Origin of the sequence: Litorimonas sp. WD9-15, assembly GCF_050271975.1 — a bacterium.
Taxonomy (GTDB): Bacteria; Pseudomonadota; Alphaproteobacteria; order Caulobacterales; family Maricaulaceae; genus Litorimonas.
In genome coordinates this window covers 858,431-973,773 of sequence record NZ_CP189850.1, presented here as the reverse complement: position 1 = coordinate 973,773, position 115,343 = coordinate 858,431, and the positions used below count along the sequence as shown (strand labels likewise).

The 115,343-nt window shown below is 52.8% G+C and carries 97 protein-coding genes, 3 tRNA genes, 3 rRNA genes and 1 pseudogene (2 of these 104 running past the window's edge); 49 read left to right on the top strand and 55 right to left on the bottom strand.

The window, feature by feature from the left end:
* Positions 1-614: the 5' portion of a 2-dehydropantoate 2-reductase gene (locus tag ACP9M6_RS04605; RefSeq protein WP_427453895.1), read on the bottom strand. Its footprint begins 382 nt before the window's first position; only the first 614 of its 996 coding nucleotides appear in the window; its start codon is at positions 612-614; its stop codon lies beyond the left edge, outside the window.
* Between the two features lie 21 nt (positions 615-635).
* Positions 636-3,530, bottom strand: a complete 2,895-nt coding sequence (locus tag ACP9M6_RS04600; RefSeq protein ID WP_427453893.1) for an ImpA family metalloprotease — start codon at positions 3,528-3,530, stop codon at positions 636-638.
* A gap of 71 nt (positions 3,531-3,601) precedes the next feature.
* On the opposite strand from ACP9M6_RS04600, the gene ACP9M6_RS04595 reads away from it, so the two are divergent.
* The gene (locus tag ACP9M6_RS04595) at positions 3,602-4,396 is read left to right on the top strand and encodes a thioesterase family protein (RefSeq protein WP_427453892.1); all 795 of its coding nucleotides are present in this window, start codon (positions 3,602-3,604) and stop codon (positions 4,394-4,396) included.
* Here the strand turns inward: ACP9M6_RS04595 and ACP9M6_RS04590 are convergent.
* Positions 4,393-5,541 (bottom strand): hypothetical protein, encoded by a 1,149-nt coding sequence (locus tag ACP9M6_RS04590; protein ID WP_427453890.1) that lies wholly within the window; start codon positions 5,539-5,541, stop codon positions 4,393-4,395. The two genes, ACP9M6_RS04595 and ACP9M6_RS04590, sit on opposite strands and share 4 nt — an antisense overlap.
* A gap of 75 nt (positions 5,542-5,616) precedes the next feature.
* On the opposite strand from ACP9M6_RS04590, the gene ACP9M6_RS04585 reads away from it, so the two are divergent.
* On the top strand, positions 5,617-5,901 hold the full coding sequence (locus ACP9M6_RS04585) for a helix-turn-helix domain-containing protein (RefSeq protein ID WP_427453888.1): 285 nt from the start codon (positions 5,617-5,619) through the stop codon (positions 5,899-5,901).
* On the opposite strand, the gene ACP9M6_RS04580 is transcribed toward ACP9M6_RS04585, so the two are convergent.
* Positions 5,898-8,414 (bottom strand): esterase-like activity of phytase family protein, encoded by a 2,517-nt coding sequence (locus tag ACP9M6_RS04580; RefSeq protein WP_427453886.1) that lies wholly within the window; start codon positions 8,412-8,414, stop codon positions 5,898-5,900. The two genes, ACP9M6_RS04585 and ACP9M6_RS04580, sit on opposite strands and share 4 nt — an antisense overlap.
* Before the next feature lie 73 nt (positions 8,415-8,487).
* Positions 8,488-8,937, bottom strand: a complete 450-nt coding sequence (locus ACP9M6_RS04575) for a hypothetical protein (RefSeq protein ID WP_427453884.1) — start codon at positions 8,935-8,937, stop codon at positions 8,488-8,490.
* Between the two features lie 220 nt (positions 8,938-9,157).
* On the opposite strand from ACP9M6_RS04575, the gene ACP9M6_RS04570 reads away from it, so the two are divergent.
* On the top strand, positions 9,158-9,511 hold the full coding sequence (locus tag ACP9M6_RS04570) for a hypothetical protein (protein WP_427453883.1): 354 nt from the start codon (positions 9,158-9,160) through the stop codon (positions 9,509-9,511).
* Here ACP9M6_RS04570 and gyrB read toward each other — a convergent pair.
* Both gyrB and ACP9M6_RS04560 read right to left on the bottom strand, forming a co-directional pair.
* The gene (gene gyrB, locus ACP9M6_RS04565) at positions 9,508-11,940 is read right to left on the bottom strand and encodes a DNA topoisomerase (ATP-hydrolyzing) subunit B (RefSeq protein ID WP_427453881.1); all 2,433 of its coding nucleotides are present in this window, start codon (positions 11,938-11,940) and stop codon (positions 9,508-9,510) included. The genes ACP9M6_RS04570 and gyrB overlap by 4 nt on opposite strands.
* A gap of 72 nt (positions 11,941-12,012) precedes the next feature.
* Positions 12,013-12,783, bottom strand: a complete 771-nt coding sequence (locus tag ACP9M6_RS04560; protein ID WP_427453880.1) for a DUF481 domain-containing protein — start codon at positions 12,781-12,783, stop codon at positions 12,013-12,015.
* 157 nt (positions 12,784-12,940) lie between these two features.
* Here ACP9M6_RS04560 and ACP9M6_RS04555 point away from each other — a divergent pair, with 157 nt between their 5' ends.
* Positions 12,941-13,765 carry a mechanosensitive ion channel family protein gene (locus ACP9M6_RS04555; RefSeq protein ID WP_427454753.1) on the top strand — a complete coding sequence of 275 codons (825 nt, stop codon included), beginning with the start codon at positions 12,941-12,943 and terminating at the stop codon, positions 13,763-13,765.
* Positions 13,766-14,472: 707 nt separating this feature from the next.
* Here ACP9M6_RS04555 and ACP9M6_RS04550 read toward each other — a convergent pair.
* From ACP9M6_RS04550 to ACP9M6_RS04535, 4 genes and pseudogenes are all read right to left on the bottom strand, one after another.
* Positions 14,473-16,185 carry an ATP-binding protein gene (locus ACP9M6_RS04550; protein WP_427453878.1) on the bottom strand — a complete coding sequence of 571 codons (1,713 nt, stop codon included), beginning with the start codon at positions 16,183-16,185 and terminating at the stop codon, positions 14,473-14,475.
* 27 nt (positions 16,186-16,212) lie between these two features.
* Positions 16,213-16,350: pseudogene (locus ACP9M6_RS04545) on the bottom strand (hypothetical protein); the annotation flags it as partial.
* Positions 16,351-16,474: 124 nt separating this feature from the next.
* A complete protein-coding gene (gene ispG / locus ACP9M6_RS04540; RefSeq protein ID WP_427453876.1) occupies positions 16,475-17,596 on the bottom strand; it encodes a flavodoxin-dependent (E)-4-hydroxy-3-methylbut-2-enyl-diphosphate synthase in 1,122 nt (373 codons plus the stop codon).
* 48 nt (positions 17,597-17,644) lie between these two features.
* A complete protein-coding gene (locus ACP9M6_RS04535) occupies positions 17,645-18,343 on the bottom strand; it encodes a helix-turn-helix domain-containing protein (RefSeq protein ID WP_427453872.1) in 699 nt (232 codons plus the stop codon).
* A 184-nt stretch (positions 18,344-18,527) separates the two neighbouring features.
* Between ACP9M6_RS04535 and ACP9M6_RS04530 the strand changes: the two genes are divergently transcribed.
* From ACP9M6_RS04530 to ACP9M6_RS04515, 4 genes are all read left to right on the top strand, one after another.
* Positions 18,528-21,821 (top strand): S41 family peptidase, encoded by a 3,294-nt coding sequence (locus tag ACP9M6_RS04530; protein ID WP_427453870.1) that lies wholly within the window; start codon positions 18,528-18,530, stop codon positions 21,819-21,821.
* 56 nt (positions 21,822-21,877) lie between these two features.
* Entirely contained in the window at positions 21,878-22,387 is a 510-nt protein-coding gene (locus ACP9M6_RS04525; protein ID WP_427453868.1) for a disulfide bond formation protein B, read from the top strand.
* Positions 22,384-22,920, top strand: coding sequence for a demethoxyubiquinone hydroxylase family protein (locus ACP9M6_RS04520; RefSeq protein ID WP_427453866.1), 537 nt, complete (start codon positions 22,384-22,386; stop codon positions 22,918-22,920). Before ACP9M6_RS04525 ends, ACP9M6_RS04520 begins: the two co-directional genes overlap by 4 nt.
* Before the next feature lie 177 nt (positions 22,921-23,097).
* Positions 23,098-25,092 carry an alpha/beta hydrolase family protein gene (locus ACP9M6_RS04515; protein WP_427453864.1) on the top strand — a complete coding sequence of 665 codons (1,995 nt, stop codon included), beginning with the start codon at positions 23,098-23,100 and terminating at the stop codon, positions 25,090-25,092.
* Positions 25,093-25,171: 79 nt separating this feature from the next.
* On the opposite strand, the gene ACP9M6_RS04510 is transcribed toward ACP9M6_RS04515, so the two are convergent.
* Positions 25,172-26,080 (bottom strand): LysR substrate-binding domain-containing protein, encoded by a 909-nt coding sequence (locus ACP9M6_RS04510; protein ID WP_427453862.1) that lies wholly within the window; start codon positions 26,078-26,080, stop codon positions 25,172-25,174.
* Positions 26,081-26,195: 115 nt separating this feature from the next.
* On the opposite strand from ACP9M6_RS04510, the gene ACP9M6_RS04505 reads away from it, so the two are divergent.
* The 5 genes from ACP9M6_RS04505 (at position 26,196) to ACP9M6_RS04485 (ending at position 31,337) form a co-directional block, all read left to right on the top strand.
* Complete coding sequence (locus ACP9M6_RS04505) at positions 26,196-26,345, top strand: hypothetical protein (protein ID WP_427453860.1); 150 nt, start codon at positions 26,196-26,198, stop codon at positions 26,343-26,345.
* 333 nt (positions 26,346-26,678) lie between these two features.
* The gene (gene nhaA, locus ACP9M6_RS04500) at positions 26,679-27,878 is read left to right on the top strand and encodes a Na+/H+ antiporter NhaA (RefSeq protein WP_427453859.1); all 1,200 of its coding nucleotides are present in this window, start codon (positions 26,679-26,681) and stop codon (positions 27,876-27,878) included.
* Positions 27,879-27,941: 63 nt separating this feature from the next.
* Positions 27,942-30,038: an amino acid permease gene (locus ACP9M6_RS04495; RefSeq protein ID WP_427453857.1), complete on the top strand. Its 2,097-nt coding sequence runs from the start codon at positions 27,942-27,944 to the stop codon at positions 30,036-30,038.
* A 4-nt stretch (positions 30,039-30,042) separates the two neighbouring features.
* Entirely contained in the window at positions 30,043-31,026 is a 984-nt protein-coding gene (locus tag ACP9M6_RS04490; RefSeq protein WP_427453856.1) for a sodium-dependent bicarbonate transport family permease, read from the top strand.
* A 5-nt stretch (positions 31,027-31,031) separates the two neighbouring features.
* Positions 31,032-31,337: a DUF190 domain-containing protein gene (locus ACP9M6_RS04485; RefSeq protein ID WP_427453854.1), complete on the top strand. Its 306-nt coding sequence runs from the start codon at positions 31,032-31,034 to the stop codon at positions 31,335-31,337.
* Between the two features lie 69 nt (positions 31,338-31,406).
* Here the strand turns inward: ACP9M6_RS04485 and ACP9M6_RS04480 are convergent, their stop codons facing one another.
* The gene (locus tag ACP9M6_RS04480; protein ID WP_427453852.1) at positions 31,407-34,052 is read right to left on the bottom strand and encodes a hypothetical protein; all 2,646 of its coding nucleotides are present in this window, start codon (positions 34,050-34,052) and stop codon (positions 31,407-31,409) included.
* A 165-nt stretch (positions 34,053-34,217) separates the two neighbouring features.
* Between ACP9M6_RS04480 and hrcA the strand changes: the two genes are divergently transcribed.
* The 8 genes from hrcA (at position 34,218) to ACP9M6_RS04440 (ending at position 41,706) form a co-directional block, all read left to right on the top strand.
* On the top strand, positions 34,218-35,294 hold the full coding sequence (hrcA, locus tag ACP9M6_RS04475) for a heat-inducible transcriptional repressor HrcA (RefSeq protein ID WP_427453850.1): 1,077 nt from the start codon (positions 34,218-34,220) through the stop codon (positions 35,292-35,294).
* 11 nt (positions 35,295-35,305) lie between these two features.
* Positions 35,306-35,971: a nucleotide exchange factor GrpE gene (locus ACP9M6_RS04470; protein WP_427453848.1), complete on the top strand. Its 666-nt coding sequence runs from the start codon at positions 35,306-35,308 to the stop codon at positions 35,969-35,971.
* A 1-nt stretch (position 35,972) separates the two neighbouring features.
* Complete coding sequence (mutM, locus tag ACP9M6_RS04465; protein WP_427454752.1) at positions 35,973-36,812, top strand: bifunctional DNA-formamidopyrimidine glycosylase/DNA-(apurinic or apyrimidinic site) lyase; 840 nt, start codon at positions 35,973-35,975, stop codon at positions 36,810-36,812.
* A 71-nt stretch (positions 36,813-36,883) separates the two neighbouring features.
* Positions 36,884-37,048, top strand: coding sequence for a hypothetical protein (locus ACP9M6_RS04460; RefSeq protein ID WP_427453846.1), 165 nt, complete (start codon positions 36,884-36,886; stop codon positions 37,046-37,048).
* 241 nt (positions 37,049-37,289) lie between these two features.
* Positions 37,290-38,066 (top strand): enoyl-CoA hydratase, encoded by a 777-nt coding sequence (locus tag ACP9M6_RS04455; protein ID WP_427453844.1) that lies wholly within the window; start codon positions 37,290-37,292, stop codon positions 38,064-38,066.
* A 128-nt stretch (positions 38,067-38,194) separates the two neighbouring features.
* Entirely contained in the window at positions 38,195-38,458 is a 264-nt protein-coding gene (gene rpsT / locus ACP9M6_RS04450; RefSeq protein ID WP_427453842.1) for a 30S ribosomal protein S20, read from the top strand.
* A gap of 520 nt (positions 38,459-38,978) precedes the next feature.
* Positions 38,979-40,490: a chromosomal replication initiator protein DnaA gene (gene dnaA / locus ACP9M6_RS04445; RefSeq protein WP_427453840.1), complete on the top strand. Its 1,512-nt coding sequence runs from the start codon at positions 38,979-38,981 to the stop codon at positions 40,488-40,490.
* 64 nt (positions 40,491-40,554) lie between these two features.
* A complete protein-coding gene (locus tag ACP9M6_RS04440) occupies positions 40,555-41,706 on the top strand; it encodes a tetratricopeptide repeat protein (RefSeq protein ID WP_427453838.1) in 1,152 nt (383 codons plus the stop codon).
* Between the two features lie 15 nt (positions 41,707-41,721).
* On the opposite strand, the gene ACP9M6_RS04435 is transcribed toward ACP9M6_RS04440, so the two are convergent.
* From ACP9M6_RS04435 to ACP9M6_RS04415, 5 genes are all read right to left on the bottom strand, one after another.
* A complete protein-coding gene (locus ACP9M6_RS04435) occupies positions 41,722-43,245 on the bottom strand; it encodes a leucyl aminopeptidase family protein (protein ID WP_427453836.1) in 1,524 nt (507 codons plus the stop codon).
* A gap of 102 nt (positions 43,246-43,347) precedes the next feature.
* Complete coding sequence (locus ACP9M6_RS04430; RefSeq protein ID WP_427453834.1) at positions 43,348-43,524, bottom strand: hypothetical protein; 177 nt, start codon at positions 43,522-43,524, stop codon at positions 43,348-43,350.
* Positions 43,525-43,707: a hypothetical protein gene (locus ACP9M6_RS04425; protein ID WP_427453832.1), complete on the bottom strand. Its 183-nt coding sequence runs from the start codon at positions 43,705-43,707 to the stop codon at positions 43,525-43,527. It abuts the gene before it with no gap.
* A 166-nt stretch (positions 43,708-43,873) separates the two neighbouring features.
* Positions 43,874-44,731, bottom strand: coding sequence for an SPFH domain-containing protein (locus ACP9M6_RS04420; protein ID WP_427454751.1), 858 nt, complete (start codon positions 44,729-44,731; stop codon positions 43,874-43,876).
* 185 nt (positions 44,732-44,916) lie between these two features.
* Complete coding sequence (locus ACP9M6_RS04415) at positions 44,917-46,848, bottom strand: S9 family peptidase (RefSeq protein ID WP_427453830.1); 1,932 nt, start codon at positions 46,846-46,848, stop codon at positions 44,917-44,919.
* A 78-nt stretch (positions 46,849-46,926) separates the two neighbouring features.
* Here ACP9M6_RS04415 and ACP9M6_RS04410 point away from each other — a divergent pair, with 78 nt between their 5' ends.
* The gene (locus ACP9M6_RS04410) at positions 46,927-47,556 is read left to right on the top strand and encodes a MarC family protein (RefSeq protein WP_427453828.1); all 630 of its coding nucleotides are present in this window, start codon (positions 46,927-46,929) and stop codon (positions 47,554-47,556) included.
* 31 nt (positions 47,557-47,587) lie between these two features.
* Positions 47,588-48,298, top strand: a complete 711-nt coding sequence (locus ACP9M6_RS04405) for a lipoate--protein ligase family protein (RefSeq protein ID WP_427453826.1) — start codon at positions 47,588-47,590, stop codon at positions 48,296-48,298.
* Between the two features lie 66 nt (positions 48,299-48,364).
* On the opposite strand, the gene ACP9M6_RS04400 is transcribed toward ACP9M6_RS04405, so the two are convergent.
* Together ACP9M6_RS04400 and ACP9M6_RS04395 are read right to left on the bottom strand one after the other, a co-directional pair.
* The gene (locus ACP9M6_RS04400) at positions 48,365-48,502 is read right to left on the bottom strand and encodes an entericidin A/B family lipoprotein (protein WP_427453824.1); all 138 of its coding nucleotides are present in this window, start codon (positions 48,500-48,502) and stop codon (positions 48,365-48,367) included.
* Between the two features lie 69 nt (positions 48,503-48,571).
* The gene (locus ACP9M6_RS04395; protein WP_427453822.1) at positions 48,572-49,288 is read right to left on the bottom strand and encodes a DUF2853 family protein; all 717 of its coding nucleotides are present in this window, start codon (positions 49,286-49,288) and stop codon (positions 48,572-48,574) included.
* Positions 49,289-50,277: 989 nt separating this feature from the next.
* Between ACP9M6_RS04395 and ACP9M6_RS04390 the strand changes: the two genes are divergently transcribed.
* Positions 50,278-51,240 (top strand): hypothetical protein, encoded by a 963-nt coding sequence (locus tag ACP9M6_RS04390; RefSeq protein ID WP_427453820.1) that lies wholly within the window; start codon positions 50,278-50,280, stop codon positions 51,238-51,240.
* A 3-nt stretch (positions 51,241-51,243) separates the two neighbouring features.
* Here the strand turns inward: ACP9M6_RS04390 and ACP9M6_RS04385 are convergent, their stop codons facing one another.
* The 4 genes from ACP9M6_RS04385 to ACP9M6_RS04370 all read right to left on the bottom strand — a co-directional run bounded on the left by ACP9M6_RS04385 (position 51,244) and on the right by ACP9M6_RS04370 (position 54,333).
* On the bottom strand, positions 51,244-52,023 hold the full coding sequence (locus ACP9M6_RS04385) for a YebC/PmpR family DNA-binding transcriptional regulator (protein ID WP_427453818.1): 780 nt from the start codon (positions 52,021-52,023) through the stop codon (positions 51,244-51,246).
* A gap of 93 nt (positions 52,024-52,116) precedes the next feature.
* A complete protein-coding gene (locus ACP9M6_RS04380) occupies positions 52,117-52,899 on the bottom strand; it encodes a hypothetical protein (protein WP_427453816.1) in 783 nt (260 codons plus the stop codon).
* A gap of 52 nt (positions 52,900-52,951) precedes the next feature.
* The gene (locus tag ACP9M6_RS04375) at positions 52,952-53,776 is read right to left on the bottom strand and encodes a TIGR00282 family metallophosphoesterase (RefSeq protein WP_427453814.1); all 825 of its coding nucleotides are present in this window, start codon (positions 53,774-53,776) and stop codon (positions 52,952-52,954) included.
* The gene (locus ACP9M6_RS04370; RefSeq protein WP_427453812.1) at positions 53,773-54,333 is read right to left on the bottom strand and encodes a 5-formyltetrahydrofolate cyclo-ligase; all 561 of its coding nucleotides are present in this window, start codon (positions 54,331-54,333) and stop codon (positions 53,773-53,775) included. The genes ACP9M6_RS04375 and ACP9M6_RS04370 overlap by 4 nt, the downstream gene beginning before the upstream one ends.
* A 41-nt stretch (positions 54,334-54,374) precedes the next feature.
* Between ACP9M6_RS04370 and ACP9M6_RS04365 the strand changes: the two genes are divergently transcribed.
* Positions 54,375-54,839 carry a hypothetical protein gene (locus ACP9M6_RS04365; protein ID WP_427453810.1) on the top strand — a complete coding sequence of 155 codons (465 nt, stop codon included), beginning with the start codon at positions 54,375-54,377 and terminating at the stop codon, positions 54,837-54,839.
* 203 nt (positions 54,840-55,042) lie between these two features.
* Here the strand turns inward: ACP9M6_RS04365 and ACP9M6_RS04360 are convergent, their stop codons facing one another.
* Both ACP9M6_RS04360 and ACP9M6_RS04355 read right to left on the bottom strand, forming a co-directional pair.
* Positions 55,043-55,402, bottom strand: a complete 360-nt coding sequence (locus ACP9M6_RS04360; protein ID WP_427453808.1) for a cell division protein ZapA — start codon at positions 55,400-55,402, stop codon at positions 55,043-55,045.
* A gap of 3 nt (positions 55,403-55,405) precedes the next feature.
* Positions 55,406-55,735: a DUF4164 family protein gene (locus ACP9M6_RS04355; RefSeq protein ID WP_427453806.1), complete on the bottom strand. Its 330-nt coding sequence runs from the start codon at positions 55,733-55,735 to the stop codon at positions 55,406-55,408.
* A gap of 155 nt (positions 55,736-55,890) precedes the next feature.
* On the opposite strand from ACP9M6_RS04355, the gene gap reads away from it, so the two are divergent.
* The 3 genes from gap to ACP9M6_RS04340 are packed head-to-tail and all read left to right on the top strand — an operon-like array spanning position 55,891 to position 59,159.
* Positions 55,891-56,907: a type I glyceraldehyde-3-phosphate dehydrogenase gene (gap, locus tag ACP9M6_RS04350; RefSeq protein ID WP_427453804.1), complete on the top strand. Its 1,017-nt coding sequence runs from the start codon at positions 55,891-55,893 to the stop codon at positions 56,905-56,907.
* The gene (locus ACP9M6_RS04345; RefSeq protein WP_427453802.1) at positions 56,907-58,088 is read left to right on the top strand and encodes a phosphoglycerate kinase; all 1,182 of its coding nucleotides are present in this window, start codon (positions 56,907-56,909) and stop codon (positions 58,086-58,088) included. The genes gap and ACP9M6_RS04345 overlap by 1 nt, the downstream gene beginning before the upstream one ends.
* Positions 58,089-58,112: 24 nt before the next feature.
* Positions 58,113-59,159 carry a class I fructose-bisphosphate aldolase gene (locus ACP9M6_RS04340; RefSeq protein ID WP_427453800.1) on the top strand — a complete coding sequence of 349 codons (1,047 nt, stop codon included), beginning with the start codon at positions 58,113-58,115 and terminating at the stop codon, positions 59,157-59,159.
* A 51-nt stretch (positions 59,160-59,210) separates the two neighbouring features.
* Here ACP9M6_RS04340 and ACP9M6_RS04335 read toward each other — a convergent pair whose 3' ends face one another.
* The gene (locus tag ACP9M6_RS04335; RefSeq protein WP_427453798.1) at positions 59,211-59,648 is read right to left on the bottom strand and encodes a GtrA family protein; all 438 of its coding nucleotides are present in this window, start codon (positions 59,646-59,648) and stop codon (positions 59,211-59,213) included.
* A gap of 85 nt (positions 59,649-59,733) precedes the next feature.
* Between ACP9M6_RS04335 and phbB the strand changes: the two genes are divergently transcribed.
* Together phbB and ACP9M6_RS04325 are read left to right on the top strand one after the other, a co-directional pair.
* Positions 59,734-60,462 (top strand): acetoacetyl-CoA reductase, encoded by a 729-nt coding sequence (phbB, locus tag ACP9M6_RS04330; RefSeq protein WP_427453796.1) that lies wholly within the window; start codon positions 59,734-59,736, stop codon positions 60,460-60,462.
* Between the two features lie 17 nt (positions 60,463-60,479).
* Positions 60,480-61,037 (top strand): acyltransferase, encoded by a 558-nt coding sequence (locus ACP9M6_RS04325; RefSeq protein WP_427453794.1) that lies wholly within the window; start codon positions 60,480-60,482, stop codon positions 61,035-61,037.
* 14 nt (positions 61,038-61,051) lie between these two features.
* Here the strand turns inward: ACP9M6_RS04325 and ACP9M6_RS04320 are convergent, their stop codons facing one another.
* From ACP9M6_RS04320 to rffA, 3 genes are all read right to left on the bottom strand, one after another.
* Complete coding sequence (locus ACP9M6_RS04320; RefSeq protein WP_427453792.1) at positions 61,052-62,020, bottom strand: glycosyltransferase family 2 protein; 969 nt, start codon at positions 62,018-62,020, stop codon at positions 61,052-61,054.
* A gap of 27 nt (positions 62,021-62,047) precedes the next feature.
* A complete protein-coding gene (locus tag ACP9M6_RS04315) occupies positions 62,048-63,592 on the bottom strand; it encodes a hypothetical protein (RefSeq protein ID WP_427453790.1) in 1,545 nt (514 codons plus the stop codon).
* Between the two features lie 72 nt (positions 63,593-63,664).
* Complete coding sequence (rffA, locus tag ACP9M6_RS04310; protein WP_427454750.1) at positions 63,665-64,801, bottom strand: dTDP-4-amino-4,6-dideoxygalactose transaminase; 1,137 nt, start codon at positions 64,799-64,801, stop codon at positions 63,665-63,667.
* A 291-nt stretch (positions 64,802-65,092) separates the two neighbouring features.
* Here rffA and glmS point away from each other — a divergent pair, with 291 nt between their 5' ends.
* The gene (gene glmS, locus ACP9M6_RS04305; protein ID WP_427453788.1) at positions 65,093-66,910 is read left to right on the top strand and encodes a glutamine--fructose-6-phosphate transaminase (isomerizing); all 1,818 of its coding nucleotides are present in this window, start codon (positions 65,093-65,095) and stop codon (positions 66,908-66,910) included.
* Here glmS and ACP9M6_RS04300 read toward each other — a convergent pair whose 3' ends face one another.
* The 6 genes from ACP9M6_RS04300 to ACP9M6_RS04275 are packed head-to-tail and all read right to left on the bottom strand — an operon-like array spanning position 66,911 to position 73,757.
* Entirely contained in the window at positions 66,911-67,687 is a 777-nt protein-coding gene (locus ACP9M6_RS04300; protein ID WP_427453786.1) for a sterol desaturase family protein, read from the bottom strand.
* Positions 67,684-69,480 carry a DUF5060 domain-containing protein gene (locus ACP9M6_RS04295; RefSeq protein ID WP_427453784.1) on the bottom strand — a complete coding sequence of 599 codons (1,797 nt, stop codon included), beginning with the start codon at positions 69,478-69,480 and terminating at the stop codon, positions 67,684-67,686. The genes ACP9M6_RS04300 and ACP9M6_RS04295 overlap by 4 nt, the downstream gene beginning before the upstream one ends.
* A 17-nt stretch (positions 69,481-69,497) precedes the next feature.
* A complete protein-coding gene (locus tag ACP9M6_RS04290) occupies positions 69,498-70,682 on the bottom strand; it encodes a hydroxymethylglutaryl-CoA reductase (RefSeq protein ID WP_427453782.1) in 1,185 nt (394 codons plus the stop codon).
* A gap of 35 nt (positions 70,683-70,717) precedes the next feature.
* Entirely contained in the window at positions 70,718-71,839 is a 1,122-nt protein-coding gene (locus ACP9M6_RS04285) for an acyl-CoA dehydrogenase family protein (RefSeq protein ID WP_427453780.1), read from the bottom strand.
* A 2-nt stretch (positions 71,840-71,841) separates the two neighbouring features.
* A complete protein-coding gene (locus ACP9M6_RS04280; protein ID WP_427453778.1) occupies positions 71,842-73,023 on the bottom strand; it encodes an acyl-CoA dehydrogenase family protein in 1,182 nt (393 codons plus the stop codon).
* Entirely contained in the window at positions 73,020-73,757 is a 738-nt protein-coding gene (locus ACP9M6_RS04275; protein WP_427453776.1) for a TetR/AcrR family transcriptional regulator, read from the bottom strand. Before ACP9M6_RS04275 ends, ACP9M6_RS04280 begins: the two co-directional genes overlap by 4 nt.
* A 139-nt stretch (positions 73,758-73,896) precedes the next feature.
* Here ACP9M6_RS04275 and ACP9M6_RS04270 point away from each other — a divergent pair, with 139 nt between their 5' ends.
* Genes ACP9M6_RS04270 through ACP9M6_RS04255 form a run of 4 tightly spaced genes read left to right on the top strand, consistent with a single transcriptional unit; the run spans position 73,897 to position 78,474 of the window.
* Positions 73,897-75,696: an acyclic terpene utilization AtuA family protein gene (locus ACP9M6_RS04270; RefSeq protein ID WP_427453774.1), complete on the top strand. Its 1,800-nt coding sequence runs from the start codon at positions 73,897-73,899 to the stop codon at positions 75,694-75,696.
* The gene (locus ACP9M6_RS04265; protein WP_427453772.1) at positions 75,693-76,496 is read left to right on the top strand and encodes a TIGR03084 family metal-binding protein; all 804 of its coding nucleotides are present in this window, start codon (positions 75,693-75,695) and stop codon (positions 76,494-76,496) included. Before ACP9M6_RS04270 ends, ACP9M6_RS04265 begins: the two co-directional genes overlap by 4 nt.
* Positions 76,493-77,323, top strand: a complete 831-nt coding sequence (locus tag ACP9M6_RS04260; RefSeq protein WP_427453770.1) for an SDR family oxidoreductase — start codon at positions 76,493-76,495, stop codon at positions 77,321-77,323. The genes ACP9M6_RS04265 and ACP9M6_RS04260 overlap by 4 nt, the downstream gene beginning before the upstream one ends.
* Positions 77,320-78,474: a serine hydrolase domain-containing protein gene (locus tag ACP9M6_RS04255; protein ID WP_427453768.1), complete on the top strand. Its 1,155-nt coding sequence runs from the start codon at positions 77,320-77,322 to the stop codon at positions 78,472-78,474. The genes ACP9M6_RS04260 and ACP9M6_RS04255 overlap by 4 nt, the downstream gene beginning before the upstream one ends.
* Positions 78,475-78,545: 71 nt before the next feature.
* On the opposite strand, the gene ACP9M6_RS04250 is transcribed toward ACP9M6_RS04255, so the two are convergent.
* Together ACP9M6_RS04250 and ACP9M6_RS04245 are read right to left on the bottom strand one after the other, a co-directional pair.
* The gene (locus ACP9M6_RS04250; RefSeq protein WP_427454749.1) at positions 78,546-79,688 is read right to left on the bottom strand and encodes an acyl-CoA dehydrogenase family protein; all 1,143 of its coding nucleotides are present in this window, start codon (positions 79,686-79,688) and stop codon (positions 78,546-78,548) included.
* Positions 79,689-79,818: 130 nt separating this feature from the next.
* Positions 79,819-82,563, bottom strand: coding sequence for a TonB-dependent receptor (locus tag ACP9M6_RS04245; RefSeq protein ID WP_427453766.1), 2,745 nt, complete (start codon positions 82,561-82,563; stop codon positions 79,819-79,821).
* 186 nt (positions 82,564-82,749) lie between these two features.
* Here ACP9M6_RS04245 and mnmD point away from each other — a divergent pair, with 186 nt between their 5' ends.
* Entirely contained in the window at positions 82,750-84,417 is a 1,668-nt protein-coding gene (mnmD, locus tag ACP9M6_RS04240; RefSeq protein WP_427453764.1) for a tRNA (5-methylaminomethyl-2-thiouridine)(34)-methyltransferase MnmD, read from the top strand.
* Here the strand turns inward: mnmD and ACP9M6_RS04235 are convergent, their stop codons facing one another.
* The 7 genes from ACP9M6_RS04235 to ACP9M6_RS04205 form a co-directional block, all read right to left on the bottom strand.
* The gene (locus ACP9M6_RS04235) at positions 84,418-85,443 is read right to left on the bottom strand and encodes a GIN domain-containing protein (RefSeq protein WP_427453762.1); all 1,026 of its coding nucleotides are present in this window, start codon (positions 85,441-85,443) and stop codon (positions 84,418-84,420) included.
* 3 nt (positions 85,444-85,446) lie between these two features.
* Positions 85,447-85,674, bottom strand: coding sequence for a hypothetical protein (locus tag ACP9M6_RS04230; RefSeq protein WP_427453760.1), 228 nt, complete (start codon positions 85,672-85,674; stop codon positions 85,447-85,449).
* Positions 85,675-85,741: 67 nt separating this feature from the next.
* Positions 85,742-86,221, bottom strand: a complete 480-nt coding sequence (locus ACP9M6_RS04225; protein WP_427453758.1) for a PspC domain-containing protein — start codon at positions 86,219-86,221, stop codon at positions 85,742-85,744.
* On the bottom strand, positions 86,218-86,436 hold the full coding sequence (gene pspB / locus ACP9M6_RS04220; protein WP_427453756.1) for an envelope stress response membrane protein PspB: 219 nt from the start codon (positions 86,434-86,436) through the stop codon (positions 86,218-86,220). Before pspB ends, ACP9M6_RS04225 begins: the two co-directional genes overlap by 4 nt.
* Positions 86,437-86,553: 117 nt before the next feature.
* Positions 86,554-87,255 (bottom strand): phage shock protein PspA, encoded by a 702-nt coding sequence (pspA, locus tag ACP9M6_RS04215; RefSeq protein WP_427453754.1) that lies wholly within the window; start codon positions 87,253-87,255, stop codon positions 86,554-86,556.
* Positions 87,256-87,310: 55 nt separating this feature from the next.
* A complete protein-coding gene (locus ACP9M6_RS04210) occupies positions 87,311-87,445 on the bottom strand; it encodes a hypothetical protein (RefSeq protein ID WP_427453752.1) in 135 nt (44 codons plus the stop codon).
* An 11-nt stretch (positions 87,446-87,456) separates the two neighbouring features.
* Positions 87,457-87,615 carry a hypothetical protein gene (locus ACP9M6_RS04205; protein ID WP_427453750.1) on the bottom strand — a complete coding sequence of 53 codons (159 nt, stop codon included), beginning with the start codon at positions 87,613-87,615 and terminating at the stop codon, positions 87,457-87,459.
* 245 nt (positions 87,616-87,860) lie between these two features.
* On the opposite strand from ACP9M6_RS04205, the gene ACP9M6_RS04200 reads away from it, so the two are divergent.
* From ACP9M6_RS04200 to ACP9M6_RS04185, 4 genes are all read left to right on the top strand, one after another.
* Complete coding sequence (locus ACP9M6_RS04200) at positions 87,861-88,940, top strand: sigma 54-interacting transcriptional regulator (protein ID WP_427453749.1); 1,080 nt, start codon at positions 87,861-87,863, stop codon at positions 88,938-88,940.
* Between the two features lie 72 nt (positions 88,941-89,012).
* Positions 89,013-90,857, top strand: a complete 1,845-nt coding sequence (locus tag ACP9M6_RS04195; RefSeq protein WP_427453747.1) for a DUF3604 domain-containing protein — start codon at positions 89,013-89,015, stop codon at positions 90,855-90,857.
* Positions 90,858-90,944: 87 nt separating this feature from the next.
* Positions 90,945-91,021, top strand: a tRNA-Met gene (locus tag ACP9M6_RS04190).
* 36 nt (positions 91,022-91,057) lie between these two features.
* Positions 91,058-91,225, top strand: a complete 168-nt coding sequence (locus ACP9M6_RS04185) for a hypothetical protein (RefSeq protein WP_427453746.1) — start codon at positions 91,058-91,060, stop codon at positions 91,223-91,225.
* On the opposite strand, the gene ACP9M6_RS04180 is transcribed toward ACP9M6_RS04185, so the two are convergent.
* The 7 genes from ACP9M6_RS04180 to ACP9M6_RS04150 all read right to left on the bottom strand — a co-directional run bounded on the left by ACP9M6_RS04180 (position 91,211) and on the right by ACP9M6_RS04150 (position 100,927).
* Positions 91,211-93,874: a hypothetical protein gene (locus tag ACP9M6_RS04180; protein WP_427453745.1), complete on the bottom strand. Its 2,664-nt coding sequence runs from the start codon at positions 93,872-93,874 to the stop codon at positions 91,211-91,213. The genes ACP9M6_RS04185 and ACP9M6_RS04180 overlap by 15 nt on opposite strands.
* A gap of 85 nt (positions 93,875-93,959) precedes the next feature.
* Complete coding sequence (locus tag ACP9M6_RS04175; RefSeq protein ID WP_427453744.1) at positions 93,960-95,360, bottom strand: YiiX/YebB-like N1pC/P60 family cysteine hydrolase; 1,401 nt, start codon at positions 95,358-95,360, stop codon at positions 93,960-93,962.
* A gap of 157 nt (positions 95,361-95,517) precedes the next feature.
* Positions 95,518-95,632, bottom strand: a 5S ribosomal RNA gene (gene rrf / locus ACP9M6_RS04170).
* A 182-nt stretch (positions 95,633-95,814) separates the two neighbouring features.
* Positions 95,815-98,603: ribosomal RNA gene (locus ACP9M6_RS04165) — 23S ribosomal RNA — on the bottom strand.
* A 299-nt stretch (positions 98,604-98,902) separates the two neighbouring features.
* A tRNA-Ala gene (locus ACP9M6_RS04160) sits at positions 98,903-98,978 on the bottom strand.
* A gap of 169 nt (positions 98,979-99,147) precedes the next feature.
* Positions 99,148-99,224, bottom strand: a tRNA-Ile gene (locus tag ACP9M6_RS04155).
* A 226-nt stretch (positions 99,225-99,450) separates the two neighbouring features.
* A 16S ribosomal RNA gene (locus ACP9M6_RS04150) occupies positions 99,451-100,927 on the bottom strand.
* The 16S, 23S and 5S rRNA genes sit together here with 2 tRNA genes alongside, the layout of an rRNA operon.
* Before the next feature lie 703 nt (positions 100,928-101,630).
* Here ACP9M6_RS04150 and ACP9M6_RS04145 point away from each other — a divergent pair.
* From ACP9M6_RS04145 to ACP9M6_RS04125, 5 genes are all read left to right on the top strand, one after another.
* Positions 101,631-102,899, top strand: a complete 1,269-nt coding sequence (locus tag ACP9M6_RS04145) for an alkaline phosphatase (RefSeq protein WP_427453742.1) — start codon at positions 101,631-101,633, stop codon at positions 102,897-102,899.
* Positions 102,900-102,989: 90 nt separating this feature from the next.
* Complete coding sequence (locus ACP9M6_RS04140; protein ID WP_427453741.1) at positions 102,990-103,727, top strand: alpha/beta hydrolase; 738 nt, start codon at positions 102,990-102,992, stop codon at positions 103,725-103,727.
* Positions 103,728-103,967: 240 nt separating this feature from the next.
* Positions 103,968-104,720 (top strand): delta-class carbonic anhydrase, encoded by a 753-nt coding sequence (locus ACP9M6_RS04135; protein WP_427454748.1) that lies wholly within the window; start codon positions 103,968-103,970, stop codon positions 104,718-104,720.
* Positions 104,721-104,879: 159 nt separating this feature from the next.
* Positions 104,880-107,318, top strand: a complete 2,439-nt coding sequence (locus ACP9M6_RS04130; RefSeq protein WP_427453739.1) for a DUF4132 domain-containing protein — start codon at positions 104,880-104,882, stop codon at positions 107,316-107,318.
* A gap of 9 nt (positions 107,319-107,327) precedes the next feature.
* Positions 107,328-107,726, top strand: a complete 399-nt coding sequence (locus tag ACP9M6_RS04125; protein WP_427453738.1) for a hypothetical protein — start codon at positions 107,328-107,330, stop codon at positions 107,724-107,726.
* Positions 107,727-107,800: 74 nt separating this feature from the next.
* On the opposite strand, the gene ACP9M6_RS04120 is transcribed toward ACP9M6_RS04125, so the two are convergent.
* The 3 genes from ACP9M6_RS04120 to ACP9M6_RS04110 all read right to left on the bottom strand — a co-directional run bounded on the left by ACP9M6_RS04120 (position 107,801) and on the right by ACP9M6_RS04110 (position 111,854).
* The gene (locus ACP9M6_RS04120) at positions 107,801-109,042 is read right to left on the bottom strand and encodes an acetyl-CoA acetyltransferase (RefSeq protein WP_427453736.1); all 1,242 of its coding nucleotides are present in this window, start codon (positions 109,040-109,042) and stop codon (positions 107,801-107,803) included.
* Positions 109,042-110,508, bottom strand: coding sequence for a carotenoid oxygenase family protein (locus ACP9M6_RS04115; protein ID WP_427453734.1), 1,467 nt, complete (start codon positions 110,506-110,508; stop codon positions 109,042-109,044). The genes ACP9M6_RS04120 and ACP9M6_RS04115 overlap by 1 nt, the downstream gene beginning before the upstream one ends.
* A 68-nt stretch (positions 110,509-110,576) precedes the next feature.
* A complete protein-coding gene (locus ACP9M6_RS04110) occupies positions 110,577-111,854 on the bottom strand; it encodes a serine hydrolase domain-containing protein (RefSeq protein WP_427453732.1) in 1,278 nt (425 codons plus the stop codon).
* Here ACP9M6_RS04110 and ACP9M6_RS04105 point away from each other — a divergent pair.
* The 4 genes in view from ACP9M6_RS04105 to ACP9M6_RS04090 are tightly spaced (at most 41 nt apart) and all read left to right on the top strand, a layout consistent with a single transcriptional unit that may run on beyond the window.
* Positions 111,846-112,706, top strand: a complete 861-nt coding sequence (locus ACP9M6_RS04105; RefSeq protein WP_427453730.1) for an alpha/beta hydrolase — start codon at positions 111,846-111,848, stop codon at positions 112,704-112,706. The genes ACP9M6_RS04110 and ACP9M6_RS04105 overlap by 9 nt on opposite strands.
* A gap of 36 nt (positions 112,707-112,742) precedes the next feature.
* Positions 112,743-113,681 (top strand): ABC transporter ATP-binding protein, encoded by a 939-nt coding sequence (locus ACP9M6_RS04100; protein ID WP_427453728.1) that lies wholly within the window; start codon positions 112,743-112,745, stop codon positions 113,679-113,681.
* Positions 113,678-115,162, top strand: coding sequence for an ABC transporter permease (locus ACP9M6_RS04095; protein ID WP_427453726.1), 1,485 nt, complete (start codon positions 113,678-113,680; stop codon positions 115,160-115,162). The genes ACP9M6_RS04100 and ACP9M6_RS04095 overlap by 4 nt, the downstream gene beginning before the upstream one ends.
* Before the next feature lie 41 nt (positions 115,163-115,203).
* A protein-coding gene (locus tag ACP9M6_RS04090) for a COQ9 family protein (RefSeq protein WP_427453724.1) crosses the window boundary here: on the top strand, positions 115,204-115,343 show its beginning. It continues 553 nt past the right edge of the window; only the first 140 of its 693 coding nucleotides appear in the window; its start codon is at positions 115,204-115,206; its stop codon lies off the right edge, out of view.

Sequence of the window (115,343 nt, the reverse complement as noted above, 5' to 3'; positions counted from 1 at the left end):
CGTTGCATCAGACCCTCGCGCAAGGTTCCGCCGGACAGCGTGTTCAAGCCGTTATTCAAATTCACAATCATCTTCGCCCATTGGTCGCCAATGATATTGGGCGACGGGCGAACGCCCTGCCCGCTTGCTGCGAGAGCCGCCTCGATTTCGCCGGGAACAGACCCCATGACGAGATCGCCCGCCGTCCCGCAATGAAACGCACCCGGCGCGGTTGGGGTGACATTAAACGGTACGATGGCCGGAATGATATTCATGCCCTCGGGTAATACAGCCTGCAAAATCTCTGCATTTCGAATCCCGTTTTGGAAACTGATGGCGGTCACATCGGCTTTCGCAAATTGCAGGATTTGCTGCGCTGCCGCTTCGGTGTCCTGACTCTTTGTGCAGACCGCGACGATATCCGCTTCACCGAGCACATCAGGCTTCGTCACATAAGTCACATCCGGTAAATGAATATCAGGCCGTTCGAAATGCGTAAGTGTCAGACCATGTTCCAAAATCTGATCGGCATAGCGCGCCCGACCAATCAAGATGGTATCAGCACCACCCTTCGCCAAATGTCCACCAATCCAGCAGCCAATAGAACCCGCACCCAATATCGCAATTTTCGTCATAGGACTGCGCTAGCGGAAAGTTTAGTGCGCGTCATCCCTAGAGAATTTTGTAGCCATAGGCTTGCCCGAAAGCGGCCAGAGCTGCGCACCGTCCACAGGGCGTTTCTCGGTCGGAAAGCCGGTACAATGCGCTTGAGAATCTGCAACATAGAAATCCGTTGGGAAATCGACCTTCTCCGCAACAGCTGCTTTCGCACTCTCGGACAACTCAAACCCCCAGAGCTCAAGATAGTTGCTCATATCGCGATCAAGAGCATGAGAGAGTGCGATCAGGTTCCAATCATTATTCGTAAGGGCCCGCGCCTCTTCTCGCGTAAATGCGCCAAAGCCGAGGCCGTCTTTCTTTTCCGCCCAAGCCGTATCGTTATTATCGGCAAGATTAAATTCCCGGTCGATAATATGCTGACGCGCGAGGAGGAAATATCCGTTTTCCAGCAATCCTAAATCCTGTGCAGCCATCATGATTTGCAGGTTTATCGCCGCCCCATCGCTCCAATTCGTGAGGTTTTGATCCCGCATATATTGCGCGGGATCCGCCTCATTTCGGCTGGCCTGAACCGTCTCAAACAGGTTTTGATAGGGCAGGTTTTGGCAGCCCAGATCGGACGTATTCGACGTTTCCTTGAAAAATTCAGATTTTGAGAAATAGCTGTAAGGATTCGTGCCCGTATGTCCGGGCTGGCCGGCGTAGAGGAAACGGCTGCGTTCCAGACCGTGGCCCAGTTCATGAATATCGCCGTGGCCAATCGGGTTGAAATCCCAATAGGCGTCATAGGGGTTGCCGGAACAGCCATATCCGCAGGTCGCCTGATCGGCATTCATATGTTTGACCGTGTCCAGCGTATAAATCTCCAGACCATTCGCAGCAGCGAAATCGTGGATTTCCGGCACAACATCGATACCGTCACCTTTTAATCCCGCAAGAACATGGGGCAGGTTATGGAGATGATATTGCGTGGCTTCCGCGACCTGTGCGGCACTGGGCCAGACGGGATGATTGACAGTTTCGCGCATTTTTTCCAGCGTCGAGTGAACTTGAAATCCGGGGGTGATCAGCTCCGCCCAATCAAACGTCCCCGCATCTAATTTCGCTTCGAAATCGGCATCATCTTCGGGCCCGCGCCACACGGCATGTTCGCCGACATCTTCGAAGCGGAACTGCGTTTCGACATCTTTGCCGTCAAACCGCACCTGTATGGGACCACCTAGTGGAGACGTAAATGTCAGCGTTTCCCCCGGCGCAATCGGCATATCCTGTGACGACAGATATTTAGGGCGCTTATACCCGTTCGTCTCGAACTCATGCGTTGCACCGGAGCGCACGAGGTTGATGCGAATATGCGTCCCGACATCGGAATCATCCAATCGCGTCACACGGACGGTCTGCCCCGGAACAGCATAGACTCCGGCGGCAGAATAATGACGGCGGGCTGTCAGATCGACAGTCTTATTCGTCAGCGACGTTCCCGTAAAATCACTGCGTGAGAAATTGCCGAGGTCAGCCTGAACAGGTGTAGAGCTTCGCGCGGTATGGACGACGTGATCGGCAAACATTGAGCGGAGGAAATCACCGCGCAGTGTCGCGACTTTATCCATGGGATAGGTAACATCCTCGCGAAATTTATCCGCCAACAGGACCAAGCCCTTATCCAAACGATGACCGCTGAGTTGAAAAACATCCGTCGCGCTGCGGTCATAGCCATCAATACGAGATTTCAGGTTTTGCGCAGGCTCGTGGAAATCCGTATTATAGGCATGGCCGTCAGGGCAGGATTTATCTTCGCAAGTCGAGAGATCGAACGCGAAACTATCATCGCGTAAATTCGTGAGGAGTGTTTCCAGCGCAGCGGCTTCATCAGACAGGTCGCCATAATTAGCCGTGCCGTCAAAAGCGACCATGGATTGCCGCCGCCAGTAATTATCTCCAGCATAATTCGCACCTAGCATCGAGATAAGGCTCGCTCCCAGCGGTTTCAGGTCGCCGTCATGATGTAGATAGAGAACAGCCTGTCCACGTGCGAGCGCAGTTTCGACCGCAGCAGAAACACCGTCATCTTCGCCGACCTGACTAATGATGAGCAGATCAGGATTATCCGCGAGACAGCCTGCCAAAGCCGCGCCGTCGCATGCCGCGGCCTCATTATATATAACGCGCGTATCGTAAGCCACGTCCAGCCAAGCGCGCGTGCCGTTTTGATCCGGGAAATAATAGCTCTGGTCCATCTGGGCGATAACGACATTTAGAGTTCCCGTATCGAGATCGTCCCGCCCCGAGAGCCATGCCACCGCGTTTTTCAAAAATGCATCCATGCCGTCGGGCGATGCACCCCGATGAATATTCCGCATCGGGTTAGACCCCATGACCAAATGTCGAGCCTCACCTGTCGTTCCCGCCACGGCCAAACCCGCAGACTGCACCTCATAACCATCGCGCGTCACGGCATTAGAGCGCAGCACGATTCCGGCATCCGCTCCTGCGATCAGGAGTCCGGTATCATGGGTGGGGTCCCAGCTGATAGAGGTCAGTGAATCCGCCGTGACGGCCCCGTCTTCGGCCAAATTAAAGAGCGCACGTTTCACGCTGTCATGATCAGCGGATGTACAGGTGACGACATCCAGCACATCGGAAAATAAATCTCCCATCGTGGCAAGGCTCGCATCACCTGCCGCAATGGCCCGACTGGCATTCGCATTTTTCGTACGGGCGGCACAGCCTTTTTCAGCACCAACAGATGTGGGCGCAGGAGCCGGTTCGGAAACAGGGGGTGGCGGCGGTGTTGAGACCGTCGGCGAACTTCCTCCGCCTCCGCCTCCGCCACAGGCAGACATCGCGGTGAGCGCCGTCATAGCCAATAGCGCAGGTTTCAAGACTGTATTGCGGATCATCACGGATAGGTCTTCCCAAGCGACCGGCATTGCCCCAACATGCCGGAAAAGGGCGGCCTATCAGATCGACCAAAAGACAGCGTGAAAAGACAGGGTTAATCATGAATGAAGGCTGGAATGATATCCGGGACGCGATACAGGGGGATGGCGACGGATTGTCCGCGCCCATCCCCGATCATTGGCGGCAGGGCCGGACCTGTTACGGGGGGATGACCGCGGCATTAATGTATGAAGCCGCATTACAGCAGGTTGAGGACTTACCGCCCCTGCGCTCGGCCATTGTAAATTTTGTCGGACCCGTCACGGATACGCCTGTCCTGACATCAGAACTGTTAAGACGTGGACGGAATGTGACGAATGTTTCCAGCCGTGCAGATGTGGGAGAGCAATGTGTCGGCCGCGCGGACTTTCTCTTCGGGGCATCACGGACATCTGAGGTAGGCGTGGATTTCCCTGCACCCGACGCACCGCTGCCGGAAGAGTGTGAATTGTTCACACCGGAATTTGCGAAACCCATGGTTCCTGCCTTCTTCCACAATTTCGATACGCGCCTGATCGCGGGCGAACGTCCGATGACCGGTACGGAAGGTTACATCCGAACGTGGTCCCGGCATATGGACCCTGCGTCTCGTGAAGGGACGGGCAGCCTGCTCTGTCTGGCCGATGTCCTACCGCCCGCAGCCCTGCCGCTCATCCGGACGATGGCACCCGTCAGTTCCATGAGCTGGATCGTCAATATTCTGTCGGATAAACCGGAAACAGAGGACGGCTGGTGGCAGGTCGAATCCCGCCTCACCGCTGCCGGCGGCGGCTATTCCACACAGGTCATGCGGATATGGAACGCGGCAGGCGAACTCGTCGTCGAAGGCATGCAATCAATAGCTATTTTCGCTTAGCGGCGAGCCTTGAATGCGTTCGTCAAAAACGCTGTGCCATAGGTGAAATTAATATTGGCGGTCCAATTATCCAAGTCGCCCTCGCCGGTGCCGGGGCCATCGCTCCGTTGATAGGCCGCACCAAATTCTATGTTCATATTAGGACCGAAATTCCAGACAGCCGCCGCACCAAGCTGTCCGTAATCGTCAAAACGATAGAGCGCATCGCCGCGTTGCGCGTTGAGGTCTTCGCCGGAATAATAGCTGGCATCCAGTCGTACGAGCGTTGAGTCGCTCACGCGCAAATCAACATTCGCACCGACTTCCCACCCATCACCATCGGTGGACGGCGCATCTTTCGTATTTTCCGAACTAAAGATCGCGGCGCCGCGCAGGCGGACATCTTCAATTGTGTCCCAGCCCAGCGCATTCCCAGCACCAACGGACGCACCCAAAAGACCTGCATAATTATCATCGACACGACGGGATTCTGAAATTTGTCCGCCCGCATGGGCATAGTGGAATTGCCCGTCGAGACGCAGGACATCATCGAAGAGACGGACCTGAGAGACGTTTCCAATCTCAAATTCTTCCGCGCGGATATCGCCCTCGCGAATGCGCCAATTGATCCAGCTATCCTGTTTGAAATAATTCTTATTCACGCGGAACTGGAAACCCTGCTCCGCCAAATCTTGAAATTTGTTTGTATCATCGAACAAGGCCTGATGCGACGCATGGGTCGGCAGGAGTGTCCCCGCAATGATGTGTACATCCGGCGTCGGTTCGACCGCAATCCGGACGAGTGGCTCTATAATATCCAGCCCGTCATCATCCCCAAAATTCTGACCCAAGACCGCACCGACTTCGAATGTCACTTTTTCATTCGCCTGATAACGCATCCGGATGGGGGCCAAGACGCCAAAAAATGTTTGCCCATCCAAATCATCAAAGCCGATTAATTCCAAATTCTTGAAGAACACGGCCGTTTCCACGACGACATCCAGGTCTCCAACAGCCGTCTCAATCTCCTCCGTTCCCGTCGGATAATCAAAATTCTGACCAATCGCGGTGGAGGTCAAAATGATGGAACTTTCCTGCGCTTGTACCGTCATGCTCAGAGCCGATGCGGCGATAAGGGCCGTCATGAATAAAATTTTGTTCGGCATGTTCTGCACCCATGAAAAATTATATCTTTGCATGTAGGGCGTTATGGTAAACAAAAGATTGGTTTAGGAGACGACATGGCAGATGATCAAAATGAAAATTTGGATGTCGCCATTGGGCGTCGGCTCTCCACCCTGCGCGAGACATCAGGTCTTACCCGAACGGAACTCGCGTCGAAATCCGGCTATCCGCTCTCAGAAATTATTGCGCATGAGGATGGAAGCCTGCGACTAACCGCGCAACGTATGTTTAAGCTCTGCACACTCTTGGGTGCAAAACCCGCCGACCTCCTACAGGGCCTGCAAGAAGATGGACGCGGTGGCCGATCACTGCATGATGGATCGGAAGAGTTCGGGGATTAATCCAGCTCGACCAAACGCGTTTCACCGACATTACTGCGCAGGCCGTCATTATCATTCACGATAAATGTGCGTCCGTCCGGCGTCACGGCTAAACCTTCAACGCTATTTGGAATGGTCCCGTTTCCTGCGGGCAGGTCTTCTGACACAATTAAATCGCGAAACAGCGTTTTGCTCGCCCTGTTACCGGCAGAGACAGTTTCCAAATTAGCCGTGTAAATCCGCTTTACGGCTGCATCCGGTCCCGCTTGTGAATCATTTTCCATAAGGCGGAATTCACCGCCACCAATGGACGCGATATCCGTCAAACTCACCCGCCCGCCATTTTGCGATTCCGGTGTATCAACGCGGTAAAAGATGAAATCCCATTGGCCTGTCGCCGTGTCATAGCGGCCAATCCGATTATCATTTTCCATGCCCCAAGGTCTTTGGAACGTGACATATAAAACACCATCCTCCTCCGCCACGCCGGAAAACCCACGCGTTTCCTGTAAGGCTTCGACATTGGCGGGCAGTCGAACTGCTTCCTGAATCACACCTGCCGCGTCGGTTCTGACGAGGAGGTTGATCGCGTCAATGGGTTCAAACAATGTGTTCTCCGCATCGCCTTCACCCTCTGCCACAACCCAGAATCCGCCGCCGGTCGCCACCGTAATGCCCTCAAGATCAAGATTAACCGTGCCGTCCGGATTGGTCAGGTCGTCACGGTCATTTCCGTCAAACCGGTCTCTGTCGCTACCCGGGCCGGACACCGTGAGGGTTGAGAGGATGTTATTATCGTCGCGCAATTGGATATCCTCGGCGAGGCGCGCAGGTGTTTCCGACAAGTCGAGACGGAAAATCCGGTTGGCATCAAAAGCCGCATCTTCGACAGAATAAAGATTCGTCGCATTATTCGGGTCCTCAGTCAGGGCCGAGAGCGCACCCCAAGGAATAGGTGTGCCATCGAGGCGGTCTACGGCCTTGATAGTCGGGTATGTCAACTCTGAGACGACATATTCGTAGATTGCGATTGAGGACCGAACATCCTCGGACCGGTCATCTTCCTCGCCCGCGACGACGAGGAGATTACGCGACGGTATGGCTTTTATGCCTTCGGGACTCGCAGGGCTCGGCAAGGTCTGCGCCGAAATCGGCGCCGTCGGATCGGCAATGTCGTATACAAAAACCAAGTCTCCGCGTTCCGAGCCGATAAATAAATATCGATCCGCGCCAAAAATACCGACTTCCGCCCCTTCGGGTTCATTGCCGCTATTCTCTGAGCGGCTGTCAGGGTAATGACCGAGACGGGCGGCCTCGTGATCGAGGGCATTTCCGGCCTCGACTTGTATCGCGCCAGTTGTGTCAAACACAGTGAAGCCGCGTCCACCGCCCAGTTCTGCGCCCTCATTCGCGGTCGCAAATGTGTCCGTGTTAATCCACGCCACACCGTCTGGTTCACGGACGACACCGACGAGACGCTGACTGAGGGAGATGACGTCAATCTCGCCTTCCAGCGCGTCGACATTATCGAGATTAACACTTCCGGCGGAGAAATCAGCCGTGACCGTATTCGTATTTAAATCAACGAGGACGAGATGATTATTTGTCTGCAAACTGACAACGCCGATATTGTCGTCATTAATATCGACAAATTCCGGTTCGGGATCATTCCCATCGACATCCGCCAAACCCGTCAGATCAATCTGCGTCTCAGTCCAATCCGCAGGCGTGTCAGAGGACACATCTAATGAGAGCAAAAAGCCAGGAATAGGCGGCTGGTCGGAACTGTTCGTATTTGGATTTTCAACCGCGACAAGCGCCCGCGTCCCATCCGGTGAAATCGCGACAGAGTCTGGATTACCTGCGACTGAAAAAGATCGGACAATTGTTCGCGTTGTGAGGTTTACGACTTCCAGTGACCCATTGTCAGGTCCCGTCGTATCAGGTCGGTCCACCGCCACGATTGCAAAATTTCCAATCACGGCCAGAGAGGTCGGGGTTCCGGCTAAGTCACGCGTCCCGGCAGCCCCCGGATTGGACGGGTCCGTAATATCGACAAAGCCGAGCGTCTGACGGGGCGGGTCGGTATAGATTAGCGTGTTTCCATCCTGCGACACATCTACAATCTCTGCTGAACGTTGAATATCCGTATCGCAATCGGCGTCCTGTTGTCGGCAGACGGGGAAAGTCGCAATGCGCGTGAAGTTCTCGAGCGTGTTAGGCGGCGCGACATTACAAGTGAAAGTCGTGCTATCCACTTCACCGGATTCGAGCGTGCCATTCCCGTTATCATCCAAGCCCGTATCCGTGCGCGTGCCGCCCCGGAAACAATTTGCATCGCCAGCAGCCAATTGAACATCAATCGTAATCGTCGCAGGCGGCGGCGGTGGAGGCGCGGGCGGCGTAACAACAGTCGGGGCTCTCTCACTGCCACCACCTCCCCCACCACATCCGGCAAGAGCGGTGCAGGCTAAAAGCGCTGCGCCCAAAAAAGTTGACGAAAAACGCCGGGGTACAAAAAGAGATTCGAGCATTCAGACAGCCTCCCGCTTACACTCTGACCGTTCATTCGCACCGGACTCAAGTCACGCTACCTTTCAATTTCCTTCAACCCTTTAACGCAATGTAAGATTTGGTTATAAACTGTAGGGTCTTTCGGTCCGGTGCGACCCAGTGATTTCGTGCAGCCTTAGAGAATAGCAAATCCTGCGACCAGTAAGCCGTAAGCCAGTCGGACCGCCCATATTCCGACGTAAGGATTGCATTGACGTTCTGATAAAGATGTAATTCCAAGTTCATATGATGCTGAACCGCGAGCAATGACGCCACCGTAATTGTATGATGATAGCCTTCGGTGTCCGTATTCGCGACACCCGTCGCTTCATTATATTCTCGGATGATGTCCGGCATATCCGCGAAGGCGTCCCGTGCGGGATCAATCATAATCGCACAGGCAGCAGCAAAATGCGCAGCATGGCTCCAGTCGGGTTTTGGTAGGGTCTTGCGGCACAAGCCCTCATAAATATGCAGGACTTCTTTATCGGAAGAATAGATCATTAGGATGTCCTCGAATTAAATATCAGCGGACTTTGAAATAGAAAACCCACCGACAGGGGTGGGTTGAGTAGGTGTAGATTGAAACGTCTGTTCTTTAATCCAATACCATGCGCAAACACACCACAAAATCATGCTGTGTCTGTTGCTGTCGATATATAACGGCGTTACGCATGTTTCGCGTATAGACTGTATACTCGGCGAAATTCAAGGACCTGATAAGATGAAATTTGGAATGGCGACGACGACCTGTTTGTTTATTTTGGCGAGTTTAGCGTTTGTGCCAGCCGCTAAGGCCGGAGAAATTTTGCGCCCCGCTCCCGGAACGGATTTCCAATGGGAGAGCATGGACTGCCCGAAACCTATCCAGAGTTTTGACCCAACGCTTTCAAAACAGGAAAAGCTGGAGCTCTATTCACAAGCCATTACGAACCATATCGCCTGCCTGCAACGCGAAGCGCAGGCTGACTTCCAAGAGGCGCAAGCCGCCATGCAAGCCGCGATAGAGAAAAAGCTCGGCCAGGAAACGCAGCGGATGGACGAGATGATAAAACTGGCCTATCGCACGACGCGCTAGCTATCCACCTCAGCATCCAGCGCGTTACTGATAATGAAATCGCGACGGGGTTCGACGACGTCACCCATGAGTTTCGTAAACAGTTCATCCGTGGCATCGGCGGCCTCGATACGGACCTGCAGGAGTGACCGCGCGTTAGCATCAAGGGTTGTTTCCCAGAGTTGGTCCGGATTCATTTCGCCCAATCCCTTATAACGCTGGATTTTGAAACCCTTGCGACCAGCCTCGAAAATCACGTCGAGCAATTGCGCAGGACCGGAGACATATATCGGCTCGTTCTCGCCCCGACGGAGCGTCGCTGTGCCTGAATAGGTTTCACCGAGCGACGGCGCCAGCTTTTGCAGGCGTCGCGCGTCGGAGCTGTCACGGAAGCTGGGCCGCATGATGATCCGGTCCATGACTCCACGCACGTCGCGTTCAAACACGAGGGCGCCGTCTTCATCATAACGTCCGGCCCAGCCATCTTCACCCTCATCCGCGATGAGGTCGAGACGCGCTACGGCGGCGTCAATTAATTCGGGGTGTTCCTCGACGGTCAAAATGCCGGAAATCGCGATTTGCGCGATGGCACTATCCGGCGCGCGGTGTTTCATTCGATTTAGAATTTGCTGAACGGCCAGCGCTTCGCGGGCAACGCGTTTCAGATCTTCGCCCGCAATGACAGAGCCATCATCTAATGTCAGCGAGGCATCTTTCGATCCCGCATCGATGAGGTATTCGTCGAGCTCTTCCTGATCTTTGATATATTGCGTATTCTTCCCGCGCTCGACTTTATAAAGTGGTGGTTGTGCGATGTAGAGATAGCCGCGCTCAATGAGTTCCGGCATCTGGCGGTAGAAGAATGTCAGCAACAGCGTCCGGATATGCGCGCCGTCCACATCAGCATCGGTCATAATGACGATCTTGTGGTAGCGGGCCTTATCCGCGCTGAAATCTTCGCGACCAATGCCAGTGCCGAGCGCCGTGATAAGCGTCCCGATTTCCTGGCTAGAGAGCATGCGGTCAAAGCGGGCACGTTCCACGTTCAGAATTTTACCCTTGAGCGGCAGGATAGCCTGATTGTGACGGTCCCGCGCCTGTTTCGCGGAGCCCCCCGCAGAGTCCCCCTCCACTATGAAAATCTCGGACAGGGCCGGATCGCGTTCCTGGCAATCGGCGAGTTTCCCCGGCAGCGAGGCAATGTCGAGTGAGCTTTTCTTTCGCGTCAGATCGCGGGCCTTGCGCGCGGCTTCGCGGGCCATGGCGGCTTCGGCGATTTTCTGCACGATCAGCTTGGCTTCCTGCGGATGTTCCTCGAACCATTCGCCGAGGGCTTCGTTCATCGCAGATTCCACGACGGGACGAACCTCGGAGGAAACCAGTTTGTCCTTGGTCTGTGAGGAGAATTTCGGGTCCGGCACTTTCACAGACAGGACACAGGTCAGCCCTTCCCGTGCGTCATCACCGGAGAGTTTCACCTTGTCATTCTTCTTCGCCATGCTCTGCGCGTAAGTATTAATTGTCCGCGTCAACGCCCCGCGGAACCCCGCCAAATGCGTTCCCCCATCGCGTTGCGGGATGTTGTTGGTGAAGCAGCGGACATTTTCGTGATAGCCGTCATTCCACCACATCGCGGCATCGACAGTGATCCCGTCTTTCTCCGCATGGACATTGATAGGCGTGTCCAGCACGGGCGTTTTATTCGCGTCCAGATGACGGACAAAGGCTTCGATCCCGCCCTCATAATAAAGCTCGGTCTCGATCGGTTCTTCGGGGCGTTCGTCGCGCAGGATAATCATGACGCCGGAATTCAGAAACGCCAGTTCCCGCAGGCGGCGTTCCAGTGTCGCGCGGTCAAATTCGACCATCGTAAACGTCTCTTCCGACGGCAGGAAGCGCACCATCGTTCCGGTCAGGACCTTGGTCGTCCCGTCGCGGCGATTATCCTGCGGCGCGTCCCCGACAATTTTCAGCGGTGCGAGCGAGTCGCCATGTTTGAACTCCATCCAGTGCTCTTTGCCATCGCGCCAGATCGTCAGCTGCAAAGACACAGACAGCGCGTTCACGACCGACACCCCGACCCCGTGCAATCCGCCCGAAACCTTGTAGGAATTCTGGTCAAATTTCCCGCCCGCATGGAGCTGGGTCATGATGACTTCGGCGGCGGAGATCCCCTCCTCCGTGTGCATGGCGACGGGAATGCCGCGGCCATTATCGCGCACGGAACAGGACCCGTCGGGATGGAGCACAACCTCGACCCGGTCCGCATGTCCGGCGAGGCTTTCATCGATGGAATTATCGACGACCTCATAGACCATGTGATGCAGGCCGGAGCCGTCATCCGTGTCCCCGATATACATGCCCGGCCGTTTGCGGACGGCGTCGAGGCCCTTGAGGACCTTGATGGAATCGGCCCCATATTCTGGGGTATTGGGTACGGGCTCGGCCATGGATGGAATCCTGCGTGAATCGATAGTGATTCCTACAGGATTCCGTTACTCAATGTAAGGGCTACAGCCCTCTTAGTTCATCGTGTAAACGACCCCGAACCGCGTGATCGTGTCGGTTTTCTCACGCCCCGGCAACACGTCCGTATGATGGTCCACGCGGAAACTGGCCCGCGCCGCCAGATTACCGACCAGATTGGCGGTCAGGCCCAACTCGTTCCACAGATAGGTATCGCTGGAGGAATAGATGACCTCGCTATTATTATAGAGCGAGACAGCATCGTTGAAATCATAGGCGATCTTGGACGCCCCGCGCAGGGCGAGTTCGTTCTGACGGTCCAAATCACCGGCGGCCTCCAGCACAGCGATTTCCGCCGCTGTCAGACCCGCAGCAACGGCGGGGAGTTGCGAGCGATAACCGAGGCCGGCTTCCACATCCCAGCCCAACGGGGCGGGTTGCACCAACGCGTAACCCAGACCGGCACCGAGAAAGTAACCTTCCTCGAACGCGCCGAACTCATCGCGGTAATAATCCGCATTGCCGAGCGCGTAGAGACGATCCGTAATATCGCGGTTGACCTGATAACCGAGCACGTAGCGCTCCTTATTCGTCTCGCCTGAAGCACGGCCAAAATCAGCAGACGCATTGACCGCATGTTTCCAAACGCCGGACTCCTTGGCGAGCTGCAAGCCCAACCCAATATCCGTCGTTTCTGTATTACCGGTTGTCTTAGAGCCCGTCAGCGACGCCTCGCCGGACCAGCCATCCGCATCCTGTGCCATCGCGGTTGTTGCCATCGCCGTTGTCGCCATGAGGGCGATGAGTGTTTTTGAAATTTGTTTCATGACCGAGGTCTCCTTCATTTTTGTTGGAGGGGCCATATTTCGAAGAAGGTGTATAATAGATGAACGCCCACATTTCGAAGCGTTCATAAACTGTTCACCCTGTTCCACGGTATGAAGCACCAACGCAATTATATGGCTGGAGGGCCCCGTGGAAAATATCAAAAACTTTTTTAACCCCGACCGACTGGAATCATTGACCAGTACCGGATTGGGATTGGCGACGAATGTCGTTATCGCGATCATCATTTTACTCGTCGGCCTTTGGGTGTCCAAACGCGTCCGCAACGCCATCGTAAAGATGGGCCAAAAGTACCAGCATCTGGACGAAACCCTGTTCCGTTTCTTTGCCAGTATTGTCGGCTTCCTGATTATGGCCGTTGTCGCCATCGCGGTTTTGGGCCGCTTTGGCGTTGAAACCACATCCATCGTGGCCGTTCTCGGCGCGGCGACTGTCGCGGTTGGCCTCGCCCTGCAAGGCACATTGTCCAATCTGGCGGCGGGCGTCATGCTCTTGATTTTCCGCCCCTATAAAGTCGGTGACTTCATCGACGCGGCCGGCACTTTCGGCAATGTCGAAGAAATCGACATGTTCACAACGATCCTGCAAACCTTTGACAATCAGCAGATCATCATCCCCAACAGCAAGATCTGGGGCGAGAAGATCATCAACCATAGCCACCATCCGGTGCGCGGTGTCGATATGCGCTTTAACGTCGCCTATGAGGACGATGTCCAAAAAGCCCGCGACGTCATCCAGAAAGTCCTGGCCGACCACCCGCATGTCAAATCCGACCCGGCCCCGTTCATCGAGGTCGAGTCCCTGAGCGAACGGTCCGTCGAAATCCTCGTCCGTCCGTTTACTGATGGCGCGCATTATTTCGACGTCACCTATTCCGTGCCGGAACAGGTCAAAGCCGCCCTCGGCGCAGCGGGACTGAGCACACCCTACCCGCAAACCCGCATTATCATGTCCAAAGACTAGGGCTTTGGCCGAGATAACGTGCTCCCCTTGGCGTTTTAAAAAACGCAGAAAGGGAAGCCCCCGGGGTGGCTCGTCCTTCATTGGACGGGCCACTTTCTTTATGAGGCCCACACATTTTATGCCTTGTCATCCTCGGGCTTGACCCGAGGATCCATTCGACACAGCTTTGACCCGCGCCGATCTTGGTGACAGCGTCATAACGATGACAGAGGTGTGTAAGAGCAGAAGACAAACGCCAACGCTCACCGCCCATCACCTTTTTCAAAGGGGGTCGGCAAAACGCATATTTGTCCGAAAAAAGGACAGCCCGCAGGGTCCGGCCCCGCGATGGAGACCGAATATCTATAGTGTTTTACGCGGGGCGAACCCTGCGGCAGTGCTTTACCGATAACGGCCTTACTGGACTGCTCCCGTTCCAGAGAGTCAGGCGCTCGAAATCAGGCCCCTTCCCGCGACTGTCACATCCCGAAAATAGACACACCGTCTCTCAGACCAGAAGGTGACGTCCTACCTGTCCCGTGTCTGAAAGAACGAGTGTGAATATAGCGCGGGATTTATAACCGTGGACGCAAATTGTCCGAAAAAGGTCCGGGGGACCTTTTTTAATGGCGTACTGAGCCGCTAAGCTGTTCGGATATAATGGTATTTTCGGGGTGTGTTTTTTGGGTGGTGGGGTTGGATTCGGTGCCGAAAGCGGGGATTATGTTTTAAAGTCCCACAGCAGCAATAAACCCTCGGTTACGAGACATTGCATCCTTAACTAAATCTTTCCACTGAATTACTTCAATCGAACCTCGATAATCACCTCGCAATGGTAACCAGCGACCACGACCATTTGCAGTAACATCCCAAGATGCAACATGGTCTTTTAAATTGCCAACTATGTCTGCAACAATAAAACAATGAAATACACAATTTGGAGCTAAACGAATTGGTTCCCCATCGTAGGATTCTATAGACTGTTCTTTGAGCTTAGCAATGTAACGCAATATTTGATTATTTGGTAAGTATTTATCCTGATATGATTTTTTTCCTGGTTTTTTAAATTCGACCAACATCACACGAGTTAAAGGCTCTTCTCCTTCAATTCCAAGACCATGCAACCTATCAAATAAGAATAGGTCGGGCCTGTCATCATCTTCACTATCCTCTAAGATTTTCTTATTTTGCACATCAGACGCAAAGTATTTTGAGAATACAAGCCGTTCATCAAGCACCCAGAGATCATGATCTGAGGCCTCAATTTTAGTCGGGTCATCGCCACGTATTTTCATCGGGCATATAAATTCATGGAGGCTTTCTTCTAACTGGAAGTCTCTTTTACCCGAAGCCAGTGTTCTGACGCGTCTGATAAGAACGTCTAATACATCAAGAACCATTTTTCTGCGAAGTACATATTCAGTTAGTTGTCGCTGCTCTTCTTGCTTAACATCTTCAACAGCTTTAGAGAGTTCTTTTTGAAAATCATCTGGAACTGATTTTTCTGACGCAAGTAGATCAACAACTTTTTGTATAGTTTTTTTACGCTCAATATCTCGTCTTATCCGAAGTGGAATTAAAGCTCTGGCAAATTGCTCTTCTTTTACGGCATTTTTTGGGACTCTTGATAAAAGCTTCTTGGAGGATGCAAAGCCAAAAGAAGGGTATTCATCCAAAAACTTCTCAAGAGTTTTCTTTCGTTTGCCATCAAACTTTCTTGTTTCTTTTTTCAAGACTTTCTTTCGAATTTTTTTGGCACAAGCCTTAGCTATATCTTTTGATATCGCTTCCGAAAAAGTAAAATTTGTACGCTCTTGGTTGACAGTTTTGTCTAGAAAATCGCCAGATACACATCCATGGAAGACAACCTTTTCAGTTTTTCCAAATCGCTTAAAACCGATAAGACCATCTATTTTTCTTGAAACAACAGTTCTGTCATTAGCGATATAATGTAATTGGTTGTCACCCTCAAGATCACTACTTGCCGCGGGCAAACAGATGAAATTTTTCAGATAAAGATCTCCATACTCTTCAGTTTCAACAACAACTTCATCTCTTTCCTCTACAAGCAACTTTAAAATATGTTCTGGGAAATTGAGTGATTTATCGGATATGGACAGATAAGTTTTAGGTGCTTTCTGAAGAATAAAATCGGAAAAGAAATGACTCCCAAAATGTTTTGTGAAATTACCTGCCCGAACCGGGAAGCGTTTTAAATAATCGCTTTGCCTAATACCTGACAATGTAACTATTGTGCCAGTTTTTCTGGAAGAAGCCGACTTAATAATTTCATGATTTTTAATCTGCTGGGAATTACCAAGAGAAAAGTCAAAACTTCTGGTCTTAAAACCCTCTTCGCATTTAAAAGTACTTTGAATATGCACGTTGGCAAACATATCAAGCCAAAGTAATCGCCCTACTCCTTTACCACCTTTATCCATCTTCCACTTGGTGTCAGTTGTACAAAACGCATCAAATCTTTTTTCGTCTAAACCTATACCGTTATCTTCGACAGTAATGACAACATTTTTAGGGTCATCGTTGTTATCAACGCTAATATCAACACGGCCCTTCTTAACCGCATCACCTTTAAATTTGTCATCAATGGCGTGATAGGCGTTGCTAACGGCTTCAAATACGGGCTGTAAGGCATTGGTGGCATTTGAGGGTTTTGGTTACCTCTTAATGCGGCTTTCAATATCGCCCTCAAGGCTCCGAGTTGAAGGAATATCAAGCATCAGCCAACCCAGCCGCCCGCTCTTCAACCGCCGCGACAATCTCGTCCACCATCACGTCATTATCGGTCTTCCCCGTTTTCTTCCCCGCGTGATACATCATGCCGTAGCCTGCGGAACCGCCCGTGAAGCCGACATCGGTGAACATGGCTTCGCCGGGGCCGTTGACGACGCAGCCGATAATAGACAGCGTGATCGGCTGGCTGATATGGGCGAGCCGCTCTTCGAGGATTTGGACGGTTTTAATCACGTCAAAGCCTTGGCGCGCGCAGGACGGGCAGGAGATGATGTTCACGCCGCGTGTCCGCAAGCCGAGGGATTTCAACATGTCGAACCCGACCTTGATCTCCTCCACCGGGTCGGCGGAGAGGGAGACGCGGATCGTGTCGCCAATCCCGGCCCAGAGCAGATTGCCCATGCCGATGGAACTTTTGACCGTACCGATGCGCAGGCCGCCGGCCTCTGTTATGCCGAGATGGAGCGGTGCGTCCGTGGCATCCGCGAGTTGGTGATAGGCCGCGACGGTCATGAAGACGTCGCTGGCTTTGACCGAAATCTTGTAATCGTGGAAATTTTCATCGTCGAGCATACGGGCATGCATGAGGGCGGACTCTACCATCGCGTCGGGGCAAGGCTCGCCATATTTTTCGAGGAGTTCGCGCTCAAGGCTGCCGCCATTGACGCCAATCCGGATGGAACAGCCATTGGCGCGGGCGGCGGCGACGACTTCTTTCACGCGGTGTTGCCCGCCAATATTGCCGGGATTGATGCGCAGACAGGCCGCGCCCTGATCCGCGGCCTCAACTCCGCGTTTATAATGGAAATGAATATCCGCGACGAGGGGGACCTGGACCTGATCGACGATTGACCGCAGGGCCGCGCTGCTATCGGGGTCGGGGACCGAGACGCGCACAATATCCGCGCCCGCCTCTTGCAGGGCGAGGACCTGCCCGACCGTCGCGTCGACATCATGGGTCAGGGTGTTGGTCATGGATTGCACGGCGATGGGTGCGTCGCCGCCGACCTCGACTTTGCCGACTTTGATCTTGCGGGACTTGCGCCGTTCAATCGTGCGCCAGGGCCGGATGGAATTAATGTCTTTGGGTGTGCCGCTCATGCGGGGGCTATAGCGCGGGGATGTGTCGGATTAAAGACAGGATTGCGGCTATGGCGAGAGCAAAACATCGGTCAGCGGTTCGCCCTTTGCGCCGAGCGGGCCGACGCGGCGTGTACCGTCATAGAGCTCGACCGCGCCCGCATCGCGGACGGACACGGTGTAACCTTCGCCGACGGGGCCTTGCCACATCTCGTCCGTGACAAAAATGCGGCTGACGAGGGTTGTGCCATTTGCGTCGGAAATCTGCACCCAGCTCGGCGCGGTGGTGCGCAGCGTGATGAGGCCGTCCGTCATGACGGGCGCGACGGGTGTGTCGATATCGAGCGGCAGGACGGTCTGGCTGATCGGTTGATCGGCGACGGCTTCGGTCTGTAATCCGTACCACGTGCCGAGCATGGCAACAGCCGCGAGGACTGAGAGCGCAGGCGCAAAGCCGAGCGGCAGGCGGATGCGGCGCTGAAATACAAAATGCGGCGACCCGCGCAGGGGCAGCCCATCGGCCAGTGCGACATCGCGTTTATAATCTGCGACCGCTTCCGTCGGGTCGAGGTTCAGGCCTTTCGCATAAGTCCGGACAAAGCCGAGGACGTAGCCAATGGCGGGCAACGCGGTCTGGTCCAGACGCTCTATCGCGATAATATAATCTTCACGCAGGTTCGTCGACATCGCCATGTCCGAGACGGACAGGTCAAGGCTCTCGCGACGGGCGCGGAGGCGATGTCCAATATGTGTGTGCGGGTCCGGCATTGAACCTAAGTGTCTAGAGTTATGCGCCTGAATGTTTGGTTAATGGACGGTAGGGTTTACGGCCAGTGGAAACTGCACACCCGCGAGGTTTTCCGGTCAATTAAGCCTGTTAGGCGAGCCAGGTTGACTGTCTTCGCGTGAGATTGCACGAAAGATGGACACTATAACATAGCTGGGGCTGTACATGACTCTCCGACACCTTCTTCTTGGAACCGTTTTCACCGCATTGGGAACCCTAACGAGCCACGCCACCGAGACGGGCTATTATATGCAACCCGATCTGCAAGGCAGCGAAGTTGTGTTTAGCAGTGAGGGCGATATCTGGGCGGCGGGTGTCGAAGGCGGCCCCGCCGTGCGCCTGACCACCCATGTCGAAGTGGAACGCGATCCGGTCCTGTCACCCGATGGGGAGTGGCTGGCCTTTACCGCAAATTATGACGGCGCGTCGGAAGCCTGGGTCATGCCCGTGACGGGCGGTGCGCCAAAGCAACTGACGCATGAGGCTGGCGGGGTAAGTGTCAAAGGCTGGACGCCGGACGGTCACGTCATCATCCAATCGCGCAAAGCCCCCGGCCCGCGCGCAACCCGCATCAGAATGATTGATCCGGAGAGCGGAGAGATTGAAACCCTGCCACTAGACGGTGCGACAGATGCGGTCGTCGCGGAAGACGGCACGATCGTCTTCACGCGCTACGGCCTGTCCATGAGCCGGGATAATGCGAAACTCTATCGCGGTGGAACCATGGCGCAGCTCTGGACCTATGACCCCGTCAACAAGATCGCCACGCGGTTGTTAGAAGATTTTGATGCCCCGCTGCGTGACCCGATGATCAGTGATGGGCGCATCATTTTCGTGAGTGATAAATCCGGCTCGGATAATTTCTGGGGCGTCAATATGGACGGCTTGGACCCAGTGGAATTTACCGCTCTATCCGATTGGCAAATTCGCGGACCGCGTATGGACGGCGACAATATCGTCTTCCAATGGGGTGCGGATATTGCCGTGCTGGACATGACCAATAGCGATGTCGACATTCTGGATATCGAACTCGTCACGGATAACGACCCGACCCGCACATGGTTTATCGAAGACCCGCTCAATTTCCTCTCTTCCACCGATATGTCCGCCGACGGGAAAGCCGCCGTCCTGACCGCGCGGGGCCGCGTCACGGTCGCCTTCCCCGGACAGAGACGCCGTGTCGACATCGCCATTCCGGGTGAGGCGCGCGCACGGGCCGCAACGCTGAGCAATGACGGGAAAGATGTATTCGTCATTCTGGATCAGGGCGAACAGGGTGAAATCTGGCGCTACGCCGCCGATGGGCGCGGGGAAGGTGAACAACTCACAGACGGTTCGGAACATCACATCTGGTCGCTCCACCCTTCACCAGATGACGAGACCCTGATCTATCAGGACAAGGCCGGACACCTCCATTCACTGAACATCGAATCCGGTCGGAAGAAAAAACTCGCGACGACGGGCAGTGATGATGATTACGCCTTCCGCAATATCACATTCAGCCAGGGCGGACGCTATGTTGCCTTCACAGGGTCGGACCAAAAGGGCCTCTCGCAATTGGAATTGTTGGACGTAAAAAGCGGCGACGCCACCGTCCTCGCGGGTGGGAAATATGCCGCCTATAGCCCCGCCTTCTCTGCTGATGGCGGATGGCTCTATTTCATCTCGGACCGGAATTTCCGGTCCAACCCGAGCGGACCGTGGGGCGAGCGTGTGCCCGGTCCGGCCTTTGACAAACGCGGCCAACTCTACGCCGTCCAACTGGATCCGGAAGCGGACTTCCCCTTCACGGCCAAGACTGAACTCGACCTGATGGAAGAGGATAAAGACGAAGAAAAAACACCTGACTCTGAAGACGAAAAAGATGAGGACGCCGCGCCCAAAGAGATGGAGATCGAATTTGACGGCCTAGACTCCCGCATCTGGCCCGTCCCCGTTTCGGCTGATAATTATTACAATCTCTCCGCCAATAAGAGCCATCTCTATGTCATGTCAGAAGGCAATCTGAAAACAATCGCGATCAGCGATTTGAAGCCTGAGATGAAGACCTTCCAGTCCGGCGTTGCGAATTATGAATTGTCTGCGGATGGAAAAACAGTTTTCACCCAAACGCGCGGGAACGAGCCGACCCTCGCCCTCCTCCCCGCGGGCGCCGAAGCGCCGAAAGATATGTCGGAGCACACGCTCCGCATCAAAGATTGGCGTCCGGGCCTGACCCCGCAGGCGGAATGGACGCAGATGGTTCGCGACGCATGGCGTCTGCATCGCGATTTCGCCTATGACCCGTCCTTACGCGGCGTCGATTGGGACGCAGTGCTGGACAAATATCTGCCCCTGACCGAACGCATCGCACACCGGAATGAGGTCAATGATCTCCTCGGACAGATGGCGTCTGAACTGGGTATTCTTCACAGCCAGATCGGAACGGGCGATCAGGAAAATGATGATGCCACCGGACAAGCGGCCGCCCTCGGCGCGGAACTTTCCGAAGCCCCGAACGGCGTGCGCATTGACCGGATACTGGACGGCGAACGCGACCTGTTCGACCAACTCGGCCCGCTGCTGAAACCGGGGGTGGATGTCCAAAATGGCGATGTTATCATGGCTGTTGATGGTCGTCCGGTCAGCACCCCTGCCAACCTTCACGCCGCGCTGCAACATAAGGCCGGACAGGAAGTCCGCCTCGACTTTGAGCGCAATGAAGGCCGTTTCCTGCGCCGCGCGACAGAAATGAGCGCGATCGTCACACCCGTCTCCAGCGGGCGGGAAAACCGTCTGCGTTATCATGACTGGGTGCAAACGAACCGCGAGAAAGTCGCCGAGATGAGCGGTGGTGAGATCGGCTATCTCCACCTCCGCGCGATGGGGGGCGGTGATGTCGCCAGCTTCACCCGCGACTTCGGCGAACATCTGGACAAGGACGGCCTGATCATTGATGTCCGCGGCAATAATGGCGGCAATGTCGACAGTTTCATCATCGCGGCCCTGTTGAAAAAAGCGTGGGCCTTCTGGGACTCCCCCGGACCCGGTGCGCCGACCTCCAACATGCAGGGCGCATTTCGCGGACACCTTGCCGTGTTGATTGATGAGGGCACCTATTCGGACGGCGAGACCTTCGCGGCCGGCGTAAAAGCGCTCGACCTCGGCCCGCTCATCGGGACGCAGACTGCGGGGGCAGGCATCTGGCTCTCCGACCGCAACCGCCTCGTCGATGGCGGCGTCGCCCGCATCGGCGAATATGCGCAATATAGCGCAGACGGTAGCTGGATGATCGAAGGCAAAGGCGTCGCCCCGGATATCGAAGTCGAGAACCCGCCGATTGCCGCGTTCGAGGGTGAGGACGCGCAAATGAAAGCCGCGATTGATTATCTGGAAGAGAAGATTGAGAGTGACCCGATTCCGGAATTAAAGCCGAAGCCGCTACCGGAACTCGGCGGATATGGCACGGAGGGAAGGTAGGTCGCATTGCCGTTTCGTAGCGTGACAGACTTGCTCTGTCCCGCTACATCGCCTGCATGATGAACACCCTCCGAAAACTTCACTCCCGTCGAGCTGCACCCTGGGTCGCCCTCCTCGTCTCCGGCGGGCTTCTCGGCGGCGCTTGGGTTTTCCAATACGGTTTCGGCTACCTGCCCTGCCAGATGTGTTTCTGGCAGCGTCACGCGCATAAGGCCGTGATTGCGATCTCCATCCTCGCCTTCCTCGCGCAAATCTTTGCCGTTAAAACCAACGAACTTTTCCGCTACGCCATTGTCCTCGCCTTCCTCGTCAGTTTCGGTCTCGCTGCCTGGCATACCGGTGTCGAGTTCGGTATTTTCCCTGCACCGGACACCTGCGCCGTGGGCGATGTCGACGCGATGCCCGTGATCGACCCGAATGACCCGCTGGGCTTTATGGATAAGTCGATCAAACCACCCGCCTGTTCCGAGGCCGTCTGGCACTTCCTTGGCCTCTCGATGGCGGCGTGGAATGCACTCGTCTCCTTGATTGCGGCGGGGTGGGTCGCTACATCCAAGTCACGATGACAAAGACACGCACAAACCCTCGTATCGCCGAAATGCTCCGTGTTGACCATGCGGGCGAATATGGCGCCGTCGCGATTTACCGCGGTCAGCAAGCCGTCTTCAAAAATCAAATGGCGACGCAGCCCATGGCCGCGCAACTCGCCGAGATGGAAGCTGAAGAGCAGAAACATCTCGACGCTTTTGATAAACTGCTCGTCGAACGAAATGTCCGCCCAACCGCCATGGCTCCGCTCTGGAACGTGGCCGGATATGGCCTCGGCGTCGTCACGGCGCTGATGGGCGAAAAAGCGGCCCATGCCTGTACCGAAGCCGTCGAGACGGTTATTGAGGAACATTACGCCGAACAGGCCGAGGCCTGCGCCGAGGAAGAACCCGAACTCGCCGCGACCTTCTTAGAGTTCCGCGAAGATGAACTCCACCACCGCGACACGGCCATTGAAGGCGGCAGCCAAGAAGCTCCGTTCCACCGCGCCCTATCCAAGGTAATAGAAGCCGGCTGCCGCGTCGCGATTGCGGTTACGGCGAAGGTTTAAAACCCTCAACTCAATCCTGACTCACAGGGTCCGGTTTTAATAGATATTCAGGCTTCAGATAGAACATTGAGACCCGGCATGCCCTGTACTGCGATATTTTGACTTTCCGGAAAAAGAGGCTTGTCTTACGAAATTTAATAAGAATAAAAGTTGGCAAACAATAGGGTTGATCTGATTATGTTTAAATTTCTACGCTTCGCTCCGATTGCTATACTCGGAGGCGTCTTAAGTCTTTCGCCCATCAATGCGCCCGGCACGTCCATCCAAGCCCATGCTGCCACACCTAACATTGATATATATGCGCAACTGCCAAGAACGGCCTCTGTCAGAATTTCCCCGGACGGAAAACGGATTGCCATGCTGGCCCCTTATGGCGCGGATAAAGCTGTCTTCGTTTACAACCTCGAAAATCCTGACGCTAAAACGATTATCATGCTGCCCCCGGAAAACAGTATTGTGAAATCGGTCAGTTGGGCCAGTAATAAACACGTCGTGACCTATGCGCGTATTCGCGGCAAGGGCACAGGCAAAATGAAAACATTCAGTACGCTCTACGGTCGGTGGTTGTCATATAATATCGAGACTGAAAAATCGGCAATTCTGCTGGATGATAGAATCAAGGAAAAATCCTATCCTGTCGTCAATGGCGGAGGATACATGCATAGCCTGCCGAATGATCCTGATAATGTTTTAATGCTCTTTCGCGAATATGCGGGGAAACCGCTGGAAAGACATTACCGCGTTAATTTGGACACGGGCAAAGAGTCTCTAGATCGCAATCTGCCTATCAATACGGGCGCAACGGCTTTGTCCACAGACGGAGAAACATTATTAGCCCGTGAAGAATATGATGACCGATCAGGCCGTTATAAATTATTCTTCGGAGATGTGGGTAATGAACGCGTCATCTACGAGAAGACATTTGATACCAGCAAAAACCGCACAGAGTATTTCTTTGCCGTCGTCGACGGGAAAGCGCTTTTACAGGAAACAGAAAGAGGCGGGTTTTCGCTCTTCACAATTGATCCTAAAACAGGGGCCCGTGCGCCGTTCCGGATGAATGCGGATGTGCCGCGCGGTTATGATTACGGGCCAATTTTTGACCCCGCGACGGATGAATTGATTGGTGTCGGTTATACCGATGATACGTCAAGAAGCATTTATAGCGCGGAGCCTTATAAGTCGTGGCATGAAAAAGCCAAAAAGGCATTAAAAGGCATGGAAGTGTCCATTCTGTCCAGAACCCGCGACAATTCAATGGTGACGATCTATGCCCATAGCGAAGGCAATGCCGGAGAGTTCTATTTAATGGAACCTGACAAGGGGCAAATTTCTTCGATTGGCGGCATGTATCCGGAACTCGCACCAAGCGAAATCGCGAAAACAATCCGGGCGGATTATACAGCGCGGGATGGTCTTGAAATACCGGCCTACCTCACACTTCCACCTGGAAAAACAACAGATAGCGGACCGATGCCAATGGTCGTCATGCCACATGGTGGACCAACCGCCCGGGACACGGCAGATTTTGATTTTTGGGCCCAATATTTGGCGGCAAAGGGCTATGTTGTCTTTAAACCCCAGTTCCGGGGCTCAACCGGTTTTGGCTATAATTTCGAAAGAGCGGGTTACGGCGAATTCGGGAAAGGTATGCTCCATGACACGGTTGACGGGGTCAACACACTAATTGAACAGAACATTGCCGACCCGGATAAAATCTGCGTCACCGGCGCGAGTTATGGCGGCTACCAAGCGCTGGCCCTGCCCATGATTGAGCCGGATATGTTCCAATGCGCCCTCTCCGTGAACGGCGTGTCGGACATTCGCGATATTCTGAAATTCGAAGTCGCCAGAACGGGCTCAAATAGTGGTGTCATCAAATTTTGGCGGAAAATTATTGGAGACCGTAATTCGGATAAGGAGATGTTAATTGAACAATCTCCCGCTGAAAACGCAGAGAAGATTAAAGCGGAAATCGTTCTCGTTCATGGCACAGATGATATGACGGTCCCCGTCCAACAATCTAAAACAATGGCCAAGGCCCTCAAAAAAGTGGGGCAGTCGGATGATATTATACTGTTGGAGAATGATGATCATAATCTGTCTCTTCCAATTTCAAGAAAGAAGCTTCTTGAAGCGAGCGACGAATTATTCGGAAAACATTTGGACTAAAACAAACGGGGTTTGGTGGATTAACCGTCAAACCCCCAAGTCTTAGGTTTTTCTCAAAAAGGACGCTTGAAGTCTCAAATCACGACATAATGGCTTCCGCAACGCGCCTCATCACTTGTCCAATTTTTTCATATTTTTCAGCCAGCGGAGACGAATTACGCCAAACAAGCCCGATTTGTCTTTGCGCCTTTGGATGCAGGATGCGGCGGACAATGAGCTGCGGATCTTTTTTGGCCTCTGAGATGGCATAAAGGCTGGGCAAGACGGCAATACTGCCGCCCATGGCCGCCATCTGACGCAGCGCGTCCAGACTTGTTCCCTCATATTCACCGCTTGTCGTCGCACTGGCTTGCAGGGCTAGATCTTTTACGACGGTTGCGAATTTATGACCATAACCCAGTGTCAGAAATTCTCGCCCCTTCAGGTCTTCCAAAGCGATATCCTCCCGGCTTTCCGCTAAAGGGTCGTCGGGCGCGACGCAGATGTAAATATTCTCGCGCACAATATCGAAACGCTTGCAATCGACGGGATGATCCTCCGGGGTTGAGAGGATGAGGTCGAAACGTCCGTCCGTAAGATGATCTTGAAGATCTAATGTGCGTTCCTCCCTCACGAATAACCGTAATTCCGGGTAAGCGGCATGGAGCTCTCGCGTCACTTGCGGCAAAAGATAGGGACCAACAGTTGGCAGGACCCCTAATTTCAATCGCCCCGCCAATGTGCCCCCGGACTCCCGGACAAGAACTTTTAGCTCTTCCACCTGACGTAAGACAATGCGGACGCGGGCCACGACCTCCTCTCCAATCGGGGTCAATAATGCGCCGTGACGTCCCCGCTCCAGCAAGGACACGTCCAAATGAGCCTCCATATCCTTGATCTGCGCCGAGAGGCTGGGCTGGCTGACAAAGGTCTGTTTAGCAGCTTCGCTAAAAGTACCCGTCTCGGCAATGGCTACGAGATATTCCATCTGGCGTAATGTGGGTTTCATGCTTCGTCCGCGGCATAAGATATAAGAAAAAGTTATATCAAAAATAGTATCTTTATATTTTAACTATGGCAATCAGTTTCCTATATTTAACTTGCGATAAAAAAAGGAGAAAGAAATGTTTCGCGCACCTCAGATTCAAACCATTCCCAACACAAACTCTACGCTCGCCGTTGCAGCCAACCCGCTGACGCTACAGCGTCGCCGTCGCGCGCGGAGAGCCCGTAAAGGTGTGAATGCAGAAGCCGTAAGGACGGCTTGGTTTTAGGCGAAACGAAACGTCTTAAAATTTCGAGCAAGAGGCGAACATGCCAAAACAGTATTTACGAACCAGCGAACAGGATTATTCCAATGACATTCAAGACACTTGCCTCCAGCGCTGGGAAGATGAAGGCGGAGCTGACCATGGTTATGTTGATCGTTCTGATTGGCGCGACAGCCTAGGTCCGGCGCATTATCCGTTCACCTCAACCTAAATAACGCGCTGAGGCCGTAGCCTTTGCGCATGCATTTGCAAACCTAAACACAACTCCCCCCGTATTTTTATAAATTACACCGCCCGGTTCCTCGTGAGCTGCGCGGATTTTTGGATAAGAGTCTTATGCCCCGTATTATCAATAAAGTTCAGGACTTTTTGAAACTGGAAACATCGGCTGGGTTTGTCCTGATGGGTGTCGCGCTACTCGCTCTGATTGCAAATAATTCTCCTCTATCGGGCTTTTATTCCAGCTTCCTGACCACGCCGGTGGAAGTACAGTTTGGAACGTTTGAGATTGCAAAACCTCTCTTGCTCTGGATTAATGATGGCTTGATGGCGATTTTCTTCTTCCTTGTTGGTTTGGAAATCAAAAGAGAAGTCATGGAGGGTGAGCTTTCCAACTTTAGCAAAGCCGCCATGCCAATTTTTGCCGCCTTTGGCGGTATCGTTGTTCCGGCGCTGATTTACGTCTATTTTAATATTTCCGACCCCGTAGCCATCCAGGGTTGGGCCATTCCTGCGGCGACTGACATTGCGTTTGCCTTGGGTGTCCTCGCTTTAGTGGGATCGCGCGCACCGGTTTCCCTCAAGATTTTACTCTTGGCTGTGGCCATTATTGATGATCTGGCCGCCATTATCATCATCGCCCTTTTCTACACACAGGAATTGTCCCTTGTGGCTCTGGGATGGGGCGGTATTGGCACAATCGGTCTGGTTATTCTCAACCGTATGGGCGTGATGCGGATCACGCCTTACGCGCTTATCGGCGTCTTCATCTGGGCTTGTGTGTTGAAATCTGGCGTCCATGCCACACTGGCCGGTGTGATCACAGCGCTGGCCATTCCGCTAAAGGCCAAAAACCCCGAAGCGAGCTCTCCTTTACACCGTGCCGAGCATGGTCTGCATATTTGGGTCGCCTTCCTCATCCTACCCCTCTTCGCCTTTGCGAATGCGGGTGTGTCCCTGAAAGGGATCAGTTTTGGTGATCTCCTCGCGCCGCTCCCCCTCGGGATTGCACTGGGCTTATTCGTCGGAAAGCAGATCGGCGTGTTTTCCTTCGCGTGGCTATCCGTCAAGCTAGGCCTTGCGAAATTACCGACCGGTGCCAATTGGTTGCAGATTTACGGTGTCGCTTGTTTAACAGGTATCGGCTTTACGATGAGCCTCTTTATCGGAACGCTCGCCTTTGATGGTGATGAAACCTTGAACGCTGTTCGATTGGGCGTGTTGATGGGATCCATTGCATCCGGCCTACTAGGGTTTGCCTTACTGCGGTTCTTCTGTAATGAGCCCAAAACTGTTGAAGAACATCCAATCGGATAAGCTTCATTCAAACCCTGACGCGTATCTAAGCTGGGGTCTGAGTGGCTCATCAGGGGAAAATACATGGCCGACACGAAAACACTTAAGAAGAACCTGACCCTGTTTGACGTCTATGCGATGTCAACAGGCGCAATGTTCAGTTCAGGCCTGTTCTTACTCCCCGGGATTGCCGCTTCCTATACAGGCAACTCCGTTTGGCTGGCTTATTTCCTCGCGGGCTTTCTTATTCTTCCGGCCATGTATTGTATGGCGGAATTATCGACAGCCATGCCAAAAGCCGGCGGCACCTATTACTTCCTCGACCGGGCCATGGGGCCGCTTATGGGGACGATTGGTGGACTGGGGTCTTGGGTTGCCGTTGTTTTTAAAAGCGCTTTTGCGCTTGTGGGAATGGGGGCTTATCTGGGGATTTATCTGGATTTACCTTTTACACTCACGGCAATACTGCTGACCTTTGCCTTTGGTCTTATTAATGTTTTCGGGGCCAAGGAAACGACCCTGCTCCAACGCATTCTTGTGACAACGCTGGTCGGCATACTGATTGTCTTTGTTATATTGGGTTTGCGGGAAACCGGGATTGTCAACGCCTTGCAACCCTCTGATGAACATGGAAGCTATTTCAAGACGGGCATCGTGGGTTTCGTATCGACCATCGGCCTCGTTTTCGTCTCCTATGCAGGCCTAACCAAAGTCGCGAGTGTTGCCGAAGAAGTGCAAAATCCGGACCGGAATATCCCGCTCGGCATGACGTTATCCCTGATTACGGCCACGGTTATTTATACACTCGGGACGCTTATCCTGATCGAAGTTTTAGAACCCGAAGAACTTTACGGCAGCCTGACGCCCATTGCGGATGCGGGTCGGAAGTTTCTAAACTGGGCTCCATTTGATCTTGGGGTTATTTTGATCGTCGTGGCAGCGATTGCGGCTTTTGCTTCGACCGGTAATGCGGGTATTATGTCAGCCTCGCGCTACCCTTATGCGATGGCAAAGGATAAGCTTGTCCCGAACCAACTTTCAAAAATCGGCAGGTTTGGAACTCCCACGGTCGCGATTATATTTACCGTCCTGGCCATGGTCGCCGTCCTGTTACTCTTTGACGTTGCCTCTGTTGCAAAGCTGGCCAGTGCGTTTCAGCTCTTACTCTTTGGTCTGGTCTGTATCGCAGTGATCGTGATGCGTGAGTCAAAAATCCCGACTTATCGTCCGGGTTTCCGCGCACCGTTCTATCCTTGGCTACAGATCGTCGGAATCCTGATTTCTTTCTGGTTGATTATTGAAATGGGTATTCTCGCTATCGCCTTTACGGGCATGGTCATCATTGGCTGCGTGTTGTGGTATCACTTCTATGCCTCCGGTAATTTAGAACGCCGCGGCGCAATTTTCCACATCCACGAACGACTGGGACAACAGCGTTATGAGGGGTTGGAACGCGAGCTTATGACGATCATTCACGACCGGACACAGGCCGAGAACCTCTCCTATGAGGCCCTGATTGCACGGTCTGTCATGATGGACTTCCGCTATGGCAGTTATGATAGCGCCCATCTGGAAGAAATTTTGTCCGAGCAAGCAACGTCCCGATTTGACGTTCCCGTGGATGTTATCTCCGAGATGATGAAGGAAGAAAACCTCTCCTTCCGCCCAATCAGTCCCGGCGTACATATTGTCTATCAAACCCATGAAGAATTGGAAGAGCCGGAACTCTTCGTGCTTCGCTTTGGACCGCAGGCACGACTAAATATTAAAACAGCGTCTGAAGCGCATACATTAATGTTTCTCATTGTGCCGCCAAAACCCGAAGGGCTCGACCTCCGTCTGGCCGGTCATATCGCGGAAGTTGTACAGAGCGATCATTTCGAGAGACGATGGACCAGAGCCGAGAGCGAACGGGATATGAATGAAATCCTGATGCGGGATGACCATTTCCTTCACGGCCCGCTCTCGCAATTCCCCGTCCTTCTAGAACAGGCCGGACAAAAAATTGCGGATATTTCGTTGCCCGCATCCTGTCTAATCGCAATTATTGAACGGGATGGAGATATTATTGTCGCCACACCGGGTACCCATTTAGAAGCGACGGATGAAGTCGCCATCATTGGGGAACCCGTGGACTTAAAAGCTCTGTGCGAAAAACCCACTAAGCCAGTCACGGAATAAGTCTATGTCGTCTGAGCTGATACTTTCGACAATTTTGTCGCCCATCGTTCTCTTCTTCGTTCTCGGGTTGGGAGCAGCGCTGCTCAGATCTCAGATGACGGTCCCCGAAGCCTTTGCCAAAGGCCTGGCGATCTATTTGATGATGGCAATCGGCTTGAAGGGCGGTGTGGAAATGTCCAAAACCGCGCTGACAGCTGATATATTCCTCATTGCTTTCGTCGCCTTATTATTATCATTCGCGACACCGTTCCTGTCCTATATGATGTTACGGGTGACCAGCAAGATGAGCCGTCTGGACGCCGCTGCGACGGCCGGGCATTACGGTTCAATTTCTATCGTGACCTTCGTGGCTGCGACGCAGGCGCTGCAACTCGCGGGGATTGTGACCTCCGGATATATGGTCGCGATGGCGGCCCTGATGGAAGTTCCGGCAATTATGTCAGCCCTGCTTCTGGCGCAACGCAGCATGAAAAAGAGCGGTGAGGTCGCGGGTTCTGAAAAAGGTGAGCTTTTTCGCGAAGTATTCCTCAACGCCTCCGTTGTCGTCCTCGTCGGCGCGCTGGTAATCGGATGGATTACCGGAGAAGCAGGCATGGAAAAAGTGGCGCCGTTCTTCGTAACACCGTTCCAAGGTGTCCTCTGCCTCTTCTTGTTGGATATGGGCCTAAATGCAGGGCGCGGCTTACGCCAGGGGTGGAAGCAACTTGATATAGGTGCATTGAGCTTCGGTATTTCCATGCCCCTGATCAGTGCGGTGATTACGACGGGGCTCTGTGCATTAATGGGGCTTTCCGTCGGTGATGCAGCCCTGCTCATCACGCTGGCCGCGTCAGCCTCTTATATCGCTGTTCCCGCCGCCATGCGATTGGCCCTGCCCAAAGCGCAGCCATCTATTTATCTCACCCTCTCCCTTGGCGTGACATTCCCGTTTAATTTGACCTTGGGCATTCCGCTCTACATTCTGCTCGCGCAGTGGGTTGGAGGATAGTCATCATGCATACGAAAAAACGTTTAGAACTCATCATCGAAAAGCCCGCCCTAAAACGGGCCTGCCGCGTTTTGGAAGAAGCAGGCGTCAAGGGCTACACGACTTTCTCTGCCATGGGTGGATATGGTGCAAATACACGGTGGCAGCGCGGCACGGACCTCTCCGCCAGTCGGGATATGGTCATGATTATTTCAGTTCTGGACGCAAAAGATATGGAGACAGCGATAGGAAAGCTGGAAAATCTTGTGGGATCGCATATCGGTGTTTTGAGCCTGACAGACGTGCAAGTCCTCCGCCCCGAAAAGTTTTAACATTATTGAGCTACTAAGCCTCAAAACACCTCGAATTCCGTCGCAGGAGAGACCTGTCTTTTTGTTGACTTACAAAATGAAATCTGCGGCGTCGATATCTGCGACATCCGTATTCAGGATGAGGATATCGTCGCCATTGCCCAAATCAACGATGACGTGACTACCGGCTTTACGGATATTGCCTTCTAATTCCGAGAAATCATTAAAGTCGAAAAACGTCAGATCAATCTTGTCCTTCCCGGCCAGATCAAAATCGACAATACGGTCACGGCCTGTTCCCGCCTCAAAGACAAAAATATCGTTACCGCCATCGCCGCGTAATCTGTCATTACCTGCACCGCCATTGATGATATCGCCACCACTGCCGCCGCGAATATTGTCCAGCCCGTCACCGCCGAGTAGCGTGTCCGTTCCCGGCCCGCCAAAAATAATATCATCGCCGGCAGCGCCCGTGACATTGTCATTACCAAATCCGGCAGCCAAAATGTCATTACCCGTCTGACCGTCAAGTTCATCATCACCGTTGCCGCCGATCAATCTGTCGGAGCCTCCGCCGCCAATAAGGGCGTCATTGCCGTCACCACCTTCGAGTTTGTCATTTCCAGAACCGCCCAAGAGGCTGTCATTACCGTCTTCACCAAAGAGTTCATCATTTCCGCGCCCGCCAAAGAGTTGATCATTGCCAAGATCACCTGACAAAACATCATCATCATCACCGCCATTTAAAACGTCAGATTCGATACCACCTGTCAGCCTGTCATCGCCGCCCAGACCGTTGAAAAATGCGCGTTCTGCGCCCGCAACCATCACGTCGTCACCCGCGCCACCATCAAAACCTTCGACCGAAAAGAACATAATTGAGCCGATTGAAGCACCACCCGCATCAAAAAGGTCCGCTTCGCCCGTGCCAAAGTCTACATTGACTGACGCGACACTGTCGTCCAGCGCGATAACATCGCGGTCTTCGCCACCATTGATGTCATGCATTCCAGAACCAATGATAAATCTATCATCGCCGGTATCACCGAAAAGACCCGAATCTGCGCTGCCAATGTTGATAATCGTATCATCGCCGTCGCCTCCCCGGATACGGCTTAGGACATTTAACATATTCGTAATTGTATCATTCCCATTTCCGCCCAGAATGTCTCCGCTGACTTCGCCAGTATTGGTGATAATGTCATTCCCTTCACCGCCCTCAATATTGGAGAGAACATCAGCTTCATTGGTGATCGTGTCATCCCCGTCCTCACCTTCAATGTTCGAGCTCACTTCGCCGCGATTGGTGATGATATCGTTCCCGAACCCACCCAATAAATTACTGAAAATGATTGCATTGCTTGCGTTTGTTATTGTGTCATTACCACTACCGCCATTGACGTTCGATAAAACCGCACCTTCATTGAGAATCGTGTCATCACCAGACTCGCCATCAATATCTGAACCGACCTCACCCCGGTTCGTGATCACATCATTCTCAGTACCCGCGAAAATGCCTAGAAAAATGGTGGAGCCGACAGATGTGTTGATCGTGTCCACGCCTTGTCCGCCAAGGACATCACCAAAAACTGTGCCGTTATTGGCGATCATGTCATCATCATTTGCGCCGTTAATAGAGCCATCAACCAAGCTATTATTTGTAATGAAATCCGCCCCGTCATTTCCGTTAATATCTTCAGATACAGTGCCTTCATTCAGAATCGTGTCGTTACCATCATCACCGAGGATGCTGGCGCTGAGCTCGCCGCGATGCGTGATGATGTCATCACCTGTACCGCCGCGAATTCTACCAAATTGCCCCGTGATGACGGAATCTACCGAAGTTATAATCGTATCATTTCCTGAGCCGCCAACAATTTCCGCTCCAACGATACCATTATTATTGATGGCATCGTCATCATCGCCACCATTGATGCCGGCAGTCAGCTCGCCATCATTCGTAATTGTATCTATGCCATCACCGCCTTGTAAGGTTAAGGCTGTGCCTGTGGAGGTGTTTAAAATCGTATCATCACCAACATCCCCGCGAATATTGCCCGTGACTTCGCCACGATTGGTGATCGTGTCATCGCCGATACCGCCGGAAATATTAGCAATCGTGCCAGCTTGATTATTGACGATCGTATCATTCCCATCACTTGCCGAGACATTCCCCGTCAGCGTGCCATCATTTGTGATAAAATCAGTTTCGTTCCCACCGGAAATACCGCCATTTACAAGACCGTTATTGGTAAAGGTGTTTGTTCCGCTGGAGGCAGATAAAAACCTCGCCGTTCCGTTGTTTGTAATTGTATCATCATCCAGACCGCCGAAAATCTGTCCGGCCGTTCCATTATTGAGTATGATATCATCTCCAGAGCTACCAAAGATATTTGAATCGATACGTCCATTATTCTCAACCGTATCATTCCCGTTCCCTGCGAAAATGGTACCCGTCACAATACCGTTGGACGCAATCGTGATTGAGTCATTTCCGTCGAAACCATTAACGGTATCTACAGTCTCATTTCTGATAATTATGACATCATTCCCACTCGTCCCATCAACATCAAAGAAAGGCGTAGGAATATTCGCGGGTGTGTAATCCGACATTGGGAATATTAGAACGCTCGTGACTTCGGATAGTGCGCTTACATCCTTGAACAGATCATCGCGGTCAAACGTAAACGCTTGAAAATCAGTGGTAGCAGATGTCTGAGTGAAGAAGCGTTTCATAATAAGTCTCTTAAGGCGATATTGGGGAATTAAAGTCTGTATCTAAAACAAGGATGATAACCAAAGTTAGGATAAGAATGCCAGCTAAAAGAATGAGTTAAACTTGCGAATATTGCCGCACTTCTCGATTGAATCCCCGTCCCGAACACCTCACATAATCTCCATATGTCTGCCAACCCCACATTCACCCTGTCCGACCTCGATACCCGTGCGCGGGACATCTTTCGGGATGTTGTCGATAGCTATCTCCTGACCGGGCAGCCTGTTGGCTCTAAGACTCTTGCGCTGTCCGAGGGGCGGTCGCTCTCCCCCGCGACTATTCGCGCCGTTATGGCGGAACTGTCTCGCTACGGCCTGCTCCATTCCCCGCATGTCAGTGCGGGGCGGGTGCCGACACAGGCGGGGTTGCGGCTCTTCGTCGACGGTCTGCTGGAGATTGGCGACTTGAGCGCGGGCGAGCGTCAACGTATGGAGGCGCGGCTCTCGTCCGCCGGAGCGGAACCGGACCAGCTTTTGGGGCAAGCCTCAGCTATGCTCGCCGGATTGGCAGGCGGGGCAGGACTTGTGCTGGCACCGGAAAGCGGGGCAGAAGAACAGCCATTGCGTCATGTGGAGTTCGTGAATCTTGACGGCGGGCAGGCCCTCGTTGTGATGGTCCATGCCGATGGGCGGGTGGAGAACCGGATCATGCCGCGTCCCGACGGATTGCTGCCGTCTTCCCTCGAACGCGCTGGTAATTTTCTGTCAGCACGGCTCAAGGGGCGGAAGCTGTCCGAGGCGCGGGCTGACGTCCTCAAAGAAATCGCAGCCGGTGAGGCGCAGATTGATGCGGCGGCGCAGGCGCTTATCAAAAAGGGACTCGCGGAATGGTCGTCGCCCTCGGATGCCGCAAAACGCAATTTGATTGTCCGCGGACAGTCGCGACTCCTTGACAATCTGGAGGCTCGAACCGATGTGGAGCGCATCCGTCAGTTGTTCGACGATTTGGAGCGGCAGGAAGAGTTGATCGACCTGCTGGACCGCGCGGAACAGGCCGACGGTGTGAAGATCTTTATCGGCTCGGAGAACCCCCTTTTCTCCCTGTCGGGATCATCGGTCATGATCGCGCCCTACCGCGATCGCGACCAGAATATATTGGGGGCGTTGGGCGTGATTGGCCCGACGCGACTGAACTATGCGCGGGTCATTCCGATTATGGATTACACCGCCACCATTCTAGGCCGCCTGATGGGCGACAAATAGAGAGACGAGCAATGACCGGTGACAATGATACGCCCGCAGGTGACGAGTGGGATGACCTCCTGAAAGACATTAATTCTGAGAAGTCAGAGCAAAAGCGCCGCGCCGCCGCACAGGCTGCTGCCGATGATATTCTGAAGGCTGCAGGCAAGGCCGAGCCGGAAGACTTGGAAGCGCCCGAACCCGATGCGGGTGCGGCGGCTGTTGCGCGGATCGAGGAATTGGAACTCGAACTCGCGACCCTCAAGGATCAAGCCCTCCGCGCCATGGCCGATGCCGAGAACGTCAAGCGCCGCTCTGAGAAAGAGGTCGCCGCTGCGCGGGTCTTCGGGATTGAGCGTTTTGCGAATGATATTCTCTCAGTCCACGACAATCTTTCCCGCGCCTTGTTGACGCTGGAAGGCACAGACAAATCCGAACTTGGTGAGAATGCGAAGAACCTCGTCGAAGGCATCGAACTGACAGAAAAAGACCTCATGGCCGCCCTCGCCCGTCACGGCGTAACAGCTGTCCCCGGCGTCGGCAGCAAGTTCGACCCGAACGTTCATCAGGCCGTCGCGAACATCCCATCATCCGAGGAGAAAGGCAATGTCGCGACCGTCATGCAGACGGGCTTTAAGATTGGTGACCGGACTTTGCGCGCGGCGATGGTCGCGGTGAGTACGGGCAAGAGCGCTTAAAATTCCCGAACTCCCCGAAGTTGAAACTGTCCGGCGGGGACTAGCCCCCGTTATGGAAGGCGCGACTTTCGCGAAAGTCACGCTGAACCGACCCGACCTGCGGTTTCCCTTCGACCCTGATTTTATCGCGCGGGTGCAGGGGCAGACCCTCACTCGTCTGACCCGCCGCGCAAAATTCCTGCAGGCGGAACTCTCCTCCGGTGAGCGGCTCTTCATGCATCTGGGGATGAGCGGGCGGTTCATAATTGAGGGTGATCCTTCACTCGTCAATTTCGTGCATGAACATGCCGCCAATCCAAAACATCATCATGTCGTGTTTGAGATGGATAATGGCACAACCATTACATTCAACGATCCGCGTCGGTTCGGGTTCATGGAACTCGTCGCCGCAGACGCGCCCTACCGCCTCGACCATATCGGGCCGGAACCGCTGGGAAATGGCTTTAGCGGTCCTGTCCTGCGCGCAGCCCTGAAAGGCAAGAAGAGCAAGATCAAGGCCGCACTCCTCGACCAACGCATTGTGGCGGGGCTAGGCAATATCTATGTCTGCGAAGCGCTCTACCGCACGGGCATTTCACCGCGCCGCGCGGCGGGACGGTTAAAGGTCGAGGAAACTGATGCGCTGGCCGGACATATCAAAGACGTTCTGACGGAAGCCATAGCAGCAGGCGGCAGCTCCCTACGCGATTTCAGCAATACGGACGGCAAACTCGGCTATTTCCAACACAGTTTCGACGTCTATGGCCGCGAGGGGGAAGCCTGCAAGATCTGCGACGCGCCGATTAAGCGTATTGTGCAGAGCGGGCGGAGTTCGTTTTATTGCGGGGCGTGTCAGAGGTGAAGACCAGAAGGTCCACGCACAAATTGATTCCTGTTGGGCTGGGAACCCGGTGGGCCGCAATACAAGTTGATATGCTGTTTCTGTCAGCCATAATCGGAATACCGCTTAATATTTTCGTACCGGCTGACCCGTCAGACGGCGTTGTGCTTTTGATAGTTTTTGGACTGTTTTCTCTCTATTTCACAATTGGGAATGCCTGTTTCGAAGCCACAGTCGGTCAGCGCGTTTTGGGTTAACAAATCATACCGGCTATTGACGAAAAACCTCACTACATCGTCAGGTTTATACTGGGCTTTGTCGCCTTCTTTTTAGGCTTCATAACGTGGCTCGGAAATCGCCATGTCAAAGATGGTACATATTGGTGGGACTACGAATCCAATACGCGTGCCGTTCCCCTTCACTACGTTGCACCCAATTGAACTCCCCGCCCTGCCACGCTATGCGGGCCGATAGAATTTTGAGAGAGAGCATCCCCCAATGGCTTATGACGATATTGAACTGACGCGTGACGGCGCGGTGGCCATCATTCAGATGGACCGCCCCAAGGCGCTAAACGCCCTGAACCTGAATATGATGAAAGAGCTCGCCGATGCGCTGAGCAAGCTGGAAGCGGATGATTCCGTGAGCTGTGTCATCCTAACCGGGAATGAGAAAGCTTTCGCCGCAGGGGCGGACATTAAAGATATGGCCGAGGATGATTATCTGGGCCTGTATAAAAATGACCGGTTCGAGGAAAACCACATGGCCACAGAGCGGTTCCGCAAGCCGATCATCGCGGCGGTCGCGGGTTACGCCTTGGGCGGTGGCTGCGAAGTCGCCATGATGTGTGATTTCATCATCGCGGCAGATAATGCGAAATTCGGCCAGCCTGAGATAAATCTGGGCGTCATGCCCGGTATGGGCGGGACGCAACGCATGCTCCGCGCGGTTGGCAAAGCCAAGACGATGGACCTCTGTCTGACGGGTCGGATGATGGACGCGGATGAGGCGGAACGGGCCGGACTCGTCAGTCGCGTTGTGCCGCTGGATAAGTTGATGGAGACGGCGAAAGAGGCCGCGGCCAAAATCGCGAGCCAATCCCAACCCATCGCCATGATGACCAAAGAGACAGTTGAGGCCGGATTCGAGATGAGCCTTGCCCAAGGCATCCGCTATGAGCGTCGCCTGTTCCAGAGCATGTTTACAACCCATGACCAGAAGGAAGGCATGGCCGCTTTCATCGAGAAGCGGAAACCGCATTTTAAAAATCGGTAGGGCACTGTAGAGCCGTCTAAACGCCCTATTGACGACCTGCGACTCCCTCCGTATATGGCCACCAAGAATTAGCCTGCCCGCGCATGGACGCGGGCTTTGTGCATTGAACGAAGATGAAAGAGTGAAACATGGCAAATACGTCCTCCGCTAAGAAGAACGTCCGTAAAATGGCCCGCAAGACGGCCGTCAACAAAGCCCGTCGGTCATCCGTCCGGACTTTCCTGCGTCGCGTCGAAGATGCGATCACGGCAGGTGATAAGACAGCTGCAACAGCTGCCCTGAAAGATGCAGAGCCCGCCATGATGCGCGCCGTGTCCAAAGGCATCTTCCACAAGAACACAGCCAGCCGCAAAATTTCGCGTCTGAACAAGCGCGTTAAAGCGATCGGCTAATTGCCGCTCTCTTACTTTGGCCGCCTGCGCTGCGGTCCCGTAGATTTCAAAGCCGTATTCCCTTAGGGAGGCGGCTTTTTTCATGGCGGGTTGATCTCGGCAGGGCGGTTTCCGCGCGGCGATCTCTTGCAAAAATTTACAAGAATCGGGTGAAACCTCGCCGCGTCCCAACACCCCTGACGAACCGTTCAGAGTCAAGAATTTTCTGTGACAAATTTGTGAATTTATTTTCAGTGGAAAAACGGTTGCGATTCAAAGGCCTTTTCGAGTCAAGAACTGAATCGGTGCCGATTCGATTTTTATCACGTTGACGGTATGAAAAAGGGCTGGTTAATAAGGGTCATCGGATGTGCCCGCGGGGGCAGGACCATCCGGTTCGGGGAAACCCTGACACGTCTATCACTGTGGAAGTGAGGATGGGACAGGTGTTCACATTAGATAAGGATTTCAAAGACTTGTGTTTTCAGGTCGCCGGTTTCGTACGGCTTGGAAACAAATGGTCTTTCGATAGGAGATGGCAATGGGCAGAGCGGCTGACAGTATGACAGACAGAGTGAAGGCCCCTGATCTTTATACAGGTGAGCCGCCCCTGCAATCCGCACATAATACGTGGAAACAGGTTAAGACAGATTTGGCCTATGCATTGGGTCCGAATGTTCACCGCTCTTGGACCGGACGCCTGCACATTACGCAAGCGGACGAATCCATTGTCACCCTCGCCGCGCCCACAAAATTTATCACCTCCAAGATTGAAGCCAATTACGCGGATACTGTCCGCCGTCTCTGGGAGAAACATGATCAGGTCGATCCCCCGCGCCGTTTGTCCTTTGTCGCCAATCCAGGTGCCGTCCGCGCACCAATCCGGACCGCCCAGCCCGCTGACCGCGTCGCAGGGCTTGGCGCATCCATCCCTTCAGAGCGCGCAGCGGCAGCGCCCAAAATAGAAGCGGAAATAGCGCCCGCAACAGCCACAGGCGAAAGCCCGCGTGATCGCTTCACCTTTGACAATTTCGTTGTCGGCCAATCCAATGAGCTTGCCATGGCTGTCGCGCGCCAAGTCGCGCAGAATGCCGGAAAGGGTCGCGCACCGCAATATAATCCCATCGTCATTCACGGCACGAATGGGATGGGGAAGACCCACTTGCTCTATGCGATTGAAAATGCGTTCCGCGAGAATTCGCCGGAAAAACGCATGCGCTTCATCTCCGCAGAAGATTTTGTCTCAACCTTCGTCGCTTCTGTGCGCGGTCAGGGCCGCGAGGGGATTTCAGCGTTTAAAGCCTCCCTGCGCGACGTCGACCTACTCGTCATAGATGATGCGCATTTCATTGCGGATAAGCCGGGCAGCCAGGAAGAACTGCTCCATACGCTCGTCAGCCTTGTCGATGGCGGCAAACAAATCCTGATCGCCGCCGACCGCCATCCGGACAAGATCGACAAAGCGTCAGAGCGCCTCAAGAGCTATATGTCGTCCGGATTGGTTTGTAAGATCGGCGCGGCGGATTATGAGCTACGTCTGCGTATTCTCGACCGCCTGATCCAGCGCCGCCGGACCAGCGGACAGCCGGACCTTGCCATTCCGCAAAATGCGCGCGACCATCTCGCCGCGCGCATGAATGCGACACCGCGCGATCTCGAAGGCGCCTTTAACCAGATCGTCGCGCAGAGCGAATTTCTCGGCACAGCCATCACCTTGGAAAGCGTGCAGGAGACCCTCTCGGATTCACGCTACATGATGGGCCAACGCCTAACGGTAGACCGCATCCAACGCGCCGTCTGCGAAGTCTTCTCCGTTACGCCGACGGATATGGTCAGCAAGCGCCGCGCCCGCGTCATCGCACGTCCGCGACAGGTCGCCATGTATCTGTCCAAAAAATTGACCAAACGCTCACTGCCCGATATTGGCCGTCGCTTTGGCGGACGTGACCACACAACGGTCATGCACGCCGTCAAGCGCATCGACCAACTCCGCGCCGATGACGCCGCCTTCAACGCGCAGATCGAGACAGTGGAAACGTTGTTGAAGGCTTAGAGCTTATAAAGCCTATCCCACCAATAGGTTGCGTTTGACGATCCGTCAGGTTTAACCTGACGTCATGTTTCTCCGCCTTTTACTCTCCCTTTGCCTCTCCCTCATGATTGGGGTTTCTGCCGTCGCCGCAGAACCCGATTACGCCAAACTGGATGATGCAACACTCTCGCAATTGATGGAGGCCGGTGACGGCCAAGCCGCCTTCACGCTCGCCTTCAATGCGATGGAGGCTTTGGAAGAACAGACCGTGACCTCGGATCAAGCAGACGCCGTTATAGCCATGATGCTCCGGGCTGATGAGCTTGGCAGTGCTGAAGCCCCGAATGCCCTCGCCCTGATTTATGAAGGACAAATTTTTGAAACCGTGACGCCTGACTCTGTGAAAGCCGGAGCTGCCCTCGAACGGGCCGTAGAGCGGGGCAGCGAGGCTGCTGCTCTCAATCTAGGCTTACGGTTGCTGGGGAATGAAGACCCTGCTGCACATGATCGCGCATTTTCGCTTCTGGATCCCTTACGTGAATCAGAAACGATAGGCGCCCTCACCGCCAGTCAGCTTCTGGAGCCATACCTCATGGGGTATGGGGCGCGGGCCCCGCAAATGGATAAGGTCCGTGAAACCGCGACGCAATGTAGTGAACACGAACCCTCAGAAAGCTATTGCGCTTTTATCATGGGACGGGCTTTACAAAGCGGCTGGGGCGGGCCGACGGATCCAGCGGCCGCAACCCCATGGTTCGCACAGTCTGCCAAAGCTGGCGATGCAAGAGCCCAATGGTATTATGCCATGGCCCTCTTACAGGGGCTTGGCATAGCCGTTGATCAGGCTGAGGCTTATAAATGGGTAAAAGCGTCCGCCGAACAGAATCATATAAATGGATTAATCAGTTTTGCCGTTATGAGCGCGCAAGGCGACGGCACTGATGTCAATTTTCAAGCCGCATTTGATGCCTATGACACCGCCGCTAAATTGGGGAGCGCCCATGCCTTGCGCGGCCTGTCAGGTATGTTGATTTCGGGTGAAGGCCGCGCTGTGGAATTGGATAAAGGTTTGGCGGGATTAATCGTCGCCGCCGATAATGGCGACGATCTCGCTTTAAAACTCTTTGATATGATGATCGAGGGCTCAGCCTCACCCGAGGAAAAACGAGCGGCTCAACGCTTAAAGCTTTCCGCAGAGATTAACGAGGTGAAGACCAAATATGGCTTCACCCCCTGAGTTATAAGGTAAGCCCTACTCCGCCTCATAATCGCGGACCAGTTGATCCATAAACCGAACGCCCCAGCCTGCATGGCCTTTGGGGGCTGTTGGAGTTGGGCTGTCACGCCAGTCGACGCCGGCCATATCAATATGAACCCACGGTTGATCCTCTTCGACAAATGTGCCGATCACCGCTGCGCCGATAGAAGCACCCGGTGAACCGGCCGTCGATTTAATATCAGCGATGTCGGATTTGATTTGCTTATAATGGTTAGGATGAAGCGGGAGCGGCCAGACGTCTTCGCCGGACCGTTCACCAATATCCATCATCGTCTGTGCGAGTTCGAAATCGCGTGTAATCACACCGCCATATTCATCGCTCAAGGCGCGTCCAACAGAGCCTGTCAGAGTTGCGATATTGACAATGAGCTCGGGCTCGTATTTTTCAATCGTATAGGGCACAGCATCGACGAACAGGAGTCGACCTTCCGCATCGGTCGACATAACTTCAATCGTTTTACCGTTATAAGTCGTCAGCACATCCCCCGGACGAATGGCTTTCCCGTCCGGCATATTTTCGGCGAGTGGCATGACGCCGACAAGATTGATATCCGCGCCGCGTTTCGCCGTCGAAATCAATGTCCCTGCGACAGCCGCCGCACCGGACAGATCGGATTTCATCAACCACTGACCGCTATTGGGTTTCAGGCTGATCCCGCCCGTATCAAAGGTGATGCCCTTTCCGACTAGAGCAAGCGGAGCTTCGCTGGAGGCCGCGCCGTTATATTCCAGAATGAGCAAACGCGGATCATGGACGGACCCCTTCCCGACACCGAGGATGGCGCCCATCCCCTCGCGTTCCATCTCGCGCACGCCCATGACACTGATTTTCAGGTTCGCGATACCGCGCGATTCATTGCGGACGCGGTCGACAAATGTTTCGGGATAAACTTCAAGCCCCGGCGCATTGCCGAGATCGCGGACCATGGAGATCGCATCGGCAACACCTTCATAATCCGTCTCCGTCAGCGCATCTGCCGCACGGTTATCTGAGCCCGCAAAAATCACGTCCCGATCTTCGGGCAGGTCGCCCGTTTTATAAGTCGTGAAGCTGTAATCGCCGAGGCGGTAACCCAGGGCCAGATCCGCGCTTGGTGCAGTGACATCCGTGTTTAATCCGTCAACGACAATCGTCAGCGCCCCCTCACCCGGTGCTTTGACGGCATGTCCACCCAGATCATGAAGATTACGACGCGTGAGAACATCCCCGCCCGTTCCAATGACAGTCACGGACTTCATATCCCCAAGTCCATAGAAATGCTGGCTGGTCCCGAAATCACCCTTAAATCCAGAGCCTTCAATCGCACGGGTCAGCGCGTCAGACATCTCGTCGTTCATATCCGCCGGCAGGCTCAAGTCATCATTCAGATAGAGCACAACATGATCGCTGAGCGCCGTATCGGCGGCGGCGAATGAAATATCGTCGGCAAAGGCCGGAGCCGCCATGAGCGAGAGGGCCGCGGATGTGAGAGCCGTTTGACGGATTGAAAGGCGCATGATGATCTCCTGTAATAGTTTCTTACATTTACCTACGAATGAGAGACGAACAGGGCCATCATATTTTTACTATGGGAAATATGGGTTCTGCCTATGGGCGGATCATCGCCGCCGTTTCAGGTAGAACACACTGGGATAGGTATCGGTTTTGACGTGGTAACATTCCCAGCCCTGCAGGCCGAAATTATTCAGCATCGTCTCGCTGCTGGCGCGAATGGAATCGCCTGTCAGGCCTTTGCTGTCGCCCTGTATGATTTTATATTCCCAACGGTCCGACATCTAACTCGCCCGCTTAAGATAAAGGCGCTGTGACGTGCCGTAAGGCGTGACCGAGACAAGCTCCCATCCCTCAATGCCCAATCGCGTGAGGCGGTCTTGAATCTGCGCATCATGTTTTTCGATCTTTGAATTCCACATTGAGACCTTCACCGTCTCAACTCTATACTGCCAACGTTTACTCATCCTTCGTCTCCTTTTTGAGGCGTCCTTCGCGGCGCAGGGCCTCACGTAGGGCCCATTCGATCTGGCCATTGAGCGAACGGAGATCATCCGCGGCCCAGGCCTTCATAGCGGACAGCACCGGAGCGCTGATCCGCAGGGGATATGATTTCTTATCCGGCACAGGGTCCTAGTAGAGGGAGCCGGTATTCACGACGGGCTGTGTGGCCTTGTCGGAGCAGAGAACGACGAGCAGGTTGGACACCATAGCCGCGCGGCGTTCATCATCCAGCTCGACAATGTCTTTGGCGGAGAGCGCATTGAGCGCATCCTCGACCATACCGACCGCGCCTTCGACAATCTGCTTCCGTGCGGCGATAATCGCACCGGCCTGTTGGCGTTGCAGCATGGCACCCGCAATCTCCGGAGCATAGGCGAGATGCGAAATCCGTGCCTCGATGACATTGATCCCGGCCTTGGATAGGCGGTCCTGGATTTCATCCCGCAGGCGGTCGGAGATTTCAGTCGGATGCGACCGCAGGCTGATCGTACCGTCACTATGTTGGTCATAGGGATAGCTGGTCGCCATGGCGCGGATGGCGGCCTCGGACTGAATTTGTACAAAGCTCTCATAATCGTCGACATTAAAGACGGCTTCCGCAGAGTCGTTGACTTCCCAGACAACAATCGCAGCGATTTCAATCGGGGAGCCGTCCAGTTCGTTGACTTTCAACTTGCCGCTCTCAAAGTTGCGCACGCGCAGACTGATCTTCTGTTTCGTGTAGAACGGGTTGTTAAAGCGAAGACCCGGTGTGCGAACCGTGCCGATATATTTCCCGAATAGGGACAGGACCGCCGATTGGTTGGGTTCGACTTTATACAGGCCGGATAGACCGGTCAGAATAATTAAACTTCCAATGACGAGGAGAAGTAATTTCATCCCCTTTGGCTCAATATTTATAACGCCAAAAACCAACGCGGCTGACGCAGCCAGCAATACAAACAGGAACGGTATACCGCTCGTGGATTTGACTTCTCTTTCTCTAATTTCGGCCATGAAATTCTCCCTCTTTTAGCCCTATCACTCCTGATTACCGGATTGGCACACCCTATGAAGTGATATCATTTATATATCACATATGTTGTTTTTCGATAATTTGACAAGATGGGAGAGCCAAGAAAAAACGCCGCCCAAATGGACGGCGTTGATTCAGAACGAAATTTTCCGGCTGTTTACTCGACCCCCAGAACCTCTTCGAGGAATTCCGCCTGCCGTCTTTGATAGTAAAGCTGGTTATCGACCTTGCGCCATCCATGCCCTTCATCAGGGAACCGGATATAGGGCGCATCGATACCGTTGGCGCGCAGGGCGCGGACCATGGTCTCCGTCTCTGCAATATCAATCCGAGGGTCCATTGCACCGTGGGAGAAGAGGACGGGAACTTTGATCTTATCCGCATTCCGGATGGGGGATTGTTCGGTGTAGAAGTCCCGCCATTCCTGCTCTTCGATATTCCCGTATTCGATCAGGTCAGCGGCTTTCAGCGCGGGACTGGCCACTTCCAAGGCCGTGACCCAATCCGCCACACCGAAGAGCGAGACCCCTGCGACGAAAGCGTCGGGATATTCACTCAAGACCGCATTGACGGCATAGCCACCATAGGACCCGCCCATTACCGCCGCACGGTCTGTGTCAACGCGGACCATCAGTTCAGGGGAGCCCAGCATATCCACGAGATCGCGAATAGAATCGAGCCGTTTCCGACGATCATCCAACGTCGTATAGGTTCGCCCAAATCCGGTCGAGCCGCGGACATTCGTCTGGAAAACGGCAATCCCGCGCGAGACGAGATATTGCACAGTCGGATTATAGGACGGTCGCGCCTGCGCTGTTGGCCCGCCATGGACCATGAAGACGACGGGCGGTTTTGTGTTGGAAGAGTCGGACGGCATATAGAGAAGGCCTTGGACCTCCAACCCGTCCCGCGCGGTCATACGGATAGAGATTGGGGTGATAAGGGAGTTTTTATCTAAGGCACCATACTCAGAAGAATATATGAGTTTAGGTTCCGGATTTTTCAAATCGAGCATGTAAACGTCACCCGGAATATCTGGCCCCGTGACACGAATGACAGCTTTGTTACGAGAACAATCAATTGAATAAACACCACGAGGGAGACCGTTGACAGGGTTGACCTGCTCAATTCCCCCACTGCCTAAAACTGCTAACTCAGAGAAACCATCTCGATTAATTGAAACAAGGTTTCGTCCGCAAGATTCTACTGCATCAATATCAGACCCATCGACTGAAAACAACTTTCTTGGTATTGTTGGATAGTTCGGACTAGCCTGCAATGTGAATAGGGATGAGAATTCGTCGGTCATATTTGTCGCTAATAAAATATGGCTTTTTTCTAAGAAATGAATACCTGCATTCGTATGATTTGCGCGTGGAGTTGGGTCTGATAGCAAGTGTCGTTCCCCACTTTCTACGTCCAATAAGAATATTTTATCGCTGTCTTCACCCACTGTTTCAGATACAATTAGTTCTGTACCGAGGTAGTTAACAGCTTCGACAAAATTGCCATAGACGCCTTCAAAGACACGGCTCACCTCACCGCTTTCCAAATTCATCAGATAGATATCGAAATCGCTGCCATTACGTTCCGTACTGGCGAAAGCGATTGTCTTGCCATTCCCGCTCGCCCCGCCATAAGACCGAAAGCCTTTTTCCGTCGCGGGCAGGATCAGGTCCGAGGTTCCGGTTTCGGCGTCATAGAGAAAATAGTTCTCCCGCTCATCACCATTATTATCCGCGCCGTAGAGGATGTCACCACCGGGTAGAATATCGAAAAATGAAATCCCTGCCCCGTCCGTGACCTGTTGCAAATCCGCCCCGTCGGGCGCACCGACATAGAGTTGGGCTTCACCGCTCTTCGAGGACGAGAGCGCGATAAATGTTCCGTCCGGCGCAATCTGTGCCCGCGTCGCGCCATTGGCCATCACATAGGCCGCGACGGGACTTTCCCGGTTCGCCTCTGAAAACTTCGGTGTTTCATAGGTGAGTTCAGACAGCTCCGCCTCAAGCCTGGCTTCAGGTCCTTCCACCTCCCCACAAGCCGTTAGAGCCATAAGCGCGCCGCCCAACATCATCTGAAACCGCATAACTATTCTCCTGTAATTCCCGCCCAGACTAACGCTTTTGGGCTGGGCGACCTAGCCCCAATCGTCTATGGGCCGCTTATGTTTGAGACCGCCCTATTTATCAGCGCCTTTACGACACTCTTCGTCATTATCGACCCGCCGGGATGCGCGCCGATTTTCGCGACCCTGACCAAGGGCACGAGTCGGAAACACCAACGCATTATGGCGTTTAAATCCGTCGGCATTGCGGCCTTTATCCTGATTGGCTTCGCCTATGTCGGGGAATGGCTGTTCTCAAAACTGGGCATTAGTCTCGACGCGTTGCGCATTTCAGGCGGGATCATGTTGTTCATTATCGGACTGAACATGGTGTTTGAGAAGCGGACCGAGAAACGTGAAGACCGGGCGGATGAATTACTGGAAGATATTGAAGATCCGGAGGACATCTCCGTCTTTCCGATGGGCATTCCCATGATTGCCGGGCCCGGAACCATGGCGACGCTGCTCATCCTAATGGGCAATACGGATACGCGGATGGGGCAACTCGCCATTCTCTTCGCCCTTGTTTTGACCTTGGCTATCACCTTGGTAACATTCCTGATTGCAGGGCCTTTGATGAAATTAATGGGCAAGAGTTTCACCGATGTCCTGACCCGTGTGTTGGGCGTTTTACTGGCGACACTGGCGTCGCAGTTTATTCTCGACGGGGTCAAAGGCGCCTTGTTTTAATCGTAACTGACGACCCGCTCGTATTGAAGCTATGACTTTAAAATCCGTCACGGCCGCACCTAACACCATTTACAAGACCCTGCCCGAAAACTGGGATCAACCGCCCCGTGACGGCACAGCCTTGGCGGAGGTTTATGCGTGGGAAGAACTCCGCCTGAATGCGATGCGGGTCGGGGAGGCGACACCTTTGCACTATGTTTGGGTGCCAGAGCGGTCGATTTCCCTCTCCCGACGGGAAGCCGCGCGGTTGGATTTTGATGGGTTTGACGCAGAGCCTTTGGGCATTCGCGGCACGGGCGGCACCGCCGTTCCACAAGGTCCGGGGACCGCAAATATTACGCTGTTTACCCGCCACATGAAAGCTCCCGGTATCACCGAATTTTACCACGAGATGTGCGCAGCCCTGAGGCAGGGATTTACGACGCTCGGCCTCGAAACAGAGATTGGCGCAAAGCCCGGGAGCTTCTGCGACGGGGATTTCAACCTGCTTCATAAGGGCCGCAAACTTGTCGGCACGGCACAGCGCTGGTGCCGCGCAAAAAATGGTGATACCTTAGGATGCCACCATGTCGTCGTCTTGACGGGCGGTAATCCTGCCGAACTCTGCGACCGATTAGAGTCTTTATACCATCATGCCGGGTCACTGGAAACCTACGAGCCATCTGTTCACAGCCCCTATAATATCAATATTGCAGCATTGCGTAAGGCGATGAATGATCCGCTTTCAAATCTGGTGGTGTAATCAGGATAGCGCCTAAAAAAGCCCCGATCGCGTGGATCGGGGCTAAGTTCTTTAGTCTTTAAGAGCCTATTTCGCGGCCTCTTCAATTGCTTCGCCTGCGCTTTCAATATCTTGGCCTGCGCCTTGGACGGTATTGCAGGCTGTTGCCGTCATGGCGGCGGCGGATACGAGGGCGATACTTGCCCATTTCAATGCTTTTTTCATTCTAAACTCCTTCATTAGTGCAGACTAAACACCCAAACCCAACAAAGTGTTCCAAAAAAGGCGTTTTTTTTAGAGTGTGCCCAACTTGCCTTCGTTTTTGGCGAGCAGGTAATAGAAGGTCACGCGCGGCTTCATCCGGTCAGCCTTCATTGTCTCGCAAACCGCACCGACTTTGGCATCCAAGGCGTCCATATCCGCCTCAAGGCCCAGCTTTTTCAACAGCCAGGACTTGGCAACGGTTTCCCGTTCTGCCGGATCGGAACAGGCGACAAATTTTCCGTCACGTGAGTTGAGGGCCACGCCCAAATGATCGACAATCTTTTTGACGATGACCGGATTCACATCCGCATCATATTTGGCAACAGCTTCAACATAGGGCTCATATTTATCTTTAAGAACTTTCCCCGCCTGCGCCGCGCTGGGTTTAGACGCCGTTTTCGGTGTAGACGCTTTTTTCGCTTTCGGCGTGATATCCGTCGACAGATCAACAGATTTTGCTTTTTTCACAACCCGTGTCGGTTTCATGTCCAATGTCACAGAGCCGTCCCCTTTTCCGGGGACGAGGTCCGCGACTTTATCTCTGGCCATATCCAACATATCGGCGGCATCTCTTTCAATGCCTTCGCCCTTGGCGATAAGAACTGTACCGAGAGATTTTAGCTGATTCAAGCGAAGCGCGGCGCGTTTCTGCGCAAATTCAAAAGCCAAGACATGCGCCCCGATATAGGCCCGGCGTGTGCGGCGAACGGTATTCACGGTAGAATTCAAAAATGTGGCAGCAACCATGATGTCTCTCCTCAGTTTAATTTCAATGTGAAAATAAGGTATTTAATTAGAAACAGCACCCTAATCCAAGACAAGCGAGAGCTGCGACCGACGATCTGCGCGTGCGGCGGGTAGGCGACTATCCATAAAAGGCGGGACGTCCGCGTGGTGACCTCCCGCGATGGGGAAACCAGAGAGAAAAAGTTTTTACGCAGGAAGGCCAAGCGCGTGAGACATAAATAGTGGTCGGCGATACCGTTACATTATCCAAATCACAGGATTCACCGATTGTAAGATGGCAAATCCATTACGCTTCCCGTATCTGGCTGATGCCAAACACACAGGTGTATTCGGCGAAAGCCGATTACACGACCACGCGGCGGTGCGTCTCCAACGGCGGCCTTACTTGACTGCGGGGGTTCCACCCCGTCAGGCACTCGCGGCTGGGCTCCTCCACATCCGCGTTACCGAATGCTTCTAAGCACACCGTCTTTCAAACCAGAAAGCCAACGATCACTTGCCTGTCCCATGTCCGAAAGAACGAGAATGAATATGGCATAGGTTTTATAACTGAGGATTATGTTTTTCTAAATGTGGGATTGGCAGCACACCTTAGCGACACGCTCCAAATGTCACCCCGGCCCCGAGCCGGGGCCTTTGGCTTCGAGTCTGCTGCAAAGTCCAATAAACGCGTAGTCTCGGTACTTATCTCCTTCAACTAAGGCCGCGGCTCAAGCGCGGCGTGACAGCATGGTGGTTGCCTCAAAAAGCGTGGATCATTCTCTTCTTAAACGGGGATTGACCACCGATCTTAACCGCACCCACGACAATATCAGACTGAGACAATTGAAGACGGGCGTCATCGGCTAAATCGGATATCTATATCTGCGGAAAATGAAACTTCATATGCCCCTGCGACATCCCGTCAGGTTAACCAAAATTCCCCAGCTCTGTTCCATCCAACGCTCAAGGACCATGCGTATAAGAGTCAAATTCTTCTTGGAACGACCATGCCTCAAATGCCTTTAAATCCGGGTGAAATTGCGATCAACACGGCCCCTGCCGTGGATTTATCTGATAATACATCCTGCATCCCGCAGCATTTTTTGACCTATGCGCATGACTTGTCTTCGGTTGAGGCGATCATTGAGGATATCAGCTTTGATGCGCGTTATCCGATTTTCGTCAGCGAAGATAAGGGCGGATTATTTATTCAGATCGGCGTTATCGGCCCGGACAATTATAAGGACGGACCGGAAAAGCTCGTCTATGGACGGCGGTGGCGGGTTGAGCCAAACCTACCGACCTCTGAAATCATTCAGACAGTCTTTCTGGCGCTGAAAAAAGCGCGCGAACATGAGTTGCGGGAATGTTTTGTCCTACGCGCAAATGGACGCGTCTCGACACCGTTTAATGGGCATCACGACCTGCCACTGCTCGCGCAGCAGGGTAAATCCTTGCATCGCCTTTCAAAAACATGCGGATCGGTTGAGGCGCTCCTGAAACGCGTAAAATTTGAGGGTGTTGGTTTTAAATTAGTTGAACAGTTAAAGACTGTGTCGGGCCAACACATTCTAACGCTCTCTAAAAAATCCGAGGCCCAGGGTCTGTTTATTGATAACCTGCCCACACAAATGACACTGATATCCCCGTCACTCGACGATAACGATATTCTCTATAGTTTGATGGAAATGTTAATCGCGCAGAGCGACCGCTTTGTCGAACAGACCTTCCAATATCGCGGCTTTGCCCGTTTTTCACGCGATGTAGACATCATGGCCATTGGCAGGATTGGTGCGCAAACCCGCCAATGTCCGACAAAGCTGATCCCTGATCCAAAACAGGCGCAGCGCTTTATTGCCCGCCTGAAGGCAGAAAATTACGAGACCGATGAAACGCGCATTCCGCAACTCTCGGAAAGCGCCTATGCGCAAGGTCTGAAAACACAACTCGCGCAAATGGGTGTGGGCTAGGCCCTATTCGTCATCTTCTAACGTTGCGGCGGCTTCGTCCGTCAGATCAAAATTGTGGAAGACACTATTGACGTCGTCCAGATCTTCCAGCGCATCGTTTAATCTCATGACTTGTGCGGCAAGTTCGGGATTGTCGATATCGTTTTGACCCTTCCAGACCAAATTGACAGATTTCGCATCGCCGAACTTTTTCTCAAGTTCCGGCGCGACAGTGCCAAGATCGTCGCGGGCCGTCCAAACCGTATGAACGGGCTCAAATTCGTCCCATTGGTCCTCGGCCGCATCATCAGTCTCACAATCTTCTGCACCTGCTTCAATCGCGGCTTCCATCATTGTGTCTTCATCCGTGACGTCCAGCGGGTATTCAATCTTACCGACTTGGTCGAACATGAAGGAGACTGATCCCGTCTCGCCCATATTGCCACCATTTTTAGAAAACGCGGTACGAACTTCCATCGCTGTGCGGTTTCGATTATCGGTAGACGCCTCGACGATGAAGCCGATCCCGCCGGGGCCGAAGCCCTCATAGCGGATATCCTCGTAATCATCGCCTTCGCCGCCCGCGCCCTTATCAACGGCGCGCTGAATATTGTCCTTGGGCATGGATTGGCCCTTGGCATTGTTAATCGCCAAGCGCAGGCGCGGGTTCATATCGGGGTCGGGACCACCGATTTTAGACGCAATCGCGATATCTTTCGCGAGTTTGGAAAACAGCTTGGACCGCAGTTTATCCTGACGCCCTTTGCGATGCTGAATATTGGCCCATTTGGAATGACCTGCCATGGGAGACCTCTTCGTCGTTAATCCTGATTGAGAGGGGCTTTAGCGAGGGTCGCGGATGGGGGCAAGGATGGCCTTCGGTCTCAGGGCAAATGACTAGGGAATCGGCGTCAGGTCTGAAATTTCCATATAGATCTCTTGTCCAAAACGGGAGCCGAGCGCTTTACCCTCCACATTCATATCCATCACGCCGATTCTGTAATGACCATTTGGCGCAAGTTCGCAGCTCTGCTCAACCGTCATCGTCTTCAACTTGGCGACAAGCATCATTGTCATAGGCCGCGTCATGCGAACGGAGAAGCCCGTCATATCGCCAGACGGCTTTGACAACGTCACATCCCCCTCGATGCGTTTCAGCAATTTCTTCATCATCTTCCGGCCATTTTCATCCGCGTTTTCATCCGACTGCATAAGAAGCTCAGCGAGCTTATCAGGATTGGGACGAAGAATGGCTTGGCTTTCATCCTCTGAGACAACAGTGAAATTGTCAGGGGAGAAATCGGATTGCGAGTCCACATCGCTAGGGCCGCACCAAAATCCTTCGGCCTGTTTTTCCATCGTATTGTCTTCGTCTTCGATTTCTTTGAGGAAGTCTTGAAGCGCCTCGCTCTCGGCGTCGCTGGCAGAGAGTATCTGCGCGCGTGAACCGGGCGGTTGTGTTGGATCAATGCGCAAGACGGCTTGGCCCTCGGACAGGTCTTTGCCCTCGCGCGATTTAACGTCCAATGTCAGCGTGTAAGTGTAATCAATCGAGCTTGGCGCAAGTGGGCTAGGGGCCTCAGCCTTGCGGGCCAAGATCGACATTATATCCTCAGCGTGAGCCGATGACGCAAAGAACGGCAGGCAGAGGGCGAGACAGGACAAGGCAGGATGTTTCATGCTCCGTGTTTAAATGCCTGCCACCATGTTTCAAATGACAGCTTGGTAAATGTCAGGCGCTTAGCTCGACTGCGGGCACCACTTCCGCCAATTGCCCGCCCATCCGAATGGGTTCCGCACGCACCGCCAATCCGTTCGCGCCCGTCTCAACATAGACCCCACAAAGCGTGCCGGGGCCGCTGGCCGTTGTGAACCGTCCGCCGCGCATTTTGGTTGTGAATCGACGCAGCGGTTCTTCGATCTCCATCCCGATGACGGAATTATAATCGCCGCACATGCCCGCATCGGTCTGGTAAGCCGTGCCGTCCGGCAGGATGCGCGTATCGCCCGTCGGGACATGTTGATGCGTGCCAACAACGAGGCTGGCGCGGCCGTCGCAGAAATATCCCATGGCGTTTTTCTCTGACGTGGCTTCGGCATGGACATCGACGAGCACGACATCCGCGACCGCGCCCAGCGGAGCGGCTTCCAGTTCTCGGTCCACGGCGTGAAACGCATTGTCGAGCGGGTCCATAAACACGCTTCCGAGGACATTCACGACGAGGAGTTGGTAGCCATTGACCTCGAACAGGCCGGCGCCTCGTCCGGGCGTCGTGCCCTTTGGATAATTACAAGGGCGGATGATCCGGCTATCATTATCAATGACCGAAATACCTTGCGCCTGATCGAACGTGTGATTGCCAAGGGTGAGGACATCCGCGCCCGCATCAAAAAGTTCCTCGGCCGTCGCGCGCGTAATGCCGAAACCACCCGCCGCGTTTTCCGCGTTGATTACAACCGCGTCGAGACCGAGCTTTTTGCGCAGACCGGGTAGATGCCGCGTCACGGCATTGCGGCCTGACCGTCCGACAACGTCTCCAAAAAAGGCAATTTTCATCTGAACGTCCTGAACTCTTTTTCCGTCAATATACCGTCCAGACGTTCGTCATGCGCGTCCGTCGGCAAGTCCGCCACCTCTTGCCCCGCATAGGCGACACCGCAAGCGAAAACGTCACCTTCCGCACGGAGCTTTGCCAGCGTCCTGTCATAATAACCCCCGCCATAACCGAGGCGTTTGCCGTCAGGTGTGAACGCAAGGAGCGGGACGAGGACACATTTTGGAGTCAAAATTGCGCCTTCTATTGGATAGGACACACCATATCGATCTGTCTGCATCTCGGATTGAGGGGTCCAGCGCCTAAAAATGAGAGACCTTTCAACCGCCTCAACGACGGGGAGACAGATGTCATAGCCTTCCTTTTGAAGATCATAGAGCAAAGGCCAGACATTAATTTCATCGTTAATCGGGGAAAAACCAGCCACAATATTTGAGTGAGACTTAAAACCGGACAGTCTTAAGAGATCGACTTTAGGATTTTGCTTATAAATATCTGCGCGGCGTTCCTTAGAGTCTGATCGCGCCTGCGCCTTGAGTTTATAAATCTGATCGCGCATGCGTGTACCAATCTCCAATATCTACACGATGTTCCAAGTTTATGATGAAACCAATATCAAGTGCGTTTATCCTACTCATCGCGACAAGTCTCCCTGCCGCATCCCATGCAGAAGGCGCTCTGGATTGGGCAACAGGATCTTGGGGGATAGATGTTGAAAATATCCCCGAAGACCTGACTCCAGAGCAGATAGATTCCTATAGAAATTGCGATACATCTCCTGTGAGGATCACCATCGATAAAGAAAACCTGCGCTATAAGGCTATCCATACTGGGGAAAATGACTTCACCTCCACATCACCCGTTCTCGATGTGCAGGAACGGTGGATTACATTACAATATGATGATGAAACACGAACGCTGGAAAATGGTGATTTACATAAATGGCATATGTTCTTTGTTTCACCCGACAAATTCTATTGGATTGTGGGGGAAGGCGTGGGCGAGAATGAACGTGAAGGCGTCGTGCCCGTGGCGCGCGTCAGATGTCAATTTAAGGGAGTGTGACGGCCACCACGATGTCCGTGGAGGCTTAAGAATCCTCGTGAACCTCAATTTGAGGTGGGCGCCGGAATTAAACAGACCACGGTCTGAACAGAGCCAGCTCCCTAAGGAATAGTAAGGTCCGGTGGATTAGTGCTTCACACGCAACCCGCAGCGACCGTCGAATGGCTATGTGGGCGTCATCACCATTGAGTGCAATAGGCGAATTAATCGCTTAGCTTCGCCGCCAATTTCTCAATCCGTCTCGCCGCCGCGTGCAATGTCTTCGCGGCCTCCGCCTGCGTTTTCGCGCTGGCCAGCGTGGCGGCGTCGCGTTCTTTGCGCAGGCCCGCAGCTTTGGCATCGACGCGCAGGTCGATATTTTGCATTGTGTCCTCGACCTCGTCCATCATCGTAATCCCCGCCATGACGAGCAGACGGAGATCGCCGATCTGGCCGAATTGATTGGCCATCTGATTGACGCGGTCATCGAGTTTCTGGCCTAGGCGCAGGAGGCGTTCTTCTTCACCGTCTTCGCATCCCATCGCATATTTACGACCATTAATATCGAGGCTGACTTTACCCATGGCTTACGCTCCTAAGACTGAGCGTACCACGCCCATCACACGGTCAAGTTCAGCCTCGCTCTCCCGCGCCAGATTTGAAAATTCCTGTTCCCGTTTTGACAATTGCGCGGTCGCGGCCTGCGCTTTCTCAGCCTCCAGCCGTGCCCGCTCCGCCGCCTCTTCAGCCTTGGCCGCCATTTCGTCCAGTTGCGCGGCGAGTTTGGAGCGGTCCTCGCGGAAAGCCTCCGAGTCCTGGGACGAGGCCTCCAACGTCTTCATGCGGGAGAGAATGGGACCGATTGCGGCCTCCAGCGAATCGACCGCAGACTCGAGAGCCGCCTTGGCAGAATTCATGTCAGCGCTGTCATGCATTTAATTTTCCAATCGCATCCGAATTTTGCACAGAATGGCCCGCAATTTGCGTTTAAACAAGGGCTTAATGTTGACTTGTTTGTACGGCCTGCCCATGGGGTGCGGGCTTCACGCAGCCCGTCAAAGAGGACGCTGGAATGACTGTCAGGATCGGAATTAACGGCTTTGGCCGCATTGGACGGTTGGTCGCGCGTGCGCTCGCCGAATATGATATTGCCGACATAGAACTCGTCGCGATCAATTCGCCCGGCGCATTGGAAACCTCCGCACATCTCCTCCGCTATGACAGTGTGCATGGACGCTTTGGATTCAAAGTTGATGCGGGGGAAGATTACATTGATTACGGGCGTGGCAAAGTGGCGATGAGCCATGAACGCGATCCCGGTGCCGTCAAATGGGGCGAGATGGGCGTTGATGTTGTCATGGAGTGTACGGGTATTTTCCGGTCACGCGAGAGCGTACAACCGCATTTGAAAGCCGGCGCGAAAGCTGTGCTGATCTCCGCGCCCGGGCAGGATGTCGATAAAACCATCGTTTACGGCGTGAACCATGAGAATCTGACGAAGGATGACCGTGTGGTCTCCTGCGCGTCCTGCACAACCAACTGCCTCGCCCCCGTTGCCAAAGTCCTGATGGACAGTGTCGGGATTAAGCGCGGTTTTATGACGACGGTCCATTCCTATACGCAGGATCAGCGCATCCTCGATAATTCCCACAAAGATCTTTACCGCGCCCGCGCCGCCGGGTTGAACATGATCCCAACTTCGACCGGGGCCGCCAAGGCCGTCGGCCTTGTCATTCCGGAATTGCAAGGGCGTCTCTCCGGCTCTGCCGTGCGTGTGCCGACGGCGAATGTCTCCATGGTCGATCTGGCGTTCCAGCCGGAAATGCGGACATCCGCCGAGGAAGTGAACAGCTACATGCGCGACGCGGTCAAAGGTCCGATGAAGGGCGTAATTTGTTATTCTGAAAATCCGCTCGTCAGCTCCGACCTCAACCATGACCCGAACAGCGCGACGTTTGCCTCGCTCCTGACCAAGGACATGGATGGCGATCTCGTCAAGATTATTGCGTGGTATGATAATGAGTGGGGATTTGCTAACCGAATGATAGATGTGACCCGTGTGATGGGTCAGCAAATGGGAACAGCCTAATGGATTTCAAACGTCTCGAAGATGCGGAGCTGAAAGGCAAAACAGCGGTTGTGCGCGTGGACTTTAATGTGCCCCGCGATGAGGACGGCAATATTACTGATGATATGCGCATCCGCATGGCGCTGCCGACGATTAATCATCTGCGGGAGAAGGGCGCAAAAATTGTGCTGCTCTCGCATTTTGGCCGACCCAAGGGCGAAGTGGATGAGGCGCTATCCCTCAAATTCGTCGTTCCGGCCCTCGCCGAAGCCCTGAACCATCCCGTCAATTTCGCGAAAGACATGAATCCGAATGTCGTTCAAATCATGGAAGACGGCGATGTGACCTTGTTAGAAAATACGCGTTTCCATGCAGGCGAAACGACGAATGATGAGGCGTTAACCAAAGATTTCGCGGAATTTGGCGATCTCTTCGTCATGGACGCTTTTTCTGCAGCACATCGCGCGCATGCGTCGTCTGTTGGCGTGGCCGCGCATCTGCCCGCTTATGCCGGCCTCGCTATGGCGCGGGAATTGGACCATATCGCGTCTGCGCTGGACCACCCGATTAAGCCCGTCATGGCGATTGTCGGCGGGGCGAAAGTCTCCACAAAGATCGACCTGCTGGAAAACCTCGTCACACGCCTTGATACACTCGTCATTGGCGGCGGCATGGCGAATACGTTCCTCTTTGCGCAAGGCCATGATGTTGGCGCGTCGCTCTGCGAGAAGGATCTGAAGGATAAAGCGCTGGCGATTCTCGCGGCAGCCAAAAAAGACAATTGCGAAATCGTCTTGCCCGTCGATGTCGTCGTGGCCAGCGAGTTCAAAGCCCATGCCGAGAGCCGCGTCTGCGGATTGGACGACGTGAAATCCGGTGAAATGATTTTGGATGCCGGACCGGACACGGTCTCCGCCATTCTCGACGTGATGGAAGCGTCCAAGACGCTCATCTGGAACGGACCGCTGGGCGCCTTTGAAATGTCGCCTTTTGATACTTCCACGGTCGAATGCGCAAAGTTTGCGGCAAAGCTCTGCAAAAAAGATGTGATCATCGCCGTCGCAGGTGGCGGCGATACTGTCGCGGCCCTCGCCCTTGCCGATGTTATCGACGATTTCACCTTTGTCAGCACAGCCGGCGGGGCCTTCCTCGAATGGATGGAGGGCAAACCCCTGCCCGGCGTCGACATTTTAACAGCCTAAATAAATAGATTAACGGAGCGTCCCATGGATATCGAAGCCCTCAATAAAATCGCCGTCGCAATGGTCGAACCCGGCACAGGCATCCTCGCTGCGGATGAGAGCCACGGCACCATTGGCAAGCGCTTCACGTCTATCAATGTCGAAAATAACGAGACCAACCGTCGCGATTGGCGCGAAATGTTGTTCCGCACGCAACCCGCCATGCAAGACCATATTAGCGGCGTCATCCTCTATGATGAAACGATCCGCCAGAGCGCGGCCGACGGCACACCCTTCGTGAAGCTCATGCAGGATGCGGGCGCAATCCCGGGCATTAAAGTTGATATGGGCATCACGCCACTGGCCGGACGTCCGGGCGAAACGATTACGCAAGGCCTTGACGGTCTGCGCGAGCGCCTCGCGGAATATTACGAGCTCGGTGCACGTTTCGCCAAATGGCGCGCCGTCATCGAAATCTCCCATCCCGACCAATATGTCCGCAGCACCCCGACCCGCGGCGGTATGAAGGCTAATAACCACGCGCTGGGCCGCTATGCCGCGCTCTGTCAGGAAGCGGGCATCGTCCCCATCGTCGAACCCGAAGTCCTGATGGGCGGGCATCATTCAGTTGAGCGCTGCCACGAAGTCACGGAGAAAGTTCTGAACTCCCTCTTTACCGAGCTTTATGAGCAGGGCGTGAAACTGGAAGGCACCATCTTGAAACCGAATATGGTTGTGGCGGGCAAGAAATGCGCGGAGCAGCCCTCGCGCGAAGAAATTGCGGAGCGCACGATCAAAGTGTTGAAAGACACTGTGCCCTCCGCCGTTCCCGGCATCGCCTTCCTCTCCGGCGGGCAGGAGAATGAGGAAGCCACACGCAATCTCGACATGATGAACAAGGTTGGAGGCTTCCCGTGGAAGCTGACTTATTCCTTCGGCCGTGCGCTACAGCAATCCGCACTATTTGCGTGGAAGGGCAAGGCCGAGAACTACGATGCCGCACAAACCGCCTTCAATCACCGCGCCCGCATGAACGGCCTCGCAAGTAAGGGCGAGTGGAGCGCGGAGATTGATGATACGGTGGATGCTTAAGGCTCGATTTTCAAACAAGTAGATAGACTCTTTTGTCCATCTACAGTTTTCTTATTTGTCCGGGAAAACGACTTTTTCCAACATGATATAAGCGTATATCGCCGTAATACCGACAGTCAAAATAATTGCGAGATATTCGTGAAAAAGGTCTGTTGCAAAGATAACGCGGTAAAGACCAAGTTGCAGCACATATACACTGGCATATGTTAAAGCATATAGGGCGGCCGTTCTAATAACGCGGCCTGAACTGCCGAAGACAAATGTTCGATTCAAAATATAGTTGATAAACAAACCCACTATATTCGTGATCAGTAACGCAAAATCATACCCAAACCCGGACTGTTCAAGTCCAAAAACAAGGCCTAACAAAGCAAGATTAAGGCCGCCACCAACCATCAAAAAACGTAAAATTTGCGAGAGCTTTTGACTTGGCAAACCCGTTTTCGAACTCACAAATTCAAGGCTCGACCTATAAATGTCTTTCAGCATTTTTTGCCTTTATACTGTCTTGAACCTCGTTGAAATGCTGACTAATGGATAAAGTCGTTAAAATTTTTATGAGTCTGGATAAATAATGCCCGAAAAACAGATCGCTTTGGTTTCGGGTGGTACACGTGGTATCGGAGCCGCAATATCGGCGAGGCTTATAAAGGCCGAATATGAGGTCATAGCTTTATATAATCAAAATGAAGAACAGGCGAATAATTTCAAACGCGAGACGAACGTTCATATTTTAAAATGCGATGTGAGCCATTATGACACCTGCGCAGACACAATTGAGAACATTCAAAATGAATATGGAAAAATATCTGTCTTAGTGAATAATGCAGGTATTACGAGAGACGGATTTTTTCATAAAATGGATCGTCAAATGTGGTCAGATGTCATAAACACAAACCTTAACGGTGTTTTCAACCTAACGCATTTAATTTGGCCGTCCATGATCGAAAACGGATATGGTCGCGTTATAAATATCTCTTCTATTAACGGCCAGACAGGGCAAATGGGACAAGCGAATTATTCCGCGACAAAAGCTGCAGTCTTGGGGTTCACGCGGACCTTAGCGCTTGAAGGCGCGCGGCGCGGCGTAACCGTCAATGCCGTCGCACCAGGCTATATAGAAACGGATATGATGGCGAGTATCCCGGAAAAAGTTCTTGATAAAATCATAGCAAAAATACCTATCGGCCGTCTCGGTAAAGCTGATGAAATCGCGAGATGTGTTGAGTTCCTAGCAGACCCTGCGTCGAGTTTCATTACAGGCAGCACATTAACCGCGAATGGGGCACAGCACCTCGTCTAATTTAAAAGGAAACGATCATGGGGTTTTACAGTCAAGACGATTTGGCCAAGCTTGGATTTAAATCTATTGGGAAAAATGTCAAAGTTTCAGAGCGCGCAGCCATATATGGGCACAGTCAAATCAGCTTAGGCGATAATTCCAGAATTGATGATTTTTGTGTTGTTTCAGGAAATGTAACAATCGGACGAAATGTCCATCTTGCCGTCTATTCTCATATAGCGGGAGGACGCCCTGGCGTGACAATGGAAGATTTTTCCGGCCTTGCATATGGCGCACAAGTTTTTGCACAATCAGATGATTATTCAGGAGGCACACTCACCAATCCAACTGTACCGGCTAAGTATAAGAAAGAAATCGAAGCCCCGGTCAGACTGGGTCGCCATTGTATCATTGGCACAAACGCCGTTATCTTACCTGGCGTTACAATTGAGGAAGGGACATCTATTGGCGCGATGTCAATGGTGACACGATCGACTAAGCCTTGGTCGATTTACTTTGGCGTCCCTGCAAAACGTATTAAAGATCGCTCGCGGGACCTCTTAGAGCTTGAAAAACAATATCTGGCGGAGGAATGATACGCCCAATAAAATTATTTCATATCCGCTTTAATTCTATCAACAGTCGTTTCACGTAGAATATAGCTCGGCCTTTGTTTGACTTGGAAAAACACCTTTCCGACATAAATCCCGACAAAACTTGTCACCAATATTTGTATGCCACCTAACATTAAAATGGCCGCCATTGTAGAAGCCCAGCCTTCTGCACTAATGCCAAACACCAATTTTCGGACAACGAGAATGACTGTGTATAATATGGCCGCTAAGGCCACTAAAAAACCAAAAGTCGCTATATAATAAACGGGCTTGATGGTATTTGACACGATACTGTCAAATGCGAGTTCAAAAAGTTTAGAAAATGAATAGCCACTTTTACCTTCCAGTCGCGCGGGTCTTTTAACTTCAACACGTCCAACATCAAATCCAAGGTGGGACATGAGTGCGGGAAAAAGGCGCATCTGCTCGTTATACATCCGGTAGGCTTCGGCCATGTCTTGATTAAATATTCTATAGTTCCCAACATCTGTACTCACGGGAATATCAGCCAGTTTATTCAAGACGAAATTAAAGACTCTTGACCCTAATTTCTTGCGGGTCCCAACGTCTTCATCTCCGCGAACGGCCAGGACCGAGTCATGGTTGCCGGACATTGCGGTTTGATACAAAAGAGCTACATCCTCAGGCCTGTCCTGCAAATCACAATCCATAACAACATACCAATCAGAATTGGCAAATTTAATTCCAGCCGTGATGGCTGCATGCTGACCGAAATTACGGCTCAGTCGAAGCCCCACAATACGGGGATTACGCTTGGCGTGCATAGCAATAACCGGCCAAACGGGTTGCGGACCGCAATCATCAATAAGAACGATCTGATAATCCGACGTTATTGTTGATAACGTCGCCTCAAGCCTATCGATCAATTCAGGGAGTGTTTTGAGGCTGTTATAGACCGGAACAATCACGGCAATATGGGTTTTAGGTTTAAGAGTATCTGACATTTAAAAATCGATCGTTAAGTAAATATTCTACAATTTATCCAGAGCGGTGATCAATTGCTCCTGCGTACCTGTCGCACAAAATTCACCTGACAAAGAATTCGCAAAACATCTCATCCTTAGAACCTGAGTTGTGCATTGATCTGATTTGAGATTGCAGAATACAGACGCCTTCAAGTCATTATCTTCAATTTCATCCAAAGGTGTATATAATGCAGTGTGAACGCGGGCTTGGTGATATTTTTTGAGAAATTTTACTGAACTCATTGTTTTCTGCATTCCGTTAAAACAAAAAACCAACATCGTTAAAAGAATTGTAGCCGAGATGACGGTCTCGACGTTTGAGCGGTGAGTCCTTTTTGTTGTTTGATGACCTGCGACAGTGGATAAAATCAATCTCCCCAATATCCAGGCAACAGCTATCCAAAAGAAACTGAAACTAAAAATATATCGCGGAGCCAAAACAACATTTTGTCCTCTTAACCAGGAAGATCCAATTGCAAACGAAATCACAAAACAAATGACACCTGTGAAAAAAACTTTATCAATTTTTCTGACATGATTAGACTTAAAAATAAGGCCGGAAACTAAAATCGCGAGGGCGAGCACGCCGTAGCTCAGTGATGCTGATTGTTTTAACCCTGGAAAACCAGTCAGACCTGTACTTGAAAAAGCTAAATCTGAGAAAAATTTCAGTGAAAGTGAAAGCCCACCTGCTGCAGGACGAGACGCTTCACCGGACGCTAATGCATAATAAATAAGGGTCAGTATGGAGAAATATACACCCGCCAGAAATGCAGCCCGATAAGTCACGAACCATTTGAGTAAGGAAGAGCCAGTTTCGCGTCGACGGATAATATTCATCAAAGCTGTCAGAAGAGACGGGCCTGCCGCAACAAGCGACATGATGAGGAGCGCTAAGAGTACAAAATAATTAAACGCGGTTGCCATGACTACGATGAGTAGAAAACTACTCACTGCAAATGCTATAAAAGGCATTAATGTGAACGGCTTCTTCTCTGTCAATAATTGCGCAAAACTAAAAAGACAAATAGCGCCTAAACACAACAAGGTCGGGTTGTTCAAAGCCAACATATGATACTCGAAGCTGCGCTTATTCATATGTCCAAGGACGACAGCCAGGAAAACAATATTACAGAAAAAGAATGTAAAACTCTGAATATGCATTTGACGTTTAGACTTAGCGATTTGCGAACCTGTAGCCAGCTCAGCTTCTTTGTGTTTAAAAAACCAGCCAAAACCGACTAACGTTATCAAGCCTAAAACTTCAGTGAAATGTGTACTCCAACCAAAATACTTCATCGAAATGAGTGTCTGAAACTTGTAAAATATGTGAATATGAGGCCCTTGTGGCTTCAACCAGAGAGAGTTGTCCCCTGTCGCCAGATATTCGCTTATAAGCGGTGCAAAAAAATTGACGTCGTCTGCCGTATAATAATTTCCGGGTGTAATCGCCAATATAAAATGTAGCCACAATGACGCGAGAGCGATCACAAGAACACCCGTAAGAATATTTTGAAGACGCCAAAATCTTGTTTGAGGGGTTTCAGACATAAAGGCTTATTTTTTTCTCTAAAATAAAAAACATGAAGAAGGAGCCTCTTAAGCACGAAACAGGTTTAAAAATTAAAGGGTATCCAAAACAGAGCACGTAATTTCAATAATTTCATCCTGTTCCGCATCTACACCGGCAAACATTGGCAGTCTGACAAGACGGGCTGATATATCATCCGTCACGCTCATATCTCCCTCACTTCGGCCAAAGCGTTTCCCGGCAGGCGCAGAGTGCAGGGGCACATAGTGGAACGGCGTGATGACGCCCTGTGCCTTCATACCGGCAATGAAATTTTCTCTCAACTCTGGTGTCGAGAGTAAGATTTGATACATATGCGCATTATGTGTTTGTCCCTGCGGCAGAACTGTCGGCCGCTCAATTACCCCGTCCGCTTCATAAGTAGCCAGAATAGTATGATATCTATCCCAGGCCGCAAGACGGTTTTTCGTCAAATCCTTGGCAATCTCTAACTGTGCAAAAAGAAAGCTCGCCGTAAGTTCAGACGGCAAATAAGAGCTTCCCAAATCGACCCATGTATACTTATCGACGGCACCGCGGAAAAACTGTTTCCGGTTCGTGCCTTTCTCGCGAATAATTTCCGCGCGCTCAATAAAACGCGGGTCTGAAATCGAGAGGGCGCCGCCTTCTCCGGAAATGATATTTTTTGTTTCGTGAAAGGAAAAAGCCGCCATTGCGCCAAAGCTGCCTGCTTTTTTCCCGTCCTGTTCGGACAGCAAAGCCTGTGCCGCATCTTCCACAACAATCAAATCATGCCTATCCGCAATGGCCTGAATGGCCTTCATATCGCAAATGACACCCGCATAATGAACGACGAATATAGCTTTTGTTTTTGAGGTGACGGCAGCTTCTATTTTTTCAGGGTCAATATTTAAAGTGTCACGGCGAATATCAACAAAGACGGGCGTTGCGCCGCGCAAGACAACTGCATTCGCCGTAGAGACAAATGTATAAGACGGCATAATAACTTCGTCTTCGGGCCCAAGATCCAAGAGTATAGCCGCCATCTCCAAAGCTGCCGTGGCTGAATGGGTCAAGAGTGCAGATTGCGCGCCCGTATAATCCACAATGAGAGCATTTGAGAGAGATGTGTAATGCCCGTCGCCAGCTAATTTCCCACGTTTAATAGCATCTTGAATATACTCAAGCTCTCTACCGTGCAGGCCGGGTCTATTGAACGGTATTTTCATCATGTCTCATAAATCTCTTATCATAAGGCGTATCACGTCTGTATTATATAGGTCGCATATTATAGGCTGGGACCATATCGGCGCCTATCGGCCTTTGACTTAAACTTGGCGACGCAACAAGTCCAATAATTTGGTCTCTATTCCCACTTCATAAATATGCCCAACTCATACAGATCAGCCGTTTTATGAGAAAACTGAAAGTAGAATATAAGTTTACCGAATTTGACCCATTTTTAGACTTTATAAGGCATCAAGTGTTAGAAACGTTCAAATTGAGAGGGAAACCGAAATATGTGTGGGATTATCGGGATTGCCGGACAAACAACCGTCACGGACCGTCTTGTCGACGGTCTAAAACGGTTGGAATATCGGGGTTATGACAGTTCGGGAATTGCGATCCTGAGCGGTGGAGAACTCTCCCGGGCGCGCGCCGAAGGCAAGATTAAGAACCTGGAAGCCCATATCAAAGATCATCCCTTAAACGGTCAGACGGGGATTGCACATACGCGTTGGGCCACGCACGGCGTTCCGAATGAAACCAATGCGCACCCGCATAAATCAGGCCGTGTTGCCGTTGTCCATAATGGTATCATTGAGAACTTTCTAGATCTACGCGAAAGCCTGAAAGGCCAGCGCGAGTTTCGGACAGAAACGGATACAGAGGTCGTTGCCCATCTGGTCGATGTTGAGTTGGAAAACGGGAAAACACCCCGCGAAGCGTTTGCCGCAACCCTGAAAAAACTCCATGGGGCCTACGCGTTTGGCGTTATCATTGACGGTGTGGAAGACGAAATATTCTGCGCCCGTGCGGGGTCTCCGCTCGCCCTCGGGATTGGGGATGATGAACATTATTTAGGGTCTGACGCGATGGCGATGGCGCAATTAACGAACCGCCTCATCTATCTAGAGGAAGGCGATTGGGCCGTCATACGGCCTGACGGTTTCGAAATTTTCGACCTGAAAGACCAGCCCGTCACGCGTGATGTTACCATCATTTCCGGCGGCCCGGCCATGGCGGAAAAAGGTAATTATCGCCATTTCATGCTCAAGGAAATTTACGAGCAACCCGAAACGATTACGCAAACACTCGGCAATTATGTCGATGAGTTCCGGCTCAGCGCGAATATTCCGGAATCTGTCGACTTTAAAGACTTTGACCGCGTTATCATCATTGCTTGCGGGACGGCCTGTTATGCGGGAATGGTTGCAAAATATTGGTTTGAACAAGTCGCAGGCCTCGCCGTGGATATCGATGTCGCCTCAGAATTTCGTTATCGCCGCCCCGTCTTGGGCGACCGCTCGCTCTTCCTCGCCGTCTCGCAATCCGGTGAAACCGCCGACACATTGGCAGCGCTGCGATATTGTAAGGAGGCGGGACTGAAAACCGCCGCGCTCGTCAATGTCATGACGTCAACCATGGCGCGGGAAGCCGATATTGCGCTACCCATTAACGCGGGCCCAGAGATCGGCGTGGCGTCGACGAAAGCCTTCACATCGCAATTGACGGCCCTTGCGGCGCTCGCGCTCTCTGCCGCTGTTTCACGTGGAACATTGTCGCGCGAAGGCGAAATCCGCCTGACGCGTGAACTCATCAAGCTACCGCGAAAAGTCACCGGAGCCCTGGAATTGGACAAAATGATTGAAGGACTCGCCTTTGAATTATCCAAGGCAAAATCCGCCTTTTATCTGGGGCGCGGCAGTCAAGTTCCTATTGCCTTCGAAGGTGCGCTGAAGCTCAAAGAAATCAGTTATATTCACGCCGAAGGCTATGCGGCGGGCGAGTTAAAACATGGACCGATTGCCCTGATTGAGGACGGTACACCGGTTATCGTGCTGGCGCCTTATGATGAGCTGTTTGAAAAAACGATTTCAAACCTGCAGGAAGTCGCCAGTCGCGGCGCGCGGATTACGCTCATCACCGATGAAATCGGCGCGAAGTCCGCGGCCAATATGGCAGCCGATATGATTGTCGTACCCAGCAGTGATAGCTTTGTCGCGCCCATTCTGACAACGATCGCCGTGCAATTGCTCGCCTATCACACGGCGGTGCATTTGGGCACGGATGTGGATCAACCGCGAAACCTCGCGAAGTCGGTGACTGTCGAATAATTAATTGCGCCGGAAGGGCAGCGCCAAACTCCAGAGGAGTTTTGACGGCGCATCTGTTTGGTGTTCAGACAGACCCAGCGTCAAATTACCGTCTGGTTTATCCGTATAGGTGCGGAATATCTTGTCCCACCAGATGACGGAAAATCCGAAATTCGTATTCGTTTCCCGCTCAATCACAGAGTGATGGATGCGGTGGAGTTTCGGCGTCACAAGGATTTGCCGCAGCGGGCGTTCGAGCCAATTAGGCAGCCGGGCATTTGCATGATTGAAAAGCGCAAACGCATTCAACGCAATTTCGAAAATAATCACGGCCAGGACCGGTGCGCCGAGTGCGACGACCGCCGCCATCTTGATTAACATGGACAGAACGATTTCCACGGGATGAAACCTGAGTCCGGATGTTGCATCCAGATCGCGGTCCACGTGATGGACCTTATGCAAGCGCCACAGCACCGGAATGCGGTGGAAGGCGACATGTTGCCAATAGATAATCAGATCGAGACAGATAATGGCGAGCGCGACCTCCGCCCAGACGGGGAGGTTGGTCACATTAAACAGACCCAGCCCTTGACTTTCCGCCCAAAGCGCAGCCCCAACGGCAATAATTGGAAAGAGAATGCGAATGGCCAGCGTATCAATCACGACCATCCCGAAATTTGTGATCCAGCGCGAGCTTCGTTTTTGAACACGCTCACGTGCCGGAAACAGAGACTCTAGGGCGACCATTGTAATAAGAACGCCTAGAAATATGCTCAGTCTGAGAGAACCTTCGGTCATGGTGTTCGCTCTAACAGGACCACGCGGTCACGACCATCATACGGCACAGGAAAACCCAGCTCGACCCAGGATCCCGCCGTCACATTTTCGTGTGTGCCGATTTGTAGGACGCCGCCTGTCACAGGATCGAACCACTTAATCTCCCAAATTCCACTGTCCTCAGGCAGGGACAAAATCCCCGTTCCACCTTCGATTAAGTAAATGGCGTATAATCCGTCTTTTCCAAAACAATAACTATCCGCGCGATCAATGATTCCTGCACAAGGCACCATCTCCCAATAGGGTAAATGCGTTTCGAAAAATTCAAGCGCGTGGCGCGTTTGATCCCAGAGGTTTTCACGCTTCCGCCAGTCCTCTGATTTCAGATCATTCGCCTCATGTAACCCGCCAAAGTACCACTCGACGCCAGCACCGCCTGCAAGAAGGTGGCCCCAGAGTGCGTGACGCCGCAGACTGTCATGTGTGGGGTCGACAGCATCTGTACGGGCCCCCGTATGCCAATGTCCGATTTCATCCATGGTCATGACCCAAGGCTGTGCGGCGGCTTTGGACTTCGCCACCCATTTCTGCGTCTCTGAATTGACCAGGCGACGATTGCTGATTTGAAAACTCAGGCCGTCCAGCCCGTTAAACCCAAGCAGTGGGTCGAGAATATGATCCTTATCTGCGGGTTCAGAATGGGTATGCAAAACAATGGGATGATCATAGGGGTCCAGCTGTGTCAGCGCCGTCACCATGTCACGCCTCTGATCATCCGTCTGCCCTTCAGGCCTCCAGAAAACGGGGCCGTTCTCCTCGCCCAAATTCCAGACCAATGCCGGGTGATGGGCAAACCGACTGATGAGTTCAGCAAAATAGAGCTGGCGGTCCGGTCCGGTCTCGCCCGCATCCATCGTCAGTTCATTCTCGGTCTCCTGCAAGACGACATGCATCATGATACCCCGGGACATCATATGATCGAAAACGATATTCCACTGCTCGAGCTTGGACACATCAAAGCGCGTAAAATCATCGGGCGCGTGGAACGGCCAAACATCTTTGCCGTCCCCGCCAATATTAAAGGTCAAGAAATAGGCTGCATTCATCCCGCGATCCGATAGATAATTCAGGCTGCCAATCAGACCTTTACCTTTCCCGTCCTGCCAGGTCGGATCACCGGCCTGCCAATCGGAAATATGCGGTTCATAGCTGTGCAGCACCCTGTCCGTCGCATTGCTTTCGCCGCTGCGCATCTGCGTCTCCATGCGGTAAGTTCCATCAAAATCCACATAGCCGAGCAGGTTTTCTGGCGAGTTCGTGCCGCCTTTCAGAAACCGCCGCCCATCCGAAAACCGGTAATACTGGCCCTCGGTTCGCAAAATCGGGACGGGGTCTGTGACCTCAAAACTACCGCTCGACATATTAAGGGGGATGGCAGTACCGCTTGCTTCAAAATCCAGCGCGATGCCCTCACCGCTTTCCAGTCGTGCGCTCCAATTCCAAAGCCCGGCGCGAGGCGGAGAAAAGTGCGCCCGCCAAATATTTCCGCGGGTCGCCCCTGTATTGGCCGCGTCACCATCGGCTGCAAAAAACCCTCGTATTTGGATTTCTTGATCTCCCTGCGTGAAATCAACCGTCAGGCGCATATCGGTAAATGGATTGGGCTCAGCCGTTTCCGATGTTTCCGGACCTATAAAATCGAGTGTAATAGGTTTCCCGCTAAAAGGGGTAGCAGGTTGAATGAGAGATATCTGGGTCTGGATTTCTGTCGATGTGTCAGGATTAGGCGTACAGGCCGTCAGAAGAACAGCCAAGCCAAAGACAAGTCGCCTCACGGGCGATTGCGGCCATGCGCGTCGTGACTTTCGACCCATTCGTCCGACACGACGGCGGTCGCGAGACTGATCTCACCCGCCAGAACTGTGCCCGCCACAATCTCGCAAAATTTCGCGACTTTGCCGCTGCCATAACAGTCCAGCATTTCCAGACATTCGCGCTGCGTCGCCAATCCAGTCCCGCCGCCATAAGTCGCGACGATAAGGGATGGGAGTGTAATGGACCAATAAAGATCGCCATTTTCCAATAATTCGACATAAGTCAGGCCAGCCTGACTTTCCGCAACATTAGCCGCATCCTGTCCCGTCGCAATGAAAATGGCCGCCAGCGCATTGGCCGCGTGGACGCCATTATTCGATGTCCCCGCATGCATGCCACCCATCATGGAAACCTGCCGCGCGCGGTAGAGATCACGCGTATCCGCCCGCGTCATTTTCAAGACGAGATCGCGGGGCAGAGTCACTTCCGCCACAACACGTGCTCCGCGCGAATGGATCGTATTTAATTGGCTATGCTTCTTATCCGTGTCGATTGCGCCGGACAGCGTGTATCGAATATCGGCCTCGTAATGCGCCATGATCCATTTGCACGCCGCGTCCGTCGCTTTGCCGCACATATTCTGTCCGGCGGCATCACCCGTTGTGTAGTTGAAGCGCGTATAATGCATTTTCGCGAGGCCGTAATGTTCCACGTGGGACAATTTCCCGGATCGGGTTGTGCTCTCTGCCGCCGCTTTGATTTCCAGCCAATTGGCCTTGAACCAATCCCGAAACGCGCGCGCGGCGCGGGCATCTGCAAAATGAAATACAGGGGCGCGTTGCATGTAACGTTCAACCACAGTTGTCTTCACACCGCCCGCTTCCGACAGAATACGCATGCCCCGGGAATAGCTGGCGACGAGAGTCCCTTCAGTCGTCGCAAGCGGCACATAAAAATCACCCTGCGCGTGTTCGCCATTAATTCTGATAGGGCCTGCCAAACCCAAGGGAACCTGCGCCGCGCCGATCGGGTTTTCTAAATTTCCGGGGAGCTGCGCGGGGTCCTGACTCGTTTGCGGAACATGTTTCAGAGCCGTGCCTGTCTGCGCCTGTATAAAGTCGAGGCGGGACTGAATCGCCCCTTGGGTAAAGTTATCCGCTTTATCGCGAGGAATGGACGGTCCGCGTGTGTCTTGTGTCATACGGAAACCCTAACGGCACAAAAGAAAGATAGAAACTAATTAAATAAGATTTTTGCCAATTTCGCCTTGTGCCAGCGGGCGTCACCAAATTGACTGTCATGGAAAATCGCGCGGCGACGATAGAGTTGTGCGTCGCAGTCATAGGTGAAGCCAAACCCGCCGTGAAATTGGATGGACCGGTCCGCCGCATAAGACAGCGCGCGCCCCGCCGCGACACGCGCCATGCGCGTGGCCACTTCGCCCTGCCCCTGATCCTCGAAGGAGTTGGCCGCCGCATAAAGCAGGGACCGCGCTTTTTCATAGCCGATATAGGCGTCCACGGTTGGATGTTTCAGCGCCTGATAGGACCCAATCAATTTCCCGAATTGTTTGCGCGTCGTGAGATAGTCCACGGTATAATCAATACAGGCCTGCGCCCCGCCGACCATTTCCGCACTGCCGAGCAGATTGGCGACGAGATCGATACGGTCGAGTGTAACTGCCGTCTTGTCTAGGTCCATCAAGGCCGTTTCCGGCAGAACCAATCCGTCGAGATTTAGCTCATAAGACCGTTTCGTCTCATCAATCAGCTTTTCTCGGCGCATCTGGGTGGCGTTAATTAAATTGTAATTAAAGACAAAGACCGCCGGACTCCCGTCCAGCTTCGCGCTCAAAACAATCCAACCCGCAATGTCTAAATTTTGGACGAGGATTTTTGTCCCGGACAGTTTGAATCCCTCCGCCGTCCTAACAGCTTCGCATTCGATATTTGTAAGGTCATAGGACCCGTTAATCTCGGACAACGCCAGCGTCGCCGCCTCCCCGTTTATAATCTTTGGCAGAATGTCCTGTTTCTGCGCCTCGGTCCCACCGAATAAAATAGCCTGTGCCGCCACTGTGGATGTCACAAATGGCAGACCCATCATGCGACGGCCCATCTGCTCGACAACGGGGACGACCTCAGCCAGAGAGAGGCCAACGCCATCGTATTCCTCCGGAACCGCGATGCCTAGCCAACCGAGCGCGGCAACCTCATCCCAGAGATCGCGGGTGAACCCGTTTACGTCTTCCAGCAGATTTCTGACCGTCGCCATATCGGATTTTTCACGGCAGAAATTTTCCGCCACATCCATGAGCTCGACTTGCTCTTCGGTTATTCCCAGCGATCCTAAATCCATGACTAATAGCTCTTAGGCAGGCCGAGGACGTGTTCCCCGATAATATTGCGCTGGATTTGCGACGTCCCGCCGCCAATAGTTGCTGAGAAAGCATTCAGATAATTCCGGTGCCACCAGCCCTTATCGACGGCATTGGGTTCATCGACATAATAGGCGCCGCGCGTCCCCTGTAGCGTCAGCGCATATTGATTGATTTCCCGCGCAAATTCCGTTTTGACGAGCTTGTCCATGAGGGGAAGTCCCGCAGGCTTATCCCGCATGAGCGAGCCGATCTTGGCGCGTTTCTGATTGAGTGACAGCGTTTGGGCATCAATAATAAAATCAATGAGATCGTCCTGCACGACCGGGTCATTGATCTGACCTGTTTCCCGCGCGAGATCCAAAATCGCGAGCGGGTCGGGCTCGGTTATAGAGTAACCTCCCGCCTGACCCCCACGCGCGCCGCGTTCATATTCCAGCGTGCGCATGGCGATTTTCCATCCCTCGCCTTCATTGCCCATCAGGCCATCTGCGGGCGCGCGAGCATCCGTGAAGAAGGTTTGGGTAAAGCCATGCTCACCCGTCAGCTTCCTGATTTTGCGCGTCTCCACCCCGGGTACATCCATCGGTGTCAGGATGAAGGAGAGGCCCGCATATTTATTCGGCGCGTCAGGATTTGTCCGCGCCAGCAGGATCATATATTTCGCGTAATGCCCGTGGGTTGTCCAAATCTTAGACCCGTTCAGAACATAGTCGTCACCATCGCGCACAGCCCGAAGCTGCGCATTGCCCAGATCAGAACCATTTTCCGGCTCAGAAAAGCCCTGACACCAGATATCATCCGCTGAGAGAATGCCTTTAATATATTTTTTCTTATGCGCTTCTGATCCAATATCGAGAATGAGGGGGCCCGCCCAACTGAGCCCGATTGTATTCATCATAATCGGGACTTCCAGTTTCCGCATCACCTTTGTCACTGCAGATTGATGCGCGTCGGTCAGGCCGCCGCCGCCATATTCCGACGGCCACGCCGCGCCCAGAAATCCAGCTTCATAGACTTTGCGCTGCCAATCTCGGAGGAACTCAAACTGTTCATCCGTGCCGACCTCCATAAAGGTGAGCGGCAGCATAAAATCCGGCGCGGCAGGTGTGTTTTCCGCAAACCATTTTTCAGCCTCGATGGCAAAATCTTCAACAGAAATCATTTATCTTCCACCTGTTTTAATGCGCTTTCCATGCGCTCGGCTACCGCTTCCATCCGCTCGGCCAGTGAGCCGCCGCCTGCGCCCGTGCCGAGCATCATTGTGACAAGCTGGTCAATCAGGCGTTTCGTGTCCGTTTTATTCGACCGGATCATCATCGTCTTTGCACCGTGATCCAATGCGCCAAAGAAGATGTCGCGTAACATCCAGACCTTGCTCTCAACGGCGATATCGCCCCGGGCGCGGCCATCGCGAATAATCGCATCAAACACACCGACATAGTGTTTATTCAGCGTGTAAATATCACTGCCCGAATATTCAGACAGGCTGGAGGTCAGGATGGGCAGCATTTCCAAAATGCCATATTCCTCCATCACCAATTCAATGTGATTGCGCGCAAGGAATTCCAATTTCTGACGCGTTGTCTTTCGCGCATCGACACCCAATTGCGCACTCTCAGTCAGGCGGGCATAAAAATCGGAAATGACACCCCGCGCCAAAGCGTCCTTATTCTCAAAATAAGTATAGAGCGTTCCGTCGGCGACGCCCGCTTCCCGCGCGATCATCGCCATCGTCGTCCGCGCATATCCATTCGCAATGAAGATCTCCCGCGCCGCAGAAACAATAACGCCTTCTTTCTGACGCACCCGCGATTGCCGGGTCTGAGCGGGCCTGGAAAGTGACATGGCATCAGAGCCGGAGGCGCTTTGTGTCGTCTCTGCCGGCCCGGATGCCATGTCTATCGCTCTCCCGCGAGGTCTGCTGCGACTTGACTTAACAAGTCTGAAGCGTATTCAATTTTCTTGAATTACTATTCAGCAAACGGCCCGAGTCAAGCACCGCTGTCAGGGTCAAAATGATGCGGACACTTTCATCATGACCAAAACTGTCAATATTGCAGGGGCGTCGGGCTATTGGGGCGAGAGCGCCATGGCGACGCCGCAATTGCTCGCCGCGCACCGCTCCGGCGATGTCCGTTTGGACTATATCGTCTACGATTATCTGGCCGAAATCACGATGTCGATTTTGGCGCGGTCAAAAGCGAAAAACCCGGAGACAGGCGGCTATGCGACTGATTTCGTCGAAGCCGTCATCCGCCCTCATATTAAAGAGATTGCGGAGACGGGCATTACGCTCATCGCGAATGCGGGCGGCGTAAATCCCGAAGCCTGCGGCGCAGCCGTGCGCGCGATTATTGCAGAGGCGGGATTAAACCTGAAAGTGGCTGTCATTTCCGGCGACAACAGAATGGGCGAGTTGGACATGATTTCCGCCGCGCCGCCGACAGATATGTTTTCCGGCGCACCTCTGCCAGAGCTTGATAAAGTCGCCAGTGTGAACACCTATCTCGGCGCTTTTCCCGTTGCGAAAGCTTTGGATGCGGGCGCGGATATCGTCATTACGGGACGTGTCGTGGACAGTGCCGTCACATTGGGTGCCTGTATCCATGAGTTCGGCTGGGGCGCGCAGGATTGGGACTTGTTGGCGAGTGGTTCGCTCTGCGGACATATTCTGGAATGCGGCCCACAGACTACAGGCGGGAATTTCACCGATTGGGAATTGGCGGGAGATATCGCAGAGATCGGCTATCCCATCGCGGAGGTTAGCGCGGATGGGAGTTTCATCACGACAAAGCCCTCCGGCACGACAGGACTTGTCAGTGTTGGCACTGTCAGCGAACAGATGGTTTACGAAATTGGCGACCCGCAGAGCTATCTCCTACCCGATGTGACGTGTGATTTCTCCGATGTCGTGATCAAGCAACAGGGCAAAGATCGCGTTTACGTCAGCCCCGCCAAAGGCCGCGCCGCGCCGACCCATTATAAAACCTGCCTGACCTATGCGGACGGGTTTCGCGCGGGACAATATCTGACCTTTTACGGTAACCGCTCAACCGCCAAGGCGAAAGCCTTTGGCGATGCCGCCATCAAACGCGCCGAAAGAGTTTTGCGCGCTTCGAACCTCGGTGAATTTACAGAAATCAGTCAGGAAATCATTGGCGGCGGGTCACAAATGGGCGTGGAGATTGACGCCTCTGAGGCCGTCTTAAAAATTGCAGTGAAACATCCCGAGGCCAAAGGTGTGGGGATTTTCCTCAAAGAAATGACGGGCGTCTTTCTCGCAACACCGCCGGGCCTCTCGGCCTTTACGGGGGCGGGGCGTCCGCGGCCTTCGCCTGTTGTGCGGCTCTTTTCCTATCTCACGCCGAAGGCTGAGATTACAGCAAAGATAGATGTCGACGGGGAGGTGACAACATATCAGGATGCCGTCTTCGAAGTTGCGCCAAATCCACAGCGGCCAGCCACACCGGAACCTGTGTCCGGTGATGTCGAGGTCACCGTCGAAGACCTCGCTTGGGCGCGATCCGGCGATAAGGGAGATAAGGGGAATATCGGCATTATCGCACGGGACGCGGAATATGTGTCAGCGCTCTGGTCCGCTCTGACCCCGGAATTTGTCGCGAAAACCATGGCGCATTTCATGGAAGATGAGGCAGAGATCGAACGCTTCTATCTGCCCGGTTCCCGCGCGATCAATTTCCTCATGGACCGCGCCCTCGGCGGCGGCGGTGCGGCGAGCCTGCGCAATGACCCGCAGGCCAAAGGCTTCGCACAGGTCCTACTGGCGCAGACCATCAAAGTCCAGGCAGAGATTGCCGCGCAATTAAACCGATGACCCCGGAAGCAAAAGACTTTAGCGAGGAATGTGAACAAATTCACGCCCTGCTCTCCGACTATGGTCCTGAGGTTTTCGACCGCGTCACATTGTTCAAAAACTGGACCATTGGCGACATTATCGGCCACCTTCACGCTTGGAATATTGCGGCTGATCTGACACTGACCGACCCAAATGGTTTTGCAGAATTTATCGGCATTGCCATGGGGTCACTGGGACAAGGCAAATCGCATCCTGAGTTTCAAAAGATCTATTTTGCGGGCCAATCAGATGCAGACATCTTTGCGGATTGGGCGGGTTATTTCCCCGTTATGTGCGAGCGCTTTCAAGTCGCCGCCCCCGATACCCGCGTGAAATGGGTCGGGCCGGATATGTCCGTGCGGTCCTGCATCATTGCGCGACAGATGGAACATTGGGCCCATGCGCAGGCGATCTTCGATGTGCTAGGTGTCGAGCGCAAAAATGCCGACCGTCTGAAAAATGTCGCGCATATCGGTGTGACAACCTATAGCTGGTCTTTCAAAGTGCGCGGAGAAACACCCCCTACGCCGAAACCTTTCGTTAAGCTCACCGCGCCCTCCGGCCAGATTTGGACATGGAACGAGCCGCAGACGGACAATCGCGTCGAAGGATCGGCGGAAAGCTTCTGCCAGATCGTGACGCAATGCCGGAACGTCGCGGATACTGATTTAAATTGCATTGGTGAGACGGCGAAAAGCTGGATGGCGAATGCGCAATGTTTTGCCGGTGGCGCCGAAACGCCCCCTGCCCCCGGAACCCGATATAAGGCCACATCATGAATCCCTATAAAGATAAAATCGCCTTCGTCACGGGCGCCGCTTCCGGCATTGGCTATGCCTTGACCGAAGCCCTCTTGAGCAAAGGCGCGAAAGTCATGATGGCGGATGTGGATGGCCCGGGATTAGAGGACGCCATTGCAAAACTGGGCGGCGCGTCGGATAATCTCTCCTCCACACTTTGTGATGTGCGGGATTTGGAGGCTGTGAAAGCGGCCGCCGACCTAACCGTCGAGACATTTGGCGGCGTGAATATCGTCATGAATAATGCGGGCGTTGGCTTGGCCGGACGGTCCGGGAAGACCCCGATTGAGGATTGGCGCTGGATTGTCGATATCAACCTGATGGGTGTGGTCCACGGCGTGGAAGTTTTCACGCCGCTCATTTCAAAAGCCTCAGGCGGGTTTATCCTCAACACAGCCAGCATGGCCGGTCACATGACGACCGAATATATGCCGCCCTATCACGCGACAAAATTTGCCGTCGTCGGCTATACAGAATCCATCGCGCAGGAACTCGCGAAGAAAAATATCACCGTCACAACACTCTGCCCGACTTGGGTGAAATCCAATATCGCGCATTCGGGGGATAATCGTCCGTCCGCCAGCATATTGGACGCCGCCACCAGCAGCGCTCTGACGATGACACAGGACCTCGTCTCTAACGGGATGGAAGCGTCGTGCTTAGCAGATCTCACACTCGCCATGATGGCCGAAGGACGATTGCATGTGTTCAACGACCCGGAGGCCAGACCCATGATTGATATCCGCGCGAAATCTCTCGCAGAAGATTATGATGCGGCGCTGGCATGGTTGGAGACGCATTCATGACCGCTGTTCAAGGCCATTACGATCCCGCATATAAATCTGTCCGGGAGGTTTTCGAACAAAACTTCGTGGAACGCGGCGAAGTCGGCGCCAGTATTTGTATCCGCGACGCCTCGGGCCGAACTCTTGTCGACCTCTGGGGCGGAAGCCATGCGGATAAGGAAACACCTTGGACACGCGATACAATGTCGATTGTGTTCTCTTGCACGAAAGCCGCCACGGCGCTCTGCGCGCAGATCTTGATTGATCGCGGCCAACTCAAACTTGATGCGAAGGTCACGGAGTATTGGCCGGAATTTGGGGCATCGGGTAAAGGCGAAACAACTGTTCGCGATATGCTCGGCCATCGCAGCGGCGTTCCGGCCCTGCGCAATCCTGTGAAACCCGGCGGTTTTCTGGATTTCGATTATGTCACGGAAGAACTCGCGGCAGAAACACCCTTTTGGGAACCCGGCACCGATCACGGCTATCACATGGTGACATTTGGTTGGACCGTGGGGGAATTAGTGCGGCGGGTATCAGGCAAAAGTCTGGGTCAGTTTTTCAAGGACGAAATCGCCACGCCCTATGGCGTCGACTTTCATATCGGCCTCCCCAAATCAGAGTTTGAGCGCGTCTCAAAAATGATTCTCTATAAACCTACGCCAGGGGATGTCCCGTCAGATTTTGTCAAAGCCATGATGACGGACCCGACCTCTCTTCAAGCCTTGGCTTTTGCGAATAATGGCGGGTGGTATTTCGACGCGCCGAACGCGTGGCAGGCCGAGATAGGCGGGGCCGGTGGTATCTCCAATGCACGGGGCCTTGCGGGTATGTTTGGCAGCCTTTTCGGTGAAACGCCTCTCCTGTCGAAAGACCGTCAGACGGATATGGCAAAGCCTGTCTCCGAGGGTGATGATCTCACACTCCTCATCCCGACGCGATTTGGGCAGGGATTTATGCTCAATATTGATAACCGTCATTTGGACGGCGAAGGGAATTCCGCCATTATGGGCGAAGCTGCATTTGGCCATGTCGGTATGGGCGGATCGATTGGCTTTGCGGATCCGGTGGCAGGCTTCGCCTTTGGGTATACAATGAACCGAATGGGCGGCGGAACTTTGTTAAATGATCGCGGCCAGAGCTTGGTCGATGCGGCTTACAGCTGTATCTAGCGGAATTAAGAGCTCGAAATCTTGCATTTTCGGCTTGCAGCTAAATCAATTTATTGGATTGATTTTTAACACTATAAGCCCATTTGCCGAACGGCGAGATCTTTCATAATTTCTTCCGAACCACCGCCAATCGCGATGACTTTGACTTCGCGGTAGACATTTTCGATGCGGTTGCCGCGCAAATATCCTGCACCGCCGAGGATTTGCATCGCTTCTGACGCGCAATATTCCAGCGCCTTTGTCGCGAAGAACTTGGCCTTGCAGATTTCCGCGACAGGCATATGACCCGCATCAATGGCCGCGCAGAGCATCCAGAGATTGGATTGCACGGCATCTATCTTCGCACTCATATCCGCGATTTTATGGCGGATAACCTGATGCCGGATCAGTTTTTTGCCAAAAGTTTCCCGCTCCTGCGCCCAAGCGATAGAGTCCTCCAAACAGACCTGCATCATACCCAGCGAACAGGCGACGAGGGTCAGTCGTTCATAATTAAAGTTCTGCATGATCTGGATAAAGCCGTAATCTTTTTGACCCATCAAATGCGACTCAGGAATACGACAATCATCGAAATAGAGCGTCGCCTGATTGGACGCCCACCAGCCCATTTTCTTTTTCAAAGCGGTTCGGGAAAATCCGGGGCGGTCCGCTTCGACGAAGAAGAGCGAAATGCCTGTCAGACCTTCGCCGCCCGTTCGCGCGCCGACGACAAAATAATCACTTTCCATCCCGCCCGTGATGAAGGTCTTCGAGCCGTTTAAAATCCATTCGCCGTTTTCCAAGCGAGCTGTCGTTTTGAGTGCAGCGACATCGGACCCACCGCCGGGTTCAGTAATAGCGAGCGAGCTGCCGACCCGTCCGGAGATGACCTCCGGCAGGACGCGGTTTTTAATCTCTTCCGTCGCCAGTTTCTGGATCGGGTCCAGCGAAATCCCTCTGCCCCCTAAAGCCGCCGGAACACCACCCGCGCCGCATTTCGCCATAGCGACGGCGAAATCCATTCGCATAAAAGGATCGTCAAATCCAAGGCCGCCATATTTTTCATCGATGCCAAAACCCCAAACGCCAAGCGCACCGACTTTCTCATGAAGCGCCCAAGGCACTTGCCCCGCCTCGTCCCAGTCATAAGCATAGGGCCGGATTTCGGTCTCAACGAAATTGGTCGCGGTTTCCCGAAAGGCTTTTCGCTCGGGCGTGTCAAATGGGTTTGGCAATCCGGTAATTTGGGTCATGCGGATAGAGTGAACAGCGGAGAGTGCGCTGGCAATGAAAAACTCTGAACAGCATCCCAATAAAAAAGGCGGCCCCGAAGGACCGCCTTTTCAAAATCATATCTAAACTGAGTTAGAAGCTCTTGCGAACACTCACGCCATAAGTCCGTGGCTGGTTCGGATAAGCATTGACCGTTCCGGCCTGCACAACACCCGGGAAGGCACTTGTGAAAGTCTCGTGGTCAAACAGGTTCCGGCCCCAGAAACGAACATCGAGTGTTTCGTCAAAGGTAAAGCCAAGGGAGCCGTTAAAGATGCTCGTATCACGGTCAACCCCGACGATATTGTCAACGACCTGAACTTCATCCTCATACTGATAATCACCGCGAATGAACGCATCCAAGCGATCAGAGAGTGTAAACTCATACTGCGCGGAGAATGTCATCGACAGTTCATTGATACCGGCAGGTTGGAAACCGGAGAGATCACCCACGCCATCGGCAACACCGTCAGCCAAGTCGAGTTCCCCGCCTGTCACAACCGGAGCACCTTGGAAATCATCATATTCCGGGTCCTGCCAAATACCAGCAACACCAAGTGCCAATCCTTCGACAGGTGTAAATGTCGAATCAAATTCGATACCCCGTGTGGACTGTGAACCCGCATTTGCCAGCACGAAGCCTGTGCCTTGGAAAATTGTGGACTGGAAATTATCAATCGTCTGGTCAAAGACCGCGAGGTTAAACGCACCCCAATCGAACCGTCCCTTCAGGCCTGCTTCGAAGACTTCAACTTCTTCCGGACCGGAGAAACGTGTCCCAAAATTCCGACCTGTTGCAGGCGTGAAATTGTTCGGCAGCAAGCCTGCAGTCTGCAGAGCCGTGGCATCCGCAAGGAATGGACGGGAGTCACGGGTCAGGTTGAAGGATGAGGCCTTAAAGCCCGTCGCGGTCGAGACATAAGCATTGAAATTATCATTAATTTCATAAGCGGCTTTGAGCGTATAGGTGAACTCATCATCACGTGTCCGACCGTCTTCAATGGCGTTCGGGAAAGCCAGGAATTGTGGTTGGAATTGCAGAGCCAGCAGACCGGCAAAAGGTCCATTCACCTCGTCCGCCGCCAGGCCTGCTGCGATGGGTCCGGCCGCCGCATTTGCACCCGCAAGAACCTGTTCGACATAACCCTGAGCTGCGGCTCCAAAGGCTCCGCTTTGTGCTGCGGCTAAGTTTTCAGGTGTAAAGTCCAACCCCAAAGCGTCCATAAATGACGGTATCATTGCATCTGGATTACCTGTCGTGAACAGACCCGTCGCAATCGCATCAGCAACACCAGGCTGTACAAGCGCAGTACCTTGAGCACCCGTCAGGGAAACATTACTGAAAGCGTCAGAGTTAACAGTGCTGGCAGAAACATTTTTCTTATCTTCAGTATAATTCCCACCGAGGGTCAATGTTAGACGGTCTGTTACGTCGAAATCCAAAGTACCGAAAATCGAAAAGGCTTCATTATCCTGACGGAAATCTTCTCTTGTTCCCGTACCACCTTCGAAGAACGCGCCCGTTTCAAACCCAAGAGCTTGTTCAATACCGAAGAGCGGGGATGCCGTTGGGCCATTCACGAATGTCAGCGGAATGCCGGCTGTTGGGGATGTCGGATCCGTGTCAATTGAAGCAAGCGCGTCGATATAGCCGCGCAGGTCATTTCCGTAAACGAAACCTGAGTCCTGCTCAATATTTTCGTCAAAGTAATAACCCCCGACCATCCACGCGAGCGGACCACCATTATTTGATGTTAGACGGAATTCCTGTGTGAACGTATCAATATCGACGAACTGGAATGTGTTCTCCAAGAGAGACAACGTATTAAAGTCGCTGTCACTGTTATAATCATAGGAGTTTTCACGATTAGATGTGATCGAGGTGAAGGTCATCCCACCAAGCAGGTCGAGGTCCCAGTCCAACTGCAATGAAACACCACCATCCGTGATATCATTATCTGTTTCACGGTTCACAGCGGTTTCATAGCTAAAGGCCTCGCCATCAGCAGCTGGGACAATACCACCCAGAGCATTCACGATACCCGCTGTCGGGCCGACAATCGCAGTTGTCACACCACAGCAATTTTCGCTGATCTTAGACTGATCCCAGATGAAGCGGGCGCTGAGATTATCCGTTGGTTCCCAAAGCGCTTGGGCGCGGATATTAAAACGGCCAAGATCATTGAAATCGCCGCCGGATGTTCCGGCTGCTGGCTCGAAATAGCCGCCACGATCCTGATATCCACCGCCAAGACTGACGGCGAGCGTGTCTGTAAGACCACCGGTAATATAGCCTTTGGCATAGTTCAGGCCATAATTGCCGATCCCACCTTCAACATAGCCATTGGCGTCAAAATCAGGCTTGGCCGTGACAACGCTGACGACACCCGCGGAGGCATTCTTACCAAAGAGTGTGGATTGCGGTCCGGAGAGGACTTCAACACGTTGCAAATTCGGCAGATCGCCGATTTGAGCCGCCGCGCGGGAACGGTAGACACCATCAATAAACAGACCAACAGATGGCTCAATACCGATATTGTTACCGCCATTACCAAAACCGCGAATGGTCAGGGTCGTGTTACCCGCATTTTGCAGTTGGGATACACGGAAAGTCGGCACAACAGATTGAAGATCTTTAATGTCGAGAATTTGCGCCTTTTCAATCACATCTGCTGTCGTAACAGTCACGGCAACCGGTGTCTCTTGAAGGGTTGTATCCCGCTTAGTGGCACTAATGATGATGACATCATCAGCCGAAGATTGAGCAAAAGCGGGTGCGGTTGCGAGCAGGGCAAAGGCAGAGGCGGAAGCCGCCAGAAGGGTAGTTGTCTTGGTCATATTTCCCCAGTGGGTTTTGTGGATCGTGGACTTTGTCGCCACGGTTGAGATTTCAATTATATAGGAGAATACGATATGGCAAGTGATAGGGATGTGGTTGAAACAATTGCTTTCCGTCTGTTGCGGCCTTGCAACAACCCTGAACAGAGTGGTGACCTTTAGATCTGGGTCATTTATGATCCTCACATGCCAGCCCCCCTTCCCTTGACCCAAACAGATGCCCCGGCCCTTGATTGGTCGCGCCCGGACACGCCTGCGGCTTCGGATTTCGGCGATATCTATTTTTCAACAGATGGTGGGTTGGACGAAACGCGTGCTGTCTTTTTAAACGGTTGCGGGCTGCCGGAACGGTGGGCGGACACCGCCATTTTCACGGTTGCGGAAACGGGGTTTGGCTCCGGTCTAAACTTCCTTGCGACGTGGCAAATGTGGTTGAAGACACATGCAGCAGGTCAGAGACTGCATTTCGTCTCCATTGAAAAATTCCCGTTTGATGCGGAACAACTGGCCCGTGCACTTGCCGCATGGCCGGAACTCACTGAATTATCGGCGCAACTCATCGCCGCTTGGCCGGGCCGCGTGAAAGGGTTTCATCGCCTAGAATTCGGCTCGGTGTCTCTCACGCTCATCCATGATGATATCTCGACCGCTTTGGACGCTGTACCTTCATTGAAGGCAGAGGCTTGGTTCCTCGACGGATTTTCTCCGAGTAAGAATGAAGCGATGTGGTCAGAAGAAGTTCTGGCAAAGATCGGAACGCGCTCTGCGGCGGGTGCCCGGCTTGCGACCTTTACGGTCGCGGGCCATGTACGACGCGGCCTGATGGAAGCGGGTTTTACGGTCACGAAACAACCCGGGTTTGGACGGAAACGCCATCGTCTAGAGGCCGTCTATGAAGGAGCTGAAACCGCGAGTAAAACTGAGGTCGGGAAGGTGCTTATCGTCGGTGCAGGTATTGCCGGACGGTCCCTCGCACGCGCGCTCAGACGACGCGCGATTGATTTCGACATCATCGATAATCGCGCACACCCGGCCGCCAGCGAAAATCCTGCTGCACTCGTCAAACCACGATTGGATTTGCAGGACCGTCCGGAAGCGCGGTTTTTTCTGTCATCTTATCTCTATGCCTTACGGGAATATCAAGCTGAGGCTGTCCTCTCGCGCGGTGTCCGACAAATTCCGAAAACGCTAAAAGAAACGGAACGATTTGAAAAACTGGCGGCACAAAACTCCTTGGGCATGGACCATTTGAAATGGACGGGCGACGCACTGATCATGAAAAGCGCCGTCGTAATTGACCCGTCGAAAGTTTACGCAAATTTCGAAATTCGACGTGAAAATGCTGAGGACGCGATTTCAAGAGGCCCGTACAGCCACATCCTCTTCGCGGCCGGATACGGCATCAAAGCCCTTCTTCCCAATCTGGATATGCGCTTTTCGCGGGGGCAATTAAGCTGGGCCACAGAGGCCGTGGATGAGCCATTGGCCTATGGGGGTTACGTCATTCCGATGAATGGACACACATTGGTCGGGGCAACCCATGACCGTTTGGATGAGGGAGATCCATTTGAGATAAGGCCCAGGGATGATGAAAGAAATTTCGAGGCTTACTCTACCATAACAGGGCGAACTCTCGCACCCGCCAAACGACAAAGCCGGGCCAGCGTGCGTGTGACCAGCCGCGACACCCTACCCGTTATCGACCAGATAGATGATACAAAATGGGTGCTGACGGGATTAGGGTCGCGAGGCTTCACCTTTGCTCCGCTCCTCGCGGAAGCGCTGGTCTCTGAAATATGTGGCGAAGTCTCACCCTTGGAGCGGGCCGTGATAGCCCGCTTCCGACGACGCTAGTTAATCGCGGGCGTCAATGTCTATGTCTGCAGAGCCGGAAGTCTTTAGCTCCGCCACGCCCGTCACACGATCAACATAAATTTCACTGGAACCCGAGGCCCGGAGATTTGCATCCGTGACATCAGCTTCAACAGTAATGTCGGACGACCCGCTGGCTTTCACCATCAGCGTTTCTATCTCTCCGCCGTCAATTTGCAAACTGGACGAGCCTGACACTTCAATTTCTGCCGTCTCCGCAAAGACGTCGCCTGTTTCCAAATCGCCTGACCCACGGGCGACGAAGACCATGTCTCCGCGAATATCACCGGTATCGACATCACCGGAGCCACGAGAACTCCCCGCGAAACCACCGTCAATATCACCGACATCCAAGTCTCCGGACCCGCGTAGGTCGGCGACCAAGCTTTCAATATCACCCAAGTCCACATCACCGGACCCGCGAGAATTTAAGATAACCGCTCCAGAAATGTCGCCGCCATCAATGTCACTTGATCCGCGAATTTCAATATCCGCAGACGCAGCCTCACCGAAATCCAGATCGGCAGAGCCGCGTGATATGAGCTTAAGGTCGCCGTCAATGCGGCCCAATTTGACGTTCCCGCAACTGACGAGTTCGAGATCGGCGGACCCGACATTAGGCTCACCAATCGTAAAGAGAACGGAGTTCCGAACAATGAGTTCTGTATCTTCCGGCAGTGTAACATCTATAACGGGATAGTCCTTGAGGTCTTTATAGCCGCCATAGGTCCCCTCGCTTTTCTTCTTGCCCCAATCCCATGACCAATTGGCATAAGTGTTCTTACAGCCTTGGTTATCAATGTCTTCAATGCCACCATCAATCGTCAAACCATTGCGGGTCGAGACATCGACTTTATCGGCATTGTCTGTGACGTCAGCCTCCAATGGACCATTTGTCCAATTAATCGTTCCGACGAAATCCCGGATTTCAACGGCTTCATCCGCGTGAGCCGTTGTCGCCATGAGGGCCGTTGCGCCAATGGCAAGGTAGAATGTTTTGAAGGTCATGATCTAAAACCCAATCCGAATATGGTGATCTCCAGGAAATTCGAGGTCGACAAAGACAGCGGTATCTTCACCCAATGTGAATTCAAATCCTGCCGGACCGTGGCCGATTTCCAGATAGGCAATCTGCGCGACGACCTGTGTTTCTGGCAGGGGCAGGATGACCTGCTCTGCTGTCGGATTAGCTGCCCCCGTCAGGGCCAGTGCGGATATTGTAAATGTTGTTTTGATCATGGCCGTGTCTCCCTTTTAGCCAATCGTTGAAATGAATGAGGCGCGTGGCACCGCGCCTCGATTTATTTTAGCCTTCCAAATCCCGGAAGTCGCGACGGAGCTTCCACTCTTTGGAGGTGATGGACCGTTCCAGATCCTGTAAGCGAACTTCGACAGACCGGAACTTTGACTTTACGTCATTATAGGTCGTTTTCGATCCGGATGTGCCTGCTGGCGCTTCCATCGTGTTCCGGGCCTCATATTGCTCGCGATATTCGCGGACATACGGTGCGCGGGGGTCCTTGGGCATCAAGACCCAGAGGATGAAATAGGCGATAACCGGAACGCCTGTGAAAATGATCAGCAGGATTGTGATGATCCGGACCAGCGTGTGATCCCATCCAAGGTAATCACCAATCCCGGCGCAGACGCCGCCTAATTTCCCGTCAATTTTATTCCGGGTCAGGCGGCGGGCGGGCTCGCGGCTGTAATTATAGCCATCATCAGTTCCGTCCCAATTCGCATCCCGCATCATACGGTCAGTCTCATTTTTGTAACGTGTACTCATTTCTCTCTCCAATCCGGAACTTCGTCGTCCAGGATTTTCTCCAATACGGAGACGCGTCTGTCCAAAATATCTGCGATTTTTGACATCTGTGTTAACTCAACTGACTGGTCTTCGGTAATCGTACCGGCCGTCTTGTTCAGATGTTTGTAATGTAAGCTCACCCACACGATGCCGAGCACCATGATGAAGGGGGCGAGTGCGACTAGAATTCCCATATCCATGCCTTCCTATCTCTCTCCTATTTTTAATTGTTTGCACCCGGGCTCTGTCCGGAGTTTCGTCCGGAAGGGGTTCGGGGTAAAGCCCGGGCGCAAGTTCGGCAAGGGTGGGTTTTAACCAGCCTTTTTCTTAGAACCGCCATTTGCGGCTTTGGGTTTATTGATCCGGGCTTTCAGCGCGGCCAATTCGTCCTCAACGGCGTCATTGGCTTCCAGTTCGGCGAACTGGCTCTCTAAGCTATCACCACCGGCACCGAGGTCGAAACTCTCGACATGGGCTTCCAGCTCGTCGACTTTCCGCTCCATCCGCTCATAGCGGGCGAGGGCGTCTTCGACTTTCGTGTCGCGAACCATTGTGCGCATCTTAATCTGCCCTTTGGCAACCGATGAGCGCATGGACAGCGCCTTATGCTTGGCCTTCGCCTCGTTCAGCTTCGTTTGCAGCTTTGCGAGGTCATCATCCGCTTTGGACACAGCCTCATCCAGAACCGCAATTTCGCGTTCCACGACATCGACCATAGCTTCAGACTGCTGCTTGGCAGACAGAGCACCGCGGGCGAGGTCTTCGCGCCCCTTATTCAGGGCGAGTTCGGCCTTGGCTTCCCAATCGCTGGCACGCGAGGCATAGTCATCGGCTTTGCGGGACAGCTCTTTGCGTTCCGCGATGTTCCGAGCGGCGTCCGTGCGGACTTCGACCAATGTATCTTCCATTTCCTGGATGATAAGGCGGGCGATCTTTTCTGGATCCTCTGCCTTGTCAATCATGGCGTTGAGGTTCGAGTTAATGATGTCGCCCATGCGGGAAAAAATACCCATGTTTTCGTCTCCTAGTGACTTTTGATAAATTGCCCGAAAACGGGCGGGTTAGAGGTTAAAGAAAAATCATCCCGATAAGAGCGCCGGCGGCGAAAAAGCCCCAGCATTCTGTTGGGCGGGATTTCAGGTACCGGACAAACCGGGCACCTTTGATGCGCCAGCTGTCCGAAGATCCATTATAACGATCCATAGTTCGTCTCCTTAAATTGTGCCGTAGCACCAGACGCGTGTCGGACGGGTCCGGGACCCGAGGATGGCGGACCGGCGTGCGGAACGTGAACGGCGAGTAATGCCTCCCGTTTCTGGTGCAGTGGTGGCACCCACTGTTTCCATGTCTGTGTCGATTGTACGGAAGGTCATTTTATCTCTCCTTAGTCTTCCAAAGTGTTTTGCCGTGATTGGCGTTTCGTCTCCTTTTGGCGTTTGGCTGTTGCCTCCCGCCGACAAACAAAAGATGGCGGAGTGCGGCGTTTTTGTCGATATTTTTTAAACTATTGAAATATATACGTTTTTTACTTTCTTCAAATTCTGACGCCCAGATGAATAGTAGGAATATTATAAATTTAGTTATTTACACCAACCATATTTGGTATATTTAGCTAAATATGGCAGCTCTCCCCCCACAGCCCATTGGTCAGTCGCAGGCTTATCTCGCGATTCTGGATCAAGTTTCCGATGCTGCGGTGCTGGAACGCCCCGTTTTGATCGCCGGAGAGCGCGGAACCGGCAAGGAATTGATCGCCTCTCGTCTCCATTTCCTCTCTCCAAGATGGGAGCGCGTCTTTATTACGGTCAATTGCGCGGCCTATACAGATGAACGTTTGGACGAAGAATTGTTCGGGGAGAGCTTTCTGGACGGCCGCGAAGATACGAATGGCAAGTTTTATCACGCCGATGGCGGAACAATTTTTCTCGACAATATACATGTCGTCTCCCCCCGCCTTCAGGAAAAGTTGATGGGGGCCGTTGAATATGGACGGTTCGAGGCCAGCGGCGAACATTCCGAACAGGAAGTCGATGTCCGCGTCATCGCGGCAACAGCAATCGACTTGCCCGCCGCCGTACAGCGCGGCGATTTTCGCGCAGACCTGCTGGACCGGCTCGCCTTTACCGTTCTCACACTTCCGCCGTTGAGAGCCCGGCGCGATGACATCTTGCCATTGTCAGAACATTTCGGACGAAAAATCGCTGCGGAAATGGGTGCGGATAGTTTCCCCGGTTTCACGGCGGAAGCCAGTGAGAGCCTATTGGAACGCCAATGGACGGGGAATGTGCGGGAGTTAAAGGCCGTCATTGAACGGAATACTGCGCGGCATTGGCTGGCCGATGAAACACTCAGCGAGCCCATTGGTCCCCTGCGCTTTGACCCCTTTGCAGGACCGCATCGGTTGCGGGATGCGCAGCCCCCAGCGCCAACGATACATCCTGCAACACGTCAGTCTATGCCTGCCGTCCCAGCGCCTCCGAACACCGACGCCCCCCTGCCCGCCTATACGCTGCCGCCATTACAGGCAGAGGACACTGCGACCGCCAGTTTTGCGGATCGCGTCATGCGGTTTGAACGTGGCCTGATTGACGAAGCCCTGCGGGTGAGCGGGCAGCATCAGGGGAAAGCGGCAGAGCGATTAGACCTGAGCTACCACCAATTCCGAGGCCTGCTCCGCAAACATGGTTTGAAGAAGTAACGTTCAGATTTGCATCTGGCGCAATTTGCGAGCGCCCCTTAAGGTTCTGCAAAAGAGTCTAAGGGGAAAATTATGCGTGCACTCATAATCGGGGTCAGTGGTATCGCACTCGTGGCCTGTCAGGCAGAAACCTCAGCGCCGCCTGCAAAACCCGCCCTAAAGGCCGAGACCACAGCGGCAGAAATTATCCGCACCCCGACCAAGACAGCCCTGTTTGGCGACCTCCACGTCCACACGATGAACTCTTTCGACGCCTATATTTTCGGGACGCGCGCAGATGCGGATGCGGCCTACCGTTTTGCCAAAGGTGAGCCGATGGAAAACGGTATGGGCGCGACGATAGAACTGGGTGGACCTGCGCTCGACTTCTACTCTGTCACCGATCACGGCGAATATATGGGTGTCGTCCCGGCCATGGCAACGCGGGGTACAGAGCTTTCAAAGACGGAGACCGCCAAATCCATTTTCGGCCTGCTGGCCACAGATCGCCGCGCAAATTTCCTACGCATCGGGCAGACCGTCGTCAGCGGCGACGAACTGGAAGACATCTATGATCGAAGTCATATGGACGTCGTCTGGGCCTCCACAGTCGCCGCCACCGAAGTCCATAACCAGCCGGGCGTCTTCACGACTTTTGCGGGTTATGAATATACGGCCATGCGGCAAGTCACGGATACGGCCGCCGCGAACCTCCACCGGAATGTCATATTTAAGGATAGCGCACCAGAGCGTCTCTTCACGACATTGGACAGTCCGAACCCGGAGGACCTTTGGGCCTGGATGGACGAACAGCGGGCGGACGGGAATGCCGTTATGGCGATCCCACATAATTCCAACGCCTCCAACGGGATGATGTTTGCGGGGTCTATGTCTGCGGATATGGCTGCTCTTCGCATACGGAATGAACCCCTTGTCGAGATCACACAGTTAAAAGGCACATCGGAAACGCATCCCGCCCTCTCGCCCAATGATGAGTGGTCGGATTTTGAGCAATATGACTACCTGATCGGCTCGCGTGACAAATCCACCCCTGAAATGGGCAGCTTTATCCGGCAAGCCCTTGCCCGCGGCCTCGGTATCGAAACCGCAACAGGTGTGAACCCCTATCAGTTTGGGGTGATCGGCAGTTCAGACACGCATCTAGGCGGGCCGAGTTTGAGTGAAGAGGATTTTTTCGGGAAATTCCCGCATGATCTCGATCCCGATAATCGTCAATCCACCCCACCAAAGGGGGCTGATGCATGGCCGGAGGAGTATCAGCCACCCGCCGACCTCATCTCGACACCGCAATATGGCGCGTCCGGTCTGGCCGGTGTCTGGGCCGAAGCAAATACACGGCAGGATATTTTCTCGGCCCTACAAGCGCGGGAGACATTCGGCACGTCAGGACCGCGCATGAAAGTCCGCTTCTTTGGATTCACAGGGGAAGCGCCCGACCCTTCGGATGCGGATATGATCTCGCAATCCTATGCGCGCGGCGTTCCGATGGGCGGACAGTTGGATGTTGACTCCGCGCCGACCTTTCTCGCTTGGGCCAGCCGTGATGCAGGATCCGCCCCGCTGGAGCGCTTGCAAATGATCAAGACGTGGATGGAGGGCGACACGCCACGGGAGAGCGTCATCGATATTGCCTGCGCGGAAGGAGAACCTTCGAATGAGCGCTGTCCCGCGCAATCAACCGCGCTTGATCTTGCCACCTGCACGCGGTCCGGCGACGGCGCAGGCGAGCTGAGAACACTCTGGACGGATCCTGACTATGCGCCGGATGAAACGGTTGCTTATTACATCCGCGTGCTGGAAGCCCCGAAATGCCGTTGGAGTACGTGGGACGCCGTTCGGAACGGCACAGCGCCGAGCCCTATTCTCAAACCGACGGTCCAAGACCGCGCCTGGAGCAGTGCGATCTGGGTGCAATAAAAGTGGCCCAGACCTGATTCAGGCCTTGATGTTTTCAAGTGCCGCCCATATATCGCTCATTCTCCGAAACACGGAGAGTATTGGTAGCGCGGGATGGAGCAGCCCGGTAGCTCGTCAGGCTCATAACCTGAAGGTCGTAGGTTCAAATCCTACTCCCGCAACCAGTCCAAAACACAACCGTCCGCAAGGGCGGTTTTTTTATGGACAAAGCGAAGAAAAAACGCGCAGCCTTAGCGCGTTCTTCTTATGCGTCTCTCGAAGTAAAAACAAACCCAAGCATCACCGAGAACTACAACCCGACACCTCAAGATCAAAGAAACACCGAGACATCGGAAGGTTCAAATCGTCACAAATTAGCTGACTTTTAAAGCTTCTAATTTTTGAATATAATCTTGATTGTCTGGATCACATTCAATGGCTTTTTGATACATTTCTTGAGCCGTTTCAGGTTTACCTTTCAAACGGAAATTTTCCGCGCGAAAATAATAAATTTGTCCCATTAATATTTTGGACTGAGCATCCCTTGCGGACAGTGAAGCTCGCGCCGCATCTCTATCACTGATCGCTTTTTTTGCCCGCTGCTTGAATGTTTCTATGTCCTTAGAAGAGGCTGCAGTAAGCGCCTTCAGTCTTTTTGCCAGTTCCTCGCGATCTTTCAAAGCTTTTGCGGCCTTATCTGTCAGAATTTTTATATCTTCGGATGATTTTTTAGCCTGCGACTTTAATTGTGTTGCAAGCGTTTCACGCTCTCCGCTCAACGTTTCGATCTTCTCATTGAAAATCTTGAGCGTCGCTTCCGCGTCAGACTTCAACTTCTCCCCTTGAGACTTCAGCTTAGCCCGCGCGGCATCGCGATCTTTCAAAGCTGTCTCAGCCTTTTCCGTCAGGACATTTATATCCTCAGAGGATTTCTCAGCCTGTTCTTTCAATTTCGCCGCAAGAGCATCACGATCCGTCGTTAATTTCTCAATCTTCTCATTGAAAATCTTGAGCGTCGCTTCCGCGTCAGACTTCAACTTCTCCCCTTGAGATTTCAGCTCAGCCCGCGCGGCATCGCGATCTTTCAAAGCTGTCTCAGCCTTTTCCGTCAGGACATTTATATCCTCAGAGGATTTCTCAGCCTGTTCTTTCAATTTCGCCGCAAGAGCATCACGATCCGTCGTTAATTTCTCAATCTTCTCATTGAAAATCTTGAGCGTCGCTTCCGCGTCAGACTTCAACTTCTCCCCTTGAGATTTTAGCTCAGCCCGCGCGGCATCGCGATCTTTCAAAGCTGTCTCAGCCTTTTCCGTCAGGACATTTATATCCTCAGAGGATTTCTCAGCCTGTTCTTTCAATTTCGCCGCAAGAGCATCACGATCCGCCGTTAATTTCTCAATCTTCTCATTGAAAATCTTGAGCGTCGCTTCCGCGTCAGACTTCAACTTCTCCCCTTGAGATTTTAGCTCAGCCCGCGCGGCATCGCGATCTTTCAAAGCTGTCTCAGCCTTTTCCGTCAGGACATTTATATCCTCAGAGGATTTCTCAGCCTGTTCTTTCAATTTCGCCGCAAGAGCATCACGATCCGTCGTTAATTTCTCAATCTTCTCATTGAAAATCTTGAGCGTCGCTTCCGCGTCAGACTTCAACTTCTCCCCTTGAGATTTCAGCTCAGCCCGCGCGGCGTCGCGATCTTTCAAAGCTGTCTCAGCGGATAATTTATAGGTCGCAATTGCGTCATCGCGTTCACGTCTAATCTCTTCAATTTTTAGACTGGCGTCGGCCATATCCTTTTCGAGCTTTTTCGTGCGGACTTTCAACTTCTCCGCCATCTCATCGCGACTGGCAAATGCGGCCCTCGCATCTGTTAAGGCTTTGGCAGCGGCAAGTTCGGCGACAGATCTGGCTTTACGGGCGAGGACTGCGTCATTGGCAGCGGCGACTGCACGTTCGCGAACCTGTTGAATTTGCGCGCCGCCAGGCAATTGGATGGATTCAATCAGATCCTGCGTGAGGAAATCTGTTTCACCCAGGTCAGCAGCAACACCATGATTTTCCAGAACCTGTCCCAGGGCGCCCAACCGAAGCGTTTTGGCGAATGAGAATTCGGGAATAGACGCAATCAAGTCCATATCTGCATCCCAACGGGAGAGATCAAAAACTTTTGAACCCGTTTCGAATGAAGGCTCCGTCATATCAGGGAACATAGTTTTTAGTACGGCATTATAATCATCCAGACCCCGCAATTCTTGCGCGAGGCGGTCACTTACAAATATCTTTCCATTGAAAGTCGGGGCCAATCGCGCGGCAGCCTCGAACGCGACATAGGGGATTAACATACTTTGCCCCATTAAATTCAGGAGCATTTTCAGGCCCAGAAGATTTCCTGAGAGGGAGGGGTTGGATTCGATGACGACATTTGTGTCCTCAACATCATCGAGACCAATAATGTCGAGAAAATCCTCCACGATGTCACGGTTTTTGAGTTTATCCCGCTCATAGAGACGGAAAACCGAACGTTCCGCGAGGCGACTCCAATTTCTTATAAAGGCCGTAATTCTTATATTCTGACGCTCCATATACTGGCGGATATTGAATATCTCTCCGCTAAAATGGATGCGCTGCGCAAATCCGGACAGCCCATACCCTAAGCCCTCACGCATATAAGCAATGACGGTCAGGTCATAATCAGCAAAAAGAACGGCAAGACGCTTGAAATCTTTTTGATTTTGAAAATCCTCACTGCTGAGGAGAATGGTATCAAAACCCTCAGCCTCTTTCGCTAAATCTCGAAAAAGTGTCTCAACCTCCTCAGCGGGTTTATAATGTAGGGTATGACTGAATTCATGATGGGCTGTTGCCGCCGTGCCGTGCGGTGTTTTTCGACCGGTTTTAGGATATAAAATGCCCCGACTTGCCAAGAGGTCTGATTTCTGGGTGAAGAAATTCTGTAACGAAGATGTACCCGTTTTATGTCGCCCAATATGAAGATATAGCTTCTTTTTCGACGTGGTTTTTGCTGATTTTTGATCTGCCATAATCAGAGCAATCCCTATTTAACGTCAGCCTTATAGACGGAAGCGGAATATGATGACCATGACCTATTTGCGCTATCTGGCACTCTTAAAAAGTGGCGGAAAAGCTGGTCCTTAAGCGGTTCCTTGCAGGAACGCCTTTTTGTAAATTATCTCCGTCCAATCCGTAGACCGCAATCACGTCGAACCAATCAGCCTGAAGGCTTTGGTTCAAAAGGTCCTCAGCAGATAAGCAATAGCGGCCGGCCTGTCGACCGAGCTTAAAATCAATTTCGCCGACCCCATTATAGGTACGGTAAATGACTTCCGTACAAACGAGCCGATCGGCCGTGCTGAAATCGAAAATAAAGTCATATAATTTGCCCGTATGAGAGCGCGCCCGACTGAGAGCTGCTGAAATTTGCGCAGGTTTAAGCTTGGGTCGCAAGAGCACAAAAGCATCAACCTGCAAGGTCTCCTCAAGATTACGCAGTAGGACCCCGTCTTTCTTCGCCTCCAGAATATCGGCATCCTCTGCCCCGAGCCAGAGTGCGGCATGGGGCCAGAATCCCGGAAGGAATAGGTTGCTCATCGCATCGTCATGCCGGGTGACGAATACATCACCCGGCTGTAATATGCTCTTCAGTGTGTGGCGAAGTTCAGGCGTCACGCGCTTTTCTGCCTTTAAGGGCTTCACGAGCGGGATCTTTAGGTCCGCAATATCAGATCCCATCATTTCAAAAACTGAAAAGAGAATATTTCGTAGCGCTGAGCCATGTCGGCGCTTGAGGGAGTGCCGTAAAAACCGACGGTAACGGCGAAGGTGGTTCCCGCGAGAGGCCGTTGGTAGGTTTAAGTCAATGAGAATGTCTATTACAGTTTCATATCCCGACAGTTTTAGGGCCTCGAAGACCTGTCCACGGTATTCATCAAAAAAATCACACGCCCGATAAAACCCATGCATGCGTATCGCGGAAGTGAGTTGTCGATAAAGGCGCGTGAAACTCTTTCTCGGGATGCCGTAGCGTTTTTCAGCTTCATCTAGCTTTTGCCATACAGCCTTACGTTGGCGCGCGAGATCTATTAGATATTCACCCGTCCTAACGATGATTTCAGCCGCGCAAAAGGCGAGGCCAAAATAACAAATGTCGCTCTGCGAAGCGCTATCAGGGTCAGACTGTACCCGTTTTGCGCCGGCCTCACATTCTTTTATAACCTCCCATAGAGACACTCGGATCGCGAGGTAGCGGGCATAGGTCACACGCAGCCGTTCATCTTCATCTGGATTATAATATCCGCGCGCCTCTGCAGCCTGTGCATCTTCGAGCAACATCTCTATATCGGAAGACTTTGGTAATGCCTTATAGGCCGCCGTTAAAATTCTGAGATGGAAAGATCTTTCGGGGTTGTCTCTGCCAATTGTCGTCGAAAAGAGACTTTGGTCGAGATAAGGTGCTTTCTCACCATGATTGAACTGACGAGGATCTGCTTTATTGGAGGTTTGATCCAAGATCGCGTTCCTTTTCAATCCAAATTAAATCCCGCCAGGCAATTTCTGGCTATCTTCAGACTATATGTGTAAATCAAAAACGCAAAAAGCCCCGCTGGCGTTAACCAAACAGGGCTCTTGTGTATAATATAAGGAGGAAAAACTATAGCTTGGATAAACCGGGCGGCGACCTACTCTCCCGTGCCTTAAGACAAAGTACCATCGGCGCTGAGAGGCTTAACGACTGAGTTCGGGATGGGATCAGGTGGGGACCTCTCGCAATAACCACCCGGTCAATGCAAGCTATGTTGTTTAAACGGCTCTCACGAGCCGAATAAACGGATTAAATAGTAAAGATATCGTCTGAACAGCCCCAGCGTATGGACATTTTAGTCCACGCGCATGGGCGCTAACGTTTCTTGTTTGATTAATCACTCCGAAGAGCAGTCAACCTTGGCCAAGAAACAATCTGAAATGAATCAAGCCAATCGAGTTATTAGTACTGGTAAGCTCCACATATTACTATGCTTCCACACCCAGCCTATCAACGTTGTAGTCTACAACGACTCTCAAGGGAGTTCTCGTATTGAGGGGGGTTTCCCGCTTAGATGCTTTCAGCGGTTATCCTGTCCATTCATAGCTACGCTGCAATGCCACTGGCGTGACAACAGCTCCACCAGAGGAATGTCCACCCCGGTCCTCTCGTACTAAGGGCAGATCCTCTCAAAACTCCTACTCCCACGGTAGATAGGGACCGAACTGTCTCACGACGTTCTAAACCCAGCTCACGTACCGCTTTAAATGGCGAACAGCCATACCCTTGGGACCTTCTCCAGCCCCAGGATGCGATGAGCCGACATCGAGGTGCCAAACAACGCCGTCGATATGGACTCTTGGGCGTCATCAGCCTGTTATCCCCAGCGTACCTTTTATCCGTTGAGCGATGGCCCTTCCACGCGGGACCACCGGATCACTATGACCGACTTTCGTCTCTGCTCGACTTGTCAGTCTCGCAGTCAGGCTGGCTTATGCCATTGCACTCAACGACCGATTTCCGACCGGTCTGAGCCAACCTTCGCGCGCCTCCGTTACTCTTTGGGAGGCGACCGCCCCAGTCAAACTACCCACCACACAGGGTCCCGGATCCGGATAACGGACCGCGGTTAGATATCAAATAAGATCAGGGCGGTATTTCAAGGACGACTCCCCGCGAGCTGGCGCCCACGGTTCAAAGTCTCCCGCCTATCCTACACAAATGTTATCTAATATCACTGTGAAGCTGTAGTAAAGGTGCATGGGGTCTTTCCGTCTAGCCGCGGGTACCTCGCATCTTCACGAGGAATTCAATTTCACTGAGTCTCTGCTGGAGACAGTGGGGAAGTCGTTACGCCATTCGTGCAGGTCGGAACTTACCCGACAAGGAATTTCGCTACCTTAGGACCGTTATAGTTACGGCCGCCGTTTACCTGGGCTTCAATTCGGAGCTTTCACTCCTCCTTTTAACCTTCAGGCACCGGGCAGGCGTCAGACCCTATACGTCGTTTTGCAACTTCGCAGAGCCCTATGTTTTTAATAAACAGTCGCCACCCCCTGGTCTGTGCCCCCACCAAAGAGTTGCCTCGATGGTGGGCCTCCTTCTCCCGAAGTTACGGAGGTAATTTGCCGAGTTCCTTCAGCAGAGTTCTCTCAAGCGCCTTGGTATGCTCTACCTGATCACCTGTGTCGGTTTGGGGTACGGTCTCAAATGGGGGCTATTTCCTGGAACGCTTTCACAGCCCCTCCAATCCAATAAGGAGGAACTATATACAGCATCCGTCACCACCCAATGGCTCACGAATATTAACGTGATTCCCATCGACTACGCATTTCTGCCTCGTCTTAGGGGCCGGCTAACCCTGCGCTGATTAGCATTGCGCAGGAAACCTTGATCTTTCGGCGAAGGGGTCTCTCACCCCTTTTATCGTTACTCATGTCAGCATTCTCACTTCCGATACCTCCAGCCATCCTGACAGATGACCTTCACAGGCTTACGGAACGCTCCGCTACCGCGCACATAAATGTGCACCCGCGTCTTCGGTGAATGACTTAAGCCCCGGTACATTTTCGACGCAGGAACGCTTGACCAGTGAGCTGTTACGCTATCTTTAAAGGATGGCTGCTTCTAAGCCAACCTCCTGGTTGTCTAAGCATTCTCACATTCTTTACCACTTAGTCATTACTTAGGGACCTTAGACGGCGGTCAGGGCTGTTTCCCTTTCCACTACGGACCTTAGCACCCGTAGTGTGTCTGCCAAGCTGTACTCCTCGGTATTCGGAGTTTGGTTAGGTTTGGTAAGACGGTGAGTCCCCCTAGCCCATCCAGTGCTCTACCCCCGAGGGTAATACTTGACGCTCTACCTAAATAGATTTCGCGGAGAACCAGCTATCTCCAAGTTTGATTGGCCTTTCACCCCTAGCAACAAGTCATCCCCTCATTTTTCAACATAAGTGGGTTCGGTCCTCCAGTGAGTGTTACCTCACCTTCAACCTGCTCATAGCTAGATCACTTGGTTTCGGGTCTAATCCTACTAACTCAGTCGCCCTATTAAGACTCGCTTTCGCTGCGCCTACACCTAACGGTTTAAGCTTGCTAGTAAGACTAAGTCGCTGACCCATTATACAAAAGGTACGCCGTCGCTACGCAAGGTAGCTTCGACAGCTTGTAGACGTTCAGTTTCAGGAACTGTTTCACTCCCCTCGTCGGGGTACTTTTCACCTTTCCCTCACGGTACTTGTTCACTATCGGTCGCACAGGAGTACTTAGGCTTGGAGGGTGGTCCCCCCATGTTCAGACAGGATTTCACGTGTCCCGCCCTACTCGAGGACAATAAACAACAACACTCATACGGGACTGTCACCCACTATGGTCAAGCTTCCCAGCTTGTTCTGATTAGTTGTAAATTGCCACTGGCCTGATCCGCGTTCGCTCGCCACTACTAACGGAGTCTCGGTTGATGTCCTTTCCTCCGGGTACTGAGATGTTTCAGTTCCCCGGGTTTGCTTTTTTAACCTATGTATTCAGTTAAAAATACCTAACACAAACCTCGGTAACAATCTCATGCAAGCATGAGAAAAGTACCGGGGTCTGTAAAGGTGGGTTTCCCCATTCAGAAATCCTGGGGTCGAAGGTTATTCGCACCTCGCCCAGGCTTATCGCAGCGTATCACGTCTTTCGTCGCCTCTGTGCGCCAAGGCATCCACTAAACGCCCTTGTAACGCTTGATTCTTCAGATTCTTGAGATGGTCATGGTCCCGACCAGAAGAGTTAGGACCACAACCGTCAATGTTTGGCGCCCATGCGCGAGGAATAAAATGCCCGGGTTTAGTGTCCCAGACAACCTCACTGACATGAGCTGCCAGACGATATCTTTACTATTTAAAGCCCATCCTTGTCGATTAAAGTCCTTGCCTGATTAAATCAGCGCAAAGCCTCTGGGCGGATGAGCCCTCCTTATACGATGTCAAATATCTGCCATCCAGTTTGAGTAAACCCAGGTCGGTGACAAAACTTTGTGTGTTGAAAATGGTGGAGCTTAGCGGATTCGAACCGCTGACCCTCTGCTTGCAAAGCAGATGCTCTACCAACTGAGCTAAAGCCCCCAGAACAATTTTGCGAAGCAAAAATGTTCAGAATGCGGAACGTTTAGAGCAATATTTGCGAAGCAAATATGCGGGAACGTTTTGCATCTCGAAAGGTTAGGCCCGAACGTGTTTGGCTTCGCCAATCACTGCCTCGGGGTCATCATTTTTGCTAAAGCAAAATTGATGTTGGTAGGCCGAAGAAGACTTGAACTTCCGACCTCGCCCTTATCAGGGGCGCGCTCTAACCAGCTGAGCTACCGGCCTCCATATCAACACATTTACAACCTCATCGCAGCAAGTTGATTGTAAGAACAATCAACCGCGCGGCGGTTGCAAACGAATGGGAAGAAAAACGAAGACGGCGTTTAACCGCTATGTGATCCACGTGGCGTGAGCCAATGGACCGTTATATTTTCTAAAAAGATAAAAGCGTACGTTAAGCAACATTCGCAAGCGAATGTGCAAAGAAGACACTCAAATCTTTCCTTAGAAAGGAGGTGATCCAGCCGCAGGTTCCCCTACGGCTACCTTGTTACGACTTCACCCCAGTCGCTGACCCTACCGTGGTCGCCTGCCTCTCTTGCGAGTTAGCGCAGCGCCTTCGGGTAGAACCAACTCCCATGGTGTGACGGGCGGTGTGTACAAGGCCCGGGAACGTATTCACCGTGGCATGCTGATCCACGATTACTAGCGATTCCAACTTCATGCCCTCGAGTTGCAGAGGACAATCCGAACTGAGACGCCTTTTAGGGATTAACCCTCTGTCAGCGCCATTGTAGCACGTGTGTAGCCCTACCCGTAAGGGCCATGAGGACCTGACGTCATCCCCACCTTCCTCCGGCTTAGCACCGGCAGTTCCGCTAGAGTGCCCAACTAAATGCTGGCAACTAACAGTGAGGGTTGCGCTCGTTGCGGGACTTAACCCAACATCTCACGACACGAGCTGACGACGGCCATGCAGCACCTGTGCACGGTCCAACCGAATTGAAGAAATCCATCTCTGGAAATCGCGACCGGCATGTCAAGGGTAGGTAAGGTTCTGCGCGTTGCTTCGAATTAAACCACATGCTCCACCGCTTGTGCGGGCCCCCGTCAATTTCTTTGAGTTTTAATCTTGCGACCGTACTCCCCAGGCGGAGAGCTTAATGCGTTAGCTGCGTCACCTACAAGCATGCTTGCAGACAACTAGCTCTCATCGTTTACGGTGTGGACTACCAGGGTATCTAATCCTGTTTGCTCCCCACACTTTCGTGCCTCAGCGTCAGTATCTGTCCAGTGAGCCGCCTTCGCCTCTGGTGTTCCTGCTAATATCTACGAATTTCACCTCTACACTAGCAATTCCACTCACCTCTCCAGAACTCAAGACTACCAGTTTAAGAGGCAGTTCCGAGGTTGAGCCTCGGGATTTCACCCCTTACTTAATAGTCCGCCTACGCACGCTTTACGCCCAGTAATTCCGAACAACGCTAGCCCCCTCCGTATTACCGCGGCTGCTGGCACGGAGTTAGCCGGGGCTTCTTTACTAGGTACAGTCATTATCTTCCCTAGCGAAAGAATTTTACAACCCTAAGGCCTTCATCATTCACGCGGCGTTGCTGGATCAGGCTTTCGCCCATTGTCCAATATTCCCCACTGCTGCCTCCCGTAGGAGTCTGGGCCGTGTCTCAGTCCCAGTGTGGCTGATCATCCTCTCAGACCAGCTATAGATCGTCGCCTTGGTGAGCCATTACCTCACCAACAAGCTAATCTAACGCGGCCCCATCTATCAGCGATAAATCTTTCTCCCGGAGGACGTATACGGTATTAGCAGTCGTTTCCAACTGTTGTCCCGTACTGAAAGGTAGGTTGCCACGCGTTACTCACCCGTCTGCCACTGTCCACTTACCGAAGTAAGTTTCTCGTTCGACTTGCATGTGTTAAGCACGCCGCCAGCGTTCGTTCTGAGCCAGAATCAAACTCTCAGGTTGAGAGTGAAACTGACCATGTCGTTGTTAATCGTTCGTGATCACCGAAGTAATCAAGAACCACTGACGTCTGAAATGCATAAATACATTTCAACGTTTTGCGTTCAAAGAAAATTACGAGTTCCTCAACCTATCGAAATAGGCCAAGCAATGTCATAACTTTCGAAAAGAAACTTCAGACATAGTCGTTCAGTTAATGTGCAGTGTGTTACCACATCTGCTCACAGCCAAACGCCGCCTGCGTCTCTCTTCCCAATATTCACGATGTAAAACAGCTGGTTACGAATTTAATCCGCTTCCAAATTAAAAGCCCCGCTCGAGGAGAGGGGCTCCCGTTCCCGCCGGTTGACTGTGTGTCTCTCAGCGAGGAGCGCTATATAGGGGGGTGATTTTTTTTCCGCAACACCTTTTTTCGCTAAAAGTGCAGAAAGATGCTTTTGCTTGCAGCTTATCCACCTTGTGCTACGGAAACCCCCATAAAACCGTGGTTTTGATAAACCACTTATCCACAGGAACACCCAAAATGGCCGCTAAACTCCAGCACCTGAAGCGTTTTTCCGCTTTTTTACTGATCTCAACAGCTCTTTTTCAGACAGCATGCATAGCAGAAAGCACTGAAAATAGCAATTCGGGCGAGTCGTCGACCCAAATCACCATGAAAAAAAATACTGATTCAGGCGAAAAAAATTCAGTCGCGACTCAAAAAATGTCAGATTCGACTCCGAAAAACATCATTGTCTTCATTGGGGACGGGATGGGCATCTCGACAATCACCGCCGGTCGAATCTTTGTCGGGCAGGAAATGGGCAAAAAAGGGGAGGAGCACGAGCTGTCTTGGGACACATTTGAGCAGCTCGCCCTCATCAAGACCTATAATACAAATGCACAGGTGCCGGATTCGGCCGGAACGGCAACGGCGATCCTGTCCGGATATAAGACAAATATCGGCGCAGTGAATGTTCGGCCCGATGCGAATTTGGAAAATATGCTGGCCGAAGGCTGTGGCGGCGACACCTCCCCTACGCTGACCGACAAGGCGAAAGCCGATGGAAAGGCCGTTGGTGTCATTTCCACGGCCCGCCTGACCCACGCGACACCCGCCGTTATGTACTCCCATTCCGCTAGTCGCGACATCGAAGCGGATAAAGACCTAGAAGGTCCCTTTGCCATGGAGGGCTGTAAAAGCATTTCGCAGCAATTGATTGAAAGCGAGGTTGATCTGGCGCTTGGAGGCGGGCGGAAAGAATTCACAGATGCGCAAGTCGCGGCTTGGCCGGGCGCTACCGCAAGCACAAAGGCCGATATGATGGCCGCAGATACGAGCCAACCCCTGCTCGGCCTGTTCAATGCGTCACATATGTCATTCGAAGCCGACCGTGCCGGGACGGAAGAGCCTTCCATTGCGGAGATGACAACATTCGCCATGGACCGCCTGGCCTCCAATGGCGACGGCTATGTCCTGATGGTCGAGGCGGGTCGTATCGATCACGCCCATCACGGCACGAACGCCTTTCGCGCATTGAAGGATTTGCAAGCGATGGATGCGGCCGTCTCAGCAGCCGTTGCAAAAGCGGATGATGACACACTCATCCTTGTGACTGCTGACCACAGCCATGTCTTCACAATGGCCGGCTATCCAGCCCGCGGGAATCCAATACTCGGCCTTTCGCGCCCCGTCGATCCGGAGACCGGAATAGCCCATCTCGAATATGCGCTGGACGATGACGGCAAGACCTACACGACATTGGGCTATCAGAACGGACCAAATGTGCGCGAAGCCGATTCAGAAACGCTGACCGACAACATGGTCCAAGCCCCCGATTACCGCCAGCAAACGGCCGTCCGCCTTCGGAGTGAAACCCATGCGGGAGAGGATGTCGCCCTCTTCGCGACGGGCCCCGGCGCAGAGCGCTTTAACGGCGTCATGGAACAGGACGAGATCGGACGCATTCTCGCCGACCTTCTGGCCGAATAAGCATACATTATATATGCGTGAAAAATTGTGAGCCCGGACACGTCTGAAATCCCTCTAAAAGGCCCGCGAAAGCGGGACCTTTTACGGAGTTTGCTACTCCCATTGGAAGTGCGGGGATTGCGGCGCACGATTGCGACTGTGGAAGCTGATGTAGACGGCTCTCCGCCCGTGATTGTTGTACCCGGTCTCTGGGCGTCGGACCGCAGCCTTCGCTTCCTGCGCCAATATCTCAAAAATGCGGGTTATGATGCCCGAGGCTGGGGGCTCGGCCGAAATATGGCCGGTGAAGGGTGGGACGGTGATCTGGAAGACTTGTCCGACGGTTGGCAGAAAGACAAAGCCGATAAACATTACAATGGCGAAGGTGAAGTTCCCGCCCTGTGTGATCGGTTCGGCGCGCGAGTGAAAAATATATCAGAAGAGCTGGGCCGCCCCGTCGCGCTAGTCGGGTGGAGCCTTGGCGGTTTCATCGCCCGCGAAGCCGCACGGGATTATCCGGCTCATGTGGCAGGCGTCATCACGCTCGGATCCCCTGTTGTCGGGGGCCCAAAATATACCCTAACGCGCCGCAAATATGAAAAGCGCGGCTATGATATTGATTGGATAGATGCAGGGATACTCGCGCGGCAGGACACGCCCATCCAATGCCCCGTTACATCCATCTATTCAAAAACAGATGCGATTGTGAGTTGGACCGCCAGTCTGGATCGCTGGACACCCCATGCCCGACATCATGAGGTCCAATGCAGCCACACAGCTTTTGGCTATCACCCACCAAGCCTGAAACTTGTGAAAGCAGAACTAGATAGGATTTTCATACCTTCATAAATTACAGCATCATGATATCAGAACACTATAGCTTTAGACTATTGAAAATATAGAAAGAGAGTCAGCAACCGTTTCACCTGCTATCGCGTATGTAAGGACAAGTCGTCGGACCGGCGGCATAGCATTACCTTCAATGGGGAGACTATCTTGTCCAAATTTATGAAATCCACACTCGTCATGGGCGTCGCCGCACTTGGTCTCGCAGCCTGTGAAACCGACCCGATGGTCAAAGAGGCTGAAATGGCCAAAACAGACGTGAAAATGGCGACAGCCGATGGCCCGCTCTGCACGACAATGGGCCCGCAAACACCGCGCGATATTTCCAGCAAAGTCGGTCTTAACCTGACAGACTTCACAATGGCCCCGTCCAGCGGTCAGATGAATCTCTGCAATATTCACACCCACACAAATGCCGAACATAAAGGTCCGGGTTTTGAGATGTTTGTCGATGATAGCGATTACGGTGGATATGCCTGTAATGAAACGGCTGATCTGACGGCAGCAGAACTCGCGCCTTATGAAGGCAGCTACGGCAAAGTTAAATCCGGCGACACGATCGAGGTCCACTGGGTCCACACATCCTGTGACGCAACACCGGGCGAAGGCCTTGGTGCCTGTGTGCCGGACACTTGTACGGATCCGGTTCTGCGCGTGGAGACGCAAGTCTTCCTCGTCGTCAATGACCGCAATGCGTCCGACTTCATGGACTATGCTTACCAAGGCAATCGTCTGAACTTTAAGTATCAGCCAAAAGCCCTCCCAACAGGAAACGGCACACCCATCGTCTTCCGTGGCTCCACAACAGGGCCGAGCTATAATCAGTCCGTCTGCTCGCCAGCACAAGTCACATGGTCGGTCCGCCCACAATGTGAAAAGCTCGACATCGCGTCCCTCGACGCGTGGGCAAAGTCCGGTAACGTCTTTAACGAGACAGAAAGCCACGGCGTCCGCCAGCTCGTCACAGCACCAGAACTGCTGTCCCCGATTGAGTAGTTAAAATACAATCTTAGGATTGATGAATTACAGTCCCCCTTCGCCATATAAACCGAAGGGGGATTTTTTATGTTCTGGAAGCGCAAGAAAAAATCAACACCAGCCGAATCTGAACAACGGCAAGCCGGACAAGAAAATCTAACACCGGCCCCTCCACTCATGAAAAAATTCTTTGAGCTCTTTGTGAAAGACGGAGCTTATCACAGATACCAACCGTTTAAAGGCTCTCCCGCTGACATTGGGTATACCGAGCTGAGCCCGACCGAACGCGCAGAGTTTCTCCTGTTCTTCGCAGAAAACCCGCCTTTTGCTCAGAAAGGGAACGAGACTTATGGGTATAATCTCCGCGAAGCATATGGCCTTCTTCTCAGACGTAAGGCGGAGTTTACGCCGACTCAGGTTATTCATCTGCTGGCGATCTTAAAAGCTCGAAAATCGGGACGCTTCTATCAATGGCCCATCGGACTTATCGTCTCTCAGCTTGAGAAGGCTGTTAAGCGAGAAGGTTTGACAGATTCAGAGCTCCTTAGCCTGAAAGACATGCTAACTTGGCCGGAATGGGCAACCCGCAGTTATGGTACCAACCTACAAAAAGCTCAGCTAAAAATTGCCGCAATCGTTGGAGAGGACGGGCCTACGCCCGTTTTTGAATTGGGAAATACATATCTCGCTGAGCATATTCGGAATTGGACAAATGGCCTTTCGGAAAAACAATTAGAGAATTGGAACCGCCTCTTCAACTCAGCAGCATCTGCAAACGGATCAAAGCCGACGAAGAAGCTTCAAACCGCTTTGACGACAGATATCGAACGTCTTGGTAAAGATGAATTTCGGACCGCTTTTCAGGATTGGGCGAGCTGGGCCGGCAAAACATCCAATGCCTTTCATTACCCAGAAGCAGAGGCGCGCCACTATTATAGTCGTGGTCAATTGCACGGCACGTTGCAAACCATGATAAAAGGCCTGGTTTGGGGTATGGCCAGATTTCATGATGAGAAGAGCCTTGCCTCAATCGCAGCGCTCGCAGAAAAATGTTTCGAACGCCTTCCCGGAATTGGCCCCGCCGCACCTGCGCTTGGCAATGCCTGTATTTACACACTGTCCACCTCAAAAGGCCTATCCGGCGTCGCGCATCTTTCACGCCTTAAGCTCCGCGTAAAGCAGAACAATACCCAAAAACTCATACAAAAGAAAATTGACGAAAACGCAAAACGCTTGGGCCTGAAATCAGCAGAAATCGAAGAAATGGCTGCGCCGGATTTTGGTTTGACCCAAGGCCTGCGTGATTATGCTTTCAAAGATTATACCTTGCGTCTGGATGCCCGACGCATTGGCGAGGCAAAACTGTCTTGGATCAAGCCTGACGGTTCAGCGCAAAAATCTGTGCCGAGCTTTATCAAGGAAAGTGAGACGCTGAAAAAGCAACTCACCGCAATCCGTGCAACGGCCAAAAATATCAAGAAGGCGTCGACCGCCCAGCGTGACCGGATCGACCGTCTCTATACCGAGGATATGAGTTGGACCCCCGAAGCGCATCGCAAAGCCTACCTGAATCACGGTCTCGTCGGACCTTTGGCCCGAACACTAATTTGGCAATTAGAAATTAACGGCGATACAGTTCCCGCCCTTTTCCATAATGAAAAATGGGAAGATGTGACGGGGAAAACCATTGATGCTGACATTACGTCTTTACGACTTTGGCACCCCGTTATGAGTGACATTGACACAATCATGGCTTGGCGAGACCGTTTTGAAATACTACAAATTCAGCAACCGTTAAAGCAAGCCTATCGCGAAGTTTACATTCTCACCGATGCGGAAATTACTACACGTGTTTATTCAAATCGGATGGCGGCACATATTCTTAAACAGCATCAGCTCAACGCATTGGCGGCCATACGCGGATGGTCTTATTCACTGATGGGGGCCTATGATGATGGGCGGGACAATGAAATTGCCCAAAAGCCTTTACCCGCCTATGATTTGACGGCGCAGTTCTGGATTGATGAAATATTAGACGAGGCGGATAGTTTCAACGATTCCGGTATTTGGGATTTTGTCGCGACGGATCAGGTGCGCTTCGTCAAGGCAGATGATACGCCCGTCGACCTTATAGATATTCCACCGATTATCCTCTCTGAAATTCTGCGGGATGCGGATCTCTTTGTGGGTGTAGCTAGCGTAGGGAATGATCCGACTTGGGCCGACCGAGGCGGAGCCCCGCGGACGCAACAATATTGGCAAAGCTTTGCTTTTGGCAATCTCAATGAAACGGCCAAAACGCGCAAGGCCGTTCTGGAGAAACTATTACCCCGTTTAAAAATCAGAGATATTGCAAAAATCGAAGGTCGGTTCCTTCAAGTTCAGGGAAAGCGTCATCTCTACAACATCCATATCGGTAGCGGTAATATTCAAATTGCGAGTCGTGGTGATCGTTACCTTTGTATTGTTCCCGGGCGAGGTAAGAATAAGTCACTCGATAATCTCTACCTGCCCTTTGAAGGTGATCGGGGACTTTCCATTGTCCTTTCCAAGGCCTTCCTTTTGGCCGAAGATGATAACATCACTGATACAACAATTCTCAGCCAGTTGAGATAGGAGTCTAAGATGGGTTTTCAAAACGTTATAATCCGAGATGAAACCATGGGCGGCGAAACCCTAAACCAATTTGCACTGGAGTTTTTAACGGCTGACGTCAGTGTTGCAGATATTATCCGCGAACGTGTCCGTTATGAAGTCGACGCTTATAACCGAAAAAAACAGGACCGCTTTGCAGGTCTCATTCAACCCACTGGAACGGAAAAAGTTCTGAATAGTTATGCGATGAAGACACGCAGGAAAATTGATTCAGGCCAACAAATTGAGACAGCCCTAAAAGCCTTTACTGCGAACGGTTACATTCTTCTTATCAATGATGTTCAAGCGGAAAGTTTGGAACAGAGAATTTCGCTTTTACCGGATATGAGCATTACGTTCTTAAAGCTCACGCCGCTTGTCGGAGGTTAAGGATACTCCCGCGCCGCCCTCTGACATCATCGTATGAAAGCGGTGATGGATTATCCATTCACAGCCGCACCACCCTATAGACCAACGACAAAGGAACAATTTGTCGTACCCGAGCCGCCGACATTAAAAGTCCCGACGGTCTTTGCGCCGTCGACTTGATAGTCTCCGGCGCGGCCTGTTGCTTGCTTGGCAGCATCTAACAACATGCGCACACCTGTGGCGCCGACGGGGTGGCCCATACCGATCAATCCGCCAGATGGATTGACAGGCAGGTCGCCGTCAAAACCGATACGGCCCGTTTCAATGGCTTTCCACGCCTCACCCGGTGCCGTGAGGCCAAAATGTTCAATGGCCATATATTCTGTGATGGAAAAACAATCATGCGTTTCGATCACGTCCAAATCATCCGGCCCGGAAATTCCCGCACGGCGATAAGCGTCCGTAATGGCTTTGCGCGTCCAAGGGAGCATGTAACCCTGCCCGTCTTCTCGCGCCGCGCTTTCCTGCAGCTTCGTCGTCATCAACATTGGCGCGGTCGTATGGCCCCAGCCGCGAATACGCGGCAGTGTCTCAAGTGCGATACCGTGTGTATCCGCATAGGCTTGCGCGCGTGTTTCCGTCGCCAGAAAAACAACCGCCGCCCCGTCAGAAACTTGACCGCAATCCTGGCGACGCATCCAACCTTCGATGACGGGATTATACTCATCATTGGCCGTGAAACTCTCGGCTTCAAATGTCCATGTCCGTCCCTGCGCATTGGGATTACGCCGCGCATTGGCAAAATTAATTTTCGAAATTTCGGCTAGATGATCATATTTCAAACCATAGCGTTGATCATACTCTTCCGCGAGATCGGAGAACATGGCCGGCCAGATATAGGACGCATCTTGCGCTTCTTCCCCGACCCAGATCGCCGCGCCTAAATTATTCGCCGCAATTTTTCCCGGCACATTGCGCATTAATTCTATACCCGCAACACAGGCCAAATCGTAACGCCCGCTTTCCAAATCCGTCATCGCGCCGAGGATAGCCAGCGAACCGGACGCGCAGGCCCCTTCGTGGCGGGAGGACGGCATGCCGGAAAAGTCCGGATGAACATGACCGAAAAACCCGCCCAGCATGCCTTGACCCGTGAAAAGCTCCGCCACAAAATTACCGACATGGCCGACTTGGACATCTTTCGCGTCCAGTTTGCTTGTCTCCAACCCTTTCAAAACCGCCTCGGAAAACATGTCGAATAATGTCTTCTCCTGCCGCGCCCAATTGACCGAAAAATCAGTCTGATGGCCGCCGAGAATATAGATATCCCCTGCCATTATGCGGTCGCCTTTAATTCACTCGCATCCGCCCAAACGGCATGTGTGCCGCTGCAAATGCGGTGTGGCAGAATGATCTGGCAAAGGGGTCCGGCCTCTAAATCCTTAGCGTCCAAAATCACGCATTCGGATCTATTTAAGGTCATGTCTGTGATGAAGCTGATGATATAACCATCATCCTCTGACGTGGCACCCTGACGCGGGATGAAGGGTGCTTCTGAGCCAAAGCGGTTGGGACCGAAATCATAGTGCTGTGTTTCACCGGTCTCCAAATCGTGTTTAAGCAATCCCGTAAAGAGGAACCAGCCATCCTCGCCCAGCACACTGTAAATATAGCGATGTTTTTCACCGGCCACTTTTGGATTGATAGTTCCAAATTCAACGATCTCATCATCGAAGAGACGCTCTTCAATCGTCTCGCCCGTTTTCAGGTTGAAACGCCAGCGGTGGAGGTGGGTTTGCAAGGAATGCAAATCGACATTCGAGCCCATAACCTTATATTTATCCGGCATATGTTCCAATGCATCGGGACGTGGGTTATCTTGGAAATATCCGTCCATGATGACTTCGTCGCCCTCTTCATAGGCATTCATGAAATGTAGGACATAGGTTGAGTCTGCTTCGAACCACTGTACCTCTTCGGACGACCCGTAACGGGGCACTACGGCAAAGCGGGATTTCATTGTGCCGTCATAAACGGGGATGTAGAAATTCTGTTCGATCATGGCTTCCGGCCAGAATTGCGGGAAGTCATTCAGGATCGAATAGTTTTTCGAAAACGCCATATCATGCGGCAGGCGCGGACCGGGTAGGTCCACGGGAATATAGTGTTTTAATTTATTATCCGCCCCCACAACGCCGTAATGCATGAAGGGCGCATGGGTTGAATAATTAAAAAATAACAGCTCGCCCGTATGCGGGTCCAGCTTTGGATGGGCGGAAATCCCGTCAATCGGCGTCCAGCCTTCTATGCCCAAAGTTTCGAGCGTTTCAGGGTCCAAGCGATAGCCCTCGCCGCATTGCCAGAATGTCGAGAGAATTTGACCGGCATGTACAATGACATCGGTCGACGAACTATCCTTGATATAGGGATGGGCACACCGACCGGGTCGCTCAGACTTATCCGGCCGGCCCATACAGCCAATCCAGAGAGATCGATTGGCTTCTTGTTCCGCTTCAAACCCGCGTGTCCGGATGAACCGGTTTTTATATTCAGCCTGACCATTGGACAGACGCATCATGTGCAACATACCGTCGCCATCAAAGGGATGATATCGGCCAATCGCATCGTGAACCGGGTTTTCAGTATTCCGAATATAAATGCCGTCAATGTCGTCAGGAATCGTCCCGATGACTTCCATCGCATTATCATCATATTCCTCAAAATTCGGCGTCCACGCACCGTTTAGATAAGGATGGTCCGACGGAGAAAGCGTCGCCTTAACAGTGTTTACAAGCTTACCCATTTGACGTTCCAATAGGTTGAGAAGTTTAATTATACAGGGTTTACAGTCGCATCATAGAAATGCAAAGCCTAGCGGTCATCCCTTGTCTCTTCCAAGGCCATCGCCTGAAAGCGGTCATGTATCTCCGGATCATCTCCGCCGAAAAATTGTAGCATGATGATGCCGATGGCGTCGTTTTCAGGGTCGATCCAGAAATTTGTGCGGGCGGCACCGCCCCAACCAAATTGGCCGGGATAGCGTCCACGTTCCGCTTCCTGTTCCGGCGTTGTCGTCATTTGTACAGACCCGCCATAGCCGAAGCCCGCGCCCGTTTCGCCGCCCAACCACGGCAGGAGGTAGGGCGTGTCAGAGCCAACATGGTCCTGCATCATGAGACGCACGGTTTCGGGCTCCAGAATGCGCGTGCCTTCATACTCGCCCTCATTCAGCAACATCCGTGCGAATTTCAGCCAATCATCCGTGGTCGAAACGAGGCCTCCGCCACCGGATTCATATTTATGGCCCGTCGTATAGTCAGATGTTTGGCCATCATCGGCGAGGATATAACTGCCATCTTCCTGCAGGAGATAATTAGACACAAAGCGCGGCTTTTGGTCAGGTCGGACTTGGAAAGATGTTTCCGTCATACCCAGTGGACCGAGGAAACGCGCTTGCAACGCCTCACCCAATGTCTGCTCTGTGACGATTTCCGCGATGACTCCGAGGACGTCGATGGAGAAGGAATAAAACCATTGTTCCCCCGGTTGCCCGAGGAGGGGTAAGGCCCCGAGCTTATCCATCTGGTCTGCGACGGTTTCCTTGGAGTTAAATAATCCGGCCTTTTGATAGGCTTGCTCAATCGGGCCGACGCCAAAAATGCCATAGGCCAATCCCGCGCGGTGTAGGAGGAGATCCTCAATCGTCATGGGGCGGGCTTGGTCCGCATATTGCGGGACCCCGTTCGCGTCCAGGCTCGCCACTTTCATATTAGCGAGTTGCGGCACATATTTTGACGCGGGGTCGGATAGGTTCAGCTTTCCCTCTTCTATTAAGTCCATGATGAGGGCCGCGGTCATGGGCTTGGTCATGGAATAAACGCGGTAGACCGTATCTTCCGCAACGGGAACATTCCGCTCTCGGTCGCCGAGACCATACATGCCGCGATAAACAGTCTGCCCCTCATCAAAGACGAGCGCCTGCACGCCGATCACTTCACCGCTTTCCACGGCCTCGGACAACATGGCGTCCATGGCCGCCGTGTCGAATGCCGGGGCGAGAGGCGGCGCTTGCGCGATAGAGGTCGGCGAACAGGCGGCGGAGCCACCTATAAGAACGGTGGACAGAAGGAGTGTTTGAATATGTTTCATGTCTGTCTTGTGGGGCGAAGCCACAGCTTTGACAAGGGCGAAGCCACGCGGCATCACCTCGGTATGATCTGGATACAACGCCTTCTTCTTATCGCGCTGGCCGCTTACCTCATCCTTCTGCTGCTGGCCTATATTTTTCAACGGAGCCTGCTCTATTTTCCGCCGGAATTCTATAATCCGCCGCCTGATTGGATGGTCGAGATAGAGGCGGCGGATGGCAGCATGGCTTGGTGGGTCGCACCCGCACGGGATACCGCGCCCGTCATCCTCGTCTTCCACGGCAATGCTTCTGCGATAGACAGCAATATGGCGATCTTTCGCGATCTTCACGCGCAAGGCTATGGCGTGATGTCCATCGGATATCCGGGCTATCCCGGCAATGCGGGCAAGCCGACGCAGAGGACTCTCGTCGCCTCCGCCATCGCACAACATGATTGGGTGCTGGCGCAAAGCATTTCGCCGGACCGCATCGTGTTCTACGGGACATCGTTGGGCAGCGGCGTTGCAACACAGGTCGCAGCCAACCAACAGCCGGGTCTCCTCATTTTGGACGCACCCTTTCAGTCTACCCAGGCGATTGCAAAACAATCAATGTGGTTTCTTCCCGTCGGAATTTTGATGAAAGATACCTATCGGTCTGACTTAGCTTTGGGAAACTTGGATATGCCCCTCATTTGGATACATGGGACGCATGACAGGGTCATTCCGCTCACCTCAGGACAATCGCTTTATGACGGCTATAGCGGGCCAAAAACCGCGCATATTCTGGAAAACGGGGAACACCATAATGGCTGGTTAATGGGTGGACGTGAAATTGTTCTAACGACGCTAGCAAAGCTAGAGGCGGATTAACCTGTTCTTCGCACATTCTCTGCGATAGGCAGGCTTATGAAAACCTCACCGCTCTCGCTCCAAAATGTGTCAAAATCCTTTGGCGGAAAACCCGCCGTGGAGGATGTGTCATTCACAGTCGAACCGGGCCAAATCATCGGCTTTCTCGGCCCGAATGGTGCAGGGAAGACGACGACCCTGCGTATGGCGCTCGGCCTGATCAAACCTGATATCGGGTCGGTCAAACTCTTCGGCGAGGAGCCGGGCGAGGCCGCCTTTGGCCGGATTGGATTTCTGCCGGAAGAACGTGGCCTCTATAAGAAACAAACAGCGCGGGATTCGATTTCCCATATGGCGCGCCTGAATGGGATGAAGAAGGCCGAGAGTTACCAACTCGCAGATGAGATGCTGGATCGCTACGGTCTCTCGGAAGCCAAGCGGAAGAAGAATAAGGACATGTCCAAGGGCATGGCGCAGAAGGTCCAACTCCTCGCTGCGATTGCCCATGACCCTGAATTTCATATTCTGGACGAGCCATTCTCCGGCCTCGACCCCGTCAATCAGCAAGTCCTCGAGGGGATTGTGCGCGAAATCGCCTCGCGCGACCGGACGATCATTTTCTCGACCCATGTCATGGAACATGCGGAACGGCTCTGTGACCGCATCATCCTGATGGCGGCGGGACGAAAAGTCTTTGACGGCACGACGGAAGAAGCCCTCGCCCAAGCCCCGCGCCGTGTGGTTTTGGCTTCAAAGGATGAGACCCTGCCCGAATTCGTCGCGCCCTTCTCTGAGTCGGTGGAGACCAAACCGGATGGCAGCCTTGTCCTGACGTTGAAACCCAAAGCACAGGCGCATGATATTCTGGAGAAATCCGTCAATGACGGCCTCCGCCTGACGCGATATGAGCCCGCCCGCGCCACGCTGCATGAGGCCTTCGTGGCCTTGGTCGGACGCGACGTCGTGGAGACCATGGAATTGGAGGGCGAGCTATGAGCTTTTTACCTATAGTCGATTTGCGCCGGACCTTCCTGATCGCAAGACGCGATTATCTCGGTTACGTTAAAACCTGGGGCTTCTGGCTGTCCTTCGTTACGCCCATCCTATTCGGCGTGATCGGATTCTTTGCGGGCAATTCGGATTTCGATATTTCCCCGCCGCGCTACGAGACGATCATTGACGAAACAGGGCAGCATGAAGCCGGGATTTTGGCGCGCTTGGACGCGCGATATGAGGCGCGGGAAAGAGCCGCAATTTTAGCCGCGGCGACAATCCTGCCCGAAGATTTTCGGACGGAACTCGAAACCACTTATGACACACGCGGGAAAGACGCCGCACTTGATCTTCTAAATGACCGCAGCCCGGGTTTGGCAAGTGGCCTCAAACCCGTTGAACGTGACCTGATTTTCGTCGATGCACCCGCGAACACGATCGAAGATTTAACCCCGTGGTTATCCGAGACAAAAACGCTCATGATTGATGGTAAAGAACAGCCCCTTTCCGGTGCAGTCTCCATCAAAACAGGCGAGACGGGCGAACCCGTTATTGCCTATTGGACGACGAAATTCACAAATACGCAGGCCGAAAATCTGGTAAATGGATATTTCAAAGACCTCGCCGAGAACGACTATCTGGCCAGCGGCGGTTTGGAAGCAAAAGCCCTCGACACAGCCCGCAAAAGCGCCCCCGAAGTTGAAACATTCGACCCCACGAAAAGCGGAGACACAGAGGGCAGCGGCCAACAAGTCACGATGACGGATAAAATTCCATTCCTCGCGGCAGGCGCACTTGCTGGCCTTCTCTGGCTCAATATTTTCGCGGGCTCCTATATGTTGCTCACCTCCATGCTGGAGGAGAAGTTGAATAAATTACTGGAAATGATGCTGGCCTCCACCCGTTTTGCAGAAATTATTTTCGGGAAGTTAATCGGGGTCGCGGCCCTGACACTGACCGCAATGGCACCCTATTTAATTATGGGGGTAGTGGGCGTACTCTATTTTATTTTCTTTGGCCCGGACAAAGAAATCGCAGAGGGATTAATCGCCGCCTTCTCGGCAAAGATGATTATCTTCCTGATTATATTCTTCATCCTCGGCTATGTCCTCTACGGCGCATTCTTTATCGCCCTCGGAGCGCTGTCCTCTTCCATGCAGGATGCGCAAACGCTCACGACACCCATCATGCTCGTCATGATGGCGGCGCTGATTGTCGTGCCAATCGGGCTGAATAATCCGGATAGTCCGCTCATCACGATTGCGAGTTTCATTCCCTTCTCCGCACCCTTTGCCGCGATTATCAGCCTGCCCTCCGACCCGCCGCTCTGGCAGCTTCTGCTGTCCACGGCATGGCTCGCGCTTTGGTGCGTGATCGTTATCTCGGTGGCCAGTCGCATCTTCCGCTTCGGCCTGCTCTCCGGTGCGGGCTTGGAAGTCGTGACGAACTGGTTCAAACGCACGGTCCTGCGGCGCAAAGCCTAATCGACATTTGCGTGTAAGCTCCCTATGTGGAGCCTATGAGCATGACCGATGATAAACGCGACCTGATCCTGGATGCAGCGCTGAAGATCGCGCCTTTTGAGGGCTGGACCTCGCTGACCCTGAAACGGGCCGTGCGGGATGTCGGCCTGCCGGACGGCGCAGAAGGCCTCTATTTCGAAAA

Coding starts and splice junctions, on each gene's coding strand:
- ACP9M6_RS04600 (WP_427453893.1), bottom strand. CDS start 3,530: ATGCCGGTCGCTTGGGAAGACCTATCCGTGATGATCCGCAATACAGTC.
- ACP9M6_RS04595 (WP_427453892.1), top strand. CDS start 3,602: ATGAATGAAGGCTGGAATGATATCCGGGACGCGATACAGGGGGATGGC.
- ACP9M6_RS04590 (WP_427453890.1), bottom strand. CDS start 5,541: ATGCCGAACAAAATTTTATTCATGACGGCCCTTATCGCCGCATCGGCT.
- ACP9M6_RS04585 (WP_427453888.1), top strand. CDS start 5,617: ATGGCAGATGATCAAAATGAAAATTTGGATGTCGCCATTGGGCGTCGG.
- ACP9M6_RS04580 (WP_427453886.1), bottom strand. CDS start 8,414: ATGCTCGAATCTCTTTTTGTACCCCGGCGTTTTTCGTCAACTTTTTTG.
- ACP9M6_RS04575 (WP_427453884.1), bottom strand. CDS start 8,937: ATGATCTATTCTTCCGATAAAGAAGTCCTGCATATTTATGAGGGCTTG.
- ACP9M6_RS04570 (WP_427453883.1), top strand. CDS start 9,158: ATGAAATTTGGAATGGCGACGACGACCTGTTTGTTTATTTTGGCGAGT.
- gyrB (WP_427453881.1), bottom strand. CDS start 11,940: ATGGCCGAGCCCGTACCCAATACCCCAGAATATGGGGCCGATTCCATC.
- ACP9M6_RS04560 (WP_427453880.1), bottom strand. CDS start 12,783: ATGAAACAAATTTCAAAAACACTCATCGCCCTCATGGCGACAACGGCG.
- ACP9M6_RS04550 (WP_427453878.1), bottom strand. CDS start 16,185: ATGGATAAAGGTGGTAAAGGAGTAGGGCGATTACTTTGGCTTGATATG.
- ispG (WP_427453876.1), bottom strand. CDS start 17,596: ATGAGCGGCACACCCAAAGACATTAATTCCATCCGGCCCTGGCGCACG.
- ACP9M6_RS04535 (WP_427453872.1), bottom strand. CDS start 18,343: ATGCCGGACCCGCACACACATATTGGACATCGCCTCCGCGCCCGTCGC.
- ACP9M6_RS04530 (WP_427453870.1), top strand. CDS start 18,528: ATGACTCTCCGACACCTTCTTCTTGGAACCGTTTTCACCGCATTGGGA.
- ACP9M6_RS04525 (WP_427453868.1), top strand. CDS start 21,878: ATGATGAACACCCTCCGAAAACTTCACTCCCGTCGAGCTGCACCCTGG.
- ACP9M6_RS04520 (WP_427453866.1), top strand. CDS start 22,384: ATGACAAAGACACGCACAAACCCTCGTATCGCCGAAATGCTCCGTGTT.
- ACP9M6_RS04515 (WP_427453864.1), top strand. CDS start 23,098: ATGTTTAAATTTCTACGCTTCGCTCCGATTGCTATACTCGGAGGCGTC.
- ACP9M6_RS04510 (WP_427453862.1), bottom strand. CDS start 26,080: ATGAAACCCACATTACGCCAGATGGAATATCTCGTAGCCATTGCCGAG.
- ACP9M6_RS04505 (WP_427453860.1), top strand. CDS start 26,196: ATGTTTCGCGCACCTCAGATTCAAACCATTCCCAACACAAACTCTACG.
- nhaA (WP_427453859.1), top strand. CDS start 26,679: ATGCCCCGTATTATCAATAAAGTTCAGGACTTTTTGAAACTGGAAACA.
- ACP9M6_RS04495 (WP_427453857.1), top strand. CDS start 27,942: ATGGCCGACACGAAAACACTTAAGAAGAACCTGACCCTGTTTGACGTC.
- ACP9M6_RS04490 (WP_427453856.1), top strand. CDS start 30,043: ATGTCGTCTGAGCTGATACTTTCGACAATTTTGTCGCCCATCGTTCTC.
- ACP9M6_RS04485 (WP_427453854.1), top strand. CDS start 31,032: ATGCATACGAAAAAACGTTTAGAACTCATCATCGAAAAGCCCGCCCTA.
- ACP9M6_RS04480 (WP_427453852.1), bottom strand. CDS start 34,052: ATGAAACGCTTCTTCACTCAGACATCTGCTACCACTGATTTTCAAGCG.
- hrcA (WP_427453850.1), top strand. CDS start 34,218: ATGTCTGCCAACCCCACATTCACCCTGTCCGACCTCGATACCCGTGCG.
- ACP9M6_RS04470 (WP_427453848.1), top strand. CDS start 35,306: ATGACCGGTGACAATGATACGCCCGCAGGTGACGAGTGGGATGACCTC.
- ACP9M6_RS04460 (WP_427453846.1), top strand. CDS start 36,884: ATGCTGTTTCTGTCAGCCATAATCGGAATACCGCTTAATATTTTCGTA.
- ACP9M6_RS04455 (WP_427453844.1), top strand. CDS start 37,290: ATGGCTTATGACGATATTGAACTGACGCGTGACGGCGCGGTGGCCATC.
- rpsT (WP_427453842.1), top strand. CDS start 38,195: ATGGCAAATACGTCCTCCGCTAAGAAGAACGTCCGTAAAATGGCCCGC.
- dnaA (WP_427453840.1), top strand. CDS start 38,979: ATGGGCAGAGCGGCTGACAGTATGACAGACAGAGTGAAGGCCCCTGAT.
- ACP9M6_RS04440 (WP_427453838.1), top strand. CDS start 40,555: ATGTTTCTCCGCCTTTTACTCTCCCTTTGCCTCTCCCTCATGATTGGG.
- ACP9M6_RS04435 (WP_427453836.1), bottom strand. CDS start 43,245: ATGCGCCTTTCAATCCGTCAAACGGCTCTCACATCCGCGGCCCTCTCG.
- ACP9M6_RS04430 (WP_427453834.1), bottom strand. CDS start 43,524: ATGTCGGACCGTTGGGAATATAAAATCATACAGGGCGACAGCAAAGGC.
- ACP9M6_RS04425 (WP_427453832.1), bottom strand. CDS start 43,707: ATGAGTAAACGTTGGCAGTATAGAGTTGAGACGGTGAAGGTCTCAATG.
- ACP9M6_RS04415 (WP_427453830.1), bottom strand. CDS start 46,848: ATGCGGTTTCAGATGATGTTGGGCGGCGCGCTTATGGCTCTAACGGCT.
- ACP9M6_RS04410 (WP_427453828.1), top strand. CDS start 46,927: ATGTTTGAGACCGCCCTATTTATCAGCGCCTTTACGACACTCTTCGTC.
- ACP9M6_RS04405 (WP_427453826.1), top strand. CDS start 47,588: ATGACTTTAAAATCCGTCACGGCCGCACCTAACACCATTTACAAGACC.
- ACP9M6_RS04400 (WP_427453824.1), bottom strand. CDS start 48,502: ATGAAAAAAGCATTGAAATGGGCAAGTATCGCCCTCGTATCCGCCGCC.
- ACP9M6_RS04395 (WP_427453822.1), bottom strand. CDS start 49,288: ATGGTTGCTGCCACATTTTTGAATTCTACCGTGAATACCGTTCGCCGC.
- ACP9M6_RS04390 (WP_427453820.1), top strand. CDS start 50,278: ATGCCTCAAATGCCTTTAAATCCGGGTGAAATTGCGATCAACACGGCC.
- ACP9M6_RS04385 (WP_427453818.1), bottom strand. CDS start 52,023: ATGGCAGGTCATTCCAAATGGGCCAATATTCAGCATCGCAAAGGGCGT.
- ACP9M6_RS04380 (WP_427453816.1), bottom strand. CDS start 52,899: ATGAAACATCCTGCCTTGTCCTGTCTCGCCCTCTGCCTGCCGTTCTTT.
- ACP9M6_RS04375 (WP_427453814.1), bottom strand. CDS start 53,776: ATGAAAATTGCCTTTTTTGGAGACGTTGTCGGACGGTCAGGCCGCAAT.
- ACP9M6_RS04370 (WP_427453812.1), bottom strand. CDS start 54,333: ATGCGCGATCAGATTTATAAACTCAAGGCGCAGGCGCGATCAGACTCT.
- ACP9M6_RS04365 (WP_427453810.1), top strand. CDS start 54,375: ATGATGAAACCAATATCAAGTGCGTTTATCCTACTCATCGCGACAAGT.
- ACP9M6_RS04360 (WP_427453808.1), bottom strand. CDS start 55,402: ATGGGTAAAGTCAGCCTCGATATTAATGGTCGTAAATATGCGATGGGA.
- ACP9M6_RS04355 (WP_427453806.1), bottom strand. CDS start 55,735: ATGAATTCTGCCAAGGCGGCTCTCGAGTCTGCGGTCGATTCGCTGGAG.
- gap (WP_427453804.1), top strand. CDS start 55,891: ATGACTGTCAGGATCGGAATTAACGGCTTTGGCCGCATTGGACGGTTG.
- ACP9M6_RS04345 (WP_427453802.1), top strand. CDS start 56,907: ATGGATTTCAAACGTCTCGAAGATGCGGAGCTGAAAGGCAAAACAGCG.
- ACP9M6_RS04340 (WP_427453800.1), top strand. CDS start 58,113: ATGGATATCGAAGCCCTCAATAAAATCGCCGTCGCAATGGTCGAACCC.
- ACP9M6_RS04335 (WP_427453798.1), bottom strand. CDS start 59,648: ATGCTGAAAGACATTTATAGGTCGAGCCTTGAATTTGTGAGTTCGAAA.
- phbB (WP_427453796.1), top strand. CDS start 59,734: ATGCCCGAAAAACAGATCGCTTTGGTTTCGGGTGGTACACGTGGTATC.
- ACP9M6_RS04325 (WP_427453794.1), top strand. CDS start 60,480: ATGGGGTTTTACAGTCAAGACGATTTGGCCAAGCTTGGATTTAAATCT.
- ACP9M6_RS04320 (WP_427453792.1), bottom strand. CDS start 62,020: ATGTCAGATACTCTTAAACCTAAAACCCATATTGCCGTGATTGTTCCG.
- ACP9M6_RS04315 (WP_427453790.1), bottom strand. CDS start 63,592: ATGTCTGAAACCCCTCAAACAAGATTTTGGCGTCTTCAAAATATTCTT.
- rffA (WP_427454750.1), bottom strand. CDS start 64,801: ATGAAAATACCGTTCAATAGACCCGGCCTGCACGGTAGAGAGCTTGAG.
- glmS (WP_427453788.1), top strand. CDS start 65,093: ATGTGTGGGATTATCGGGATTGCCGGACAAACAACCGTCACGGACCGT.
- ACP9M6_RS04300 (WP_427453786.1), bottom strand. CDS start 67,687: ATGACCGAAGGTTCTCTCAGACTGAGCATATTTCTAGGCGTTCTTATT.
- ACP9M6_RS04290 (WP_427453782.1), bottom strand. CDS start 70,682: ATGACACAAGACACACGCGGACCGTCCATTCCTCGCGATAAAGCGGAT.
- ACP9M6_RS04285 (WP_427453780.1), bottom strand. CDS start 71,839: ATGGATTTAGGATCGCTGGGAATAACCGAAGAGCAAGTCGAGCTCATG.
- ACP9M6_RS04280 (WP_427453778.1), bottom strand. CDS start 73,023: ATGATTTCTGTTGAAGATTTTGCCATCGAGGCTGAAAAATGGTTTGCG.
- ACP9M6_RS04275 (WP_427453776.1), bottom strand. CDS start 73,757: ATGGCATCCGGGCCGGCAGAGACGACACAAAGCGCCTCCGGCTCTGAT.
- ACP9M6_RS04270 (WP_427453774.1), top strand. CDS start 73,897: ATGACCAAAACTGTCAATATTGCAGGGGCGTCGGGCTATTGGGGCGAG.
- ACP9M6_RS04265 (WP_427453772.1), top strand. CDS start 75,693: ATGACCCCGGAAGCAAAAGACTTTAGCGAGGAATGTGAACAAATTCAC.
- ACP9M6_RS04260 (WP_427453770.1), top strand. CDS start 76,493: ATGAATCCCTATAAAGATAAAATCGCCTTCGTCACGGGCGCCGCTTCC.
- ACP9M6_RS04255 (WP_427453768.1), top strand. CDS start 77,320: ATGACCGCTGTTCAAGGCCATTACGATCCCGCATATAAATCTGTCCGG.
- ACP9M6_RS04245 (WP_427453766.1), bottom strand. CDS start 82,563: ATGACCAAGACAACTACCCTTCTGGCGGCTTCCGCCTCTGCCTTTGCC.
- mnmD (WP_427453764.1), top strand. CDS start 82,750: ATGCCAGCCCCCCTTCCCTTGACCCAAACAGATGCCCCGGCCCTTGAT.
- ACP9M6_RS04235 (WP_427453762.1), bottom strand. CDS start 85,443: ATGACCTTCAAAACATTCTACCTTGCCATTGGCGCAACGGCCCTCATG.
- ACP9M6_RS04230 (WP_427453760.1), bottom strand. CDS start 85,674: ATGATCAAAACAACATTTACAATATCCGCACTGGCCCTGACGGGGGCA.
- ACP9M6_RS04225 (WP_427453758.1), bottom strand. CDS start 86,221: ATGAGTACACGTTACAAAAATGAGACTGACCGTATGATGCGGGATGCG.
- pspB (WP_427453756.1), bottom strand. CDS start 86,436: ATGGGAATTCTAGTCGCACTCGCCCCCTTCATCATGGTGCTCGGCATC.
- pspA (WP_427453754.1), bottom strand. CDS start 87,255: ATGGGTATTTTTTCCCGCATGGGCGACATCATTAACTCGAACCTCAAC.
- ACP9M6_RS04210 (WP_427453752.1), bottom strand. CDS start 87,445: ATGGATCGTTATAATGGATCTTCGGACAGCTGGCGCATCAAAGGTGCC.
- ACP9M6_RS04205 (WP_427453750.1), bottom strand. CDS start 87,615: ATGACCTTCCGTACAATCGACACAGACATGGAAACAGTGGGTGCCACC.
- ACP9M6_RS04200 (WP_427453749.1), top strand. CDS start 87,861: ATGGCAGCTCTCCCCCCACAGCCCATTGGTCAGTCGCAGGCTTATCTC.
- ACP9M6_RS04195 (WP_427453747.1), top strand. CDS start 89,013: ATGCGTGCACTCATAATCGGGGTCAGTGGTATCGCACTCGTGGCCTGT.
- ACP9M6_RS04185 (WP_427453746.1), top strand. CDS start 91,058: ATGGACAAAGCGAAGAAAAAACGCGCAGCCTTAGCGCGTTCTTCTTAT.
- ACP9M6_RS04180 (WP_427453745.1), bottom strand. CDS start 93,874: ATGGCAGATCAAAAATCAGCAAAAACCACGTCGAAAAAGAAGCTATAT.
- ACP9M6_RS04145 (WP_427453742.1), top strand. CDS start 101,631: ATGTCAGATTCGACTCCGAAAAACATCATTGTCTTCATTGGGGACGGG.
- ACP9M6_RS04135 (WP_427454748.1), top strand. CDS start 103,968: ATGGCCAAAACAGACGTGAAAATGGCGACAGCCGATGGCCCGCTCTGC.
- ACP9M6_RS04130 (WP_427453739.1), top strand. CDS start 104,880: ATGAAAAAATTCTTTGAGCTCTTTGTGAAAGACGGAGCTTATCACAGA.
- ACP9M6_RS04125 (WP_427453738.1), top strand. CDS start 107,328: ATGGGTTTTCAAAACGTTATAATCCGAGATGAAACCATGGGCGGCGAA.
- ACP9M6_RS04120 (WP_427453736.1), bottom strand. CDS start 109,042: ATGGCAGGGGATATCTATATTCTCGGCGGCCATCAGACTGATTTTTCG.
- ACP9M6_RS04115 (WP_427453734.1), bottom strand. CDS start 110,508: ATGGGTAAGCTTGTAAACACTGTTAAGGCGACGCTTTCTCCGTCGGAC.
- ACP9M6_RS04105 (WP_427453730.1), top strand. CDS start 111,846: ATGTTTCATGTCTGTCTTGTGGGGCGAAGCCACAGCTTTGACAAGGGC.
- ACP9M6_RS04110 (WP_427453732.1), bottom strand. CDS start 111,854: ATGAAACATATTCAAACACTCCTTCTGTCCACCGTTCTTATAGGTGGC.
- ACP9M6_RS04100 (WP_427453728.1), top strand. CDS start 112,743: ATGAAAACCTCACCGCTCTCGCTCCAAAATGTGTCAAAATCCTTTGGC.
- ACP9M6_RS04095 (WP_427453726.1), top strand. CDS start 113,678: ATGAGCTTTTTACCTATAGTCGATTTGCGCCGGACCTTCCTGATCGCA.